92 protein-coding genes and 2 pseudogenes (1 of these 94 running past the window's edge) are annotated in these 115,343 nt (G+C 49.4%); 27 read left to right on the forward strand and 67 right to left on the reverse strand.

Annotation, left to right across the window (positions count from 1 at the left end):
• The first annotated feature begins 402 nt into the window (after positions 1-402).
• The 3 genes and pseudogenes from DACE_RS05735 to DACE_RS18650 all read left to right on the forward strand — a co-directional run.
• Entirely contained in the window at positions 403-1,467 is a 1,065-nt protein-coding gene (locus tag DACE_RS05735) for a GSU2203 family decaheme c-type cytochrome (RefSeq protein ID WP_005999194.1), read from the forward strand.
• Positions 1,468-1,490: 23 nt separating this feature from the next.
• On the forward strand, positions 1,491-3,908 hold the full coding sequence (locus DACE_RS05740; RefSeq protein WP_005999196.1) for a GSU2204 family CXXCH-containing (seleno)protein: 2,418 nt from the start codon (positions 1,491-1,493) through the stop codon (positions 3,906-3,908).
• 1,902 nt (positions 3,909-5,810) lie between these two features.
• Positions 5,811-6,428: pseudogene (locus DACE_RS18650) on the forward strand (mechanosensitive ion channel family protein); the annotation flags it as partial.
• 96 nt (positions 6,429-6,524) lie between these two features.
• Here the strand turns inward: DACE_RS18650 and DACE_RS18655 are convergent.
• On the reverse strand, positions 6,525-7,502 hold the full coding sequence (locus DACE_RS18655) for a zinc transporter ZntB (RefSeq protein WP_005999199.1): 978 nt from the start codon (positions 7,500-7,502) through the stop codon (positions 6,525-6,527).
• 277 nt (positions 7,503-7,779) lie between these two features.
• On the opposite strand from DACE_RS18655, the gene DACE_RS05750 reads away from it, so the two are divergent.
• Positions 7,780-10,770: an autotransporter outer membrane beta-barrel domain-containing protein gene (locus tag DACE_RS05750; RefSeq protein ID WP_005999202.1), complete on the forward strand. Its 2,991-nt coding sequence runs from the start codon at positions 7,780-7,782 to the stop codon at positions 10,768-10,770.
• Positions 10,771-10,864: 94 nt separating this feature from the next.
• Here DACE_RS05750 and DACE_RS05755 read toward each other — a convergent pair whose 3' ends face one another.
• The 7 genes from DACE_RS05755 to DACE_RS05785 all read right to left on the reverse strand — a co-directional run bounded on the left by DACE_RS05755 (position 10,865) and on the right by DACE_RS05785 (position 22,348).
• Positions 10,865-11,629 carry a porin family protein gene (locus tag DACE_RS05755; RefSeq protein ID WP_005999204.1) on the reverse strand — a complete coding sequence of 255 codons (765 nt, stop codon included), beginning with the start codon at positions 11,627-11,629 and terminating at the stop codon, positions 10,865-10,867.
• Between the two features lie 440 nt (positions 11,630-12,069).
• Positions 12,070-13,419, reverse strand: a complete 1,350-nt coding sequence (locus tag DACE_RS05760; protein WP_005999207.1) for a sigma-54-dependent transcriptional regulator — start codon at positions 13,417-13,419, stop codon at positions 12,070-12,072.
• The gene (locus DACE_RS05765; RefSeq protein WP_005999209.1) at positions 13,412-14,536 is read right to left on the reverse strand and encodes a two-component system sensor histidine kinase NtrB; all 1,125 of its coding nucleotides are present in this window, start codon (positions 14,534-14,536) and stop codon (positions 13,412-13,414) included. Before DACE_RS05765 ends, DACE_RS05760 begins: the two co-directional genes overlap by 8 nt.
• 1,299 nt (positions 14,537-15,835) lie before the next feature.
• Positions 15,836-16,333: a hypothetical protein gene (locus DACE_RS05770; RefSeq protein ID WP_005999211.1), complete on the reverse strand. Its 498-nt coding sequence runs from the start codon at positions 16,331-16,333 to the stop codon at positions 15,836-15,838.
• Between the two features lie 12 nt (positions 16,334-16,345).
• A complete protein-coding gene (locus DACE_RS05775) occupies positions 16,346-19,564 on the reverse strand; it encodes an efflux RND transporter permease subunit (RefSeq protein ID WP_005999213.1) in 3,219 nt (1,072 codons plus the stop codon).
• Between the two features lie 43 nt (positions 19,565-19,607).
• Positions 19,608-21,050: an efflux RND transporter periplasmic adaptor subunit gene (locus DACE_RS05780; RefSeq protein WP_005999215.1), complete on the reverse strand. Its 1,443-nt coding sequence runs from the start codon at positions 21,048-21,050 to the stop codon at positions 19,608-19,610.
• Positions 21,050-22,348, reverse strand: coding sequence for a TolC family protein (locus DACE_RS05785; RefSeq protein ID WP_162013590.1), 1,299 nt, complete (start codon positions 22,346-22,348; stop codon positions 21,050-21,052). Before DACE_RS05785 ends, DACE_RS05780 begins: the two co-directional genes overlap by 1 nt.
• A 356-nt stretch (positions 22,349-22,704) precedes the next feature.
• Here DACE_RS05785 and DACE_RS05790 point away from each other — a divergent pair, with 356 nt between their 5' ends.
• The 4 genes from DACE_RS05790 to DACE_RS05805 all read left to right on the forward strand — a co-directional run bounded on the left by DACE_RS05790 (position 22,705) and on the right by DACE_RS05805 (position 27,298).
• The gene (locus DACE_RS05790) at positions 22,705-23,178 is read left to right on the forward strand and encodes a hypothetical protein (protein WP_040366378.1); all 474 of its coding nucleotides are present in this window, start codon (positions 22,705-22,707) and stop codon (positions 23,176-23,178) included.
• Between the two features lie 152 nt (positions 23,179-23,330).
• Positions 23,331-24,179: an RNA polymerase sigma factor RpoH gene (gene rpoH, locus DACE_RS05795; protein WP_005999221.1), complete on the forward strand. Its 849-nt coding sequence runs from the start codon at positions 23,331-23,333 to the stop codon at positions 24,177-24,179.
• 105 nt (positions 24,180-24,284) lie between these two features.
• A complete protein-coding gene (gene bamD, locus DACE_RS05800; protein WP_005999223.1) occupies positions 24,285-25,043 on the forward strand; it encodes an outer membrane protein assembly factor BamD in 759 nt (252 codons plus the stop codon).
• Between the two features lie 674 nt (positions 25,044-25,717).
• Complete coding sequence (locus tag DACE_RS05805) at positions 25,718-27,298, forward strand: acetyl-CoA hydrolase/transferase C-terminal domain-containing protein (protein WP_005999225.1); 1,581 nt, start codon at positions 25,718-25,720, stop codon at positions 27,296-27,298.
• A 515-nt stretch (positions 27,299-27,813) separates the two neighbouring features.
• Here the strand turns inward: DACE_RS05805 and DACE_RS05810 are convergent.
• A pseudogene (locus tag DACE_RS05810) lies at positions 27,814-28,966 on the reverse strand (IS3 family transposase); the annotation flags it as partial.
• Between the two features lie 701 nt (positions 28,967-29,667).
• Here DACE_RS05810 and DACE_RS05820 point away from each other — a divergent pair.
• The gene (locus tag DACE_RS05820) at positions 29,668-31,248 is read left to right on the forward strand and encodes an acetyl-CoA hydrolase/transferase C-terminal domain-containing protein (RefSeq protein ID WP_005999230.1); all 1,581 of its coding nucleotides are present in this window, start codon (positions 29,668-29,670) and stop codon (positions 31,246-31,248) included.
• Positions 31,249-31,388: 140 nt separating this feature from the next.
• On the opposite strand, the gene xerA is transcribed toward DACE_RS05820, so the two are convergent.
• On the reverse strand, positions 31,389-32,282 hold the full coding sequence (xerA, locus tag DACE_RS05825; RefSeq protein ID WP_005999232.1) for a site-specific tyrosine recombinase/integron integrase: 894 nt from the start codon (positions 32,280-32,282) through the stop codon (positions 31,389-31,391).
• A gap of 142 nt (positions 32,283-32,424) precedes the next feature.
• On the opposite strand from xerA, the gene DACE_RS05830 reads away from it, so the two are divergent.
• Both DACE_RS05830 and DACE_RS05835 read left to right on the forward strand, forming a co-directional pair.
• Positions 32,425-33,282 carry an esterase/lipase family protein gene (locus tag DACE_RS05830; RefSeq protein ID WP_005999233.1) on the forward strand — a complete coding sequence of 286 codons (858 nt, stop codon included), beginning with the start codon at positions 32,425-32,427 and terminating at the stop codon, positions 33,280-33,282.
• Positions 33,275-33,670 carry a secondary thiamine-phosphate synthase enzyme YjbQ gene (locus DACE_RS05835; protein WP_005999235.1) on the forward strand — a complete coding sequence of 132 codons (396 nt, stop codon included), beginning with the start codon at positions 33,275-33,277 and terminating at the stop codon, positions 33,668-33,670. The genes DACE_RS05830 and DACE_RS05835 overlap by 8 nt, the downstream gene beginning before the upstream one ends.
• 125 nt (positions 33,671-33,795) lie before the next feature.
• On the opposite strand, the gene DACE_RS05840 is transcribed toward DACE_RS05835, so the two are convergent.
• Both DACE_RS05840 and DACE_RS05845 read right to left on the reverse strand, forming a co-directional pair.
• Positions 33,796-34,020, reverse strand: a complete 225-nt coding sequence (locus tag DACE_RS05840; protein ID WP_005999238.1) for a NifU family protein — start codon at positions 34,018-34,020, stop codon at positions 33,796-33,798.
• 33 nt (positions 34,021-34,053) lie between these two features.
• The gene (locus DACE_RS05845) at positions 34,054-35,220 is read right to left on the reverse strand and encodes a class I SAM-dependent methyltransferase (protein WP_005999240.1); all 1,167 of its coding nucleotides are present in this window, start codon (positions 35,218-35,220) and stop codon (positions 34,054-34,056) included.
• A 272-nt stretch (positions 35,221-35,492) separates the two neighbouring features.
• Between DACE_RS05845 and glpX the strand changes: the two genes are divergently transcribed.
• The 4 genes from glpX to DACE_RS05865 all read left to right on the forward strand — a co-directional run bounded on the left by glpX (position 35,493) and on the right by DACE_RS05865 (position 40,874).
• Positions 35,493-36,452: a class II fructose-bisphosphatase gene (glpX, locus tag DACE_RS05850; RefSeq protein ID WP_005999242.1), complete on the forward strand. Its 960-nt coding sequence runs from the start codon at positions 35,493-35,495 to the stop codon at positions 36,450-36,452.
• 387 nt (positions 36,453-36,839) lie between these two features.
• On the forward strand, positions 36,840-37,667 hold the full coding sequence (locus tag DACE_RS05855; RefSeq protein ID WP_005999244.1) for a cytidylate kinase-like family protein: 828 nt from the start codon (positions 36,840-36,842) through the stop codon (positions 37,665-37,667).
• 46 nt (positions 37,668-37,713) lie between these two features.
• Complete coding sequence (gene ptsP / locus DACE_RS05860) at positions 37,714-40,017, forward strand: phosphoenolpyruvate--protein phosphotransferase (protein WP_040366409.1); 2,304 nt, start codon at positions 37,714-37,716, stop codon at positions 40,015-40,017.
• Positions 40,018-40,118: 101 nt separating this feature from the next.
• Positions 40,119-40,874: a lipopolysaccharide kinase InaA family protein gene (locus DACE_RS05865; protein WP_005999248.1), complete on the forward strand. Its 756-nt coding sequence runs from the start codon at positions 40,119-40,121 to the stop codon at positions 40,872-40,874.
• Positions 40,875-40,910: 36 nt separating this feature from the next.
• On the opposite strand, the gene DACE_RS05870 is transcribed toward DACE_RS05865, so the two are convergent.
• From DACE_RS05870 to hldE, 19 genes are all read right to left on the reverse strand, one after another.
• Entirely contained in the window at positions 40,911-42,089 is a 1,179-nt protein-coding gene (locus DACE_RS05870) for a nucleotide sugar dehydrogenase (protein ID WP_005999250.1), read from the reverse strand.
• A 129-nt stretch (positions 42,090-42,218) separates the two neighbouring features.
• Complete coding sequence (locus DACE_RS05875; RefSeq protein WP_005999252.1) at positions 42,219-44,090, reverse strand: polysaccharide biosynthesis protein; 1,872 nt, start codon at positions 44,088-44,090, stop codon at positions 42,219-42,221.
• A gap of 52 nt (positions 44,091-44,142) precedes the next feature.
• Positions 44,143-45,570 (reverse strand): MBL fold metallo-hydrolase, encoded by a 1,428-nt coding sequence (locus DACE_RS05880; protein WP_005999254.1) that lies wholly within the window; start codon positions 45,568-45,570, stop codon positions 44,143-44,145.
• A 35-nt stretch (positions 45,571-45,605) separates the two neighbouring features.
• Positions 45,606-46,781, reverse strand: a complete 1,176-nt coding sequence (locus DACE_RS05885; protein ID WP_005999256.1) for a DegT/DnrJ/EryC1/StrS family aminotransferase — start codon at positions 46,779-46,781, stop codon at positions 45,606-45,608.
• Between the two features lie 20 nt (positions 46,782-46,801).
• Entirely contained in the window at positions 46,802-47,422 is a 621-nt protein-coding gene (locus tag DACE_RS05890; protein ID WP_005999258.1) for an acetyltransferase, read from the reverse strand.
• Positions 47,419-48,012 carry a sugar transferase gene (locus DACE_RS05895; protein ID WP_005999260.1) on the reverse strand — a complete coding sequence of 198 codons (594 nt, stop codon included), beginning with the start codon at positions 48,010-48,012 and terminating at the stop codon, positions 47,419-47,421. The genes DACE_RS05890 and DACE_RS05895 overlap by 4 nt, the downstream gene beginning before the upstream one ends.
• A gap of 17 nt (positions 48,013-48,029) precedes the next feature.
• Positions 48,030-49,199, reverse strand: a complete 1,170-nt coding sequence (locus DACE_RS05900; protein ID WP_005999262.1) for a glycosyltransferase family 4 protein — start codon at positions 49,197-49,199, stop codon at positions 48,030-48,032.
• Positions 49,196-50,440 (reverse strand): glycosyltransferase family 4 protein, encoded by a 1,245-nt coding sequence (locus DACE_RS05905; RefSeq protein WP_005999264.1) that lies wholly within the window; start codon positions 50,438-50,440, stop codon positions 49,196-49,198. Before DACE_RS05905 ends, DACE_RS05900 begins: the two co-directional genes overlap by 4 nt.
• A 111-nt stretch (positions 50,441-50,551) precedes the next feature.
• On the reverse strand, positions 50,552-52,633 hold the full coding sequence (locus DACE_RS05910; protein ID WP_005999266.1) for a glycosyltransferase family protein: 2,082 nt from the start codon (positions 52,631-52,633) through the stop codon (positions 50,552-50,554).
• A gap of 3 nt (positions 52,634-52,636) precedes the next feature.
• Positions 52,637-54,106 carry a hypothetical protein gene (locus DACE_RS05915; protein WP_005999268.1) on the reverse strand — a complete coding sequence of 490 codons (1,470 nt, stop codon included), beginning with the start codon at positions 54,104-54,106 and terminating at the stop codon, positions 52,637-52,639.
• On the reverse strand, positions 54,096-55,337 hold the full coding sequence (locus DACE_RS05920) for a hypothetical protein (protein ID WP_040366380.1): 1,242 nt from the start codon (positions 55,335-55,337) through the stop codon (positions 54,096-54,098). Before DACE_RS05920 ends, DACE_RS05915 begins: the two co-directional genes overlap by 11 nt.
• A 19-nt stretch (positions 55,338-55,356) precedes the next feature.
• Positions 55,357-55,875: a hypothetical protein gene (locus tag DACE_RS18070; RefSeq protein ID WP_005999272.1), complete on the reverse strand. Its 519-nt coding sequence runs from the start codon at positions 55,873-55,875 to the stop codon at positions 55,357-55,359.
• Positions 55,872-56,741: a hypothetical protein gene (locus DACE_RS18075; RefSeq protein WP_155809007.1), complete on the reverse strand. Its 870-nt coding sequence runs from the start codon at positions 56,739-56,741 to the stop codon at positions 55,872-55,874. Before DACE_RS18075 ends, DACE_RS18070 begins: the two co-directional genes overlap by 4 nt.
• Before the next feature lie 4 nt (positions 56,742-56,745).
• Complete coding sequence (locus DACE_RS05925) at positions 56,746-57,693, reverse strand: Gfo/Idh/MocA family oxidoreductase (RefSeq protein ID WP_005999276.1); 948 nt, start codon at positions 57,691-57,693, stop codon at positions 56,746-56,748.
• A complete protein-coding gene (locus DACE_RS05930) occupies positions 57,690-58,679 on the reverse strand; it encodes a Gfo/Idh/MocA family oxidoreductase (protein WP_005999278.1) in 990 nt (329 codons plus the stop codon). The genes DACE_RS05925 and DACE_RS05930 overlap by 4 nt, the downstream gene beginning before the upstream one ends.
• A complete protein-coding gene (locus tag DACE_RS05935) occupies positions 58,666-59,376 on the reverse strand; it encodes an acylneuraminate cytidylyltransferase family protein (protein WP_005999280.1) in 711 nt (236 codons plus the stop codon). Before DACE_RS05935 ends, DACE_RS05930 begins: the two co-directional genes overlap by 14 nt.
• Positions 59,377-59,387: 11 nt before the next feature.
• Positions 59,388-60,461, reverse strand: a complete 1,074-nt coding sequence (gene neuB, locus DACE_RS05940) for an N-acetylneuraminate synthase (protein WP_005999282.1) — start codon at positions 60,459-60,461, stop codon at positions 59,388-59,390.
• A gap of 2 nt (positions 60,462-60,463) precedes the next feature.
• Positions 60,464-61,615, reverse strand: coding sequence for a UDP-N-acetylglucosamine 2-epimerase (gene neuC, locus DACE_RS05945; protein WP_005999284.1), 1,152 nt, complete (start codon positions 61,613-61,615; stop codon positions 60,464-60,466).
• A 51-nt stretch (positions 61,616-61,666) separates the two neighbouring features.
• Positions 61,667-63,130, reverse strand: coding sequence for a bifunctional D-glycero-beta-D-manno-heptose-7-phosphate kinase/D-glycero-beta-D-manno-heptose 1-phosphate adenylyltransferase HldE (hldE, locus tag DACE_RS05950; RefSeq protein WP_005999286.1), 1,464 nt, complete (start codon positions 63,128-63,130; stop codon positions 61,667-61,669).
• A 326-nt stretch (positions 63,131-63,456) separates the two neighbouring features.
• On the opposite strand from hldE, the gene DACE_RS05955 reads away from it, so the two are divergent.
• The 11 genes from DACE_RS05955 to DACE_RS06010 all read left to right on the forward strand — a co-directional run bounded on the left by DACE_RS05955 (position 63,457) and on the right by DACE_RS06010 (position 74,982).
• Positions 63,457-64,389 (forward strand): NAD-dependent epimerase/dehydratase family protein, encoded by a 933-nt coding sequence (locus DACE_RS05955; protein WP_005999288.1) that lies wholly within the window; start codon positions 63,457-63,459, stop codon positions 64,387-64,389.
• A gap of 392 nt (positions 64,390-64,781) precedes the next feature.
• Positions 64,782-65,576, forward strand: coding sequence for a lipopolysaccharide kinase InaA family protein (locus DACE_RS05965; RefSeq protein WP_005999290.1), 795 nt, complete (start codon positions 64,782-64,784; stop codon positions 65,574-65,576).
• A gap of 152 nt (positions 65,577-65,728) precedes the next feature.
• Positions 65,729-67,144, forward strand: coding sequence for a lipopolysaccharide kinase InaA family protein (locus DACE_RS05970; RefSeq protein ID WP_005999292.1), 1,416 nt, complete (start codon positions 65,729-65,731; stop codon positions 67,142-67,144).
• 77 nt (positions 67,145-67,221) lie between these two features.
• Entirely contained in the window at positions 67,222-68,949 is a 1,728-nt protein-coding gene (locus DACE_RS05975) for a carbamoyltransferase family protein (protein ID WP_005999294.1), read from the forward strand.
• Positions 68,950-68,990: 41 nt separating this feature from the next.
• The gene (rfbB, locus tag DACE_RS05980) at positions 68,991-70,067 is read left to right on the forward strand and encodes a dTDP-glucose 4,6-dehydratase (protein ID WP_005999296.1); all 1,077 of its coding nucleotides are present in this window, start codon (positions 68,991-68,993) and stop codon (positions 70,065-70,067) included.
• Positions 70,068-70,235: 168 nt separating this feature from the next.
• Complete coding sequence (gene rfbA / locus DACE_RS05985; RefSeq protein WP_005999299.1) at positions 70,236-71,102, forward strand: glucose-1-phosphate thymidylyltransferase RfbA; 867 nt, start codon at positions 70,236-70,238, stop codon at positions 71,100-71,102.
• A 1-nt stretch (position 71,103) separates the two neighbouring features.
• The gene (locus DACE_RS05990) at positions 71,104-71,505 is read left to right on the forward strand and encodes a sugar 3,4-ketoisomerase (protein WP_005999301.1); all 402 of its coding nucleotides are present in this window, start codon (positions 71,104-71,106) and stop codon (positions 71,503-71,505) included.
• The gene (locus DACE_RS18820; protein WP_005999303.1) at positions 71,502-71,966 is read left to right on the forward strand and encodes an acyltransferase; all 465 of its coding nucleotides are present in this window, start codon (positions 71,502-71,504) and stop codon (positions 71,964-71,966) included. The genes DACE_RS05990 and DACE_RS18820 overlap by 4 nt, the downstream gene beginning before the upstream one ends.
• On the forward strand, positions 71,963-73,099 hold the full coding sequence (locus DACE_RS06000; protein WP_005999305.1) for a DegT/DnrJ/EryC1/StrS family aminotransferase: 1,137 nt from the start codon (positions 71,963-71,965) through the stop codon (positions 73,097-73,099). Before DACE_RS18820 ends, DACE_RS06000 begins: the two co-directional genes overlap by 4 nt.
• A 33-nt stretch (positions 73,100-73,132) precedes the next feature.
• Positions 73,133-74,083 carry a glycosyltransferase gene (locus DACE_RS17130; protein WP_005999307.1) on the forward strand — a complete coding sequence of 317 codons (951 nt, stop codon included), beginning with the start codon at positions 73,133-73,135 and terminating at the stop codon, positions 74,081-74,083.
• Positions 74,084-74,202: 119 nt separating this feature from the next.
• Positions 74,203-74,982 (forward strand): polysaccharide pyruvyl transferase family protein, encoded by a 780-nt coding sequence (locus tag DACE_RS06010; RefSeq protein ID WP_005999310.1) that lies wholly within the window; start codon positions 74,203-74,205, stop codon positions 74,980-74,982.
• Here the strand turns inward: DACE_RS06010 and DACE_RS06015 are convergent, their stop codons facing one another.
• From DACE_RS06015 to DACE_RS06190, 36 genes are all read right to left on the reverse strand, one after another.
• The gene (locus DACE_RS06015; protein WP_005999312.1) at positions 74,983-76,500 is read right to left on the reverse strand and encodes an ArnT family glycosyltransferase; all 1,518 of its coding nucleotides are present in this window, start codon (positions 76,498-76,500) and stop codon (positions 74,983-74,985) included. It lies immediately after the preceding gene.
• Positions 76,493-77,311 carry a lipopolysaccharide core heptose(I) kinase RfaP gene (rfaP, locus tag DACE_RS06020; protein ID WP_005999314.1) on the reverse strand — a complete coding sequence of 273 codons (819 nt, stop codon included), beginning with the start codon at positions 77,309-77,311 and terminating at the stop codon, positions 76,493-76,495. The genes DACE_RS06015 and rfaP overlap by 8 nt, the downstream gene beginning before the upstream one ends.
• Positions 77,308-78,420 carry a glycosyltransferase family 4 protein gene (locus tag DACE_RS06025; protein ID WP_005999316.1) on the reverse strand — a complete coding sequence of 371 codons (1,113 nt, stop codon included), beginning with the start codon at positions 78,418-78,420 and terminating at the stop codon, positions 77,308-77,310. The genes rfaP and DACE_RS06025 overlap by 4 nt, the downstream gene beginning before the upstream one ends.
• Positions 78,420-79,085, reverse strand: coding sequence for a lipopolysaccharide kinase InaA family protein (locus tag DACE_RS06030; RefSeq protein ID WP_005999318.1), 666 nt, complete (start codon positions 79,083-79,085; stop codon positions 78,420-78,422). The genes DACE_RS06025 and DACE_RS06030 overlap by 1 nt, the downstream gene beginning before the upstream one ends.
• A 4-nt stretch (positions 79,086-79,089) precedes the next feature.
• Positions 79,090-79,662 carry a D-sedoheptulose 7-phosphate isomerase gene (gmhA, locus tag DACE_RS06035; protein WP_040366383.1) on the reverse strand — a complete coding sequence of 191 codons (573 nt, stop codon included), beginning with the start codon at positions 79,660-79,662 and terminating at the stop codon, positions 79,090-79,092.
• Complete coding sequence (gene waaC, locus DACE_RS06040; RefSeq protein WP_005999322.1) at positions 79,646-80,734, reverse strand: lipopolysaccharide heptosyltransferase I; 1,089 nt, start codon at positions 80,732-80,734, stop codon at positions 79,646-79,648. The genes gmhA and waaC overlap by 17 nt, the downstream gene beginning before the upstream one ends.
• Before the next feature lie 3 nt (positions 80,735-80,737).
• Complete coding sequence (waaF, locus tag DACE_RS06045; protein ID WP_005999324.1) at positions 80,738-81,769, reverse strand: lipopolysaccharide heptosyltransferase II; 1,032 nt, start codon at positions 81,767-81,769, stop codon at positions 80,738-80,740.
• Complete coding sequence (locus DACE_RS06050) at positions 81,766-81,945, reverse strand: Trm112 family protein (protein ID WP_005999327.1); 180 nt, start codon at positions 81,943-81,945, stop codon at positions 81,766-81,768. The genes waaF and DACE_RS06050 overlap by 4 nt, the downstream gene beginning before the upstream one ends.
• 337 nt (positions 81,946-82,282) lie before the next feature.
• Positions 82,283-83,314 (reverse strand): SDR family NAD(P)-dependent oxidoreductase, encoded by a 1,032-nt coding sequence (locus tag DACE_RS06055; protein WP_005999329.1) that lies wholly within the window; start codon positions 83,312-83,314, stop codon positions 82,283-82,285.
• Positions 83,311-84,483: an O-antigen ligase family protein gene (locus DACE_RS06060; protein ID WP_005999331.1), complete on the reverse strand. Its 1,173-nt coding sequence runs from the start codon at positions 84,481-84,483 to the stop codon at positions 83,311-83,313. The genes DACE_RS06055 and DACE_RS06060 overlap by 4 nt, the downstream gene beginning before the upstream one ends.
• A 63-nt stretch (positions 84,484-84,546) precedes the next feature.
• A complete protein-coding gene (locus DACE_RS06065; RefSeq protein ID WP_155809008.1) occupies positions 84,547-85,470 on the reverse strand; it encodes a GT-D fold domain-containing glycosyltransferase in 924 nt (307 codons plus the stop codon).
• A gap of 114 nt (positions 85,471-85,584) precedes the next feature.
• Positions 85,585-86,619: a glycosyltransferase gene (locus DACE_RS06070; RefSeq protein WP_005999335.1), complete on the reverse strand. Its 1,035-nt coding sequence runs from the start codon at positions 86,617-86,619 to the stop codon at positions 85,585-85,587.
• Positions 86,616-87,668 (reverse strand): glycosyltransferase, encoded by a 1,053-nt coding sequence (locus tag DACE_RS06075; protein ID WP_005999336.1) that lies wholly within the window; start codon positions 87,666-87,668, stop codon positions 86,616-86,618. Before DACE_RS06075 ends, DACE_RS06070 begins: the two co-directional genes overlap by 4 nt.
• A 7-nt stretch (positions 87,669-87,675) precedes the next feature.
• Positions 87,676-88,416 (reverse strand): YrbL family protein, encoded by a 741-nt coding sequence (locus tag DACE_RS06080; RefSeq protein ID WP_005999338.1) that lies wholly within the window; start codon positions 88,414-88,416, stop codon positions 87,676-87,678.
• Positions 88,413-89,453, reverse strand: coding sequence for a glycosyltransferase family protein (locus DACE_RS06085; RefSeq protein ID WP_005999340.1), 1,041 nt, complete (start codon positions 89,451-89,453; stop codon positions 88,413-88,415). Before DACE_RS06085 ends, DACE_RS06080 begins: the two co-directional genes overlap by 4 nt.
• 210 nt (positions 89,454-89,663) lie before the next feature.
• Positions 89,664-90,785: a glycosyltransferase family 4 protein gene (locus DACE_RS06090; protein ID WP_005999341.1), complete on the reverse strand. Its 1,122-nt coding sequence runs from the start codon at positions 90,783-90,785 to the stop codon at positions 89,664-89,666.
• A 25-nt stretch (positions 90,786-90,810) separates the two neighbouring features.
• Positions 90,811-91,914 carry an ELM1/GtrOC1 family putative glycosyltransferase gene (locus tag DACE_RS06095; protein ID WP_005999343.1) on the reverse strand — a complete coding sequence of 368 codons (1,104 nt, stop codon included), beginning with the start codon at positions 91,912-91,914 and terminating at the stop codon, positions 90,811-90,813.
• A gap of 7 nt (positions 91,915-91,921) precedes the next feature.
• Positions 91,922-92,983, reverse strand: a complete 1,062-nt coding sequence (gene lpxK / locus DACE_RS06100; RefSeq protein ID WP_005999345.1) for a tetraacyldisaccharide 4'-kinase — start codon at positions 92,981-92,983, stop codon at positions 91,922-91,924.
• A gap of 2 nt (positions 92,984-92,985) precedes the next feature.
• The gene (locus DACE_RS06105) at positions 92,986-94,272 is read right to left on the reverse strand and encodes a 3-deoxy-D-manno-octulosonic acid transferase (RefSeq protein WP_005999346.1); all 1,287 of its coding nucleotides are present in this window, start codon (positions 94,270-94,272) and stop codon (positions 92,986-92,988) included.
• Positions 94,253-94,921, reverse strand: a complete 669-nt coding sequence (locus DACE_RS06110; protein WP_005999347.1) for a lysophospholipid acyltransferase family protein — start codon at positions 94,919-94,921, stop codon at positions 94,253-94,255. Before DACE_RS06110 ends, DACE_RS06105 begins: the two co-directional genes overlap by 20 nt.
• Positions 94,918-96,657, reverse strand: a complete 1,740-nt coding sequence (gene msbA, locus DACE_RS06115; protein WP_005999349.1) for a lipid A export permease/ATP-binding protein MsbA — start codon at positions 96,655-96,657, stop codon at positions 94,918-94,920. Before msbA ends, DACE_RS06110 begins: the two co-directional genes overlap by 4 nt.
• Entirely contained in the window at positions 96,644-97,840 is a 1,197-nt protein-coding gene (lpxB, locus tag DACE_RS06120; RefSeq protein ID WP_005999350.1) for a lipid-A-disaccharide synthase, read from the reverse strand. Before lpxB ends, msbA begins: the two co-directional genes overlap by 14 nt.
• 85 nt (positions 97,841-97,925) lie before the next feature.
• Positions 97,926-98,696: an acyl-ACP--UDP-N-acetylglucosamine O-acyltransferase gene (lpxA, locus tag DACE_RS06125; protein ID WP_005999351.1), complete on the reverse strand. Its 771-nt coding sequence runs from the start codon at positions 98,694-98,696 to the stop codon at positions 97,926-97,928.
• Between the two features lie 3 nt (positions 98,697-98,699).
• Positions 98,700-99,140 (reverse strand): 3-hydroxyacyl-ACP dehydratase FabZ, encoded by a 441-nt coding sequence (fabZ, locus tag DACE_RS06130; RefSeq protein ID WP_005999354.1) that lies wholly within the window; start codon positions 99,138-99,140, stop codon positions 98,700-98,702.
• Between the two features lie 5 nt (positions 99,141-99,145).
• Positions 99,146-100,180 (reverse strand): UDP-3-O-(3-hydroxymyristoyl)glucosamine N-acyltransferase, encoded by a 1,035-nt coding sequence (gene lpxD / locus DACE_RS06135; RefSeq protein WP_155809019.1) that lies wholly within the window; start codon positions 100,178-100,180, stop codon positions 99,146-99,148.
• Between the two features lie 13 nt (positions 100,181-100,193).
• The gene (locus DACE_RS06140; protein WP_005999357.1) at positions 100,194-100,712 is read right to left on the reverse strand and encodes an OmpH/Skp family outer membrane protein; all 519 of its coding nucleotides are present in this window, start codon (positions 100,710-100,712) and stop codon (positions 100,194-100,196) included.
• Between the two features lie 29 nt (positions 100,713-100,741).
• The gene (gene bamA / locus DACE_RS06145; RefSeq protein ID WP_005999360.1) at positions 100,742-103,096 is read right to left on the reverse strand and encodes an outer membrane protein assembly factor BamA; all 2,355 of its coding nucleotides are present in this window, start codon (positions 103,094-103,096) and stop codon (positions 100,742-100,744) included.
• 242 nt (positions 103,097-103,338) lie between these two features.
• Complete coding sequence (locus DACE_RS06150; RefSeq protein WP_005999362.1) at positions 103,339-104,016, reverse strand: ABC transporter ATP-binding protein; 678 nt, start codon at positions 104,014-104,016, stop codon at positions 103,339-103,341.
• A gap of 27 nt (positions 104,017-104,043) precedes the next feature.
• On the reverse strand, positions 104,044-105,297 hold the full coding sequence (locus DACE_RS06155; RefSeq protein ID WP_005999364.1) for a lipoprotein-releasing ABC transporter permease subunit: 1,254 nt from the start codon (positions 105,295-105,297) through the stop codon (positions 104,044-104,046).
• A gap of 63 nt (positions 105,298-105,360) precedes the next feature.
• The gene (lysS, locus tag DACE_RS06160) at positions 105,361-106,845 is read right to left on the reverse strand and encodes a lysine--tRNA ligase (RefSeq protein WP_005999366.1); all 1,485 of its coding nucleotides are present in this window, start codon (positions 106,843-106,845) and stop codon (positions 105,361-105,363) included.
• Positions 106,846-106,915: 70 nt separating this feature from the next.
• Positions 106,916-108,014, reverse strand: a protein-coding gene (gene prfB, locus DACE_RS06165) for a peptide chain release factor 2 (RefSeq protein WP_155809011.1) whose coding sequence is annotated in 2 segments (ribosomal slippage) — positions 106,916-107,944 and positions 107,946-108,014 — 1,098 coding nt in all. Because the reading frame shifts where the segments join, the coding sequence is not laid out codon by codon here.
• A gap of 88 nt (positions 108,015-108,102) precedes the next feature.
• On the reverse strand, positions 108,103-109,605 hold the full coding sequence (gene lnt, locus DACE_RS06170; RefSeq protein ID WP_005999370.1) for an apolipoprotein N-acyltransferase: 1,503 nt from the start codon (positions 109,603-109,605) through the stop codon (positions 108,103-108,105).
• The gene (locus DACE_RS06175; protein ID WP_005999371.1) at positions 109,598-110,446 is read right to left on the reverse strand and encodes a hemolysin family protein; all 849 of its coding nucleotides are present in this window, start codon (positions 110,444-110,446) and stop codon (positions 109,598-109,600) included. Before DACE_RS06175 ends, lnt begins: the two co-directional genes overlap by 8 nt.
• A 9-nt stretch (positions 110,447-110,455) precedes the next feature.
• Positions 110,456-110,929, reverse strand: a complete 474-nt coding sequence (ybeY, locus tag DACE_RS06180; protein WP_005999373.1) for an rRNA maturation RNase YbeY — start codon at positions 110,927-110,929, stop codon at positions 110,456-110,458.
• Entirely contained in the window at positions 110,832-113,252 is a 2,421-nt protein-coding gene (locus tag DACE_RS06185; protein WP_005999375.1) for an HD family phosphohydrolase, read from the reverse strand. Before DACE_RS06185 ends, ybeY begins: the two co-directional genes overlap by 98 nt.
• A 2-nt stretch (positions 113,253-113,254) precedes the next feature.
• Positions 113,255-114,256, reverse strand: a complete 1,002-nt coding sequence (locus DACE_RS06190) for a PhoH family protein (protein ID WP_005999377.1) — start codon at positions 114,254-114,256, stop codon at positions 113,255-113,257.
• A 468-nt stretch (positions 114,257-114,724) separates the two neighbouring features.
• Here DACE_RS06190 and eno point away from each other — a divergent pair, with 468 nt between their 5' ends.
• A protein-coding gene (eno, locus tag DACE_RS06195) for a phosphopyruvate hydratase (RefSeq protein WP_005999379.1) crosses the window boundary here: on the forward strand, positions 114,725-115,343 show its 5' portion. The gene runs 665 nt beyond the window's last position; 619 of the gene's 1,284 nt are visible here — the first part of the coding sequence; the start codon lies at positions 114,725-114,727; its stop codon lies beyond the right edge, outside the window.

Raw genomic sequence — 115,343 nt, forward strand, 5'->3', positions numbered from 1 at the left:
AGGACGTTCCCATACGTCTCGCATCTGCACCGCCCTCACACCTTGATTCAGCTATCATACACATTGAAAAAAAAAGCGCAACACTTTTTAGTTTAAAATACTATCTAATAATAATTACTATTTCTGCAGAAAGAAAAGACGATCTTTCAATATGGCATCATCTAGTTCCATCAATATTATCGATAATTTACCTTAGAACCGTCTCCCGTAGAAGATCCTCTTATACTGCTAACAATATTATTACAAGATCATAACAATCTTCAATTTACTCATAAGGACAGATCGTTTTTTTGAATTGGACTTGGTCTGACCAAGGCGCTATCTTCCATCGTATTTCATTCTGCCTACTATAGATTTTCCCTATAGTAGAAACGTACACAATCATGGAAGAAGGAGAGAAACATGAAGAAACACCGTAACAACCGTGTTGTTGTCGGTGGGATCAGCGCACTGCTATTGGCAATGCTGTGCGCCTGTTCTCAACCGGGAACACAACTGGACGCGACGATCCCCCAGATCGCTGACGCCCAATCTGTTGGCTCAAGCGCTTGTCTCGACTGTCACGAGGAATTGGGACAGGCCTTTGAACACAACATCCACAATTTGTTGGCCGATTTTGAATATCTGGCCAACAGTATGGACAATCAGGGCTGCGAATCCTGCCACGGACCGGCCAGCCAGCACATTGACGAAGGGGATACGGAAAAAATCCTCAGCTTTGGCTCGCTCAATGCCGCCCAGGCATCAGCGATCTGCCAAAACTGTCATACCGAGGGTGAAACCATGGAGTGGAACCATTCCACCCATGCCGCTTACGGCATCGGCTGTACAGACTGTCACACCGTCCATGACGATGGCGCCAACAAAGCCATGCTCAGTAAACCGGAAGACGAGCTGTGCTACAGCTGCCATCAGGATGTGCGTGCAAAGATGCACATGCCCAATCATCACCCGGTAAAAGAAGGCAAAATGGGTTGCAGCGACTGTCACAACCCTCATGGTAGCCAAACCCGCCCCATGCTGCGTACTGACGAACGCAAAAACGAGCTGTGCCTGACCTGCCACATGGATCAGTCTGGGCCGTTTGCTTTCGAACATGCGCCGGTCATGGAAGACTGCACCATTTGTCACAACCCCCACGGCACTGTGGCTGACAATCTGATTAAACAGAGTGAGCCGTTCCTGTGCCTGCAATGTCATGAGCTGCATTTCCATACCAATTTCCGTCCAAACACGGACGCATTGGCTGAATATGCGCAGTATGCTTCGGATTCGGATCCGGCAAAGGCTGCCATTGGCAACAGTGCTCAGGCCATCCTGAACAAAATCACCGGTTCAGGCATCGATGACAAACATGCCATGCAAATGGCCATGATGACGCGTTGTAGTCAATGTCACCCAAGTGTCCACGGTTCCGATCTGCCCTCTCTCTACACCCCGGGCGGCGGTAGCCGTTTGACGCGATAGCCAACAAGGAGGCCTGTAATATTATGAAACAGTTACGTACCTATGTTTTGTTGGCATCCATCGCGGTCCTGATGATGGCAACCAGCGGCTTTGCAGCCGACTGGTCAGAAGCATCCATCAATCTGGGCTACACCGGAGTCAGCAGTGATGACAGTCTGAATAAAACCGCCGAATATGAATCTATGGATTCTTCCATCGGCGGCGGTCTTGAACTCGATGTCCGCCAAAACGGTGTCGGCATAGAACTCGAAGGTCAGTACACCGACGAAGAAGAGAGTGAAGGATCAGCCCGTTTCGATATCAAGCGAGTGCTGCGGGCAAAGTACAACTATCAAAAGTTCATTCATCGCTTACGCCATGACCTGCTGTTTGAGGACAAACCGCATCTGTCGGCAACGGCGGGTACTCCCGGTTACGGCAGCTTTGAACCGAGTATCAATGCCGGTGGCGAACACGATATTTACGATGGCATCATCGCAGCCAATGCGGTTCCTCTGCTGACCGAAGCAGGAACCGTCGGCCTCGAAGGTCTGCAAACTGCAACCTTTAACGATCTGGATCAGGGCCGCGACTACATGATTGAGCGTCGCAAGCATGAAGCCAGTGCCAAACTGCAACTGCCGGCATTTCCCTACCTGGTTCCTGAAGTGAAATTCAGCCATGAGGAAAAACACGGCTGGCAGCAAACCACGCTGATGACGGGTCAATGCACACCGTGTCATACCGTTGCCGTTGGTCAGGAGATCGACCAGACCACGGAAGAAGTCAGCATCGGTGCCACCTTTAAAATGGCCGGGCTGACCGCCAGCTATTTCCACACCGAGCGCGAATTCGACAACCGAAGCGACGACTATGCGCACGAAGGTCGCGTCGACAATGACTATTACTACGACGATATCGCCAAACCCTATTATGACCGTTTGCTGTTCGAAAACGAGTCCCAGGAAATCGGTATCACCGCAGACATTGAAAAGAAAATGGATACGGTGAAACTGCGCTACGATGCGGCCGGCGCAACCACACTGTACGGCAGCTATGTCAGCGCTGATACGAAAAACAATTACAACGATCTGGAATACGATTCCGACACCCTGTTTTTCAGTGCCAGCAATCGGAGCATTGCCGGGCTGCGTCTCAAAGCGTATGCCAAGCAGTATGAAATCGACAGCGATGATCTGTATGTGGATATGACGTCATACACGGCTGATACTGAGATCGTGTTTGGTGCCGACACCATTCCGGTATCTGACTTCAACTACAACCGTCCTTCCAGCGCCAGCCGCGACGTCTTCGAAACAGGCCTGGATGCGTCTTACGTCCTCGGTGCCGGTACTATGCTGACCGGAGCCTATACGTATAAAGTGGTCGATCGCGATAACGGCAACTACAAAGAGTATGACAGTAGCCTGCGCGATGAAGCTTACCTGGACGACGAAGAAACAACCTATAATACCTTTGAGTTGGGCATCAGCTCACGCCCGATGTCTTCGGTCAATCTGCGTGCCAAATACACTTATGAACACGCGGACACTCCGTTCAGCTTCAGCAACGGTTTGGGCTACAACGATTTGAATCAATACGGTTGGACCCAACTGATGGACAGCGATCCCGATCCGCTGGACATGACCACCAACTCACCGTTTTATGAAGTTCTGCGCAGCTGGAACCGCACGACCTCCGGCAGCAATGTCGCTGAAAACCATCATCAGTTCAAAGCCAGTGGCACCTGGACCCCCAACGACATTTTCTCGTTGAGCGTCAACGGCCAATACACCTTTGAAGAGAATGATGAAGCGTATAATGATTGGGAGAACAACAGTTGGAATGCCGGTGTCAGTATCTTCATGATGCCGACCGAGAAACTGACGTTCAGCGCTGGTTATGATTACCAATACGGTAAAACCACCAGCAAATATGCCACGGCACTTTATGTCGGTTGTTTCTCGGAAAGTATGGGCGAACAGATCGCTTCGGTTTATGACAATGTCGATTACGACACCACGGCTCAGGTGCTCTACCTGTCCACGACGTATCAGGCTACGAACAAGCTGACTCTCAGTGGTGACCTGACCCTGACCAAAGCGGAAGCATCTGCCGACAACCCCAACTTTGGCGACAATATCTACTATGAAAACTATGTGGATTACGTCTTGTCCGGCATGTCGGAAGAGGACTATCTGGCCTATCTCGACGCCAATGATCTCCCTTACACCCAGACCATCATGATGAGCTACCTTGATTACAGCGGATCGGATGATTATTCCGATCTCGATTATGAGACTCTGGACCTGACCCTGGGAGCGGAATATCGCTTCAACTCGGCATTGACTCTTGCCGTCAGCGGTTTCTACCGCTGTGTTGAAGATGGTGAAGCCTACCTTGGTGATGACTATGATGGCGAACTTTACCTGGTGAACACTTCGGTAAGCTATCGGTTCTAGGCACGTTGCCTCGCCTGGAACAAAAGCCCCCGTTATCTTTGGATGACGGGGGCTTTTTTATGCACCAACGGTTCTCTCTCGCAGAAATTCAAGGTAGAATAAAGAATCGTCGTGTATTCAAGCCGACCTTCATCAACCCTGAGAACACTCAAGGAGCCCACGGTGCGCCCCCTTCTCTTTATTTTTTATTGTTTAATCTTCACTCTTGTCTGTTCCCCATGCTGGTCCGCTCAGGAGAACAACGGCACCGCTGCCGGAGCTGTTAGTGAACAAACATCCACACCCTCGAGCGAAGCAGCCGATGCCTCACCACAGGCGACGGTATTCCCCGGCGTCTCTGAGGTGGTTTCACGCCTGGCAACACTGAACAACAACACGGCGTCCACCTCAACACAACTGGATGAGATAACGGCGCTGGAACAAACAAAAGACAACCTTGACAAAGTGATGGAGCGTCAGAAAACCCTTGATCAACGGCTCAAGGAGTTGGGAGATCCGGAACAATGGAGTTTTGAGCGACTTCTGGAAACACGCAGTGTCCTCGTTGGTCAGCTCGGCAATCTCAAAGCGATCTTTGAAACACTTTCTACAAAATTAACCACCCTCGACAACCTGCGCAACCAATGGCAACAGCGCAAAATTTTTTGGGTGGAATGGAAAGCTTATCTGACAAAAGAAAACACCGAGTTTCCCGCAGCAGAATTCGACCGTGCTGACGAAAAAATCGCTGCACTGCTCAAACAAATTGCCGATGCCAGCGGCAAACTCATTGCCGTACAACAGCAGGTGGTTCTGATTCAGGACGGCAATGAAGCCACCGTGCGTCATATCGATACAGCATTAAAAAATCTGCGCTCACAGATTTTCAAGAAAACCGCCCGATCCTTTGCCAGCAGCACCTTTTATGCGCAGTTCAACACCGAACTCAATCAGCAGGTCAAAGACAATTTCAATCTGGTGCAGTGGTACCGCACAAGCTATCTGCATGACTACTGGTGGGTCACGGTGATGCAGTTAATTCTGGCTCTGGTGCTGGCGGTCAACCTACGCAAGCATCGTAAAAAGGATGATGCATCCCAATGGAACATCCTGTTCCGTCATCCCTGGGCCGCCGGTTTATTTGTCGCCTTTGCCACCCTCAGTCCACTGTATAAGGCACCGCCCTTAGCATGGACTTTTTATCTGCTGGTGATCAGCGTCATTGCCGCCAGCATCCTCGTGGCCGGGATTGTACCGGAACGTCGCCACGCCATGCTGGTCTGGCTATTGGCCTTCATCTATCTGATCTCCATGTTTTTACAGGTGATTGGCCTGCCGTTACCGTTTTTACGTCTTTACCTGGTGGTCCTGTCCCTGATCGGCATTCCTCTGCTGGCCCGGATGTGCCTGCTGAGTCGCCGCAACAAAGACTCCTGGCAGCTGATCATCGGACAGCGCATCGGGATTATTGTGTTAACCATTTCCCTAATTGCTCAGCTCGGCGGTTACAGTACCCTGTCCTTGCGTCTGGTCGACTCGGCCATCAAAACCGTCTTTGTGTTGCTGATGGTGTATATGGTCATGCGCCTCACTCAAGGCGGTATTGACTATCTCCTCGGTCACCCGTGGGTGCAAAGCTGGAAGTTTTTCAAGATTTTCGGCTCCCGCCTCGCCCGCCGCATCAATCATTTTATCGTCGGCGCACTGTTCATTTACGGCATGCTCTATACCGTACAGATCTGGGGCGGCAGTGACAGCGTAACCACCACCTGGTTGGCGGTCAAAGATTTTGGAGTCACCGTTGGCGAGGTTGAGCTGACACTGAGCACCGTGATCATGGTGGTGATGATCATGTACCTGGCGTTCAGTCTCTCCTGGTTCATGCGTTCGTTGTTTGATGTCGAAATTGTCGGACCGCGCTATATGGATAGTGGCTTGCGCGATTCCCTGAAAACCCTGCTCCACTACATCATCATCTCCTGCGGCCTGTTACTGACGCTGGGATCCCTGGGCATCGGCTTGCAAAGCTTTGCCGTCATTGCCGGTGCCCTCGGTATCGGGATCGGATTTGGTCTGCAGAATATCGTCAACAACTTTGTCAGTGGCCTGATCCTGCTGTTCGAACGCCCCATCAAACTCGGTGACCGGATCATTCTCGATGGGGAATGGGCGATTGTCCGCAAAATCGGTCTGCGTTCCACAGTGATTGAAACCTACAACCAGGCGGAGATCATTGTCCCTAACAGTCAGCTGATTTCCGAAAAGGTCACCAACCTGACTCACAGCAATTCACGGGCACGGATCACGATCGATGTCGGTGTTGCTTATGGGGAGGATATTGAACGGGTGCTAGCCATCCTCAAAGAGGAAGCCAAAAATAATCCAACCGTTCTCAAATACCCGGAGCCGTCGCCGTTGTTCGTTGCGTTCGGGGCCAGCTCTCTGGATTTTAAATTACGTATCTGGTTGGAAAATTTTGACCAGAGTCTTGATGTGAAAAGTGATCTGAGTGTTGCCATCTACAAACGGTTCGATCAGGAAGGGATCTCCATCCCCTTCCCGCAACGCGATCTGCATTTACGCTCCGTGTCGGACAACGTCTGGGAAAAATGGCGCGGTCCTAAAACACCGGTCAATTCAGAACCAGCGTTTCCAGTGGAAAACGACCATCAAGCCAACACCGATAACCAGCAGGCAGAAACAGAACAGCAGGAAGGCGACAGCGGAATGCGCCCCGGGGATACCACCGAGATTGACACCGAACAAACCGGTGAAAAAGGATAACGGCAGAAAAATCGCGGCAAAGATATTGATAATATACATTCGAGCGTTGAGCTGGTCGGAAACTTGCGCCTGCAATTCCTCCTGAACGATGACAGTCCGATCGCGCACTGCATCCAGATCCTCCATGTGGCGTTGCAACCGGTTGCGGATCTCTTTGAGATGCATCAGGGTCCGCTCGTTAAACCAGCTGGGAGGCTCAACAGATAAGTGCGATAAGGCATCGCGTTGCGGAGCCAGATAGCGGCGTGGCGTGACCACACGCCGCCGTAAATTGGAGATGGCCTCACGCCGGCGCAAATGATCTTCAGCAAGGTCGCTTTGTTCGATCAACTCCACCTCATCTTCATAATCATCAATCATCTGACTGACATACCATTCCAAACGATCACACAGTTCTGAAAACAGTCCTTGGGTGGTTTTAGGACCACGCCCCTGGACAAACTGTTGCTGAATGTCCCGGATGGACGCCATAGGCTTATTACTCAAGGTGATGATCCGGTCAGGGTCCAGCCACACCCGTAGCGAGACCATATCCTCCATCGCTTCGTCAGGATTTTTATTAACCCCACGCAAACCAACGAGAGCCCCCTGATCAAAAAGAGCGACTCGCGGACGGCTGTCCTCAGCGGTCATCGCTTCAACCACAAGGGGATCAAGACTCTGGCGTGTCAACCACTGCTGAATCTGTGCATCTTCATAATCACAATGCACCCAGACTTGATCGTGGCTGCGTCCGTTCTGCAACAGAGCCCACTCAAGAACTTCAGCCCCGCCATTGCCATCGAGATGTCTGGCAAAATGGAATCCTTGCGGTTTCTCGTTGATAGACATACGTTCTCCAGATAGAGGGAAATATCTATTCAAATTACCCTGTCGTCTGAAAAAGGGCAACTGCCTCACGCCTTTTCCCGCCCATCCAACAAAGCCCATGACAAACAGATGATATACCAAAACGTGTAGTAAATATGCTAATATACGCCGAAACGGACATTCATTTTAGCCTGCTGTCAAACCACGCAGATAAAAATCGGCTCCTAGACACAATCTCAAGCATCATTCTTGAGACATTACAGTCCTCAAGACGGTTACCCATCCCGAAAGAGCGCCAATGAAAAAGCTTTATATAATTATCCCATTTTTGATGATGGGGCTTTTCCCTCCAGCACCATGCCATGCAAATGAGATACTTGAAATCGGTCTGTTTCAGGTAGAATTGCTTGCCCCTGGAGAATCAGCATCAACAGCTAACGGCATGTCTATTACTGGAACCACCGTCTGGACTGAAGAGCAAAAAACAGCCTTAATCTCCTCTCTGGACATCCTGAACCTGTCATTGGCTAATTCTGCAGCTCGTCCAGTTCGCATCGCCATGGCCTGGAGTGACAACCTCCCTCAACAAATCCTCGGCAACTCCGGAAGTTCACATTTTCTGTATCCCACAAGCGGAGAGTTGAAAACAACGGCTGAAGCTGCATGGCGCGATGGTGATCCAACCGATTATGCTCCCGGTACTGCTGATATCGCTATCAACTACAACAGTGCGTTCGATTTTCATTATGGTAAAGGACTGCCGGGGTATTTTGTTGATTTCCGATCGGCCGTCACCCATGAAATTATTCATGGATTGGGAATCACCTCAGGTTATTCCCAAAGCAGTGGATTCTATGGGGTCACTCGCTGGAGCAGCTTGATAGAAGATAGTGATGGCAACCGGGCAGAATACAGAACATTAGGGACCCCAAATCCTCTGACTGTTCTCGGCCCACAAGGAACGTTATTGTGGCTGGGAGACTATGCCAATGCAACCCACGGCGGACCGGTGCCGATCCAAACGTTTGTGGATGAGTTCCTTCCAGGCTCCAGTATGGTCCACCCCGCGCCCATGGGGGAATTAATGAGCTGGACAGGAAATTTTGGAGAAAAATCCCGCGCGCCCAACAAGTTACTTTTGGACATGTTCCGTGACTTGGGTTGGGAGATCAATATGGACTTCTACAATTCCTTTGGTCCGACCTCCTATCTTAATAATACGACCCTTGAAAGTGCAGAAGTCTTTCTGTCTGACTATGATTACAGCTATGCCTTCTACGTTAACGGTGACAACAACGAGATTGTGCAAAGTGGCGTGTTGGAATCGCGCGGCGACTTTTCAGATACACTTCGCCTGGCCGGCAGGAACAATACTCTAGAGGTTATAGGTAGCCTCACCGCCAAGGGTGATTATTCTACCGCACTTTATGCGGTGGGTGAGCAAAACCACATTCAAGTCTCCGGTAACATAACAGCACAAGGAGAGGACTCGGTCGGAATCTACCTCCCTCAATGGTACTACTCATACAATACCCTTATCTTATCTGGAGCTACCATACAAGCAGAGACCGCCGTGTACTCCCCTTATGCAAATCCACTCTTCATCCTCAATGATTGCCGGATTAACGGAGACATCATCACCGATACTTTTTCCGGGGTGGCATTTGGCGGCATATGGGATTTTAATACAGACGAGGTTATCTCTTTAGTCCCTGATTTCAGCTTCCGCTTTGATGATGACATCATCGGCAATTGGATCGGTCATCTTGGCACCGGAGAACTCAGCCTGAATGGCAATGCTGAATTTTCGTCACTGACCATTCATGAACCGGCGACCCTTAAAGGCACCGGCACCATTTATGGCCCTGTCATCAATTACGGGACTATCGCCCCAGGTAATTCAATTGGCACCCTGTCGATTGACGGTAACTACACGCAGCTGGCAGGTTCTGTGCTGGAAATTGAAGCCGGAGGGGGTACAGCGGACCTGCTCCAGGTTTCCGGCACGGCCATTATCCAAGGTGGCAACTTAATGGTGATCCCTGAGGGGTATCTGACCAGCGGCAACTACACCATCCTTGAGGCCAATGCGCTACAGGGGACATTCGATGACCTCTTAAGTCCGGCCGTGTTCTCTGTCGCTTTCGACGACACGGCGATCAACAGCCTCACACTGGATATTGCCAGAAACAGCTATGCCTCTCTGGCGGCAACAGCTGATCAGATCAGTCTTAGCCAGACTCTGGATGCCATCCGTCCAAATGCTAGTGGTGATACGGCAGAGATCCTTAACACCATAGATGGCTTAACGCTACCGGCCTTACATGGAGCACTGGATGACCTGCTGCCGCGTTTCCATAATTCAGTGACCGGCGCGTCTCTGGACGCAATTCATCAACACAGCGCTCTTCTTGCTCAACAAATCGATTCAGAGCTGAGCCCGCAACTGCAGCGCCATGTCTGGCTGCGCCTTGTTGCCGATAACGCCCGCTACGAAGAGACCGCGCACAGCCCGGCGTTTCGCGCCAAAACCAACGGTCTGATGATGGGGATCGAGCAGCAGATCGCCTCTGGGTTGCGGATCGGCATGGCCGGAGCCTACAGCAACGCGGACCTGCATGAACTCGATTTCGCCTCCACAGCAGACCACCTGTCATGGGACGGCTATCTGTATGCCCGTTGGGATGACGAAGTAAAAAACGGGGGCTGGTTTGCCCAAACCATCCTCAACTCCGGAACAGACAGCTACGACACCAAACGCACCATTGCCTTTCTTGGCCGTCAGGCGAAAAGCGAGCATGATGCTGGCCATGGTTCACTCTCCGGCCATGGGGGCTACCGCTTTACTGTGGATTCATGGAGTATTATTCCATCGTTCGGTTTGGAGTATCTGTGGTTGCAGGAAAACGCCTTTAGCGAACATGAGGCGGAAGGAGCATCCCTTCACGTCAGCAGCAAAGATTCACAACGCTTTTGCAGTCAGACAGGATTAAAGATCGAGCACTCTTCTACCTTCGAAGAGATAAGGCTGGTCAGTCAATTGGCTGCGCTGTGGAATCATGCCTTTGATGATGAAACTGAGCACACCCAAGCCCAGTTGATTGACAGTGAAGAGCATTTCTCTATTCAGGGGCGTGATAGCGCACAAGACAGCGTTGAATTGATCCTGGCGCTGCATGCCATTTTCGTGAACGGCATCACGACCCGACTGGGTTATCAACGCACGCTTCAGAAGCATGGCGGCTACCGCTCCAGCCAAGTGAATTTTGGTCTTGAGTGGGCATTATAGATATTCAACAAATTATCGGTTTGAGTAACGACGTAACAGATGATGCCGAACAGATTATTGAAAAAGTCCCATCCTGGGCCTTTTCAACAGCCTATTAAAAGTGGATCATAATCCCGGCATAGGGTCCGGAAAATTCCAGATTCACATCCACATCCGACTCATCCACGACCAGATCAAAATAGCGGTACCCGGCAAACAGGCCGCCATGCTTCAGGGGCAGATATTCCAATTGGACATTGGCGTCAAACAGGTGGTTTTCGTCATATTCAATATAGCCAGCACGTCCAGTCAAAGCGATATGTTCTGTCAAAGCGATGCAGGTGCGAATCCCTAAGGTGGGCAACGGAGCGATCACGGAATCGTTTTCATGGATACCGGCAGCCTCGTCACTGAACTCAATTTCGATATCCGCCAGTTTGATGGCAAATTCAACACCAAGACGAAACGGCGTCGGCACTTCTTTCATATTAATCAGGTAAAAAGTGTATCCGACATCGTACAGGTCGAATTTGACATCACTGGAGACATGATCACCAATACTAAACGCCTGACCATTATAATACCCGTCAATAGTCAACAGACTGTCACCTGAAAACTCAATCGGCAGATAGGAAAAACTCAACTGGGAGCGTTCCCAATTCAGCGACAGTTCACCGAGCATGTCACGGCTTTCATCCCAATCCAGATCATCATCGATATCCAGAGATGTATCGAAAGTGGAGCTGCTTCCGGCAATATCACCACTCGGTTTGAGCATCTGGTAGCCAGCACGTAGCGAAACCGATGTTTCAGCCCACACTGAACCGGTGAAAAGCACGCTTGCAAAAAGGATAAAAGTGATCCGTGTTAACAGGGCCATCAATGCCTCCAACTGTTTTCCGCCAGTAATAAGACGGGATTTATCTCCAGACGTAATTATAACTCATGTAGTTGTAATTACGTTCTAGTTTCAACCACTTACACTGCAATCGGTATACCATTATCGAATGATGATTCATATTAGTATAGGCTTACGCGTAGCTAACATTAGAGGGAAACTAGAAAAATGACCGAGTTTTTCTCATGAATCGAATAGGTGTTACTTAGAATGGCATAAAACCGAGGCTTAAAAGAGATTTGACAAAAAAAGAAAAACTCAATGAAGGAGCATGATTAACGATAGGAAGTAATAAAATTAAACACCTCCGGCAAAAATATTTTTGCCGGGGAATGAACAGCATTGGGCAGGAAAGAAAATTATGTCGACAAAAGAGGCGGTTACACCACACATAGTGTCGAAATAACCACGTTACGGCCAAATCACCACTGGGTAATGGCGTACTTTTCAAGACGGTAAAGTAGCGTATGTCGCGGAATACGCAAAAAGGCTGCAGCCTGGCTTTTATTTCCCCGACAGTAACGCATGGCCTGGATCACCGCCTGACGCTCAAGCTCTTCGAGGGAGTAGCCTTCCGGCGGTAATTGAAGCACGGATGAAGATTCTGACGAACGACTTTTAATATGGGGAGGCAGGTCATTCAGGTCAAGCTGATCGTTGTGACGTAAAATAAGCATTTGCTCGACAACATTATAGAGCTCGCGAACGTTCCCCGGCCACGCATATTCGGCAAGGCCCTCATATAACGTTTGTGCGATCTGTACACCGCGCCCCTGGGGGTGGTGGGTAACAAAATGATCGACAAGCAAGGCAATATCATCACGGCGCTCACGTAACGGAGGCAGCGTCAACGGCACAACGGCCAACCGATAATAAAGATCCTGTCGAAAACGCTGTTGGCTGATCTCCTCATGCAAGTCGCGATTGGTGGCCGCAACCAATCGCACATCAATGCGGCGACTCTGTCCCCCCAGCGGTTCGATCTCTTTTTCCTGCAACGCACGCAGCAACTTAGGCTGCAAAGCCAGCGGCAATTCGGCGATCTCATCGAGAAACAACGTCCCACCATGGGCCAACTCAAAACGTCCCTTCTGATCTTTAATTGCACCGGAAAATGCTCCTTTGACATGACCGAACAACTCACTTTCCAGTAAATTTTCAGGAATTGCTGCACAATTTATGGCGACAAACGGTGCCATGCGCCGCGATGACACCTGATGAATTTGACGCGCCACAAGTTCTTTACCGGTACCGCTCTCACCAGTAATCAGCACCGGAGCCTGGCTCAACGCCACCTTATCCACCTGATCCAGCACCTGACGCAAGACCTCAGACTGGCCAATGATCGGATGTGTCGACTCCTGACGTTGCAACACTTCATGCAGTTGGGTGTTTTCGCGCCGCAACGCCCGATATTCAAAGGCACGCGCGACAGCCAGACGCAACTGTTCACCGCTGAAGGGTTTGGTCAAATAATCATAGGCGCCACTTTTCATGGCACCGACAGCCTGTTCCACCGTGCTGTAAGCGGTAATAATGATCACCAGGGTTGCAGGAGACTCCGCCAGCACTTTCTCAAGCACCTGATAGCCACTCATCCCCTCCATCCGCACATCCGTAACCACCAAGGCCGGTTGATGATGGCGAAACAGCGGCAGCGCTTCCTCACCACTGGCAGCGGTCAAGACCTGATAGCCCGCCTCCTGCAGGGTGAATTCAATGACCCGGCGCATTGAAGCATCATCGTCAACCAATAAAACGGATTCAGACATGGTCATTCTCCTGTGTCGGGGTCAGATCAGCCAGGGGTAAGCGTAATTCAAAACAACAGCCCTGTTTCGGCAGACTTTCTACCATAATGGAGCCCCCATGATTGTGTACTATCCGCTCGGTAATCGCCAAACCAAGCCCAGTTCCTTTGGATCGGGTGGTATAAAACGGCTTAAAGATTTTTTGCCGTTGCTCCTCAGTCAACCCCGGACCGGTATCACAAAAACGCACCACCGCCCTATTCTCATCCGTTGTCGCCAGAATGGAAAGACAACCGCCTTCACCCATGGCTTGCAAGGCATTAAGAATCAGATTAAGAAATGCCTGTTTGTACTGGCTGGCATCACCGGCAACGGAATTGGCCACGTCAACGTCAACATCAACAGCCACCCGGTTTTTACGGGCTTTGACAGCCGTCAACTGAACGACGTCATCGAGGATCGGGGCCAGAGAAAATTGCTGTTTCTCCATTGAGTCCGGACGGGCATAGCGCAGATAATTTTCCAGAACCTGATTGAGACGATCCACCTCATTGATCAGAATCGTAGTAAATTCGTGATAGCGATCTTCCGTACTGAAAGCTCCCTGAAGGATTTCCGCCGTGCCACGAATCGAGCCGAGCGGATTGCGAATCTCATGGGCCAGCCCGGCGGAGAGTTCACCGAGGGTGGTCAGACGGTCAGCCTGGCGCAACTGTTCTTCTATCTCGAGAATCAGGTCCGCCTGCTGACGCAACTGATCGTAGCTCTCCTGCAACTGTACGGCGGTTTCTTCAGCCCGCAAACGCTGGGCATGTTCCTTGGCCATCAAGGTTCCGGTGAGAGCGCCGATGACGTTATACATCATGATCTCCAGATAGCGCTCAGGAGCCGTCCATGGCAGATGGCCCCACTGCATCAGCACATGGGGCAGATAAGCAATGGAAATAAACACCGATGTGCCCAATCCGCCACGCACACCAAACCAGACACCACCGAGAACAATGGGGATATAATAAAGGCGCCGATAGACATCATGGAGGTGGGAATGGTGGGTCATTGTTGTGTAATGCAACGATGAAATGCCCACCACCAGGATCAGCAGTAAGATCACGCGAAAAGATGTTTTTTTCCACACCATAAGATTATCCTGAAGTCTTTGTAGAATATTCTACAGTTTAACGCAGCATCACCACTTGTCCATTTGTGGCGATGGAGTAGTGGTTCGCAACACGCAACTCATCGCACAGGCCAACTGCACCCTCACTCATTTTTGGTGCGCACATGACGTGGGCTGGGCTGCTAAATAACCCGCAGCCGCAGGGTGGGCACCGGCCACCCGTTAGATCGGTGCCACGGGAAAAATAGAGCGAGCCGCAGGCCTATTATCAACGTTTTACGCCAAAGCTGATGACGCGCTCGATTCGCCGACCTTGCAGACGGTTGTAAACCGTCTGTGGAGCCCATGGACGGGCGACCACCATCAATAGATGGTATAAGCAAGACGGAAATCGCATTTTCGGCTTGCGTTATTGGCAAACACAGGAGGTGTTTGTCCAATATTCTTATTGTTGCGGCGAGCCGAATCTGTGAAGCATCACAGAAACCGACCCAGTGTCGGTTGAGCTAGGTTCAGGAGAAGTTCAGCCGGCTTTTGCATCCTTTTGGGCGGCTTGCCAAAAGGATGTCGCCTGCCGGGGCGAATCCCGGCGACCTTGACTTTGATCTTCAGTGGTTCATCAAGTTGAGCCAACTTCTCCAGCGAACCTCATCCGTTCGCGTTGTTAGTCCCCACGTGACGTGGGCTTCCGCGCCCACACGTCGGGTCCCTTTTGCGTCGTCAAAAGGAACCGAAAAACGACTCCCGACCATTGCGCCCTAACGGGTTCCCTCACTCCACTCGCTTACACCGTGATGTCGGCAAGAACTCGGTCTGTGTCCCACAGCCCTCAAACATTTGCCGACGACCATCACAGCGACGCTCCTTGCGTTCGGCGCTACTGAACGGGAGGGCTGGGCGGCGAAATAACACGCTACCGCAGGGTGGGCACCGCCCCACCCGTTTAACCGGTGCCACGAAAAAGATGGAGCCAACCGGCTGATTGTTATCAACGTTTTACGCCAAAGCTGATGAGGCGCACGATTCGCCGACCTAAAGGGCGGCGAGCCGAATCTGTGAAGCATCACGAAAACCGACTCATTGTCGGTTGATCTAGGTTCAGGAGAAGTTCAGCCGGCTTTTGCATCCTTTTGAGCGGCAAGTCAAAAGGATGTCGCCTGCCGGGGCGAGTCCCGGCGACCTTGACTTTGATCTTGGTTTTTCTGTGGTCCGCATCATGGAACCAATTGCTCCGGCGAACCTCATTCGTTCGCGGTGATGGTGCCCACGTGACGTGGGCTTCCGCGCCCGCACGTCGGGTGGTGTGCAAGCTACATAATTTTATTCGGGTAACACCGTCTTAAAAGTAAATACCCGCTTCTGGCCATCAACCAGCATACTGCCGACGGTAAAGGTGTACTCACCCGGAGTCGCCAGGGTCACATCAGCACCAAAATGCCCCTGCATTCCCATCAGTTTGATTGCCGGAAGCTGTTGCCCGGTCGGGAGAGTCACTTTCACCGCGACGGAGCCCTGGTCGAGATTCGCGTCCGTGGCCTGATCATGCAGCATCACCATAAAGTGATGGGTGGTGGTCATGCCCGCTTCAGACATGGCTTGGCGGACATCCTTGAGGTGCGCCATGGCGGTCACGCCGTGGATCTCCTGTTGGCCGAGCATCACTTCATTACCGGCCATCTGCATACTGTCCATTTTCATACCGACATGCTGTTCCATGCTGTCCACTTTCGTGGTATTGCCTGCGCAGCAATCGCTGGCAAACGCAACCATGGGCAATGCGAGAAAAACTAACAGCATCAACGTCATTTTTTTCATCATTTAATCTCCTTGTTATTTACTGGGTTGGTGAGAAACTTCATTGTGGTGTTCGGTGGATTCCGCAAGATTTCTGGATTTCCACACGTACCAGATCACGGGGTAAACAAGCAGTTCCATGATTGCCGAGGTCGTCACTCCGGCGACCATGGGCGCGGCAATCCGTTTCATAATTTCCGAACCGGTGCCGTGGCTCCACATGATCGGTGCCAGCCCGAGAATGACGGTGCCGACCGTCATGACTTTGGGGCGAATGCGCTTCACGGCCCCATCGAAAATCGCCAATTTCAGATCATGACGGTTCACCAGCCGTCCTTCGTTCCGCCACTGATCTTCCGCCATCGACAAATAGAGCATCATGATGACACCGGTTTCAGCATCGAGACCTGCCAGGGCGATGAGTCCGACCCACACAGCGACCGACAGGTTGTAATCGAGCGCATAGAGGCACCAGAACGCGCCGACCAGTGAAAACGGCATGGCCAGAAAAACAATGGCGGTCTTCATCGGGCAGCGGGTGCTGGCATAAATGAGAATAAAGATCACCACCAGAGTCAGCGGCACGATCATCAGCAACCGTGACCGGGTCTGCTGCATATATTCAAACTGCCCGCTCCACACCAGACTGACACCTGCCGGTAACGGGACCTGCGCAGCCACCGCCTGATGGGCACGCTGCACATAGCCACCGACATCATCGGTGTTGAGATCCACATAGACCCACAGGGTTTTGCGGGCATTTTCACTCTTGATGGCTGCCGGGCCCGATTTCACCGACACCTGGGCCACCTCTTTGAGCGGCACCGAGCGCCCGGATGGCGCGGCAAGGCGCACCTGATCCAACGCGTCAAGATCACTACGGTAATCACGGGCATAGCGCACATTCACCGGATAACGCTCGGCCCCTTCAACCGTGTGGGTCACGGTCATGCCACCAATGGCGGTTTGGATCACATCCTGAACCGCCCCGACGGTCAGGCCATGGCGAGCGGCAGCAAGCCGATCAATGTCAATATCCACATAGCGTCCGCCCATCACCCGTTCAGCATAAACACTCAGCGTATTAGGGAGTTGACCGACGACGGCTTCAAGCTGTTGTCCCACCTGATTGAGGGTTTCCAGATCAGTGCCCTGAACCTTGATCCCCACCGGGGTTTTGATGCCGGTGGACAGCATATCGATGCGGGTCCGGATCGGCATGGTCCAGGCATTGGTCAAACCGGGGAACTGGATGGCCTGATTCAACAAAGTGACCAGTTCCTTACGGGTAATGGGACGCTGATCCGGCCACAGGGTGCGTAAGGGGTGTTGCAGGGCTTGCGGCCAATCGCTGTAAAAACGCTCGACAGTAATCCGTCGCCAATAGCGCTGGTCTTTCAATTGAATGGTTGTCTCCAGCATGGATAACGGGGCCGGATCGGTGGCGGTTTCCGCCCGACCGGCCTTGCCGAACACATTGGCCACTTCTGGAAATGAGGCGATGATTTTGTCGGTCTGCTGTAACAGCTCTCGCGCTTTGTTCGTGGAAATGCCCGGCAGAGTGGTCGGCATATAGAGCAGATCACCCTCATCGAGCGGCGGCATAAACTCCGACCCCAGATGAGACAATGGATAGAGCGACGACAACACCAGCACCAGTGTGACCAGCAACGTGGTTTTGCGCCAGCGCAGCACCAGAGCCACCAAAGGATGGTAGAGACGCATCAACAGCCGATTGATGGGATTGGCCTGCTCCGGGCGGATGCGTCCGCGGACAAACCACACCATCAACGCCGGCACCAGGGTCACGGCCAGCACCGCGGCAGCGGCCATGGCATAGGTCTTGGTATAGGCCAGCGGTTTGAACAGGCGTCCAGCCTGATCGGTCAGAGTAAAAATCGGCAGGAACGACAGGGTGATCACCGCCAGGGAGAAAAACAGGGTCGGTCCCACCTCCTGGGCGGCACGCAAAATCACCTGCTGGTGGGGTTCGTCACCACTGGGATGCTCCAAGTGTTTATGGGCATTTTCGATCATGATGATCGACGCATCGACCATGGCGCCGATGGCAATGGCTATGCCGCCCAGACTCATGATATTGGCGTTAATCCCCTGCCCGTTCATGATCAAGAACGCCATGAGAATCGCCACCGGCAGTGTCAGCACCACCACACCGGCACTGGGCAGGTGAAACAAAAACAGGACGATCACTAATGCCACCACCACGCACTCTTCAATCAGTTTGGTGCTGAGGTGATCAATGGCCCGCTCAATCAGAGCGGAGCGGTCATAAACCGGGTGAATGGTTACCCCCTCGGGCAAACCGGCCTGTAATTCTGTGAGGCGCTGTTTGACGCGCTCAATAGTCGCCAGGGCATTCTCACCGGAACGCATGACAATGATGCCGCCGACGGTTTCCCCATCACCATTGGATTCGGCCACGCCACGGCGCAACTCCGGTCCGATCTGAATCCGCGCCACATCGCCAAGCAGGACGTAGCGACCACCCACTTCACGCAGTGGAATCGCTTCGAGATCAGCCACGGAGCGGATATAGCCGAGACCGCGCACCATGAACTCAGTTTCGCCCATCTCAAGCAGGCGGGCACCGACATCCTCATTGCTCGCGGCAATGGCTCGGCGCACCTCAGCCAGAGTCAGGCCGTAGCCACGCAGCCGGTTGGGATCGATCCGTACCTGATATTGTTTGACATAGCCTCCGATGCTCGCCACCTCGGAAACCCCTTCGACGGCAGTCAGCTCATAGCGCAGAAACCAATCCTGAATGGAGCGCAATTGCTGCAAGTCATGCTGATCACTGGTCACTTCATACTGGTAGACCCAGCCGACACCGCTGGCATCCGGCCCCAGACTGGGAACCACGCCGTCCGGCAGTTGACCGGCAGCGGTGTTAAGGGATTCGAGCACGCGCGCCCTGGCCCAGTAAAGGTCGGTGCCGTCCTCAAAAATCACGTAGACAAACGAACTGCCGAAAAACGAATAGCCACGCACCGTCTTGGCCTGGGGAACAGACAGTAGACGCGTGGTCAACGGATAGGTCACCTGATCTTCCACCACTTGGGGGGCTTGCCCGGCGTAATCGCTATAGACAATCACCTGCACGTCGGACAAGTCGGGAATGGCGTCCACCGGCGTTGCGCGCAACACGTAAACACCGGCCATCACCAGCACCAGAGTGATCAGCACCACGAGGAAACGATGACGCACGGAGGCAGCAATCAGTGCTTTGAGCATGACTCTCTCCTTTCATCAAAGTGGTGTACGACGCTCACTCGCATCAAAACAACGCCTCCAGATCAGCGGATGGTTCAGGCGCTGTTTCTTCAGCGTTATCCATGGTCATTTTGCGCAAAGCCTCACGCAGTTGCGTCTCGGAATCAAGCAGGAACTGGGCGGAGACAACAACCTTTTCCCCATCAAATAAACCCTGCTGAACGGCGACGCGGCCCTGATCATCACGCGGACCCAATCGAACCGGACGCGGTTCAAACGTGCCGCCCGGACGGGCGATAAACACCAGCTGCCGCTCGCCACTGTCCACCACGGCATCGGCAGGAATCAGCAGGGCATCGTTTTGCGGCGGCAAGGTGATCACCACATCGACAAAGCGTTGCGGCTCCAAAGAGCCATCGGCATTATTCAGCACAATCCGCGCCTGCACGGTCTGGGTCAGCGTATCAACATACGGATACAGATAATCGATTCGGCCACTGTAGCCCCGTGTGGGGCGGCTATCGCCCGGGATGGCAACCGTCACCGGCAAGCCTTCACTGACGCGCGCGCGATCCTGTTCATAAATCTCCGCCTGCACCCACACCTGGCTGAAATCGCTGAGTTCAAGCAGCGTCTGCCCGGCCTTGACGGCTTCTCCTTCGCGAACATTCTTCATCGTCACCACACCGTTGTGCGGCGCATACAGGGTCATGGTTTTACGCACCTCATCGCGTTTTAACAGCGCATCAATCTGCGCCGTGGTGATGTCCCAACGCTGCAGGCGAATACGCGCTGACTCAAACAGGCGATCTGCCGACTCACGTAATGCGCTGTCGGCTTTGGGGTCCAGGTTGTGACGATAACGGGCAGCGAGAAGCAATTCCTGCTGGGCAGACACCAGTTGCGGACTATACAGCTCCAGCAACGGTTGACCGGCTTTGACCTGCTGGCCGGTGACATTGACAAACAGCCGTTCCACCCACCCGGCAATTTTGCTGTTAATGTTGTATTGGCCTTGCTCATCAATATGCACCCGGCCGATGGTACGCAAGGTGGCACTCAACGTGCCACGCTCCACCGTGGCCGTGCGGATGCCCATATTTTGAACCATCACCGGATCAATATGGATCACCGAACCATAGGTGGCATGGCCTTCATAAACCGGCACCAGCGGCACACCGGCTGGCGAAAGCCCCTCATCGTGACGAACAAAGGTCGGATCCTCGGGATCAACCCAGTATTTGATGGTGGCCGCTGGCGTTTCAGCGGTTTGCCCTTGCGAAGACTGAATCAAAGGAGTCAACTCCATCGCGCAAATGGGGCACAGTCCCGGTTCATCACGGATCACCTGCGGATGCATACCGCAGGTCCACTGCTGGTGCTGTTCCGTTTCATCGTGCTGATGGACGGCCTGTTTTCCAGAGGAATGTCGCGTCTCGGTCAAAACAAAAACAGCAGCAAAGGCGGCAATCATGGCCACACCGATAAACCAGACAGTTCGCTTCATCACATCTCCTTTTTGGTTAACGGTAATGAGGACACCATGTCATCACCCGCCAGCTCTACCAGGGTTGCCAAGGCCACTTGATGATCACGCCGTACAGCATCGTAGTCCTGTAAGCGTTTGCGCCAGGATTCGAGACTTTTCAAGACATCGGTGAAACTTTCCAGATCGTTTTCATAGGCGCTAAGACGGGAACGATAATGCAACTGCGCCTGGGCCAGAATGCCCGCCCGGTACAGTGACTCGCGTTGTTGTGTGCTACGTAATTGCGTGCGTAACGCGAAGACCTCCTGATCCATCTGCTCCTGATATTCCTGCCAACGGTTAACGGCACCACGCTGTTGCGACTGGGCCGCAGCAATCTGTTCTCGTTGCTTATCCTGAAAAACCGGCAAATTTAAACGCAGCTCCGCGCCGATAAAGTCAGTGCCGTCATCCATGGCCGTAGCCTGACGCTGACGATAACTGAGGCCAACGGTAAAATCAGGGTAGCGGTCTAATTCAGCAAGAGTGTGTTGGTGTTCGGCACGACGAATCTCTGCCTGATATTGGCGAGCACGCGGACTGGTGACACGCGCTTGGCGACCAACCTGTTGCCACCAGTCGTTGTTGTTTTCCAGAGCGGTCAAAGGAAGTGTTTCCGGCAGCATCACACTATATTCTGCGGGACGGCTACGTAGTCGATTTAGCAAGGCGAGTTGTTCACGTTGCTGTTGTTGGAGCAGAATCAGCTGTTCACGCAGACGAGAAGCGGTCAGTTGTGCTTCGACGACTCCGGCCTGAGATTCAAGACCGGAACGGTAGCGGCTTTCACCCAACGCAATCAGGTAATCCAGTTCAACTAATTCGTCTTCAATCCGCTGCCGGGAACGATCGACATACCACAACGCATAATAGATCTTACGTCCTTGAGCTACGCTTCGTGTAATCAGGTCCTGATAACGGGCCTTGGCTGAATTGGCCTGTGCCTGAGCAGCCAGGCCACGCTGTTCACGCTTTCCCGGAAAGGGAATCGGCTGAAACAACCGAATCTCATTGCCGGTCATGGCACTTTCATCGCTACGCAAACTGTCAACGGGATAGTTGCTCAGGGCAATAGACAGTTGCGGATCGTCGAGTGAACGCGCAGGAACCACCTGGTGCTGCAGAGATTGCCAATCGTCGAACACACTACGAACGGATGGATTGCGCTGGCGGATATCCTGGCTGATGATCTGCGGAACGCCTAGAGCATCAAGCGCGCCAGCCCAGCAGTTGCTGCCCAAGACATAAAAACCCAGCAAAACAACAACACATGACACGATCCGATTTTTTGGCAACGCTAGTTTCTTCATGCCAAAAACAAACTACAGAAAGCATGCCATACTATTTTTATCAATAATTTTAGCTGGTTGGAGAAAAATAAAAGGTGGACGTAGAGATGAAGTGTAGATTATTCTACACCCAAGTAAACAATAGTCCACACTTCGCAGTGGGGGGATATAACAAACGAAGCCTGTTCTCATTTCTGAATGTCGAGGCAAAACTCCAAAAGCGTATAACTCACCATTTAACAACTCTTCTCGACACAATTTACCTGTTTCAAACATTTACTCAGTTGACAGCCACTCGTTGTTCATGTTCTTTATGAGCTATGAAAAGACTCATAATACTTCTTATGGCTATAGCCTTTTGTTCCGTTACCACACTCCCCACTCAGCTTGCAGCACAAACAGATGCCAGCCTGGGAGATGCGGATGAGCAAAACCCGGAATCATTTGAAAAAAAAGAGGATCAGCCTGAGCGCGAAAAAAAAGGCAACATCCTCAATATTATCCTCGACAAAACACCTGCAATGTCGACAGAACGCGGCACTCTGGTCATTGACGCTTACATTGACAGCAACAGCAACAGCTTGTGGGATGCGGAAGAACCCGACCTCAAAGGGGAAATTGTCTGCACCATTGATGACCTCGACTATCCAGTTCCGGCGTTTATCCCCGGCCTCGACTACAATGCCCGCTACAAAATCAGCTGTCAGGGTGCAGGGCATTACCAACCAACCGCCTCACAAAAAAATGTGCTGATCGCCCGGCGTGGCCAAATCATCAAAATGACCATCCCCTGCCGTAAAACATCCTCGGCGGAATAACACACTCAGACTCCCTATTGACAAATTTCGCACCGTTTTGGTGGTGCTAAATTTTTTATTGCGTAAAATCAGCACCATGACTACAATTGTTAGCACTCAAGGCAAGAGAGTGCTAACAGAATTAACACCAATCAAAGAGAGGATTGAAGAGCATGTCAAATCTCCCCTTGGTTATTGACGGTTTTGATCATTATATGGCTCAGATCAGCCAGTTTGAACCTCTGGACCGTGAGACCGAGTATGAGCTGGCTAATCGCTACCGCAAAAACAACGATCTCGATGCTGCCCACAAACTGGTGTGTGCCAACCTGCGTTTTGTTGTCAAAATCGCTTATGAATACCAGGCCTACGGCCTGAAAATGATCGACCTGGTTCAGGAAGGCAATATCGGTCTGATGAAGGCCATTAAAAAATTTGACCCGGATCGCAATATCCGCCTGATCAGCTATGCCGTGTGGTGGATACGCGCCTATATTCACAACTACATCATCAACGCTTGGTCCCTGGTCAAAATCGGCACAACTCAGGCCCGAAAAAAGCTATTTTTCAAGCTCAAACAAACGCGCGATGCCCTGCAAAAAATGGGAAATGATGCGGACCATGCCGAGATCGCTCGACAACTCAATGTGTCCACGGATGAAGTGGCCGAGATGAGTGTCCGGCTGGGGGGCCGGGACAGTTCACTCGATGGTCAACTCACGCCGGACAGCACGACCAGCCATCTTGACACTCTGGTTGACCACGACAAAGACCAGGAACAACGGCTCATTGAGCTCGAGCACGAAAGTCTGACCACTCATCGAGTCCAGCAGGCTCTTTCACATCTGAACGAGAGGGAACAGCACATCGTACACAGTCGCATCCTGCAGGACGATAAAGCCACGTTACAAGACCTTGCCGACCAGTACGGGATCAGTAAGGAAAGGGTTCGCCAACTGGAAAAGCGCGCTCTTGAAAAGCTCAAAAACCTGCTGATTGAACAAGGAGTCGACGCGGCATAATTTAAGCTGATGTGAAGATTAATGCTTGAGTCGTCGCTGGGGTTGATTTACTATTTACTACTTACCTATTCATGCGCTTTATCAAACGTTTAAAAGGACATCTTCATGCAACGTACTCTTATTCTTCTTCTGACCCTTCTGGCCCTGGCGGCCTGTTCATCCAATAAATCTGCAACTCAGACGGCTTCACCTGCGACCAGTGAAGCTATGCGTGAGCTGCAAAAGGGTGAAATTGCCATGGAGAAAGAGCATTACCTTGCAGCCATTGAACACTGGCAAAAAGTTCGCGACAGCTTCACCTCACCCGAGTTGACAGCCCTTGCAGAACTGAAGATTGGCGATGCCTATTACGCTCAAGAAGACTATATCTCTGCCGTTGCTTCGTACGAAGACTTTCTCAAGAAGCATCCAGGGCACACACAGACAGCATCGGTGATGTATCGTTTAGGCAAATCACACTTTGCCCAACTCCTCAGCGCTGACCGCGACCAGACCGCAACACGAAACGCGTTGGCAACATTTGAACAACTGCTGAAAAACTATCCGGACAGCATCGATCCCCAGGAGCTGAACAGCTACATTGAGCAGTGCCATAACCGCTTGGCAGCCAATGAAGCTTATATCGGTCGTTTCTACTTGAAAACAAAGCGCTACACGGCTGCAATCAGCCGCCTGGAAAATATCACCAACACCTACCCGAACTATCCCAACCTGACTGGTGTCCTCTTTGACCTGGCTCGTGCCCAGAAATTCGACGGCAAATCGGATCAGGCATTAGCAACCTTAAGCCTTCTTCAACAGCGCCCTGTTGATGAAGACCTGCAAGAAGAGATCAACGAGTTTCGCGAAGATCACAATATCTAAAGCACCTGACAACCGGTAACAATACGATCAAAAAGCCTTCTTTGTTGAAGGCTTTTTTGCTTTCATAACCTCCTTGCCAGCGACCTCCTTATTAAAGAGGGCCTCTCTCCTTAAGATTTTCACCCTGCAAAAACTCTTTCCAGAACTGACTACACAATCCACCAAAAAACCAGCTCTAAGACTAGAAATAACACAGCGTTATCCAACAGTTACACAGCACCCGTATACACATAAACTACCAATATGTATACAGTTTTGCGTTGAACGGGATTATAGGCGCAACAAACAGAGTATTAGAAAGCCAACGTCTACAGAACTCTATAAAACAGATTATTTTTACTATTAATAAAAAAATATAAAAATATCCAAACAGAGACTTTTTTTGTTTATTCTCAAATAGTTAGACCAACAAAAACCCCTGGCAGGCCATCAATAAATATTTATTTTAGGTAAATATTCGGAAAACCGCAAATCTCAATTTATGCTACATTTCGTTTGACTTAATTATTCACATATATTATACATTCCGATCATAACATGGTTTTAGCATCGCATTTTCTACCCTATTTGGTCCCCCTCGGGAACCCGCCCAAAAAATGCGACCCGCCAAAACCATCTTCAATTCTTATTTTATTTGGGACGATTTACTTCACACACGTTAAGGAGGAAGCACCATGTCTGAATTCGGAACGCTCGACAGTCGCGTACACCGTAAGGCGCTGCTCGACAAAGTAGTTTCTGCAGAAGAATGCATCCAGTTCTTCAAAAGCGGTATGGATCTTGGTTGGTCTGGTTTTACCCCGGCTGGTTACCCCAAAGCGGTACCCATCGCCCTGGCCGATCACGTTGAGAAGAACAACCTGCAAGGTCAATTGAAGTTCAACCTGTTCATCGGTGCCTCTGTTGGTGCTGAAACTGAGGATCGTTGGGCATCACTGGACATGATTGATCGCCGCTGGCCCTACCAGACCGGCAAAAATATTGCTAAAGGGATCAACGAAGGTCGCATCCGTATGGGTGACAAGCACCTTTCGCTGTTTGCCCAAGATCTGGGTTACGGCTTCTACACTCCAAAGATCGACATTGCCATCATTGAAGTTTCCGAAATCCTTGCTGATGGCTCTCTTGTTCCGACATCTTCCTGTGGTGTTATCGGTGAGATTCTGATGATTGCTGACAAGATCATCGTTGAGGTCAACACGGGACAACCCTCTTTCCGCGGCATGCACGACTGCATCATCCCCCAAACTCCACCGAATCGCCAGCCGTTCCTGATCACTAAAGCCAGTGATCGTATCGGCACCGAATCATTCCCTTGCGATCCGGACAAGATCATCGCCGTTGTTGAGTCCAAAAATCGCGACAAAGGTCGTGCTTTTGCCGATGCTGACGAGACATCTGAAGCGATTGCCGGTCACATCATGCAATTCTTTGCAGACGAAGTGAAAGCTGGGCGTCTGCCTGAAAACCTGCTGCCCCTACAATCCGGTGTTGGTTCCATTGCTAACGCGGTTGTCGGCGGCCTAGCTAAAGGTCCTTTCAAGAATTTGACTGTATATACCGAGGTACTTCAGGATACTATGCTCGACCTGTTCGACTCCGGTAAGCTGGATGCAGCATCCTCCTGCTCCCTGTCTCTGTCCGAAACGCCGGGCTTTCCCCGCTTCTTCGACAACTGGGACAAGTATGCGGACAAAATCACTCTGCGTCCCCTGTCAATCGCCAATGCCCCTGAGCCGATCCGTCGTCTCGGTTGTATCGCCATGAACACACCTGTCGAGTTTGATATGTACGCCCACGCTAACTCCACTCTGGTTGGCGGCACCCGCATGATCAATGGTCTCGGCGGCTCCGGTGACTTCCTGCGCAACGGCTACCTGAAGATCATGCACTCCCCTTCAGTGCGCCCGAGCAAAACGGATCCGACCGGCATCACTTGCGTGGTTCCCAAGGCACCTCACATTGACCACACCGAGCACGACCTCGATGTACTGGTTACCGAGCAAGGCCTGGCTGACCTGCGTGGCCTGGCACCGAAAGATCGTGCCCAAACCATCATCGACAAGTGTGTACATCCGGAGTACAAGCCAATTATTCAAGAATACTTCGACATGGCCAAGAAAGAGTGCTTGGGCAAAAGCGTTGGACACGAGCCACAACTGTTCGACCGCTGCTTCAAAATGCAACAGAACCTTGCTCAAAACGGCACGATGAAAATCAAGAACTGGGATATCAAAGTCGACCTGTGCGAATAGCACTCCCGGTTTGAGCCAACTCAAAAGCCCCACCGATATCCGGTGGGGCTTTTTTACTTCTGCTTGAAGCTATATTCCAACCAGCAACCAGTAACGCTCCCCTCCTAACACTGGCTGCCATTTTCTGAGCACAAGAAAACAACTCCAGCCCTTCACATATCGCCATTGCACACGACAAAGAACGGGTCTCAAACCTCACATAGAACGACACTACGACTCTTGACGGTTTTACCGGCAATACCAGTCCGGCAATACCACAAGTCCATTTTAGGCCTATTCATTCCATAAAGAATGTAGAAAGAATCCATCTATAGGGGGGGGGCATTTCAACGAAACAAGCCAAAAACACGACCTACGTCGTGCTCACAAAATTAAGGACTTGAAAACCTGTCTTTGATTTTTTTGTCCATCCACGAACTCCGCAGATTGCTTTTCAACAATCTGATAAACGAACCTCTCAGAAATCCAGCGACACGCACCATCCACCTTTGATCAGAAGTCAACATGGGGTTATACCCCGTTTCTACGGACGGTTTGAAAACAACTGAAACTCCATATCACGTCTAGCAATCCTTTTCCTCATTCGTGGATTATGGAAGCGTTCAATATAGTTGAATAGATCCGCTTTGGCGGCATCCATTGTCGGATATCTCATCCGATTTGTGCGTTCTCGCTTGAGAACACCAAAGAATCCCTCGCAGGCTGCGTTATCTCCACAATGACCAACAGCACTCATGGAGCAAACCAGGGCGTTCTCCTTCAAGAATCTTTGGTAGTCCGTGCTGCGAAATTGACTGCCGCGATCCGAATGCAAAATCACATGGTTACTTTCTTGACGTTGCCACACGGCCATTTCAACGGCACGGATCACCATCTGCCGGTCTTGGCGATGGTGCATTGACCAGCCAACGACCAACTTGCTGAACAGATCGATGACAACACACAGATAAAGTTTTCCTTCGCCGGTCTTGAGTTCTGTGATGTCTGTGACCCATTTTTGTTCTGGTTCCAATGCCTTAAAATCACGCTGCAACTGATTCTGAACATCGGCAGGGACTACAACTGGTGTGTGATATCGACCTCGTTTTTTCTTTCGCGGCCAGCCTTGAAGTCCGGCTGAAGCCATTAAACGAGCAATGCGATTTTTACTTGCAGTCTCTCCGGTTTCCCGAAGGTCTTCATGCATACGCGGAACACCAATGGCACCGTTGCTGTCTTCATGGATTTCACGAATGCGCTTCAGTAGACGCTCGTTGTCAATCTGTCGTGTGCTGGGGGATCTTTTCTCCCAGTCATAATAACCACTGTGAGAAACTTTGAGGCAACGACACATCAAGCGAATAGGAAATTCATTGCGACAACGTTGAACCGCCTGATACTTCAGGACGACTCCCTGGCAAAGAACGTTGCCGCTTCGCGTAAAAAATCCCGTTCCTTTTTTACCCGGGCTAATTCACGTTTAAGAGCTGCAACCTCATCATCTCTGGGATTTCCAGTCCCGCCAAAGGCATGGCGGCCCTCTGCCTCAGCCTCTCGCTTCCACCGTGAAAGCAGGTTGGCATTGATACCGAGTTCTCTTGCAACCTGAGCGCAACTGACATTAGGCTGGCAAGCCTGTTCTACTGCCCCACGTTTAAATTCCTGACTGAATTTTCTTCTCTTAGACATAAACACTCCTTTAGCCCACTATAGGCTTTTTTGAAGTGTCCGTAAATTCGGGGTAGAACCCATGCTGAACCAACCACGAATCATCATTTGCCCCCCCCCTATCAAGCCACCCAATATCGCCCTTACTATTTCAACAACCAGCCCGTGAACAAAACTGCCTTTTTTAATATTACTAAAAAAGCGCAGATTATTTTCACTGCCATTTATCTGCCCAATAACGTTAATTTAAAACAAACACCCTTTAGAACAGGCCAATCATCAAAACCAAGGAAAGAATAAAACACCATATCTGTTAGCATCACACATTAAAGCAGTGCCTACAACCATCAGCGCAAAAAGGCTGTTAAAATATGAGAGATAGTTTAAGCTCGTAAAAGCATTTAAATACAGCTATTTACACAGCTTAAAAACGCACTCCCAAGCCAATTATTCACATCTGCGCCCTTTTTTTACTAAAACATATTGTATACTTTTTCCCTTGACTAAAAAAACACCTCATACTATACATGGATGAGTATAACGCTATTCTAAAACGGAAAAACGTTTTTGGTGCTTGTTTTAGTTTTAAAGAGCCTTTGTCATTGCGATGGCAAAACAATTTCTTCATTCAGAGTTTATCCCGCTTCTGGTCCGTATGGGGCCTGGGAATTGGTTGTTTAAACCTTATATGAATGCAAAAGGACAACAAGGAGGAAAGTTTAATGTCTGAATTCGGAAGCCTCGAAAGTCGTGTACGTCGCAAAGCTCTTCTCGACAAAGTAAAATCTCCCGAGGAGTGCGTAGAGTTCTTCAAGGACGGTATGGATCTGGGCTGGTCTGGTTTTACTCCGGCCGGTTACCCTAAAGCGGTACCCATTGCCCTGGCTGACCATGTAGAAAAAAACAACCTGCAAGGCAAAATGAAGTTCAACCTGTTCATCGGTGCCTCTGTTGGCGCTGAAACAGAGGACCGCTGGGCAACACTGGACATGATCGATCGCCGCTGGCCTTACCAGACCGGTAAGAACATTGCCAAAGGGATCAACGAAGGTCGTATCCGTATGGGTGACAAGCACCTTTCCCTGTTCGCTCAGGACCTTGGTTACGGTTTTTACACCCCGAAAATTGACATTGCCATTATTGAAGTTTCGGCAATCACTGAAGACTGCGGTCTGGTTCCGACCTCTTCCTGCGGTGTTATCGGCGAAATCCTGATGATTGCAGATAAAGTTATCATCGAGGTCAACACGGGACAGCCTTCTTTCGAAGGAATGCACGACTGCCTGATTCCGCAAACTCCGCCGAATCGCCAGCCGTTCCTGATCAGCAGCTCCAATGACCGCATCGGCACCTCGGCGTTCCCATGCGATCCGGACAAGATCATCGCTGTAGTTGAATCCAAGCATCGTGACAAAGGTCGCGCATTTGCTGATATGGACGCAACTTCCGAGGCCATTGCCGGCCACATTATGCAATTCTTCGGTGACGAAGTGAAGGCGGGTCGCCTGCCTGAGAACCTGCTGCCGTTGCAATCCGGCGTTGGCTCCATTGCGAATGCCGTCGTCGGCGGCCTGGCACAAGGTCCTTTCAAGAACCTGACTGTTTTCACTGAGGTTCTTCAGGACACCATGCTTGACCTGTTCGATTCCGGCAAGCTGGATGCAGCATCCGCATGTTCCCTCTCTCTGTCTGAAGAGCCGGGCTTCCCTCGCTTCTTCGAGAATTGGGACAAGTATGCGGACAAAATCGTTCTGCGCCCGCTGTCCATCTCCAACGCGCCTGAGCCGATCCGTCGTCTCGGTTGTATCGCCATGAACACTCCGGTCGAATTTGACATGTATGCACACGCTAACTCTACTCTGGTTGGTGGTACTCGCATGATCAATGGTCTCGGTGGTTCCGGTGACTTCCTGCGTAACGGCTACCTGAAGATCATGCATTCCCCTTCAGTGCGCCCGACCAAAACAGACCCGTACGGCATCACTTGCGTTGTTCCCAAGGCACCGCACATCGACCATACCGAGCACGACCTCGACGTTGTTGTTACCGAGCAGGGTCTCGCCGACCTGCGCGGCCTGGCACCGAAAGATCGTGCCCAGACCATCATCGACAAGTGTGTGCATCCGGAGTACAAGCCGATTATTCAGGAATACTTCGATATGGCTAAGAAAGAGACCTTGGCCAAGGGTATCGGTCACGAGCCTCAACTGTTTGACCGTTGCTTCAAGATGCAGCAAAACCTCGCCCAGAATGGCACCATGCGTATCAAGAACTGGGACATAAATATCGATCTGTGTGAATAAGATCGTTACTCATCGGTACAGCAAAACAACAAAAAGCCCCGTCGGTTTAACCGACGGGGCTTTTTGTTGTAAGTGAAACCCTGCCCGTGTAAGCGGTTGCAGGCATCAACGCCCAGCACGACCACTTACAACATCCAAAGCTATTTCTTGCGACTTCGCGGATGGGCCCGGTCATATTCTTTCATCATTCGATCGGTACTGACCTGGGTGTATTTTTGCGTTGTCGACAATGATTGGTGACCGAGCATCTCTTGGATTGCTCTGAGATCCGCGCCTTCATCAAGCAGATGGGTAGCAAAACTGTGACGCAAAGAGTGTGGTGTTGCCGTTGTCGGCAACCCGAGTTGAAGCAGCTTCTTTTTTAAATTTCGCTGGACTGTTCTGGCCGACAAGCGTGTCCCCTGTCGATTAACCAGCAGAGGCTCATCACGCTCTGTCACCCCACGCCGCTCCAGATAAGCCATCAACGCCTGCAATGCTTTTGAACCAACGGGAACAATCCGTTGCTTTCCCCCTTTACCCAACACCCGCACCAACGCCTGATCAAAATCAAGGTCGGCCACGTTTAAGGCCACAAGTTCACCAACCCGCAGACCACTGGAATAGAGCAGTTCAAAAGCAGCACGATCACGCAATGACTGCAAGGTGCTGTCCCCGGGAGCATCAAGAAGGTGGTACATGTAATCCACGTCCAATGTTGTCGGCAGATAACGTTCCACCCGTGGCAGGCGTACCTGTAATGCGGGGTTGTGCTCAACATGTCCCTGGCGCTGGAGAAAGCTGTAAAAAGATCGTATTGATGCCACCTTACGGGCTACAGTGACCTTTTTATTGTTCTTGAGCAACTGTGCCATCCATCGACGCAGTGTATGTTTTTCGACTGCAGGCAGCAGGGTTTTAAGCTGTTCCCTATGCTCACCACAGATGAAATCGCAAAAAGCCTGTACATCACGTAGGTAAGCGGTCTGGGTATGTGATGCCAGATTGCGTTCAACGCTAAGATAGCGTGAAAATTCATCAAGCCAAGTTGTCATAACCCCGCGCTCCCGATTCATGCTTTGCCACGCTTGCAACCTTGATCTGTTCGGCCTTGTTCCATGTTATGATCAAGAAAAAATTCATCCTATTACACCACGAAAATTTGACGCCTATTAATGATTACGCTACCATTTTGCTATGGACAATGCCAGCCTGCTGTTGACAAGTACAGTTCTCGTTTTCCTGATTGCGCCAGCTATTTTTATTGGTGTTTGCGTCCTGTTCAGTGGCGTGCTTTTCTGGTACGAACGGGCGAATCAGAAACCGGAACTGATCGCACAGCGTTTCCGACTTTCTCACTGGTATCGGATTTTAAAAATTTATGCTCTCGAATATTTTGCCACTTTGGCCTCTCTGCTCATCTATCCTCTGGGATTGCACAGCTCCAAACATCCTCAAAGCAACAAAGAACACCCGATTGTCCTGTTAATTCACGGATTATATCTTAACCGAGCCAGCAGCTTTTACCTCAAAAAGCACCTTGAACAACGCGACTACCATGTCATTACTCTGAATCTGCCACCGTGGAAAGAAGTGGAAACCTTAACGGAATGCATTGACCAGGCCGTCAGCGCATTGCGCCAAGAGGGATTTACCGGACCGATTGATCTTGTGGGCCACTCTTTAGGTGGGCTGATCGCCCGAAACTATGTGCAGCGCCGCGGTGGCGACAAATATATTCGCCAGTGTATCACGGTTGGAGCACCCCATTTCGGCTCAAAAATTGTCCCTTTTTCCATTTCAAAACTGGCGCGCCAGTTAGCGCCGGGCAGCCCTTTCATTGAACAACTCAACCAAGCAAAATGGCCTGAATCGGTGGGCTTTTATTCCATTTTCACCCCACTGGACAACATCGTATTGCCTCCAGGCAGAAGTAAACACCCAGCAGCACGTAACATTGAGATTGCCAACAGTGGCCACATGACACTATGGTACCATCCCCATACGATTCGCCACCTTCGCCAGATTCTAACCAACGGAAAGACGCATGATTGAAATCACCAGCCAACACCGCGACCAGATGATTAACATCACCAGCCTGATTGCCAAACATATTCGCGAACAGGGTTACATCGATGGCGTTATCGTTTTGTTTGTACGCCACACCACAGCGGCACTGACGATCAATGAAAATGCGGACCCGGATGTAGTAACGGACTTACTTGTTACGTTGGATAAAAAAATCCCCTGGAGTGACAACTACCATCACGCCGAAGGAAACAGTGCAGCACATTTAAAAACCAGCCTGATGGGATCCAGCGAAACCGTTATCGTCCGCAATGGCGTGTTGCAATTGGGCACCTGGCAGGGGATCTATTTTTGTGAATTTGATGGCCCGCGCCGACGTCAGGTTGATCTGCAATGGCTTGCCGCAGCCGTATAAATTCCGACAATTATCTGTTTCACAAAAGGCAATAACAACACAATTTCATCGTCAGCCCCAAAAAACGAGGGGCCCCATCAACAGATGAGGCCCCTCGCACAAAAGAATTAAACAGAGAACTGAGATTACGGCACTTGAACAACTTCTTTGACACCGGGAACCTTTTCCAGCAAGATCCGCTCAATGCCCATCTTTAAGGTGACTGTCGACATGGGACAGGAACCACAAGCGCCAACCAGTTTCACACTGACAACACCATCATCACTGACATCAACGAGTTCAACATTACCACCATCAGCCAGCAAGGTCGGGCGGACTTCATCCAATGCTGCTTCAATTTGCTCTTTCATTGTCTTCTCCCTTAAAAGTTATCTATCCAGATATTAAGTAAAAGCGGCCGAAATATCACTAATTTTTCGTTGGCAGAGCAATTCGGGCTGACCGACACCCTTGCCCTGAATCAAAACTTTAAACGTCTCCCCCATGCCCCCATCAGGTAAAATCAAATTCTTCAAGGTCATGCGCAAGGCCATGGCTTTCTGCGGATCAGTCTCCTCAGCTTGCAGGCGAACCAATTCTTCGACAAATCCCAGACCGATCAGGAAGCGGTATTGCTCCGTAAAGTGCAAAGTTTCCAGACCGACATGTTCACCACATCTCTGCAGCAAGGTAAAATCAACGTGGCTGGTGATATCCTGACAGCCGATATTCTGATAGGGATTGTCGTTGGCTGTATGTTGATAATAGCACAGCAAAGTGCCCTGTCGACGAAACGGCGCATAGAGTTCCTGGGCCGGATAGCCGTAATCAATGGTCAGAACAAACCCTTGTTCAAGTTTTTCTGCAACCGACTCAACCCAGGGTTGAACCGCCAGACACACCTCACCACGACATCCTTCCATCACACCTGCGCCCACTCGTTCAAAATGATGCGCAAATTGCGGGCCATCCACCGTGCGCAGCTCCTCTTCCAGCCCCTGCCCCCCCTGAACAACATAAACTTCCTGCAGTTGGCCATCATGTTTTTCAACCACATGAACCGCAAAGGCATCGAGAAGTTCGTTACTCAGAAAACACCCGGTAAAGGACCCCAATTCATCAAAATTCTGCCACGTAATCTGCTCAGCATGGCGATGCAGATGTTCCTGTTGTCGTCGGCGATTATCGGCACTGACATCAATAAGAACATAACGGATGACAGCGTACATCTGTGGATAGTCAGCTTGGAGAGTTTCAAGGATATCAAGGGCAAGAAACCCGTCACCGGCACCTTGTTCAACAACGGTAAAGGAACCACTTCCCAGCAGCTGCCACATCTGATGCAACTGCCGCGCGATAAGAGCACCGAACAGGCTGTGAACGGACGATGACGTAAAAAAGTCGCCTTTTGCGCCAACACGTTGACGAGCCGCCATGTAATATCCATGCTGCGGATGGTAGAGACAGTGCTGCATATAATCACAGAAGGAAAGACCACCGCGTTGCGAAATATCATCAGCGATAATTTGTTCCAACAAGGCATTCGATGTGTTGTGTGGCTGTTCTGTCATGGTATCTGTGCTTTAAAGATGAGAGGAGTGTTCTAAAAAATCGAACACAATTAGCAATTGTCTCAAACGCTCAACCATGGCATCATAACACCCCTTGAAAGATCAATTCCAGCAGGATATGACCATTTTGCTATTCTTTTAGAACCGAAACTCAGCCAGATGAGCGTTTTATCGCTACCAGTCTGGGATTTCAAGCGGAATAATTATCTTGCGACAACCTTTGATATTTTTCTTTAAACCATATCCCCCTCAAACATTCAGGAGTAATAAAAATGGATAGAAGTCTGGCTCTGGAACTTGCCCGTGTCACTGAAGCTGCTGCCGTCGCCTGTGGCCGTTGGGTTGGACGCGGCGATAAGATTTCTGCAGATGATGCGGCAACCACAGCCATGCGTCAAACGTTGGGAATGATGGACATTGACGGCACTGTCGTCATTGGCGAAGGGGAGATGGACGAGGCACCGATGCTGTACATTGGTGAAAAAGTCGGCAATGACAGCGGTCCCAAAGTTGATATCGCAGTTGACCCTCTTGAGGGAACCATCCTGTGTTCCAAGGGGGGTCCGGGTGCCATTGCCACGATTGCCCTCGCTCCTGCCGGCGGCTTTCTTCACGCACCGGATATGTACATGGAAAAAATCATTGTCGGCCCTGAGGCGAAAGGCTGCATTGACATCAACGACCTTCCTTCCAACAATCTTAAGCGGATGGCTGAAGCAAAGCGTTGCAACATTGAAGACCTCACCGTGGTCCTGCTCGACCGCCCCCGTCACGATGAAGCGGTCGCGGACATTCGCAAAGTGGGTGCCCGGATCAAGCTGATTAGTGATGGCGATGTTGCCCCTGCTGTAGCTACAGGGATTCCGGACAGCGGGATTGACATGGTCCTGGGTATTGGTGGCGCCCCTGAGGGGGTTTTAGCTGCTGCTGCAGTCAAATGTTTTGGTGGCGATATGCAGGCCCGACTGATTTTCACGACAGATGAAGAACGCGAACGCGCCCCCAAAATGGGTATCACCGATTTCGACAAAGTTTATACAGCAGAAGAACTCGCCAGCGGTGATGTCTTTTTTGCCGCCAGCGGAGTCACCGGCGGCGATCTGCTCAAAGGCGTTCGATATTTCTCTGGCGGCGCCCAGACTCAGACCATTGTCATGCGTTCTAAAAGCCGCACAATACGCTTCATTGACTCTTACCACTATCTGGAACACAAGCCGGGATTTGAAAGCTAAACCATCACGCTGTTATGGCTTTGAATGCTCTAAGTAACGAAAGTCATACAACACCAAGAGGCCTGAGTGCCGCTTAAACAGCGCTGTCAACGGACATGAAAGAGTAAGTCACTAATAACTTGTCAATATCATGTGCAATTGTTAGTATTTTCCTGTTTTGTTTACACTAAAATGGCGATGCGATATCTGCTGGAAAAACACACGCGCCGCGTGGGAATGTTCTGACGGAACATTCTGAATTCCAATAGGTTTTCAGAGAAAACAAGTTCATCGGATCACCATCTTAGTCTGTATTGTCTCAAGCTCAGTTCTGATTCCGTCATGGTAATGCACCAATGACTGGAGCACTCTTATCAGGACTGTGTTTTATGAACTCAGGGGAGAATCATGGCAATCATTACTATCTCGCGTGAAATGGGCAGTGGTGGCTCTATTATTGCGCGCAATCTGGCCGACAAATTGGGCTACGATCTCATTGATGGCGAAGCAATTCTCAAAGTCGCCGCCTCTTACGGTCTAACTGCTGACAATGTCGAAATGGCGGATGAAAAGCCACCGGCATTTGTCGAAAGCCTTGACGAAAGTCTTGAGATTGATATGCATCGTATTGAGCAGATCATTCTCGAGTATGCTCTCAAGGGCAATGCCATTATCTATGGACGCGGTGGACAGGATCTTCTTGCCGGAATCAACACGGTTTTCCGGACCCGCATCATTGCTCCATTCGACATCCGTGTGGAGCGTTGGGCTGAGCGAGAATGGCTCGATCCTGATCTGTCGCGCATTCTGGTACGTAAAAGCGATCAGCAACGCGCCGGGTTCATCAAGTATTATTTCGACCGCGATTGGAATGACCCCTACGATTATGACCTGGTCATCAACACCACCAAGATCTCCGAAGAGATGGCTGTTGACCTGATCTGCAAAGGGATCGAAGAGAAAAATCTTCAGGAAAACAATGAGCGCTGTCGACAAAAACTGATCGACCTGATTCAGTGCAAAAAAACCGAGATCGCTATTCTGCAATCAGATCAGGTTGATGGTTACCATCTGCAAGTCCATGTCGATGGGGGAGTAACTGTTCTTGACGGCCATGTTCACAGCGAAGACGAGCGGCGGGCCATTCATGCCATTGTCAAGGACCTGGCTCCAAAACAGGAACTGAAAGACCAGCTCAAAGTGTTCGCCTACCATATCAACCCCAAGGAGGGCTAGATGTCTCTTTGAGACGGACAAGGCTGACGCAATCCTTATGACTGCCATGAACAACCCATCCACAGAATCGCTGGGTATCAGCACCCTTGAGGATATCAGTGCGCTGATTCTGCAGTCCCACGACCTCAACGAGACATTGAACAATATTGTCAGCCTCGTTGCGCGGCGCATGCACTCCGAGGTGTGCTCAATCTATCTTCTTGATGAAGACGGAGAGACCTTGTGGTTACGGGCAACTCAAGGGCTCACCCAGGAAGCGATTGGCAAAGTCAGCATGAAGTTGGGAGAAGGGCTGGCTAGTATGGCCATCGAACAAGGCCACCCCATCTCCATTCTCGAACCCGAGGAACACCCCCGCTACCTGTACTTTCAGGAAACCGGTGAGGAACAGTTTCACTGCTTTCTCGCTGTTCCTTTGATGGATCGACGCAATCCAATAGGCGTCATCACTCTGCAAAGCACCGAAAAACGCGCGTTCAGCCCGACCGAGATCAGCACCATGACCACCATCGCCTTCCAGGTGTCGACGGTGGTCACCAATGCCCAATTGCTTAATTCCATCCAGCAAAACAAATTGCAGCCCGCGCCTACGGCACTGGAAACAGACGACAATCATCAACAACAAAGTGCCATTAGAGGCACGGTGGCTTATCCCGGTGTTATCTCTGGACCGGTCTACGTTCTGGACGAGCAAAGCGGTTTTGCCGACATTCTTGATGAAGATAATATCAATATCAGTGAAGAGATCGACCGCCTTAACAACGCGCTTGAAGAAACACGTATTCAGACCCTGTTTCTTGAAAAACGCGTTGCAAAACGGCTATCTGAACAGGATGCGGCAATTTTCCACACTCATCTGATGATCCTCGAAGATCGAGGATTCATCGATCAGATGACCAATGAAATCCGCAGTGGCCATAACGCACCTTATGCGCTGAAAAAGGTCATTGGCGAATACACCGAAGCTTTTTCACGCATGGAGGATCCGTATCTGCGTGAACGGGCCAGTGATACTGTTGACATTGGTCGCAGGCTGTTAGCCAACCTGACCGGACAGCAGGAAAAAACCCTACAATTCAAGCGCCCCGGCATTCTCTTTGCCAAAGAGATTATGCCCTCTGACATGGCGATTCTCGACCACGAGAAACTATTAGGTATTGTCACAGAAGCTGGTGAACAGAACTCTCACGCTGTTATCATGGCAAAAGCGTTGGGCATCCCTGCCTTGGTCGGAGTCAAAGGCGTTACAAAAAAAGTGTCATCGGGGTCCAATGTTATCCTTGATGGCAACTCAGGCTGTCTGTTTATCGATCCAGTAGAAGGAATTATCGAGGAATACCAGCGCCTTGAACAGGACAGCAGTAAGGAACTGCATCGGCTTAGCGAATTTCGTGACCGGCCGGCCCTGTCCAAAGACGGCGTCAATGTGACGTTGCGCGCCAACATTGGATTAATCAGCGATGTTGCGGTGGCCCAACGTAACGGCGCCGATGGTGTCGGCCTGTATCGTACCGAATTCCCCTATATGACGCGCAGCAACTTCCCTGATCGTAATGATCAATATCAATTGTGCAAAAAAATCGTCGAAAGCTTTGAAGGACCCGTAACGATTCGTACGCTTGATATCGGTGGCGACAAAGGGTTGCCCTACTTCAGTCCCCCGGCTGAAGATAATCCGTTCATGGGCTGGCGTTCAGTTCGTGTCTCTTTGGACAATCGCGACATCTTCCGCACCCAGATTGAAGCAATTCTCATGGCAGGGTGCCATGGCAAAGTCAAACTTCTCTTTCCCATGATCTCCGGCGTAGAAGAAGTGCGGGCCTGCAAAGAGGTCATTGAAGAGGCGAAAAACAATCTGCGTCAGGAAAACATCCCTTTCGCTGAAGACATTCCCATCGGAGTCATGATCGAGGTTCCAGCAGCCGTTCAAATGTGCAAATTTCTCGCCACTGAGGTCGATTTCTTTGCGTTAGGCACCAACGACCTGGTTCAATACATGTTGGCGGCTGACCGCAATAACCCTCTGGTTAACAAATATTACAACCCTCTTCATCCAGCGATTCTTCAAGCCATCAAATATGTCAGTGACACGGCCAACCGGCTGGGAAAAGGGGTTTGTTTATGTGGCGAGATGGCCTCCGATCCGCTGAGTTTTCTGGTTTTGCTCGGTATCGGCATTCGCGAATTTTCCATGGTTTCTCCGTTCATTCCCAGAACCAAGGCATTTCTATCCGACCTCAATTGTTCTGATGCAACCTATATTGCTGAAGAAGTCCTGCAAATGGGTGGCAGCGAACAAATTCACGATTTTCTCGTTGCAGCGGTTAACGACCTGCACAGTGTGACATAGCTTTAGCCCAGCCTCTCTCGAACCTGTTTCAAACAATTCACTAGAAACCATTTGTAAAAATATGTTATGAATTCCCAGCTCGTTTATGAGAGGGGATATCTTTGTTTAATAAAGCTCGCAACAACTGGGTCTTTCTCGGTAAGGATGAGGAACAAGAAGCTTTCTCAACACTTCAAGCCGCCCTGAATCAGAAAGGGACCTGCCTTTCCAAAGATCCGATCAGTTCGGTTCAAAGAATCACCCATCAGGATGCGACCTACTATGTGAAGGTCTATACCCGTAACGGCAAAGGGTTGCGTCACTATCTGGGGCGCGGAAGACTTCAGGGGGAATGGGAAAATCTGCTGTATTTCAGCCAGCTGGGCATTCCCACGCCGCGTATTGTTGCCTACGGCCAACACAAACGTCACGGCATGTTTAAAGTTGGGGCGTTAATTACTGAAGAGGTTCCCCAGTCTGACGATCTCCTCACGCTGACTAAAAAAGATCCACAAAGATTTCAGGACCGCTCATGGGTCAAAACCATTCTTCGTCAGACAGCCGATTACACCTCGCGCCTGCATCAGCATGGTTTTATTCACTGGGACCTCAAATGGCGCAACATCCTCGTTTCAACTGAAGAGGAAGCCCACCCCAAGATCTTCTTTTTTGATTGTCCTCTCGGAAAAACACGCTGGGGCTGGCTGCGTCGCCGGGGCACAATTAAAGACCTGGCCTGCCTGGACAAAGTCGGCAAAAAAGCACTGCATCGGACGCAACGACTGAGATTCTTTAAATACTACGAAAAAATCGATCGGCTCACACCGGCCCACAAGCGTAAAATTCTGCAGATACTCAACTTCTTCTCCGATGAATAAAAGGCTTTGGGCACGTTTCAAGCTGCAGACAGCTGATTAAGAATCCCCGCCAAAGAGATCCCGTGTGTAAACCTTATCAATAACATCCGTCAGATCGTCGGACATCCGATTGGCAATAATCACATCACTATCGTGTTTAAACGCAGCTAAATCCGTTACAACCGGTGAATGAAAAAACTCGTCACCGTCAAAAACCGGCTCATAGACGATCACCTTGATCCCCTTGGCCTTGATACGCTTCATCACTCCTTGAATCGACGATGCTCTGAAATTGTCGGAATCCGCTTTCATCAACAAACGATATACACCAACAGTCTGAGGATTCCGTTTAATAATTGAATCGGCTATAAAATCCTTACGGGTGGTATTGGCGTCGACAATGGCACGAATCAAGTTATTGGGCACTTGGTCATAGTTTGCCAGGAGTTGTTTAGAATCTTTTGGCAGACAATAGCCTCCATAACCAAAGGAGGGGTTATTGTAGTGTGAGCCAATCCGTGAGTCCAAACCAACCCCTTCAATAATGTCGCGGGGACTCAACCTGTGAATCTCGGCATAGCTATCCAACTCGTTGAAAAATGCCACACGCATCGCCAAAAACGTATTAGCAAACAACTTTACGGCTTCCGCTTCAGATGAACCGGTTAATAAAACCGGCACATCGTCTTTGACGGCCGCCTGCCTGAGGAGATCGGCGACGGCTTGCCCTCGCTCACTGCGTTCTCCAACAATTATCCGCGAGGGGTGCAGATTGTCATGCAGGGCTTTGCCCTCACGGAGAAACTCAGGAGAGAAGACGATATTGTCACAGCCCAATTGAGCCCGCAATTGCCGGGTAAAGCCGACCGGGATAGTCGATTTAATAACAATTAAAGCTCGAGGATAAACAGAAGTAACATGGCGAGCAACCTGTTCAACACTTTTGGTATCAAAACGGTTTGTTTCAGGATCATAATCGGTTGGTGTTGCCACGATCACCAAATCGCAGTCCTGATAAGCCTCAACAGGATCGACTGTTGCAGATAATGAGAGCGCTTTGCTCTGCAGAAAAGATTCAACACCGGCATCAGAAATCGGGCTTTTCCCGCTGTTGATCAGTTCAATTTTGTGTTCATCAATATCGAGTAAACAAACTTTATTGTTTTGGGCAAGTAGAAGCGCATTTGACAACCCCACATAACCCGCCCCGACAACGGTTATTTTTTTAAATTCCATTCGTTCCCATCAATCCTTTTCGAGTTAGAGTCAAATGAAACTAAAATCGACTCACTAGAAAAGAATTAAGGACGTTATAGCATCTGGTTAGCAACCAACATCTCCTGAACGCGTAAAATCCTTTTAAGATTATGAGTTCAACTTGCGAACCGACGCATGTTCAGCGGGCTGGTATTCTGGAACAATTTTCTGCAGCAAATCCACAGTCAGCTTTAGGTTGAGTTGCCGTGCGGCATCAAACAACTGCTCTAATTGCACTTTGAGAATCGTCTCGTCTTCGAAAACGGAGCGGGCGACACAGATCTTTTCGTGGGTCGTTGGCTTGATCCCCTCTCCATCAAGAAGCAGTTCTTCATAGAGTTTCTCCCCAGGGCGCAAACCGGTAAACTCAATGTCGATATCTTCATAAGGGGTTTTACCGGACAAACGGATCAATTCTTCGGCAAGGTGAACAATCTTAACAGGCTCTCCCATATCCAGCAGGTAGATTTCGCCGCCCTCCCCCATACTGCCAGCCTGCAACACCAACTGTGAAGCTTCTGGAATCGTCATGAAAAACCGGGTGATATCCTTGTGCGTGACGGTCACCGGACCGCCATGACGGATCTGCTCCTTAAAGGTGGGAATCACACTGCCATTGCTTCCCAAAACATTACCAAAGCGCACAGTCACAAAGCGGGTTTTGCTGCGTCGCGACAGCGCTTGAACAATTTTTTCCGCAACACGCTTTGTCGTGCCCATCACGTTGGTCGGATTGACCGCCTTGTCCGTGGAAACCATGACAAAACGCTCAACCCGAAACATATGGGCCGTTTCGGCAACCACCTGGCTGCCACGCACATTGTTATTCACCGCTTCGGCAGGATTAACCTCCATCATCGGCACATGTTTATAAGCGGCCGCATGAAACACCACTTCCGGCATGAACTCATCAAAAATCGCCTCAACACGGGCACGGTAGCGGATATCACCGATAATCGGATAAATCAGCAGTTTGGGATGGCTTTTTTTCAACTCCTGCTCAATGGTGAACAGAGGCGTTTCACCATTTTCAAACAGGATCAATTTGCTGGGATTGAAACGGGCAACCTGGCGGCACAACTCACTACCGATACTCCCTCCGGCCCCAGTGACCAGAACCCTTTTACCGCACAGATAATTGGATATTTGCTGCGAATCGAGACGCACCGGATCACGACCAAGAAGATCTTCCAAAGACACGTCTTTAATCTGTTCTACAGATACTGAGCCATCGAGCAAACCGCCAACCCCCGGCAAAGTTTTGAAAGTCACCTCCGCCTGTTGACACTTTTCCACGATATCTCGAATCTGTTTACCTGTTGCTGAAGGTATGGCGATAACGACTTCATCGATTCTTTTTCTGCGACACACACTCGGGATATCTTCACAGCAGCCCAAAACAGGCAATCCAAGAAAATGTTCCTTCAGCTTGCGCCGGTCATCATCGATAAAACCAATGGCATCGTATTGAAGCTTACGGTTCAAGCGCAACTCCCTGGCAATCATTTGCCCGGCATCACCCGCGCCAACAATCAACAGTCGCGCTTTGCCCGCCTTACTAATAGGCATGGGGTAAAAATTTTCTCTCAAAGCGCGAATAATGAATCGGATTCCGGCAACCAGTAAAAAACAAAACAAGCCATCAAGGAACAGGATCGTGCGGGGAATCATTTCCAGGCGATAGACAAATACGGCGTAGGCGACCACACCCGCAGAGGCAAAAATATTTGCTTTGCAGATAGTCACAAGATCCGCCATAGAGACGTAACGCCACCAACCGCTAAACAACCCATAGCGCCAGAACACGATCAGCTTGATGATCACAACCGCCGGCAGCAATCGCCAGAACACCTGATATACGGTAGCAGTCAAATGAAAATCAAAGCGAGCCAAACAAGCCATCATCAAACCACAGATAATGGCAAGACAATTGATCGCAATGGTCAAGGGAAGGCGTTTTTCAAAAAAGATCTTAATCATTTGTTTACTTTATCACACACCGAAGAAAAGACATTCCAGCGAAAAGGAAAAATTAAGCGTTATCAAGAAATGTTGTTTGAGCATCTGGCAACTGAACAACAGAATCAGGGCAGGCGTTTCTAAGCTTAGCCTGCAATGATTCTCTTGCTAGAGATTCTCCATGGACTAAAATAATATGAGCTGGATGATGACGCATACGCTTGACGAATCGCACCAAATCATCCTGGCCAGCATGAGCAGAGTAACCAGACAACGTATGCACCGAGGCTTTGATCGAATATTTTTTCCCATCCAGCCGGACATAACCTCCACGCGGACCGTACGTCTGGATCTCCTGCCCCGGCGTCCCATCGGCCTGATAGCCGACAAAAACAACATCCGTCCGCTCATCGCCAAGCAATGCTTTGAGATAATTGACAATTCTTCCACCACTGCACATACCACTTGCGGCAATAACGATGCAGGGCCGTGCTTTCTTTTTAAGATAATGCACTGTTTGCAGGTGGTCATCATGGCTGTTAATCGTTGTCAGTTGCGCAAAGCTTAAGGGATGCCGCCCTTGCCGAAGCCGGGCATGCCCTTCTTTATCCCAGCAATCCGCCAACTGTCGATACAATTCAGTAAAACGGCTGGCCAGTGGAGAGTCAACAACCACTTCCAAGTCGTCCCAGCATAGATCTGAAGTCACAGGAGCATCTTTATAGTGATGAATCAGTCCTTCAAGTTCATAAAGAAGTTCCTGCGTCCGACCAATGCTGAATGCCGGTATCAGAATCACGCCTCGATTGAGTAAAGCTCGTTCAATAATTGCTTTTAAACGCTGGCGACGTAAGCGGCGTTGCTCATGACAACGATCGCCATAGGTACTTTCGAGAATCAGTGTATCCGCCCGATAGAGAGGCTTAGGGGCCGACAGCAGCGGAGCATAAGGCGCTCCAAGGTCACCGGAAAACACCACATCACAATAATCGCGACGTTCCCCTAGACGAATTTGAACAGACACCGAACCAAGGATATGCCCTGCTGGCTGTAAACGAATTGCTACCGCAGACGAAAACAAGGGAGTCAAAGAAAGCCATGTTCCCAATTCAACACGAACGATCTGCTTCTTCACACGCTCCAGAGCTTTGGCAATCAAATACTCATTATGCGTCACACCAACCTTGAGAGCATCTTCTAAAACCAGAGGAAGCAAAACAGCCGAAGCCGGAGAACAATAAATCGGCCCGGAAAACCCGGCAGCGAGCAAATAAGGAATACGCCCGACATGATCAAGATGGACATGGGTCACGATCAACGCACGAATAGCTTCTATGCCAAAATCGATCTCTGGATTCCGTTGATCCGCCCCTTGGAACAGCCCACAATCAATCAGCAAACTTTCATCCGCGCCACACAACAATTCATGGCAGGAACCGGTTACCTGACTGGCTCCACCATGATGAAGAATGTACGGGTTAAAAGAGGATATTTTATTCAAAATGGTCCAGAGATAAAAGCTTTACAAAACCACAACTACTGTGCCGCTTGCTTCATTACAGCTCTCAAAACATCACACGTCAGTTGAATTTCATCTTCAGAAAGCGTCGGATGCACTAAAAACATCAAACTCGTCTCGCCAAGCTCTTTCGCTACGGGAAGTCTTTTCTCGGGTCTGAACTCTGTTCCTTCAAAGGCCTTTTCCAAGTAAACCTCTGAACATGATCCGGAGAAACAGGGCACACATTCAGAAACAATCGCATTCATGATCCGATCACGGTTCCATTCCGTCTTTAACTTTGTAGGATCGACAAACACATAATACTTGTACCAGGCATGTTCAATATCAGCAGGAAGAACCGGCACACGAAGTCCAGGTAGAGAACCTGCTGTTAACTGAATTTTTTGAGCATTGCGCGTCCGCGCAAGGTGCCACTCAGGCATACGATCCAATTGAATCCGTCCAATTGCCGCCTGCATTTCTGTCATGCGAAAATTCGTTCCAAACGATTCATGCAGCCAGCGGAATCCTGGAGGATGTTCGTTCTCATAGACAGCACCCCATGATTTTCCATGGTCTTTGTAGGACCACATCTTGGCCCAGAGTTCATGATCATTGGTGGTTACCATCCCCCCCTCGCCACCAGTGGTCATAATCTTATCCTGGCAGAAAGACCACGCCCCAACATGACCTATCGACCCAACACTTCGTCCCTGATACTTGGCACCATGGGCCTGAGCACAGTCTTCAACAACATAGAGGTCGTTTTCCTTTGCCAATGCCATGATTGCATCCATCTCACATGGCCAGCCCGCCAAATGAACACAAACAATGGCTTTGGTTCGAGATGTCATCACTCTCATAACTGATTCTGCGGTAATATTTTGGCTATCAGGATCGACATCGGCAAAAACAGGAATGCCGCCCACTGAAACAATTGACGAAACAGAAGCAAGAAATGTGCGGCTGGTCACAACAACTTCATCACCGGAACCAATGCCCAAAGCCTTCAATGCCAAATCGAGAGCAAGAGTACCATTCGCAACAGCTACAGCGTATTTTGTTCCGGTATAAGCAGCGAATTCTTTTTCGAAAAGCCGCCCTTCCTGGCCGGTCCAGTAATTGACGTTATTGGAGAGAAGAACATCCCGGACAGTATCAGCTTCTTCAGCAGTGAAGCACGGCCAAGGTGAAAAAGGTCCATTCAACACGATATATATCCATTCATCTATTAAGATTTAATCCGAGCAGGGACTCCAGTAACAATGACATCATCAGGAAAATCACTGACAACTGTCGCACCTGCACCAACTGTGACGTTAGCCCCGAGGGTGATCCCCTGTCGTACGCTAGCTCCGATACCAACCCAACTGGCATCGCCAAGACAAACATTACCTGCAAGATGGGCTCCCGGACTCACGTGAACGCCATCACCCAAGATACAATCATGGTCAACACTGCAACAGGTATTCAGTATTGCCCCATCTCCTATTGTAGTTCCAGCATTTACCACCACTCCTGCCATCAGCACAGAGCCAGAACCAATGACTGTATAGCGACTTACCGTTGCTGAAGGGTGCACCAAAGACACCAAAGGCGCCTTCAACTCCTTAAGCTGAAACATTTTTCGGTTGCGTATTTTGTTATTCCCGATCGCGACAACAACCCCAGTGTACTCATGAAGTTTTGAAATTAAGGTGTTGGTAACACCGACAACATTCCAACTCCCAATACACGCTACATCTGGCCAAGCATCATCAAAGAAGTCTATCACTTGCCACCCACAACACTCAGCTATATCGGCAATCACTTTACCATGGCCACTAGCTCCCAAAATTGCTAATCGATTCATAGATTATTCCCCTCAAATTTTTCGGATGTAACATGTTCTGAAGAAGAAACTCCATCACGAAGCAACACCTTGGCAACAGTTTTAAAAAGAATTCGCATATCAAGCCAAAAGGACTGGTTTTGAACATACCAAAGATCAAGCTCAAACTTATCCTGCCAACTCAAACGATTTCGTCCATTTACTTGTGCCCAACCTGTAATTCCCGGAATCACGTCATGCCTACGCATCTGACGGTCACTGTACAAAGGTAGATACTCCATTAGAAGCGGTCTTGGCCCAACAAGACTCATATCTCCCTTAAGTACATTCCAAAGTTGAGGGATTTCATCCAAGCTTGTTTTTCGAAGAAAACGTCCAATTTTTGTCAAACGGTCAGCGTCTCCTTCACCAAGTAAACCATCTTCAGACGGCTCTTTCATTGTACGAAATTTATAGACAGAAAATGGTTTTCCTTTGTAGCCGGGACGCAGTTGTATGAAGAATATTGGACAACCAAGATCAAAATAAACAACAGCAGCAACAACGAACCCAATCGGCAATATTATAGTCAAGACACAAACGGAAAGAACTATATCAAAGAATCTTTTCATTGTTAATACACAACATCTTATATTGGTAGACCATCTATTAATGAAGAATATAGCTTGTTATACTCATTAGAGATGGGCCCCCAATCAAATAAAGAAGATTTTTCGGTTGCATTTCGCGATAAAGTTCCATAGAGAGATAGTATCTTGACAATTGCGACCTTAATGCTTTCTATTGAGTAAGGATCAACAGCATAACCTACTTCACCAGAGTTAAACCAACCATCAAACCCCTCCCCCGCACTAAAAATAATTGGTAGTCCTTGAGACAAAGCTTCAGGATATACCAAGCCAAAGGTCTCTTTAAATGATGGAACGACAAGGACATGCGCAGCTCGGTACGCATCCATAAGAGCTTCATTTGAATAAAGAGGTCCTGCATATTTAATAAAATCAACTGTTGAAATTTTATCCATCAGCCAACGTTTAAGCGGCCCATCACCTACAATATGTAGTTCTACCCCAACTCCCTCCTGATAGAGTTGATCGCAGGCAGCAACAACTGACTTAATGTTTTTGTTGCGATCCAAACGGCCTACAAACAGTATCTGCACCACATCAGAAGCAACTAACCCCTCCCTAAAAAAAAGATTATTGTGCCAGAAGGCGCTAATGCCACTAGGCAAAGTAACTACTTTTTTGAGCAACTCATCATGGGTGGACAATCCTAACAGATCAAACAATTTCGTTTCATAGGCTGGGGATAAAAAGATAATTTTACCAGCCCCAAGAACAATATTACGGAACAATGGTCTTAGGTGGACAAAGTATTTACAAAAAAAATTAATATCTGTATTTCTTACTGTAACAACGTACGGAATAGCTCTACGCCTGAAAACTTCTAGAGCTACACTGCCATCGCTGCAAAGCGAATGAGCATGCAGCAAATCGGCATCAAGGGCAGTACTACGTCTCTCTAGATCATCATATACAGCCTTATACTTAGTTCTGAATAAAATTCGATGGTACTTTTTAAGAAGGTAAGCATACTGAATACCTATATCACTAACTAAATTTTCTGCATTTACCCCTTTTTGACAACCATAACGAATAGGGACATAAACATCTTGGACATAGCCTTGGTTATGTAAAGCATTAAATAAACCACAGTATACCTTTGATCCAATGAAATAACTACACAGATGCAATAGCCGAACTTTTTTACATTCACCCCGTTCAGTACTTGTCACGTCAAATGCTCCGAGGAATAGTCACTCAAAACACGACCCAAAGTTCTCTCAAGTTTTCGATAAAGAGTTTCTCGATCAAAGGACTTTTCAGCAAGCAAGCGAGCGTTTACTCGGGCGTTAGCACACCATGCTAAATTTTCAATTTTTTCAACAAGCGTTTGGGCAGCAACCTGTACGTTGTCATGCTCCAATACCACCCCACAACCTTCTTCATCAATTAGCTCAGCTTGCCAACCGCGATAATTAATAGCAATAGGCCTACCAGCAGCAAGCGCATCAAAAAATTTATTGGCAGAATTACGCCATAAAACAGGATTCGGCAAAACTGTCGAAATACAAAAGTCAGCAGCTGACAAAACTGAAGGGATCTCTTGCTTAGGAATAGATGGCAAGATAAATATGTTACGATTCAACACACCTAAGCGACGTGCATAGTCTTGTAAAAAAACTTTTTCATCTCCATCACCGATAAGAACAAAACATATTTTCTCATTTAACCGAAGGCAAACTGAAGCAACTTCAATCAAATAGGAAAGATTATTTACATATCCAAACGTACCGACATAGACCACCAATGGTCTATCAGCTAACCAGGAATATTTTGCCTTAAATTGTTGCCCCGCCTCTCTTCCGACTGAGAACCGATCTACATCTGCAGCATTAGGAATAAGAGAAATCTTCTGCGGTGCCTCACCTACAGCTATTACACCTTCTGAAATCCCCGGGGAAAGAGAAACAATGTGCGCAGCATTACGATATGCCCATTTTTCTAATCGTTGCGCGACCCATTTAGTTACAGGATGATTCAAAATCCCCAATGATATTGGTATTTCAGGCCAAAGATCTCGAACCTCAAAAACAAAAGGTATTCGGCGAAATTTTGAAATCATAACACCAGGAACAGCAACGGTCAGGGGTGTACTGCTACCAAAAACAATATCACAAGATTGTCTCGCCCCTTTAAATGTTGCAACAATCATGAATTTCAGGAAAATAAGTACTCTTTTATAAAACGGGGTCAAATTAGAGTATGGCAGATGGTAAATGAGCAATTTTATCCCATCAAACTCTTTCGTAGTCCAGCCACGCGGCGATTTCCAATGAGGTGGTAAAAAGGCTGAACTTGTCAACATCACAACTTCGTGACCATCACGCACTAAACGTCTTGCCATTTCGTAGGAACGTGTTCCACCAACGGATTCAGGTGTAGCAAAGTACTGATGTATATAAAGAACCTTCACTGCCCCCCCAGAATTTCAATAACAACCAAACCGACATCACATAAAAACCAGTATGATTTTTAGCAATGCAATCTTTCCGTCCAGAAAAACTAATCTAAAATGAATATTGAATTAAGCCTGCGATTCAATTCTGTTTATAATATACTCAACAATTCTTTCAGCAGAACGCCCATCTCTTAAGCGTTTTAAACCTTCAGTAAGGCAAACACCGCCATCACCTGAAACTATAAGGCTTTCCAAATCCCTGTAAGTAGTAAATGATCTTGCAACGCCAAGTGAACACAAATCAAAAGGAACTGCAGCTTTAGATGATGAACGGTAAGTCAAAACTTGCTTTCCCAGACAAAAAGCTTCTAACCCAGCAGTGCTAAAATAAGTTATAACGAAATCGGCAGCATTAAGATTATGATAAATATTACCATGTGAAACAATAGCTCGATTACGTAAGTCAAACTTTTTAATGCTTTGTCGATATGAATATTCATACTCTGTCTTTTCGCTCGGATGCATACTTATAATCAAACGGTAATTACAGTTAGTTGACAAAAACCTTAAACACGCGTCAACCATTGATTGCATCACATCAACGCCATATGGCTGGGTTGCAACACAAATTATTTTATCTCTTAACTTCTTTCCGTATATCCGCCTTCTACTTTGATACTTAGTGAACCGTTTTATATCTGACAACCTAGTATCTATCCTTGGAGACCCAACAACTTCGACCAAGTCCGCGTCAGTTCTAAAATATTCTACATAAACACTTTTAGAAAAGTCTTCTATGGCTAATACATATTTAGAATTAGGCCTTTTGAACCGTCTAGAACGAGACAAAGTACCACTTTGAATTTCGAATGAAGGAACCTCTTTAAGATATTTCACAAGAAACTGAGACGTCCAAATCCTCCCAGGGCTCGAGACAAGGGCAGACACCTTAGAATTATCGTGAAATAAATCAACATCACCAATAAGAGCAAAACAATCTCTTAAAACTCGAAAAAGTGTACCCTTGGCATTTATAGCAATATAAAGCCGGAAAAGAGCTTCTTTGGTACTCAACTTAAAACCATCAAGCACATATCCATCAAGAGCACCATCAAATGCATAAAAGAACTCACTAAGCCCAGGAAGATCATCCTTACAAACCAAAGGTTGAAGCACTTCATACTCATCTGAGATATAACGATCTAGAGGCCTATTGGGAAAAACAACAATTCCACACTTTAATTTCTTAGACATCTCGGTCAAAACAGGCACGATGGTTTCGTAATACATCACGTCCGACAAATTACAAAAAAACAGAAGATACCTTCCAAAACTACTACGAATAGAAGACATATTATACCGCGAGACAAAACATCTGGATAAAGGTTGCCACTTCCTATAAACACACTCTCTAATATCCCTTATTGAATTTTCTTCACAGTCAGAGACTAAACATACTCTAGCCTTGCTTGAACTAGACAGATAAAAAGCCAGAAGTTTCGTATTAATAACTCTACTAGGCAGGACATAAATCGTCTTTATCTTATTCCTAGAAACATATTTTTCAATATATAATACATTACGCACCCAAGGAACCAATCGATCTGAAAGTGCTATATCAATCCCACTCACACCACGAGAGAATTTTCGAAACATGCTGATATTTCCAAAACAACATCTTATATATTTTGAAAACATAATAGCATTTCTACGAGAATCACCATAAACGGCCTCATCTAGGCCTGAATCGATTGTTGGTATATATGTGATATCGTGACACTTAACAGAATCTTCCAGGTTATTAATTTTTAAATAATCTACATATTCCAAATAGTCCTTTTTAGTTCTAAACACTACACATACTCTAGCATCAACCAATAAGTCATCTAGTGATTTATAGTTTTTTAAAAGAGCGTTATTTTCGACGAACACTAAAGACCGTCTTTTTACAACATGGTGAAGCTTGGCAAAATCAACAACAGACAACTTAAATTTAAGTCGTCCAAGAACATCATTCAAGTCACCTTGAAAGCTCTCACCATCAACACGGCCCCACAATGTGAATCTTTTCACCTGAATATAAAATTTAGCTATAGGAAGTAATATAACGTTAAACAGTCCGGATAAGTATTTGCAAAAAAACCTAGCTGCCAAAACTGCTGGCCGTTTTATTTGAACCGGAACAAATGAAGTTATTTTTTTATACATAGCTCAAATTTCGCTTAAGTTTGTTAATATTTTCTTTTGAGAGGCCCTAGATACATTATCTTCATTGATACAATCTTGAATGCCAATATCAGTAGAAATATTTTTATAGACAACATCTAAAAGAACTTCTTCATCCATCAAAGGAATAGCAACATTTTTATCAATTAATTCTTCGAAATACTCTTTGCCACACCTGGATATAATCACCGAGCGAACAGACTCAAAATAAGCATCATATACAGATGCTGACCAACCTGTAATATGCAAATCCATATGTTTCATCAATATTGAAACGGGAACCATTGATGCACTGATAAAGATAACGTTATCCATAGTCAAAACATCACTATAGTCAGCTATTACTTTATTAAAATCACTATCTGGATGCGTCCTAATAATAATACAATACCGATCACTGATATTACGAGCAAGTTCAACAATATTGCTATCAATAAAGCCACTCTGAAGCGTTACAACAATTTTTAAATCATATATCGATATTCTATCAAAGAAGCTACTCCACTCATTCTTAACACTATCAACTGGCCATCGATCGGCCAAATAATCTCTCCAAAGATTTCCAACCAGATAGGCACGATGACACCCTCCAGACAAATTTGACCAACTCTCAATAGCATTCTGATCAAACGATGTCCACGTCAAGAAAACCCTTGGAAGAGTATTATAACCGTCATATGGGCAAGATTTCCAATTTGCATAGGCTCGCATATTCATACCGGATATGCCATGCTGGACATCAGCAACAATTATGCCTAGATCATTACAAGCCGCACAAAAAGCCATCCCAAAAACTGAGTAGTAACAATGCAAATACGCGACAGAAGGTCTGACCTTCTTAAGAAGTTTCTTCAATAAAAAAAGCGCGGAGAAACACATGAGAACATTTTTCACTAACTGCTTTCGATAGTCAGATTCTTCAAATTTCAATTTATACTTATGCCTAACCTGATCAACACAAGAAAAGAAATCGTCGATACATTTTTCAATCTCTGGAAAAAATTTGGTTAGATAAGGTATTCTTGAAACAAAAGAAGAGATGTAAACAATGGAACTCAACAAATAACATCGATCTTTGTCCACCAACATATCTTCTAATCTACACCCCGTCAAACCGATAGCGACTCGCTTGCCCTCCTCTCGAGAAATTTCTGCCAATACATGCGCATCCTTAAGATAAACGCTTCCTGAAATTTTCTCTGAATATTTAACATCAGTAAGAAAGAAAATATCAGTACGGCGTATAGATGCTAATGATTTCAAAGACCTGAAGAAGCACGCCAAGCTAAACATACGCGGTTTTGATGATGCGCATCGATGCTTTCCTTGATCAATAATCAAAGAGAGGAAAGTATTTCGAATCACCGGCCAAAGGTCTAGCCCATAGATTCGATACTTGTCGCCAATTAAATTTTCGACTTCATTAATAAAGCGTAGCGCATCCTTAGGCCCCATATGAATTCACCAATTTAGAATATATAACATTCGAAGAAGTCTCTAGATGATTTTCTACACAACTAGCTACTGAAGAAGAACAAATATTATCAATACTAACCGTGTCAATTATTTCTTCAACTTCAGCTACGGTATCAACTATTATCCCGCCATGAGAAACAATCCAATCCAATTTTCCCGGCGGCAAGACAGATTCTGCTCCCAGAAAAATGACCATCCTATTTTTCAACAAACCCAAATCGCATAAATTTGAATAGAAACCAATTACAATATGCGATATTGACATTAATTCAATTATATCATCTGTTTTATTATTAAAAACCAAAGGAGCCCCACGAAATGCAGAACCTCTCGGGTGCTTCTTTACCAAGATATTGAGCTGAGTGTTATTTAACAATCTAAAAAGGACACCATGCACTTCTTCGAGATATGAACTAGAATATTCAGACCTCTGAAATACTGGCTGATCGATAAATAAAACATTTATTCTATTTTGCTGCTGCAACTGATTATCATCAATAGCATTTAAATAAAATTCAAATTCCGGAGATCCACAAACTACAACAGAAGAAACATCAACACCTAATTTATTATAAACTCCTGCCGACACTTCGTCATATACAAATAACGTATCAACATGATAGTCCTCAAAATGAAATTGATCCATTGATGCTTGACCAAACTGAACTGCTGAAATCCGCGTTTTTTTACCTACAATTTCATTTCGCAACTTAAATGCAAGCAACTCAGCATTTCCAGTTAATCCAAGCCAATTATCACATGGCAGCAAATCAAAAATTGCATAAAAGTTTAAAACTTTGAAAAAATTAAGAGCAGACAAACATGCGAGGTTAACCCGAGTAAGAAAGGTCCCTTGAGAAAAAATAAAAAACCAACAGATAAATAATAAAGAATATAATTTTGCCAAACGCAATGACTGCTTTTCAACAAAAACCACATTAAACAGATCACTTGATAGATATTTATCAAAACTAGCCAAATAAAAATCATTCACATCACTATGATTATTTGGTACTAGTGGAACTATAATATTTACAAGCTTTTCTTCCTTGATACATTTTTCAACAATCGTATAAAAACTTTTTGATTTTTGTAATACCCCTTCCTCTCGCAAATCGGTAATTACAATATTTAAAAAATTCCCGGTTGATAACGGCCTAAAAGAATGAACATTGAACTTAAGCATTTTTACAAGAAAGTTTATAAACATACACAAAAAGCCTTTATTATTATCTAAAGTTTACCATCCCGGAAACCTTAGATAAAAAACGCCTCAAAAATTTTCTTTTGCGAGAAAATGGAAAAATAACCTTGAATCGACCATTGAAAGTATGGATACAGATGATTTTACGAGAATGAACATTTGAAAGATCAGACTCAACAAGATAATTTGTATAAACAATTACCTCCCCCCCATCAACTCCGGTTTCCCGTTCAACTTCCTTCAATGACTCTAAACAATTCAAATAAGTTCGAACCTCCGCTTTAACCTCGGACAAAACAAGCGATCGGCTTAATATATTCCAAACCCCTCCACCTTTAGAGCGCTTCTTTCCATACATACGAGAAACAACTCTCTTTAAAGTTTCATGCTCATTACGATAATCAACTGACACATTGTCTACAACTTTGGCCCGCTTCCACATATAAACGCTAGAATGTCGAGTAAACACAAGCTGACAATCGAGTTGACGTATACGGTTTATGATTTCTGAGTTTAAGGGGCACAAAACAAAGACGGCACTCATCCTGACATTTCCCGATCTACATCCTCAAACAAAACTGAAGTAACAGCAACAAGGCTTTTATTGTAAGCTCCTGCCCTCAAAACAATACCAACAAAAGATCGTGACTGAAGAAATGCAACACCTGTTACCAACATTAATTTTGCGGGCAATGAACTATGATTCTCCAAATATATTTTTGCAGAGATAATGCTAAAAACAAGAGCTAAAGACACAACTGTCGTAGATGCAATCGATATATATTGAGGAAGAATAAGGATTTTATAAAATCTAACATGCCTTTCACTGCCATAGTAAGATTCTATACCAGAACTAGATTTTACTTCTCGGTATCTACCCGCTGAAAAGGAAACCCCTTTTCTCATCAACCAGATAAAAAATACTACAATTAATAAAACAATAACAACAGTAAAAGGTTCAATATACCCCCATGCTACAGATACGCAAAAAATAAGAGCAATTGGAACAATACTATCAAGCAATGACAGCATTAGCTTTACAATATTATTTAGATCTCCTGGAGTTAGGCATGTTTTTTTACCTGGTATATAATGACTTAAAATCAATTTTTCCAAAGACATAGTTGCACTCAATGCAACTTTTTTAGAAATAAGCAAGAATATAGAGGAAGCCACAAAACAACATGCAGCAAGACAAGGATAAATAACTGAGTCTGGAGGATAACCAGTTAAGCCAACTAGAGCAGGTCTAACATGCCCCATAGACCATGAAAAAATAGTAGTAATTGATAAAATCTGTGCAAGCAGAAACAATCCTTTAAAAAACAAACTAGCTGCAACAGAAATAGGAGAAATTTTCATCAAAAGGAAAAAAAGCCTAACAAGTCTCCCTTTGAATAACTTAATCACTATCTTAATACCCAGCGATATTACAAAAAAACGCGAAATCATCACGTAATTGTGCAATATTTTTTAAATCTGAATCGCCAGCCTTCAAAAACGCTTGCAACTGAAGGTATAAACCGGGCTTAAACTCTCGGTCTAAATCATCTTCAATAGACACTTCTGATTCGACAACTGTTCCCTTGCGGGTTTCTAAAAGCTTTTCCATAGGGCACAATCGGAGCTTTCTTTTAGCCGTAAACAACTCAAGCCACCAGCGTCCCGCCGACCCCCAATCCGAACCATAGGAGAACAAGACTCCATTCTCGCTCTTACCTGCACCAGTAAAAACCTTACCTGCTGGATGCCAGTCCAAACTACCTGCCACATAAGCTGACAGTTCTTCTGGCTTGCCTGCAAAATATAGTGCTAAATCTATTACATGTGTTGAATTCGATAACAGCCATCGCTCTTTTTCTAAAGGGTCTTTTTCTAACCCCTCAATGACATGCGCCCACTCAGTAAAATCGAATTTCACCATCTCCAAGCCACCATCCTCTTCAACAATCTCTTTAGCTTTCAATACTGAAGAGAAGAACCTTCTGTTATACGCTATATATACGTTGGCTTTTCGCTCCGATGTGAGTTGAAACAAAGTATCCAACTGCCCCTCATTCAACACACAAGGTTTTTCAACTAGGATTTTTTCAGCTCCACATTTCAATAAATTAGAAACATTGTGATACAAGCTGACAACATTCGTAGCAACAACAAAATGAGTATATTCCTTTATGGTCTTCTTCTGTATAAAGGATTCAAGCCCCCCAGAAAAAGCTGTATATCCAGTGGTGTCAACAAAAGACTTTACCCCCATTTCACTGCGTCCAACGACATCAAATTCTACATTCAACGCCTCTAAGATCTTGGCATATTCTTTGGCCATTGAACCAGCACCAACTAACAGAACTTTTTCCATCATGTGATTGGGATCCTTTTTTCTTTGTTTTCACCAAAATTGGCTACATACAGTTGATAAGAAGCTTCGATAAATGGCCGATGAAGGGCCATAGATTCTTCTAAAGGCGTTAATTTACATTCTCCTTGATCAACAATCGCATCAACAAGCGGACCGGTAAGTTCACTCTGAAAAGGTTGTCTGAAGCGGAGTTTCTCAATTTCACCATTTTTCAGACTAGTAATTTCGACCTCTCCGTTGACTTCATCTACCTTATACGAATAATTATCCGATTCTATTTGCACCCGGAATTCAACCGCAGCTTCAGGCTGATGGCAAGACAGTCTGAATTGGGCACCTCCGGCAAACTGGCCAATAATCTCACCAAAGAACTCGACATACCCGGGTCGCTTACTTTGTAAGACATCTTCCACTCCTTCAACAGATAGCTTGTAATCAGTTTTCCCCTCTAAGAAGGAAAATAGATCAATAAAATGAATCGAGTTACAGGCCATTCCAAAATTTTTACCAACAACCTCAAACTTATGTATTTTTTCTTTCAAAAGGCACTGTTTAAGATCTTGGTAAAAAGAATTAAGCCTTCTTGGACAATTTACCCAAGCGCCTCTAATCCGACCTCTCAGCAAATCAATTACAGCATCAATATCTCCTACTGAGTTAAATGCAATCTTTTCAAGAATGAAATAATCAACGTCTAAATCCAATAAAGATTTTATGAGTTGAAATCGACCCGTTGCTGGCGTTGCGAGAATCGCCACATTGATCTTTTTTTCTACTTTGTCCAAGGATTCAAAATAGGCAATTTTCTTAAGCCCTCCAACTTCCTCTACCTCAGCGTAAGCTACCCGAGCCGCTTCCAGAGATGAAAGACAAGAATCAACAACATATATATTCAAGTTGTTTCTGCACGCCTTCAAGCTTTGCAAGTGCCTTCGGCCAAGATTTCCAGAACCAACAAGCAAAACATTAATGCGACTATCTAATTCCATTTTCAATTACCTCATCCCAAAATCTAGCCAACAAGAAATCTTCGTACGTATCTATATCGATAGATTCTTTAGCATTCATCTCGTAAGCGAAAGTCTTCTTATTGTAAAAAAAGCCACCGACCTCAATCAATTTTGACAGATCATAAATATAGATAGCTCCATTCAGCCTGTATGTAACTGCTGTATCTTGTGATCGGTTCAAGGCACCACACGTCTTGCCAAACTCCTCCATGTTCCCGTCAATGCCAAGCTCCGCACACCACTCCATCGGGTGTTCAAGACGACAGACAGACACAACAGCTTGCGCGTCCTTTTGTTCAAACAGTTGAATCGCTTTAAGGATATTCTCTTGAGAACGTAATGGTGATGTCGGCTGTAGAACAACAACTGCATCAAAATCTTTACCTTGGTTACTAAACCACTGAACAGCATGTAGGACAACATCGATGGTTCTCGCTTCGTCAGAAGCAAGAAAATCCGGACGCATAAAATGAACATAGGGCCCATATTTTAGAGCCTCATTCGCTATATCCTGGTCATCTGTCGTGACACATATTTCTGTAATATGTTCAGCTGATTTAGCGCATTCTATGGCACAACCTATCAACGAATGTCCGCCGATACTCATCAGGTTTTTACCAGGTAAACGTTTACTCCCCCCTCTAGCAGGTATTACTGCTAAATATTTCTTAACCATTTCACGCTTCCTCAAAGACTATCACCCGCTGAATAACTCTTAATTGCTTTATGCCCCAACACATTCCAATACTGAGACGGAGACATACCGAAGGCAGAGCGTTTAATTTCAACGTTCTCAACACTGAATACTTCACCTTGTTCAATGTCTTGTTTCGCCACCAAATATTTTCGTGCAACTTCAAGATTAGCTAACTCTCTTTTTGTTGGTGATTTTATACGTGGCTGTAATGCTAACTCTAAATTTCGTATTGCGTTGACTAACAGCCTGAACTCCTCAGGAGAAGCAGAGGCGGCATGATCTGGGCCAGATAAGCCTTTATCAAGCGTCAGATGTTTTTCTATACAAACAGCCCCCAATGCAACCGCCGCACAGCACGCTTCAATACCGAGAGAATGATCAGAATAACCAACATTCAACTTGTAAGCTTGTCTAAGTTGTCCGATTGCATCTAAATTCAAATCTCGATATTGTGCCGGATAATCAGTCACACAATGGAGCAACGTAACTCTATCAGATAACTGTTCTATTTTTTCTGAAGAAAAATAGTGACGTTTAAGCCATTGATAACTTTCGGGCATTTCTTTTTCTTCCTCAAGGTAGCCAAACGCCAATGCTGCCATTGCGTCCTCAACTTCCGACAGCGTTGCCATCCCTGTCGACACAACTAACTTTGCCCCTGTTTTTGCATGCTCAATCAAAAACGGCAGATTTGTAAGATCACCTGAACCAATTTTCAAAACAGACAAGTGTAACTCATCCATGATCGTCAAAAGCGATTCAGAGTCAAAACATGTAGTCAAGAAATCAACCCCAGCAGCACGGCACTCTCGATCGAGTTCAACAAAGTCATCAATCGTCAACTCCAACCGACCTAGCATTTCAGCCTGTGTTGTAGTCGAATTGTCATTTTCGTCCTGATAAACAGCTTTCTTTGCCGATGACGTCACAAGCCTTTCAGTTTTAAACGTCTGGAACTTTACAGCATCAGCGCCACAGTCTTTAGCGACGTGGATTAATTTTTTAGCCAATTCCACCGAACCGTTATGATTCACTCCTACTTCTGCAATAATATATGTGTGCATCTTTAAATATCCAAATCGTGAAATTTTTTTTGCGACAACAGATTTCCATCTAAGCTTGAGAGAGAGTCAATAATAATCTGTGATGAAAAACCACCGCCGTAAGGATTTTCAACCTCATCTAATCTTGACAAGTAATCCTGAGACAGAGCTGTTTCTAGGGCTGACAATAACTGGACACAGTCCATTTCAACGTCCAGCGTAGCTTCCGAACGAATGCGCCCATACTGCCTTTTCCCAACATTAATTATAGGCCTTCTAAATGTCGGAGCTTCAATAATACCAGAAGAGGAGTTTCCTATATACAAACAACAATGCTTAAGCAAAGATAGGTAACCTTCGCGCTTAAGAGATTTCACCAATGTAACTTGCCTAGGATACTCACTCTTAAAGGCTTGAATAGCATCAATAACAGTGCGGCTCATACTATCCGAATTGGGATAGATGATTATTTTTTGATATTGGTCACAGCTAGAAAGCGCCTCAAATAAGGGTGCGACATCTTCAGTTTTTTTACAGGTCTCCGGATGATAAACCACAAGAATATAGTCCTTACCCAAGTCAACGCCAAGCACCTCTGAAGTCTCCTCCAACGACCAGATAGCCCCTCTTCTTATTGACTCCAACCCTAATGCACCACTCTTTATTACCTTGGCCGGGTCTTCACCCATCTGGATAATCCGTTGGCAATATTCCTCAGTAGAAGCAAAATGTATATCGGCGAGCTTTGTTACAGCATGGCGAACCCTTTCATCTACCGCGCCTTCTGTAATTTCCCCACCATGAATATGGACAATCGGCACTTGACAGATCAATGCAGCTTCACAAGCGGCTAAAAGTTCGAACCTGTCACCTAAGACCACAAAGAAGTCTGGTTTTTCACGATAAAAATAATCCGTCAAGGCCATCGCCAGCAGGGCAGACGAACGAGCTAGTGAGGGTGGGGAGTCATCCGATATTAACGTGGGTATCCTAATTGAAGGAATAAACCCATCACTTTCAATATCAGATACTGTGTAACCAAACTCATGCGAGAGATGAGTGCCAGAAACAATCAGTTGCATATCAAAGAAAGGGTGTTTATCCAATTCTTTGATCAGCCAATACAGCAAACCATATTCGGCACGCGTACTTGTAAATACTGCAATCTTTGTCATTTTGGGAGTTACCGTCAGTTTAAAAACTAATTTCTAAGAGATTCAAACACTTTAGGATTTAGACAATATTCTTTCGACAATTTTCGTTGTTGAGCGGCCTTGAATGAATTCAATCAGCTCAACACTCCCCCCCCAACTTTCCACTTCAACCCGGCCGACAACTGTCTCCGGAGTATAATCCGCCCCTTTGACCAAAACGTCAGGGCGTAGCAATTTAATCAATTCTAAAGGTGTATCTTCTTCAAACAAAACGACATAACTGACACAAGCCAGTGCCGCCATCACAAAAGCGCGATCTTCTTCATGAACCAGAGGCCGAGACGGTCCCTTGAGTCGTTGAACAGACTGATCCGTGTTCAACCCGACGACCAACACGTCACCCAGGTCGCGGGCTCGCTGCAGATAACTGACGTGCCCGGCATGAAGCAGGTCAAAACAACCATTGGTAAAAACGACTTTTTTGCCGTGATTTCGTGCGTGATTGAGGATATCAGAGAGATCTTGTGCCGCTTGAATCTTGTTTTCTTCAGGAAGACCATTTTGAGAAACTGCCTGCATAATCTCCCGACAGCTGACCGTTGATGTCCCAACTTTGCCAACAACAATCCCTGCAGCGATATTGGCGATGGTTGCGGCCTGTTTCAATGAGAGTTTGGCGGCAAGTCCAATCCCGACTAGGGCCAGAACCGTGTCGCCGGCACCGGACACATCAAACACTTCCTGGGCACGGGTCGGCAGGTCGATTTGATCTCCCTGGCGCAGGAACAACGACATCCCCTCTTCACTCCGTGTCAAAACAAGGGCATCGAGGTCTGCCAGTTCAAGAAGCGTCTTCCCTGCAGCGGCAAGGCTGGCAGAATCCTCAATTTTAACCCCGGAAGCTTCGGAAGCTTCCGAGCGATTTGGCGTTAAGAGGGTGGCGCCCCGATAGCGACGATAATCGACCCCTTTCGGATCGACAACGACGGGAACACCGCGTTTTCTCCCCGCCTGGAGAACACAACTCAAAACATGATCGGTAAGAACACCTTTGCCGTAATCGGATAGAAAGACAACATCGGCAGAGTCCAACCGTGCAACAATTTCTGCAACAAGCTGCTTTTCCATCTCTTGACCAAGTGGCTGGCGACTCTCCCGGTCAATACGCAGCATCTGTTGATTACTGGCGAGAATACGTGTTTTGCGACTGGTCTTGCGGTCAACATCAAACAATGCGCCGTCAACATTAACACCGGCCTGTTCCAATTGTTGCAACAGATGACGCCCGTCCGCATCATCACCCAGAACCGAACAAACCTGCACCTGACAGCCCAAAGCACGCAGATTATTCACCACATTACCAGCACCACCCAGGCGCAGGTCATCCTGAGAAATATCAACGACCGGCACCGGAGCTTCTGGAGAAATTCGTCCAGTCTTCCCCCATAAGTATTCATCTAGCATCAAGTCGCCAACCACCAAGGTTCGCAATTGAGGCAACATTTCCATAAAATCCTGAATCTGATCTTCAGTCATCACAATCCTGTTTCATACCTTTAACTTAAAATATTTCAACAAAGGTCACAAAATATAACCCGTTTCCTACACCAACATCAAGCGGGAAAACGATCTTTCCCAATAATCGGTCAACAAAATTTACACACTAAAAAAACTTATCTAATCAACTAGATAGACATCCATAAGAAGACAATCAGACCGACAAAGTTTATTAAAGAACGTCATGCCACATTCATTCAAAACAACTAAGAGAGCGATATGATTTAAAATTTCAAATACAGCTCAATTCGTGTATCCTTTGTTACTCTTTCCCCACTATGTAATACCAACGGAGGACACATCGTATGCACATTATCATTACCGGAGGTGCAGGCTTTATCGGGTCACATCTGACTGAAATGCTTCTTGATCAGGGGCACAGTGTTACCGTCATTGATAATTTCTCCACAGGAAAACGATCCAACCTCCCGGGAAGCTCGAACCATTTAACAGTACACGAGTTGGATATTTGCAATTTTGAGGGCGTTCTGAACCACACGAAAGGTGCAGATGCCATCGTCCACCTTGCCGCCATTGCTTCAGTTCAAGCCTCGGTTGAAGCGCCACGCGAAACACACGCCATCAACCTGGATGGAACAATCAATATGCTCGAAGTCGCAAGGATACACGACATTTCGACATTTGTCTTTGCCTCTTCCGCCGCTATTTACGGCAACAACCAACAGCTCCCCCTCAAAGAAGACACACCGCCGGCACCATTAACGCCTTACGCCGTCGACAAACTTGGTTCGGAATATTACATTGATTTTTACTGTCGCCAATTCAAACTGAAAACAACCACCTTCCGTTTTTTCAATGTGTACGGCCCCCGTCAGGACCCCAGCTCACCCTATTCAGGCGTCATCAGCATTCTCATGGACCGTGCACAAAACAAACGCCCCTTTACCGTCTTTGGTGATGGCTTGCAGAGCCGGGATTTTATCTTTGTTAAAGACTTGGTTGAAATTCTCTGCAAAGCCGCCACCCAACAAGCACCATCCGGTAACACCATCAACCTGGGCAATGGAATACAAACAACACTTCTGGAATTACTGAGCACGGTGGAATCCCTATCAAACCACAAGCTTGACACCTCTTTTGAGGAGCCACGACCTGGCGATATCAAACATTCCTGCGCGGACAATACTCGCCTCAGACAATTATTTTCCTATACACCAAAAACCAACATTGCCGAAGGCCTTAAACAGATTTGGGACTATGAGGAGCTAACTCCGTGAGTCTTTTGACCACAGATATACACAGACCACTTCAGACAAAACCACAAACAGCCCAAAGCAATTTCACCACTGAGATGATTATATACCTCCCAATAATTTTGATTTCACCTTGCGACCTCTGTAACTCCAGGGCTCACAGATTTACGGATTTCATTCTGCCTATTCTGAACATCCCTGTTCATTCAGCCTTTGACGTTAAAACTCGTCCGCTCTTGTCCGTGGCTATAAAGAAAAACTTCAGTGGCTTGAAGAATTAACTCTGTGCTAACATAACTGACCGATTGATCGACACTTATCCAGTAAGGCTATTTTGCTCACAGGAGAACTATGTCAATAATTCCCCACGCAAATAACATGCTTTCCCTCCAACGCCAGCCCAATAGTGATAAATCATGAATGAGACTTTGATTTATCTCAATCCGGACTGGAAAAACATCCTTGAAGACAGCAACTTGGGGACGTTTGAACAACTCTGGAAACTGAAGCTTACCGCGGTAGACGAAGGCAATGTCGGACGAGGCAAAAACGGCTGGAGTAAAGTCTGTATTTTTTCCTTTAAAGACGACAAACAACAGCAACACACCGTAGTCATCAAACGTCAAAGCAACTATCGCAGCCATACTTTGCGCCACCCACTTATTGGCGTTCCGACCTTTCTCAAGGAAATGGAGAGTATCCGCCGCTATGAACAGGCAGGCATCCCTGCCCTGAAGGCTGTTTACTGCGCAACCAGAAAAATCAACGGTGAACTTCAAGCGATTTTGATTACAGAATTTCTCAGCGGCTATCAGCCCCTTGAGCTCATCCTTGAAAACTGGCATGAGCAGGGTCGACCAAAGCGTCAGAATTGTATGGCCATCGCAAAAGCCTGCGGCTCACTGGTTGGGACACTGCACGAACAAGGGCTGGAACATCGATGTTTGTTCCCCAAACACATCTTTATGCGAATTGATAAAGACTGTGTCGATGCTCGTTTAATTGATCTGGAAAAAACACGCTGGCGCCCCTGGTTTGAAGCCCGTCGGGTGCGCGACCTCACCGCACTCGCCCGGCGCAGTAAGCATGTTGCCAACCGCGAGCGGATGTTTTTTTTACACGCCTATTTCGGGATAACTAAACTCGATGCTCGTGCCAAGCAGTTGTGGCGTGAGGTCGCGAAGCGTATCGACAAAAAACGGCGCGGATGAGTTTTTTTAAAAACCGTCTCTGGCATTTTGCAAACAACCCGAATAACGGGTTGAATACAGAGGTAGATTCACTGTTTAAGCTGTGTTAAAGTCGCGCCTCACTTTCGCCCCGACACAACCAGTGACTGCATAAATAAACCAGACGGAAAGAGATGACAGCCCTGCCCTACACCTGCCCGTTCTCCATCACCCTTGACCACGCCGATCACACTGAGATCGTTTGCCGGGAGGTCTTACGAGATTTACCGCAAAAACGTTGTGTGCTGCGCGGTGAATGGAATCAACGCCAAGTTCTGGTCAAACTGTTCCTTCATCCCGTGTCAGCCCATCGGCACTGGCTACGGGAAAAACAGGGCGTAGAACGACTCATCGATGCAGACCTGACAACACCGCCCCTTCTGTTTAGCGGCAAACTGACAGATCAAACCCCAGTACTGGTTTTTGAATTCATACCCCAGGCCTTTTCTGCTTTGCATCTATGGCCACACTGCAGCAACGATACGGAGCGCCTGACACTACTCAATAACTTGACGATGGAAATCGCTCATCAGCATGCTCACGGCATCTGGCAGAAAGATCTCCACTTGGGCAACTTTCTCATCGCCGAAAAAACAATTTACACCATTGATGGCGACGCCATTGACGGGAAGAGTGACAAAACGGCATTAGGCCCTGAACGGAGTGCAGACAACCTGGCTTTGTTCCAGGCTCAAATCGCGCCCCACTTTGACCATCTTTTTTCATCCGTTGTACAACATTACATGGGGCAGCGTCAGTTCCCCGCACAATGGCAACACCAGTTTAACCAGCAAGTAGTTCGTCAGCGGCAAAAAAGGCGCCTTAAATACGTGGCCAAATCATTCCGCAGCTGCAGCGAATTTTTCCGCAGTCGGCACAATAACCTCGAAATGATTCAACGCCGTGATGCTTCTGCCGCTTTTATCGATCAATTCAAGGCCCATCCTGACCAGATCGTTGCATCCGGCACACTATTGAAAGACGGCAACAGCGCCACCGTGGTTCGACTGACAACACCCGACGGTGATTGGGTGATCAAGCGCTACAATATCAAAAATCTCTGGCATGGCCTCAAACGCTGCCTGCGGCGTACCCGCGCCTCTGTCTCATGGGGAAACGCCCACCGCTTGAAGATCAGCGGAATATCAACTCCTTCAGCCATTGCCATGGCCGAAAAACGGTTTGGCCCTTTGCGCCTAACAGGGTATTATGTGTGCGACTTTGTTGAGGGCGAGGATGTTGCCGCTTATTTTGCCGACGGAAACGAACCAAGCGAATCGCAACTCGACACGGCAAACCGGCTGGTCGAGTTATTCCGCATCTTTCTCCAGCTCGGCATTGTTCACGGAGACTGTAAAGCCACCAATTTTCTGGTGACGGATCAGGGTATTGCCGTTATTGATCTTGATGCCATGTGGGAACCCAAATCCCACAACCGTTTTAACAAGCTATACCGGCGTGATCGCAACCGTTTTCTGCGCAACTGGAAAACAGACTCTGCATTGTATCGCTGGTTTGACCGTCATCTACCACAGCCGGATGACATCTGAGTTTTTTGCAAAAGCCTCAGAAGATATAAAATTAACACGGCACCGCTTACGCTGTCGTGACGATGGAGATAATACTCATGCCCAAAGTAATTCTTGGACTCTCTGGAGCACTGACCCACGATCCCTCTGCAGCACTGTACATTGACGACAAATTGGTCGCAGCAGCGGAAGAGGAACGCTTTCTTCGCGATAAACACGCCAAAAACCGCATGCCCCTCGAAGCGACAAAATTCTGCCTCGACTTTGCCGGCATCAAACCTGAGGACGTTGACATTGTCGCATTTCCGTTCAGTGAAATCGGTCTGGATCGCCCGGACCGCTGGCACTATGCCAAACGCTACTGGTATGCGCCCGATCGCGCCCTGACGGCCCTGGTCAACGGTAACCGTCGTTACCATCGCAACATTGCCAATGTTAAAAACATGCTGCAACAGATCGGCATCCGCTGGGACGACATTGAATTTGTTCCGGTTGAGCACCATCTGGCGCACGCCAGCAGTGCCTACCACTTGAGTGGCTTCAAAGGCAAAACCGCGATTCTCGGGATCGACGGCAAAGGGGAATACGCCACCACCTTTTTCGGTTATGGTGAAAACGGCAAGATTCACAAGATCAAGGAATTTTACGACCCCGACTCTCTCGGTGGTCTGTACGGTGCCATGACTGAATATCTTGGGTTTGAAATGCTCGACGGCGAGTTTAAAGTGATGGGCATGGCCCCTTACGGTGACCCAAAGAAATATGACTTCTCGCGGCTGGCCAAATTTGAAAACGGCGAATTAACTGTCAACACCGAACTGGTCAACACGGTGGGTTGGCGCCGCTACAAGGAAGACGGCAAAGGCTACTACTTCAGCCCCAAGCTGATCGACTGGCTCGGTCCCAAACGTCAAGGCGACAACGCCGATGAGCCTTACATCGACTATGCTGCCTGTATTCAGGGGCTGTTCGAGAAACTGTCTCTGGAGATGATCGACTACTATTTGAAGGACATCCTTCAGGAGACCGGCCAGCTGTGTTTTGCCGGTGGCAGCGCACTCAATGTCAAGCTCAACCAGTACATCATGGATCTGCCTTATGTGAAGGAGCTGTTCGTCCAGCCTGCAGCCTCCGATGCCGGCACCGCTATCGGTGCGGCCTCTTATGCGGCACATCTGCATGGTATTCAGGTGGAGAAGCTCAAGCACGTTTATCTCGGCCCCCAGTACACCAACGAGGAATGTATTGCCGCCTGTGAAGCCCATCCCGAAAAGCCCCAATGGGAAAAAATCGACAACATTCCCGAAACCGTGGCCGAGATTCTGACACAGGGCCAACCCGTCGCCTGGTTCCAGGGCCGCATGGAATTTGGCCCGCGTGCACTGGGTTGCCGCAGCATTCTCGGCTGCCCGAGCGTACCCGGCGTGGCAGACCGCATCAACGAACAGATAAAGTACCGCGAGCGCTGGCGGCCCTTCTGCCCCAGTGTCCTCGACACTGTTGCCGAAGACCTGCTGCAAACCGACCATCCCGCGCCCTATATGACCTTTACCTTCAAGGTCAACCCGGCCTGGAATGAGCGCATTCCCGAGGTTATTCACGAAGACGGGACATCACGTGCCCAGGTTGTGACGGAAGATACCAATCCCCGCTACTACGCCCTTCTCAAGGAGCTGGAAAAACGTACCGGAAATGGTGTTGCCCTCAATACCTCCCTCAACCGCCGTGGTGAGCCGATGGTATGTGCGCCAGAAGATGCGCTGAATATGTTTTACGGTTCAGATTTACCTTATCTTGTCATGGAAGACATTCTGGTGCGCAAATAACAGCCTTACAAATAGGCATGTTTTTCGGAAGAAAAGAACGCATGAAGCTACTCATTACAGGCGGTGCCGGTTTTATCGGCTCCGCCGTTATTCGTCATATTATTCATTCAACTCACGACCACATTGTCAATGTTGACAAATTAACCTATGCGGGCAACCTTGAATCGTTACGTGAAGTTGACGGCAACGAACGTTACCAGTTTGAACAGGTTGACATCTGTGACAGGAAAGAGCTCGACCGTGTCTTTCATCAGCACCAACCGGATGCAGTAATGCATCTGGCAGCAGAAAGCCATGTCGATCGCTCAATTGATGGCCCGGCAGCTTTTATTGAAACCAATATTGTCGGTACCTACACCCTGCTGGAAGCCTCACGCGCCTACTGGAATAAACTTGATCCAGAGCACAAAAAGAATTTTCGTTTTCACCATATTTCAACGGATGAGGTCTATGGCGATCTGCCCCACCCAAGCCAGGACCCGGAAGCCGAAAAGCATTTATTTACCGAGAAAGCCTCCTACGCTCCGAGTTCACCGTACAGTGCCAGCAAAGCCAGTTCGGATCATCTGGTTCGCGCCTGGCTGCGCACATATGGTTTACCCACTCTGGTCACCAACTGTTCCAACAATTACGGACCGTACCATTTCCCGGAGAAACTGATTCCACTGATGATCCTGAATGCCCTGGAAGGAAAATCTCTTCCCGTGTATGGCCAAGGAGATCAGATCCGTGACTGGTTGTATGTCGAAGATCATGCCCGCGCTCTTTACAAAATCATTACTCAAGGCAAGATCGGCGAAACTTACAATATTGGTGGCCACAATGAACAACAAAATATTGAAGTGGTCACCTTGATCTGCGACCTTCTCGACGAACTGGCACCTTCAAAGCACAGCCCATATCGGTCACTCATCACCCATGTGCAGGATCGTCCGGGGCATGACAAACGATACGCTATCGACGCTGGCAAAATCGAACGGGAACTTGGCTGGAAACCTCAGGAAACATTTGCCTCGGGCATCCGCAAGACCATCCAGTGGTATCTCGATAATCAGGCCTGGTGCCAGCACGTCCAGGACGGCAGCTATCAGCGGAAACGCTTGGGAACAGACCTCTAGCAGGCTGTTGAAAAACAGCTTGTGGAGCCCATGGACGGGCGACAAAAATCAAGAACAGGTCTTCATGCTTGATTTTGTAAGCAAGACGGAAATCGCATTTTCGGCTTACGCCGTTGAAAAGTCCCCGGATGGGACTTTTCAACATCCTTCTAGAATAAAGGTTGAACCATGAAAGGCATCATACTGGCCGGTGGCAGCGGCACGCGACTTTACCCCATCACCAAAGGGGTTTCCAAACAGCTCCTGCCGATCTATGACAAACCGATGATCTACTACCCGCTTTCCGTGTTAATGCTGGCAGGGATTCGCGACATACTCATCATCACAACGCCGGAGGATCAGGACAGTTTCAAACGGTTACTGAACGACGGCAGCGAGTTCGGTATTCATCTTGAGTATGCCGTTCAACCTAATCCCGATGGACTGGCCCAGGCATTTCTGATTGGAGAAGAGTTTATCGGAACAGACAATGTCTGTCTGGTGCTCGGCGATAACATCTTTTACGGTCAGGGCTTTACCCCGAAACTGCGCAATGCGGTGACCTGCGCAACGGGAGCCACGGTTTTCGGCTATCAGGTTCACAATCCGCAGAGCTTCGGTGTTGTTGAGTTTGACGAGCACATGAAAGCGATTTCAATCGAGGAAAAACCGGCCAAACCAAAATCCCACTTTGCGGTGACAGGCCTTTATTTCTACGATAACGACGTCATCGACATCGCCAAAAACGTCAAGCCTTCCTCTCGGGGCGAACTGGAAATTACCAGTGTCAACCAGGCCTATCTTCAACGCGGAGATCTCAATGTTGAAATCCTCGGTCGTGGTTTCGCCTGGCTGGACACCGGAACCCATGACAGCATGCTGGATGCCGCCCGTTTTGTTGAAACCATTGAAACACGACAGGGATATAAAATCGCCTGCCTTGAGGAAATTGCCTTTAATCAGGGCTGGCTGACTGCCGAACAATTGAAATCAATCGGTCAGAGCCTCAGCAAAAATGACTACGGTCAATACCTCATTCAACTGGCGGACGAATAGCATGTCCTTGACACAGATCATCAAATTCCCCACTCACAGTGATGAGCGCGGTTCGTTAATTGCCCTGGAGGGCAACGACATGATTCCGTTCGACATCAAGAGAGTTTATTATATCTTTGGAACTCAGAGTGGCGTCAGCCGAGGCTTTCATGCCCACGTCCATTTAAAACAGGTTGCCGTGTGTGTTGCAGGAAAATGCAAAATGCGCCTGGACAATGGTCGGGAGCAAGAAGAGATCTGGTTGGACTCTCCAGACAAAGGTCTGTTGATTGAAGGCTTAATCTGGCGGGAGATGCACGAATTCAGCCCGGATTGCGTGTTGATGGTTTTCGCCAGTGAGTCCTATGATGAGAGTGACTATATTCGCAACTACACTGAATTTCTACGTCAGGCAGGACTATGAGCTTTATTCACAACACCGCTGACATCGCCCCCTGCTCAATCGGAGAAGGAACACGGGTCTGGCAGTTTGTCGTGATCCTCGAAGGAGCAACGATTGGCAAAAACTGCAACATCTGTGCGCAAACTCTGATTGAAGGTGATGTCGTGATCGGCGACAATGTTACGATCAAATCAGGCGTTCAACTCTGGGACGGCACCCGCGTTGAAGACCATGCCTTTATCGGCCCAAACGCGACATTGACCAACGACCCATTCCCGCGCTCCAAAGAATATCCCGAAGTTTTTTCAGGGATCGTGATCAAGCATCACGCCAGTATTGGCGCGAATGCAACCCTGTTACCGGGAATCACCATTGGTGAATATGCCATGGTCGGGGCCGGAGCTGTCGTCACCAAAGATGTTCCAGCGCGCGCTGTTGTTGCGGGCAATCCAGCTCAAGTCATCAGGACGATTCCAGCATGATTCCATTTCTCGACCTCAAGTCCATCAATGCCCGTTACCGTGAAGAATTGATTGCAGCCGCATCACGCGTCATCGATTCGGGATGGTATATTCAGGGAGCGGAAGTTGACGCCTTTGAACAGGAATTTGCCGACTATTGCGGAACTCAATTCTGCATTGGCGTTGCCAGCGGTCTTGATGCTCTAATCCTGACTCTGCGCGCATGGAAAGAACTGGGGAGACTCCAGCAGGGAGACGAGATCATTGTCCCGGCCAACACCTATATCGCCAGCATTCTGGCGATCACGGAAAACGGCCTGAAACCGGTTCTGGTTGACCCGGATGAAACCACCTGCAACTTGAGTGTCGACAAAACCGCGGCAGCCATTACCCAAAACACCAAAGCCATTTTAGCGGTACATCTGTATGGTCAGTTGGCGCCTATGCCTCAGCTTATGGCATTAGCAAAGCAGCACAACCTGCTGGTTCTGGAAGATGCCGCTCAGGCTCATGGCGCCAGTCTTAACGGGAAAAAATCCGGTAACTGGGGCCATGCCGCGGGATTCAGCTTTTATCCGGGGAAAAATCTCGGCGCACTGGGAGATGGCGGTGCCGTAACAACCAACGACGAAGTGCTGGCCCAAACGATCCGGGCCTTGGGTAATTACGGCAGTCACAAAAAATACGAGAATGACTATCAGGGGGTCAACAGCCGCCTTGATGAAATGCAGGCCGCGCTGCTGCGGGTGAAACTTCATTTTCTGGATCGGGATACGCGTCATCGGCAAAAAATCGCTCTGGCTTATGCAGCAGGCATTGACAATAACCGGATCGTGCAGCCAATAGCCGGTTCTGCCACCATTGAGGGAATGGCCAACCACGTTTTCCACCTCTACGTCGTCAGAACCAGCGATCGGCAGGCGCTGCAACAGCATCTTCTGGATGCCGGCATTCAGACGCTGATCCATTACCCGATTCCACCGCATCAGCAGAAAGCTTATTGTTCGTGGAACCAGCAGAAGTATCCGATCAGTGAACGTATTCATCAGCAGGTCTTGAGCTTGCCGATCAGCCCAGTTCAGAGCGATACGCAGACACAAGAAATCATAAATTCATGTAACCAGTATGGTATACGTGAGAAGATTGATTCCTGACAGCTTACACAAAAATATCCCCCAGGAAAAACGATGGAATCCAAAAACGGCGAAAACCCACGACCCTTAGTGTCATTCATCCTGATGGCGTATAACCAGCAAGACTATATTGCCGAAGCCGTCAACGCAGCCCTTGCGCAAGATTATGACAATCTGGAACTTATCATCTCTGATGATTGTTCACCGGACTCAACATTTGACATTATTTCAGCCATCACATCCGAGTATGAGGGCAAACATCGAATCGTGGTTAATCGAAACGATCACAACCTCGGCCTGGCTCGGCATTTCAACACTCTGATGGCCATGGCTCAAGGCGAGATTATTGTTCTTGCCGCGGGAGACGATCTCTCCTTACCCGATCGTGTTTCCAACACAGTTAACGAACTGTCCAATGAGCCTGGTGCGATTTTTGTGTCCTTTGCAGACACAATCATTGATGCTCAGGGCCAGGTCATCAAATCGAAAACCGCTCAAACCGCAAAGACGAGACAAGTGATCACCCTTGACGATTACCTGGAAGGTAACTACAGCGGCTTGAGCGGCGCGTCCAGAGGGTTCTACAAAAGCCTGTTTAGTCAGTTCGGTCCACTTGACGCGGCCTGTCCGACAGAGGACACCCCCTGTCTGTTGCGGGGATTATTACTCGGGTCAGGCATTGTTTCTCCACAACCGGCCATCAAGTATCGCAAACACGGCAATAACTTATCGAGTTTCAACTCAATTAACCGCATGGACTTTAAGGTCATCACAGAGCAATACAGAAAAGATGTTGAGCGCGCTGAAAAAGAGGGAACTATCTCGGCTGCGACAGCGCAACGCACCAGACAATGGATAGACCTCAATTATCAGCGAAAATTTTTACGCCAAAAAGTATTCAGCGAGCCATTTAACCTTGGCTTATTTCTGAAGTTTCTCTGGTCGGACAAAAATTTCACCCTGAAAGAAAAATTGGGGATTCTGAGAAGAAAAATCCGTTCCTGACCGAGACGGCCACGGTTTAACCATTCTGCCAGCAGCAGGAATAAAAAGCGCTACAATTCCCCCCAGACCAATGTTAGACTGCCTCACATTTTCCACGTTATTTTCAAGAGGCTTCTGTTATGCAACCATTGAAACTCTATTGGTCCTCCGGCCTGAAAAACGGCAAAAAGAACTTTGGTGATTGGCTGTCTCCAGCCTTGTGTGAAGCAATCTCGGGACGCCCCATTGTTTATGCAAAACCAAAGGAATGTGATCTTGTAGCCGTTGGCAGCATCCTCCATCGACTGAAAAACCATTTCTGGACACATCGTGTTCACGTATGGGGCAGTGGTCTGATTCAGGAACAGAGACCATTCAGCAGCCCGCATACATTTGATGCGGTACGGGGAAAATACACAGCAGCCCTGATTAAGAACAAAAGCCCAAAGGCTCTTGGCGACCCCGGCCTGCTCAGCGGCATTCTGTTACCTGAGAAACCGCGACAAAAACGCTACCGCGTCGGCATTGTTCCTCATTATGTCGACCAAAAGCACCCTGCCGTTGTTGAATTCTGCAAACAACCCGGGGTTGCCTTCATCGACATTTTCTCCGAGACACTGGATTTTCTGGATCAGGTGTCCCGCTGCGAGATTATTCTTTCATCAAGTCTGCACGGATTGATTATTGCCGATGCCCTGAACATCCCCAATGCCTGGCTGAAGCTCTCTGAACGGGTCCGTGGCAAAGATTTCAAGTTTGCCGATTATTACTCGGTATTTGGTCTTGATGAGATGGAACCCCATCCATTCAATGAACAGACTAGGGTTAACCAGCTGGATGAGATATACGACAACTATCAGCGCCCTGGGATTGACGAAGTAAAAAAACAGCTTTACGAGGCATTTCCTTTTCGCACGTAATTAATTATCAGAGGAGCCTTTACGTTGTAAAAGAAGGACCGTCTTCTTATGTCCAGCAAAGGTCTTCAGAGGCTCAAATCCGTCGATGGCAGTATCTTCATTCTTTTTATTAGACACATAGAGAGCAACGAGAGTAACGTCTTTTTTCTTTCTGGCATGGCGTTTCAACCATGCTAAATTTCTTATTCTGCGAACATCTTCAGCTCGGTTGGCATACAAAGGAAGGCGACGGTCATTGTACATGACGACCATCATTTCATTGCTATCATAATTCCTTAACCATTGGCCAGCCTCAACAACGGAATGATCCTGCTTTTCAGCGACAACACTGAGTGTTTTAGCCAAAGGCGCGCCAATGAACAATAGAAATAGCAGTAACAAAACTATCCGCTTTGCTTGATAACGGTGCCAACACACCACAATTCCACAACCTACCCAGGGGAGCAGACTCGTTCCCGCCAGCCACAGGTAGCGTTCCGTCGTAAAGTTACGTTTCACACTGAAAACCAGGTTGAGCATGATCGTCGCCACGCACAGGGCAACAAGAATCCAACGCTCCTTGGCTTTTGATCCTATCTTCTCCCAACGCTTCGCCCACAATGCCAGCAAAGATGTTGGAAAAATAATTTTCCCCAACATCTCCATCAGACCCAGCAGATAGATCAACGGAGCATAATGACGCACGGTTTCTATAAGATTATTATGGAGATCAGCGTGGGGCAGCGTCTCTTGAAAAACCTTCAGTTTTTCCATCAGCGCCTGATACCCCAAGAAAAATTTCTGCAAAGCAAGTTGTCGCCCCCAAACAACAACTTCATTTAATCGGGAAAGAGAATCAATGCCTGCCAATTTCAACCCGGCAATGACGGCCACTAGAAAAAGCGGCACCAGCCCGACCATAATCAGAAAACGCCATAAAGACGTTTTTTTCGTACCGGATACAGATGGACGGAAGATAGGGATAAAAAGTACGGCTATCGCCGGGATCATCACCCCTTCAACGCGATTCAGAATCGCCAGAACGGAAAATAGAGCAAAAAACAACCACCAGCGCAAACGGCCATCCTGATAAGCGATAACAATAAACAGAACAGCAACAAGACTGAACAGGAGAAAAAGAGGATCTCGCTTAACGGAAGTTGCCGACGTATTAAATGCAGGCAAAACGGCAAACAACAATGAGGTCACGAAAGCAACCTGCTGATCAAAAAGACGCCGCGTCAGCTCATAAAGTGGCCACAAACAAAGCACCAACGGTACAATAGTCAACACCTGTCCGGCATAGATCCAGTTGGGAATCACAGCATGGACACCGGCCAACACCAGAGGATAAAACGGCATCCGATAATAGCGCAGCCCTTCGGTATAGAGACCTTGAGCATGTTTCTGGGCCGCTGCAATATAGGTGGCTGAATCCGGGTTAACCACTTCGCCCTGCCAGACAAATAACAGTTTCAGACCAAGAGACAGCGCCATAATAAGCAGCAGGGCACGATGTCGTGAAAGGAAATCAATCATTGGGACGATACTTTCGGTTATAGCGTTCCATCAACTGAGCGCTGCGCCGTTCGATCTGTTGCCATAAAGCAGCATGCTCTTGCAAGGCATGCCGGAGAGGCTTCCCTGTATAGATGGCAATAAAACGATAGAGATCGCGTCGGGTCAGACCAATTTCCATACTGGAAAAATACAGTGCCGCCAAGTCTTTCAGCCGCCAGCGTTGCGGTAAGCGGCGGCGGAACTGAACACGGTGCAGGTCAATCAGATAAAGAGTCAGGTTGTCAGAGCACAGATTCTCCCTGCCTACGGTAAGGTCGAGCAGAAAGTGACACAAATAGTAATCGCGGTGGTTGACTCCATGATCGTGGAGCTGCTTTGATATTTGGGCCAGTTTATCAATCAGGGCGCGCTTTAGAGTCACGGGAGGCGGATCACTCCCCCAGTTGCGGCAGAAATATTCCAGACTTTCCGTCGGTGTCAGCTCTTCGGTGATAATGAAAGATTGGCGGTGGGCCGGATCACTGCCTTGCTCACCATAACCGACCAGAGTCATGGTATCGACATTCAGCTCTTCCAAACGGCGGATCGCGCGCCATTCATTGGCTGCCGTCAAAACGGGAGGACGTTTGAACGCCAACAGACTTTTGAAGATGCGCTTCCAGCCCAGTCCGGTATACACCTTGGCAAAATAGCCGCGCCCATCTTTTTCAAAGCGAAAAGTGCGGCGCCCATCCATATTGCGGTACTCTTCACCTTCCAGACCCAGCACCACCTCAAAATAATCACGACCATGCCACTGTTGCTGCCAGGAACGCGGTAGCACAATCATGCAACAACCTCCTCAATCACATTCGCGGCCGTTTCCGCCAAGCCAAAGATATCGGTCTGCGCAACATACTCAACAGCCGCTCGCTGCCATGAACCTGTCTCTTCGCTCAGCATCTGTACCAATTCAGCCGCAAAACGATCACTGTCAAAAGGAGATTGGTGAACAATTCCCGCCTTGGAACGTTCAATATGAAAGCTGTAACCGCAGGTATCGGTCACCAGTACCGGCAAGCGAGCGGCCACGGCTTCGAGCAAAACCATACCGGCCGATTCACGATAGGCAGGATGAATAAGCAGATCAGCAGCAAACATAAAACTGGGAGCATCATCGCGCCCCCCCATAAAATGCACACGATCCTCGAGGCCAAGTTGACGAGCCATCCGTTCAAACGGCGCTTGATTATCCCGTCCCAGAATCATCAGCTGTGTTTTACTTCGCAACGTCTCTGGCAATTGTTTCATAGCATTAAGAGCACGATCTACCCCTTTGATCCGAAAACCGGAACCCACCATCAGCAGAAGTTTTTCATCGTCCTTCACCCCCAACTGCTGACGAAAGGCCTGTCGCCGTTGTTGATAATCGGCCCCGGCCAGACGATCCCGTGCAACGCCCGGTGGTAACAAATGAAAACGCGTATCGGAAGTGTCATAAATGTGTTTAATCTCGTTGATCTCAAGATCTGACAGCAACAGGATGTGCGTTTTAGAGCCTCTTCCGTACACCGCCTGTTCCGCTCTGAGAAAACTTCTTGAACGGGGCAACCAGCGATACCAGTTGGAGCGATGTTGACATTTGACGGCAAAACAGGGATCAGCACCAAAATAAACATCCAGCCCCGGCATACGGTTAAACCCGACAACACCATCGTAACCCTGCCGTTCAATTTCCTGATGAACCTTTTCGACAAACTGATCATAGCGATGATAATTACGCCAGGAATGCACAGATAGAACATGGACGTCCATCCCCTCAGGTTTCGGGCCACTCCATTCAAGACAATAAAGAGAGACCGCATGACCACGTTTCCGGCATTCCACGGCAATCTTCATGCAATCACGCTGCAAGCCGCCGTAAGGAAAATATTTAAACAAAACAAATGCCAGATTCATCAGGGGCGTCCTTTATCCTGACCGGACTCTGTCGCGGCCACAAGCCATTGACGACAGGTTTCATCAGCAAAGCCGCTGCGCTCGGCATAGCCTTGGCAGAACAGATCAATCAGTTCGAAAAACTGGCTGCGATCTTCTTTATAGCGCAAAAGATGGTGAAAGTTTCTCTGACGCTGCTTGACACTCAACGCCCGTCGACCACAACGCAAATCGGCAATATCGATCAACCCGAATGCTCCATCCGGTTGAACAATGATATTCCCCCAGTGTAAAGAGCGGAACAGCACGCCATTGTCATGGAGTGTCGCCACAAATGCCCCCAATTGTTCCATCAACGGCTCAAGGGATTGCTCACGTGCATAATCACGCAAGGTCTGCCCTTCAACCGGCTGATACCACACCAGGTCGCGAGCTGGATTTGGACAGTGGCCGCATTTCACCACGCGGATGGTCGGAATATCAAAAGCCCAGAGTTTGAGGGCATTGCGTGAAAAACGTTGTGCGTAAGGAAACAGGAGAGCACTGGAGAGAAAGCGCTTTCGCCGAAAAATTTTGATGATAATCCCGTCATGGCGACGCAGAACTTTTTCGCCATGGCCATCCTTTTCCAGAACCTGACAGGACCGGATGAGACGTTGAAACTCCTGAGGAGTGATTTTTTCCATGGGATCAGTCGTCAAAAAGCTCGCGTTCAACCAGATCACACAAGATATGGATCAAGGTCAGATGGGCTTCCTGGATGCGAGGGGTATCATCGACAGCAATGTTGAGAGGCAGGTCAACACCGTCGACCATTTTCCCGCCATTGCGCCCGGTCAAGGCGACGGTCACACACGCTTTATCGCGGGCAACCTGCAATCCAGCAAGCACATTCGGCGAATTGCCACTGGTGGAAATGCCAATCACCACGTCACCGGGTTGGGCAAGTGCTTCCACCTGACGGCTGAATACGGTGTCATAACCAAAGTCATTGGCAACCGCCGTCAGAATCGAGGTGTCTGTGGTCAGGGCGATGGCAGGCAGAGCTGCACGGTTTTTCAGAAAACGACCAACCAGTTCCGCCGCCAGATGCTGGGAATCTGCGGCAGAGCCACCGTTACCCATCACCAGTACTTTATGGCCCTGTTTCAGGGCATTACACAGGGCTTGTGCCACAGCTTCAACCTGCGCAGACATGGGCAGCACAACCTGTTCAAAGACGTCAATATGACGACGCAGATGTTCGTCAATGATTTCCTGCATAGTTCTCTCTTTCATCAGCCAGGGGAAATCTGTTCTGCATGGACAATAACTCGCCAATGGCGGTGACCACCTCATCCACGGAAATGGAACGCGAGCATTGTTCATCCTCATCGCATTGTTTGCGTAGACACATAGCACAGGGCAAAGGGCTCTGCAAGCGGCGATGCCCTTCCCCCGCCGGTCCGTTTCGCTCGGCATCAGTCACCCGAAACAGGGAGACGGTTGATGTACCGACAGCGGCGGCCATATGAATAGGTCCGGTATCGCCACCAACAACCAGATCAGCCTGATCCAGAAGAGCTACCAATTCAGGCAACGTGCCGCGTGGCCAGATTACAGCGCGACCGGATGTCGCGTTATGGATCGCTTCGGCAGCCGTGCGCTCCTGTTCATTACCCCAGGTCAGCACAGGAGCAATACCAAACTCATCAAGCAGACGACTCGCCAATTGCTGCCAGCACTCGACGTTCCACAACTTGGTGTCCCAGGTGGTACCATAATGGAAGATCACCAGGGGATGATTGATGTTATATTCGGCCAATTGCCCAACCACGTGCTGTCGCGCGACTTCGTCCACATGAAGCGGCCCCGCCTGGGGCACATCATCACCACCGGGAAACGCCGCACGAGCCAACGCCAGAGCACGTTGCGCAATGTGATGTTCGCCCGCGCCCAAAGCAATGCGTTGGTTCGTCGCCAGCAGGTTGGGCCATTCACGCACCTGATGACGATCAAAACCGAATTTCTTATCAGCACGACTCACCAGGGTAAACAAACCACTCTTGCTGTTGCCCTGAAGATCCAACACCACATCATAATGATCACGCCGCAAACGCCGGATATATTTCAACGCCTTGCCGAGCATGGTCATGGTCGGCAAGGTACGCCAATACTTGGTGCGCACCGTGAGAATTTCGTGAAGATCCGGATGACCGGCCAGAACAGGGGCAAACGGATCTTCAACCACCCAATCAATTTCGGCATCAGGGTGAAGCTGATGAATATAGCGCAGCACCGGAAGCGCATGGATGACATCGCCCAGGGCGCTCATCTTAACGATAAGAATTTTCATGGATTACTTTTCCAGTAACTCGCAGGCGGCTTCAATCACATCCGAAGCTTCAATGGCGGTCATACAACGATGATCGGTCGGACATTGACGCAACAGACATGGCGCACAATCGGTCTCCTTACGCACAATGCGCACCCGCTCGGAGGCTGGACAGGTGGTGGTATGGTCCGTGGAACCGAACACGGCTACAATCGGAATATCAAAGGCGGAAGCCACATGCATGGGACCGGAATCATTGGTCACCAGCAAACGGCTGTTGGCCAACAAAGCCATCACTTGACGCACCGTGGTCTGCCCCACCATATTAATCACATCGTGATTCATCGCAGCCGCGATATCCTGGCCAATCTCCGACTCTCCCGGACCACCGGTCAGCAGAATACGGCTCTGATAGCGTGCGGCCAACTGATCCGCGACCTCGGCAAAGCGCTCCGGAATCCACCGTTTGGCCGAACCGTAAGCTGCACCGGGGTTCACGGCAATCACCCGTTCATCCCCGAGAATCGATTCCGCCCAAGCCTGCTCTTGCTCATCAATCGTCAGACACAAACGGCCATCGCCACCTTCAATACCCAGGCGACCCAGCAGTTGCAGATAATAATCGGTATGGTGCAGCAATTTATCAGCAGCCGTCACAGTCACAGGTGCGTTAAGCAACAAGCGGCGACCGTCGGTGGTGTAACCGGCCCGACAGGGAATGCGCGCGACAAACGCCAGCAATGCCGCTTCAATAGCATTCTGCAGCAACACGGCAAGATCAAACTTTTCGCGGCGCAACTCATTGGCCATGGTCAAAAAGCCACCGACACCCTTATGCCGCCCTTTACGGTCATAGACCATCACCCGGTCAATGGCCGGATGAACCCGAAACAGCTCCGCCACCAACGGATTGGCCAGCATGACAATTTCAGCCTCGGGATAACAGGCCCGCAACGCCGACAACGCCGGAGTTGTCATCACCGCATCGCCAATCCAGTTCGTCCCGCGAACGACAATGCGTTGCGGCTGTTGTGAAGTCAAACAGGTTTTGCTCACGACGTTGCGGTCTCCACCTCTTCCGCTTCATCAATCAACATCACCGGCAGTCCATCACGAACCGGATAACGCAACGAACACGCTTCACACACCAGTTTGTCATCGTTATCCAACTGCACGGCCCCTTTACACTTGGGACAAACCAACCATTGTAATAATTCCTGATCTATACCCATTGAAATCTCCTGGGAAAATTTAAACATGGGACGTCAGCGACACCAGCTCTTCGTCGTGTCTTTTGCTGACAATCTTTGCCATGTCAGGTCTTGAAAAATACATCCAACACAAAAATCTAACTCGACCATCTCATCAAACGCTAATAGCTTAATGACATGGTAACGGCGAAGCTGAAATAATGATGCCCACCGGTTTATTACCTAACAAGGCGTTGAAAAAGTTCTAAATAGACTATTTTCAACGACGGTAGCGAAAAAAGCAATCGTTGTTTTGCAAAAAGACGCAAATTATCACCACAGATCTCTGCGCTCAGTCCCTCAAAGCGTTACTCTCTATTTAGCACCGTAATTTATGTCGCCCGTCATCAGCATCACGGCCCCCTGACAACCACGAGTCCTGATACCAGCGAACAAAGTGCTCAACACCCTGCTCAATGGACCTCTGCGGAGCGTAGCTAATCACCGCGTTTAATCGACTCGTATCGGCGTAGGTTTTCAGCACATCGCCGGGTTGCATATCCAGGTAGATTTTTTCAGCAGTTTTCCCACACGATTGTTCAATGGCAGCAATAAATCGTTTCAACTCAACCGGCTGATGATTACCAACATTATATATTTTATAGGGGGCCCTTGCCGTCCCCTCCTCCTGCCTTTGCCAGCCGGGAATCACGTTTTGAAGACGCGCCACACATTCCACCACATCGTCGATATAGGTAAAATCACGCGCCATCTCGCCATGGTTAAACACCTTAATGGGCTGATCGTTGACAATCGCTTCCGTAAACAGCCACGGCGCCATATCGGGCCGTCCGCCGGGGCCATACACGGTAAAAAACCGCAGTCCGGTGACCGGCAGGCCATACAGATGAGCATAGGAGTGGGCCATCAGTTCACAGGATTTTTTCGTCGCCGCATACAACGACACGGGATAATCGACGCTATCCGTCTCACTGAATGGAATCGTACTGTTCATCCCGTAAACCGAACTGGACGAAGCAAACACCAGATGCTCTACCTGCTGATGGCGGCACCCTTCCAGAATCGTCATCATGCCAACCAAATTGCTGTCAACATAATCAAACGGCGCTTTTAGAGAATGGCGCACTCCCGCTTGAGCGGCCAAATGGATGACCCGATCAAAATGTTCCCCCCGAAATAACTCAGCAATGCCCTGACGATCGGTCAAATCCAGTTCAAGGAATGTAAAACGTTCGTAAGGGTTTAGCTGAGCCAGGCGATAGGTTTTCAATGCCGGATCATAATAAGAATTCATGTTATCGAGGCCGACCACCTCGTGCCCCTCACGCAATAATCGCAATGAAACATGCAGACCGATAAAACCGGCGGTACCGGTAACAAGATATTTCATCTACGCAACTCATGTAAGGGCTGAAAACTCAAAACCACAATTAAAGCAAAAACCCCTTGTGTTATTTCATTGCCGAAAAAAGACGAATTAAAGAAACAATATAAACACAAAGCCAAGGCCATCGGCACCACCACGATCCGTTCCAGACAGATCAAACTCGCCTTATGAATCAGCCACACCAGGCCGGTGAACAGCGCTGCGACACCAACAATGCCGGATTGAACCAGAACAGACAGATACATATTATGAGGTCCGAATCCATGACCTCTGATGTGGATTTTCTGACTGCAACTGATCGGTACACCCAAAAAAGGATGCTCGATAAACCGCTCAAGATACTGCGACCAGATCGTTAGACGGATGTCGCCCTGAACAGCATGAGCAATCCGATGATTGAGCAGGTCCCAAGAAAAATTTGGCAATGCAGCAAGTATCGCCACCAACAGCATGGCAATGACACCACCACTGACAATCGATTTTACCGACAACGAAGAGGTGCGCAAATAACGCCAGCTGAGGATTGCCATAGCAACAAACGCAACCAGCGTTCCAAGTAAGGCACTGCGACTTCCGGAAACAAGCAGACCGGATAAGCCAACACCAGCGCCAACAACACCCAGGATACGCTCGGTATGACGGTATGCCGTCATGACCAGAAACACAGCCACCAGAGAGGTGATGGCCATCAAAAAGCCAAACGGGTTGGGATTTGAAATAAAACCGGCCGCACGAGCACCAAAAGAGCGAATCATAGGAACATCATCAAAAAACACGCCACTCAGCCCGGCCAAACCATAAAAAACTCCCACACCGGTCAAAGCCAGGAGAATCTGGCGCGATGTGCAGTGGCAATAACGGCATACCGTGAGCAGAATTAGCGGGAAAAACGCTAAACGCCAGAACGCCTCAAACGCGCCATCACTGAACGGGCATCCCCGCAACACAACTGCACGTAGTTCAGAGAGCAACAATGGCAGCGCAAAACAGAGACTCAGCACGGTAATCTGTCGGGCGTGTTGCCACAACAACTGACGCGTATCGCCGCAGGCCATAACCAGCAGTGGCAATAAATAAAGGCAGCCCTGAAACACAACACCTTTCGCGGGGAAAAAAGCGATCCACAAACCTGAGAGGACAAGCAAAAGCGACATTCTTTTCGTCAATGTCATGTAAAAAACCTATGATCAAATACGGCACAAAATCCTGGAAAAACCATCACAAAATAATGTGTTTCAAAGAGGGTTCAACTCGAAAAGGGGATGATCTGCAGGATAAAGCGAGCCATATTTGGCTTTATGATATTTTGAAGGTGTCTGTCCAAGATCGATCGCCTGGTAACCAGTGCGATAGAGATCATACGCCATGACGGTCGCAGTCGGGCCAAGGGCAATCAGGATTAACCAATCTTTGTCATACACCATCACCTGCTTCATCAGCTCGTCGTAAACACTGAACGCATCTTTGGCAGGGCCATAGACAAATTCGTGGCAGCGCAGATTATCAAACAGCTCCTTTTCGAAAAAAAACCGGCTGTTGCGACCAACCACAAAGACCACTTTTCTGTTGTGCCAGATCAATTTAAGCGCAGTGATATAATCCTCAAAAGAAGTGCTTTGTTGCGGAAACACCGTGGTGATTGTCGAGGAATCATACAACCGATTATGGTCGAGAAGTTTCAAAACTCGGTTTCCCCGACGCACAACAAATTTTTTCCAGATTTCGGTCAGATCGTGCTCTGCCTGAATGGTGTTAATGCCGACCAGAAAGTTCTCATCGGTGCTGTGTAGAACTTCTTTTAACCGAGCAACGAGAGTACTGTCATAGGTCTGAAATGATTTATGGCGGCCAATGCACATATTGAATTCACCGTCACCAAAACGTCCGATACTGGCACCGTTTTTAACAAGAGACGCAACGGTTTCCAGTTCACTCTTGACCGGCGGATACTGTTCAACAAAATGGGCGATTTTCCCGGCATTGCACGCGATAATCCAGCGGTCCAAATTCTCCCGCGCCTGGTGCCGCCAGGCTTTGAACGGAATCAGAGCCATAAACACACTGACAAACCGCCGCATGATATTCCGCAAAATCCATAAATCACCACCAAACACTCGCTCCCAGGCACTGGCCCTGCACTGTGTTTTTAACGTGTTCACCACAATGACACCTCACAAAAGCGGCGTATAAAACTCTGGTCTGTCAAAAAGCATCTCCCGACAACATTGCTTATCCCACAGACTGTTCTTCAACAGCCTGGCGATGGAGGTAAATTACATAAGCGACTGATAGAACTGATGATATTTGTCAACGATAACGCGCTGAGCGTAGTGCCGCTGATAATGGTCGGCCGCCTGTTCAACAAGTCGTCCTCGCGCAGTCGAATCAACCAGCAACCCACAGATCGCTTCAGCAAGCGGTTGGGGCTGATCCACCGGCACCACCAAACCTGTCACCCCATCCTCAATCACTTCCCCCGGCCCCTGAGAGTTGGTCGCCACAATCGGGCACTGATGTGCCCATGATTCCATAACAATCGACCCCAGCCCCTCATGGCGTGACGGACACACAAACAGATCGGCGGTACGCATCAAAGCCGTGACATCATTGCGCCAGCCAAGAAATCGCACCCGGTCATCCAGACCAAGCTCATGACATAACTTTTTCAGGGCCTGCTCTTCCGGTCCTGCTCCAGCCAGCCACAACATGGCATCGGGAATGGTCACCAGCGCCTGCAACAACGTGTCGAATCCTTTGTTGATATGCAAACGCCCAGCGGCCAACAACAACGGACGATCCGTCGGGGTATTAAAGCTATCGCGCGGCAAAGCACAGACCGGTGTTTCATCGGCAAAATTCGGAATATGCACCACCCGCTTGGCCGACATGCCGCCCCGCACCAGGTGATCGCAGATCCCCTTAGATATTCCCACCCAGTAATCGGCGTGGCGGTAATATTTGAGATTGTAATAATGGCCGAGACGACAAACCAGTTGATAGGACCCCCGTGGAGTCAGGCCACTGGCCCGATTCATCCAAGTCATGACAATGTCGGGATCAAAGCTTTCAAGGGCACGGACAAAGCGAAGACGATCAAAAACATGCAAAGGACCACCAAAACGAAACCCGTCAACGCTCACGCCAAAGTCGCGCAACGCCTCGACACGCTCGGGATGGTTGCGGATAAACGCCTTTTGCTCAAGGGCATGAATATCGTGTAACCCCTGCACCAGCCGCACATAAAAATTTTCCGCCCCGCCCTGCTCAGCTCCGGCAAGTACCTGGGCAACCCTGGGATGACTCATCATACCGTCCTACCGCAAGCCTGCTTAGCTATAAGATCCTTAAAAAGGGCTTTGTAACGGCCAATGATCACCTCCATGCTGAACTCCTGAGAAAACGTCCGACGTCCCTGCTCAACCAGGCGCTCGGCAAATTGGCCATCTGCCAGTAAGCGATTAACCTGAGCTGCACACTGAATGACATTGTCCACGTCAAACAACAACCCGTTGCAACCGTCTTCAATCAACCAGGAAGGCCCCTGACTGGCCGCAGCGACAATGGGTGTTCCAGTTGCCCAAGCCTCCAGAACCACATTGCCGAGGGGTTCAAAACGGGACGGAAACACACAGATATCAGCCAGAGCAAACAACGCACGAACATCCTTGCGCAAGCCAAGAAGATGAACCCGATCAGCAACACCCAACGATGCGGCCAAATCAACCAAAGAGGATTTCAATTCACCGTCACCGGCAATCAGCAGGGTGGCCTGTGGAATATCGGGGAGCGCGCGAATCAGAACATCCTGAGCTTTTTTTTCATGCAGTCGCCCTAAGGACAGTAAAACCCGATGACCATCAGGAATTGATGGCAAGGATTCCGGAACGTCCAGACTTTCCAGTAGTTCACCAAAATTGGAGATCATACTGACGTCGTGTTGCGGCCAGTCATGGCGGGTGACATGACGCACCAGATCCGGCGTATTGACAATCAGATGATCACATTTGCGATAATTGGTGATGTCGTAATAGCCACCAAGACGTCCAACCACCACGGCTGAGGTCGACGGGCACTTGCGTGATGCCCGGTTGACCCAGGTCAAAATCAGATCAGGGTCAAACTCGTCCACCTCTCGCTTCAGGCGCTGATTGTAAAAAAGCGGCTTGGTAATACGGCCCATGGGCAAGGTGCGAAAATCAACCTCCGCTTGGTGCAGCCGCACTTCTCGAGACGGCTGCGCCTCAATGATCAGGCGCTGTTCAATCACATCATCTTTGGCAAAGGCGGCAGCAACCTTTTCAAAATAGGTCTCGGCACCGGCCTCAGACTGGGACAAAAGAATCTGCATCAACTTCATAGAAAGATCAGTCCTTTGCTACGGATGTCTGGGTGGTCGTCGTAGCTGATCTGCTTTGGTCGTTTTCGACGCCACGGTGCTGCAACATACCAACCCGACTTGGTTCATGACCACTGTCGCAACGACGGACAAATTGTCTAATTCGTTTATGCAACCGTCGGACGCGCTGGCTCACCTTGTGGCGGCGAACCGTTTTCGGCAACCAGGCAAACGGAAACACGTAAGGAGATCCCAGTCCGTCGATCACCACCAATCGGCGAATCTCATCATGTGCACCGCGTTGAACCACAATATTGTGGGTTAACACCTCCCGTGACGGCACAAGGTGTTCCAACCAGAAGTCCGCCAAAACCTCAACAGCCCGGCGGGTTGCTGCGGGGTAGCCGCGCTCCCATAAGTCCTGTTTCAGGGAGACGGAAATCCGCCCATCGGCATCGCGCACCAGCTCGGTCATCAGCCCCGGCCCCAAATCCGTCTCAACAAAACCGTCACAGCGATAAATGTGGTGATGAATCGTCTCTCCTCGGCTTTTTTGCAGCGCCTTGATCACAGCAGCTTCTTCACGATTATCATCAAAACTGGAGAGCGGCCGGAGATTGCGCGGAAAGCCCTTCTTACGCCGACAGTCTGCCAGGGTAAAATCCGGACGGCGCACCTTCACGCAGCAATCGGGATTGTCGGGATGGACGTAACACAGTCGATTGCCTCCCCGGGCAAACGGTTCGATGTGCGCCAGTTGCAGCCTCACTTCAACGTACCATCCAGATGAATATCCTCTGCCCAGACATAGTCATGGCTGAACGGTTGCAGCAAGGACGCCTCAAGGATATATTGCGCATACAGGGTATTGTTCATCTCCTGCTGGAAGAAAGCTCGCGCTTGCTCCGCCCAGGCACAACGCATGGCGTCATCACCATGAAACAAACGAATCTTTTTGAGCAGATCATCTTCATCGTTGAAATACACCACCGACTCCGGGGGCAATAACTCGTCAAACTGTGGGCCAGAATGGGTAAACTGCAGAATGCCATTGCCGGCAAGTTGGGCCATACGCGCTGAGGAATACCAGTAATGCCCCTCCTGGCGATTAAGGTTCAACCCCATCTTGGTCTCGGCCAAAGCCCGGTCATAGTCACGGCCCCACACCGGAGATTCTCCAAAGCTGCCAAAAGTTTTGAAATTCATCTCGTCAGCGAGGCTGTCCCTGAGTGAGCCGACCATTTGCAAACGTTTGGTAAAATCGTTGCTGTTGCTGCAAAACAGCAGGTCGATATCCAAATTGGTTCGCCGGGCGTTATTGAGCGTTTCCACCGCCGGATCCACCGGATTGGGCATGTGATACAGGCGCGCATTATCGCCCTGAAACAAGGACAACTCGCGCCGTCCGGTCGACACAAAAATCGCATCAACCACCTCGGCGCGATGTTTGATCTTCTCAACATTCTCCGGCACGAACAGCGGATCATTATTGCAATGCGCCACAACAACGCCCGGCTGCAACCGCTTGATCTGCTGCAATGTCGCGTTGGTGATGATGTCACAATGGCCGGCAATTACCAGGTCCGGCTCAAAGGCTTCGACCATCTCCAGCAGACGTTTATTGGCCTTGCCGCACCCCAGATCCCGCCAGCCGAACGGTGCTTCAAACGCCGCCACATCGCGGTCACTGAACACCTGAACACAATGATCATTTTTAATCAGACCGCTGGTCAGTTTTTGCGCCCAACTCACCCGGGTCTTGCCGTAACGCCGCAGTTGTTGATACGCAATATGTAATACGCGCATTGAGTTCATCCTATCTTCGAATAATCAACCAAAAGCCACCTTGACCACGGAGTCACCGAGACACGGAGAAGGTCAAAATTCTGTGTGATGTAAGGGTTTATCGAGGCCTTTATCTTGAAAATAAAATCTTTGGCTCTTTTGTCTCGCCCCGTCTGATTGGTCGGTGGCTACCCGATCTTTCCAATAGACACAGCGTCACCGCCATTGTCCTCATCGCCGCACCACCTTTTCATAGCAGTTCCACTCCGCCTGACACATGCGGTCGATGGTATAATGCTCTGCCACCCATTGCCGGCCACGCGCGCCAACGGCACGCAGATCATCGTTGCCTGTCAAAACCCGCCTCAAGGTTGCCGCAAGGTCATCGGCATCGCCGGGTTTAAACAGCCAGCCGGTCTCACCATCGCGCACTGTTTCCAGCGCGCCACCATGGGCCGAGGCAATGACCGGGCAGCCCATGGCTTGGGCTTCTACGGCCACCCGACCGAACGCCTCCGGTTCCGTCGAGGCCGACACCACCAGGTCGCTAAGCTGGTAATACAAAGCGATATCCGCCTGTGTACCGACAAAGCGCACCCGGTCAGCAATCTGATAACGTGCCGCCAGGTTTTGTAGTTCAAGTAGGTAAGCGGCTTTTTTCTCTTCACCACCAATAAACATCACCTGCCACGACAGATCCTTGATCTGATTGAGAGCTTCAAGCAAGACCACCTGTCCTTTCCAACGTGTCAGTCGCCCAGGCAACGAAATTACCGGCACACCTTCGGACAACTCCAAATGTTGCTGCAGCGGACGAATACACGCGACATCAACCAAATCCGGATTGAATACATCAGGATCATAGCCACGAGGTGCCAGGTCGATACGTGCCTCATCCACGGCGTAATGGGTCATCACATGGGTTTTGATAAAACCACTGATGGCTATCACCCGCTGACCACGCACCATGATGCTGTTGTAAAACCTCTTCAGCCGATTCTGAATGCGGTGAGTGCCGTGAAACGTGGTTAGAAACGGCACTCCGGTCCACCGACAGGCCAGATAAGCCGCCCAAGCCGGTGCCCGTGAACGTGCATGCACCAAACTGACTTTTTCCTGTTGAATGATGCGACGCAGCTTGAACGCGTTGGACAAAATAATCCACGGAGTCCGTCGCGCCAGGGGAAGTTGCAGATGCCGCGAACCTTGAGCTTCCAGCTCCTCGACCAGACGCCCCCCTTGAGAGGCCACCAGACTTTGTCCGCCTTGAGCGACAATGTATGCCGCCATTTCAACGGTCCCCCGTTCAACACCACCCTGCTGTAGAGCTGCCGTAATCTGAAGGATTTTCATAATAGCGCGGGATTATCCGTGTGAATTATTTGGGTTTGTTGAGGATAAAGCACAAATCGACCTTTTTTTTGCAACTGCGGCAGGAACCATCAAACACATGCAGGCAGTCCATGGTTTCCAGGCGGGACAACAGGCGGAAAAATTTTCCACGAGTGGGCATCGGCACAGACAGGGGGAGCACCTCGACACAGGCATTGCCGAAGCTGACCGCTTCACTGATCATGGAGCTTGAATCCGCGGTCACAAAAACATAATCGGCACCATGGAGATAATCAGAGATCGGATTGACGGGATTTTCCGAATACCAGATGGGGTCAGTGAACGGATAATCACGCAACATCTGTTCGGCAGCAACAGGCGTACGCCGCGATGTGGTCAGCCACACCTTGTGCTCGGGAAACAACGGCATGATCTTTTCAACCTGCTGACGCAGCAGATCAACATCCAGTTTTTGCTGAGCACTGTCGCCACCAACGATCAGAGCAATGTAGCGTTCAGCCGTCACAGGTGTCACAACACCCTGAGGCTGGGAAAAACTCAGATTGATGGGAACGGAAACAATATTGGCTTGCGCTGGTGGGTTATCATGCTGTTGGGCAACGATCAAATCGAAATCAAGTCGATAGCTTTTTGGCATCATGATGGCGACGGATTTACAGCCTAAGCAACGTGACAAGGTTCGGTTGGCGTAATAGGTTTCCGAACCGGCCGAGACCACAGCGTCATAATGATCGGTGGGTATATCCGCCATAAAAAAGCGCGGCGAATAAAAGCCGAACCGATCCGCGACGTAGGAGAATCCTTTTGAAGTGCGGTATTTAAAACCGACATCAAGCAACCGATAGTCGCGATTGAGTAATTTTGCAAAGGCAAGGGATTGGTTGACATGGCCGGGTTTGCCATCATTGAGGATCAATAGCGGGCCGCTGCCAGGAAGCAAACTTTTGTGAGGTGTTGCCTCATTCGGCTTGCCGTCATTCCGATAAACCAGCATGGCCGGGATACCGTCTCGCACCGGAAAACGGCTGTGACAGGAGCAACAGTGTACCGCTTCATCTCCGGACATCTCGACAGGCTGCTTACATTGGGGACAAGCGAGTAATTCGAGCAGTTCCGGCTGCAGTGACATAGTTAACTCAGATCAGGGTACATAATTGATGGCCAAAGGCCTCACAATCTCCAATCTCTAGTGTTAACGGAATGTAATAGCAGGGGATGTTAAACATGTTAGCAGTCAGTTTGACGGCGTCTTTTTCGGTGGTGATGAGAAGATCGGCTCCCGCAGCAGCCTGAGTGAGTTTTTCCACAACCGCAGGCGAATACTTAACATGATCTGCAAGGGGAATCTGCTGAGACAATGTCAGTCCCAAAGAAGACAGAGAACTGAAAAATGCCTGGGGATTGGCAATCCCGGCAAAGGCCACGATTTTTTTACCGCGAAGCTGATCCACGCAAGCCACCGAACCATTGAGATCGGTGACTTCATTGGCCAGAACATGGCGACTTGAAAAGGTCGGCTTGCCGGCAATGGCCTCGTGATGTTCCTGCTGTCCACGTGTCAGCAACAACAGATCCGCCCGTCGCAAAGCACAGGGGAATTCGCGCAAATTACCGAGCGGCAATGGCCAGCCATTGCCGAAGGGCCGATGCGCATCCAGTAGCACCAGATCAATGGATCGGCCAACTTGACGGTGTTGAAAGGCATCATCCAGCACAACCAGATCGACATCAAAAGTGCGCTCCAGTTCCTGAATTGCGACCACCCGTTTGCGGGCAATCAACACCGGCACATGAGGATTACGGCGCGCCAGCAGCACCGGTTCATCACCGGCAACACGCGCCTCCATCAGCAACTGACCATCGCCAGCAGACACGACACCGAGGTCACCGGCAAAGCTCCCTCCATAACCACGGCTGACAATCGCCACCCGTTTACCCTGACGAGAAAAATAGTTCACCAACCAGTCAACAACCGGTGTCTTGCCGAGTCCGCCAACCGCCAGATTGCCCACAGAAATAATCGGTAATGAGGAATGATAGGTCGACAACCAGCCGCGATTATAACAAAACCCCCGCAGCCAGTTGATGAAACCGTATAACAGGGCGACAGGAACGAGCAGGGCAAACAGCACTTTTTCGGACCATGTCTGTGCCCCCTGTGTCACCAGCCGGCGATGTAGAGAGACGAAATTCGCCATGGCTAGGGCTTTAAACGCAGGACATGGTGAAGGGTTTGCAACGTGGCACCGGAATTTTTCTGCAGCAGGACCGAGCCTTTTTCGCCCATGGACAGACAGGCCTGCGGATCGTCAAGCAGGCGCTCCAACTCACGGCGCAGAGCATCACTGTCTTCAATCCGACCGCCCCCCTGAGCCTGCTCAATCATCGCGGCGATCTCACGAAAATTGTGCATATAGGGACCAAAAAGAACCGGCTTCTTTAACAACGACGCTTCAAGAACGTTATGGCCACCAACAGGGACCAAGCTCCCCCCTACAAAGATCACTTGAGCCAACTGGTAAAATTTGAGCATTTCACCAATGGTATCTACCAGCAGCACCTGGCCGCAGGCAAGGGGCTGGTCCGCCAACTGTGAGCGACGTTGCCACTGCAGACGGGCATCCGTCAGCCATTCCGCCACCTGGTCACACCGCTCGGGATGACGCGGGACCAGAATCAGCAACAGGTCATCAAAGCGCTTGCGCAACTGCTGATAAACGGTGATGACCAACTCCTCTTCACCACTATGGGTACTCCCGGCCACCAGCACCCGACAGGTTTCCGGCACATGGAACTCCTGTCGCAGTTGTTCATTGCTGACATCGGCGGGCAAGCTCGATTCCATATCAAACTTGATGTTGCCGGTAACAACGATTTTATCCAGCGGTGCTCCAAGCTGTTCGACACGATCGGCATCCGTTTGTGACTGCATACAGAAACTGTTGAGCAAGCCCAACAGCGGCTGCAATAACTTTTTAAACCGCAGATAGCGCGGAAAAGAACGATCCGAAATACGACCATTGACTAAATGGACGGGAATACCAAAACGATGACAGGTGCGGATAAAGTTGGGCCACAGCTCTGTTTCGACAATGATCACCTGATCGGGACGCACACGTTGTACCACCCGTTGCACCACCCAGGAGGCGTCCAGGGGGAAAAACAAACACTCATCGACCACCTGAATACCGCGCGCAATTTCATGGCCGGTTTCAGTAACGTTGGACAACACCAGAACGGCATCGGGATGGTTTTTGCGTAATGCCTTGATCAGGGGAATGGCCGCGCGGGTTTCGCCAACAGACACCGCGTGAATCCAGAACACCTGGCGTGACGTGTCGTAATTAAATCGCTCAGGCTCAAAAAAACCGAGACGTTCGCGCAGACCACGACGCACCTTGCCCTGAATCACCCCCCGGATCAGATAGCAAGGCACCAGAAACAGGGCGATCAACCAGACGATAATGTCATACAGCAGATAAACCATAACTCTCCAACCGCTGCTCAGCTTTGAGCTGCGTCTGCATCATCGCCTGCTCCAGACGCTGGCGAAACTGTTGCGGGTCGTCCTCTTTGTCACAATACTGGGGCGTGCCATAGGCATACACCAGCCGTCCAAAAGGATAGGGTAGTAAAAACCGGTCCCAGGAGGCAAAACGGTGACCACGGCTGGCAACCAGTGCCATCGGAACCACCGGCCGTCCCGATAAACGGGCCAATTGCACCACCCCTTCTTTTAACTCATGGCGCGGGCCACGCGGGCCATCCGGCGTAATCACCAGATCTTTGGCTTCGCGCGCCAAACGCAATAATTGTTTGAAGGCAGACCGGCCACCGCGACTGGATGAGCCGCGTACCGCATGTTGTCCAAGATGGTGCATGGTACGGGCAATCAGCTCGCCATCCTTAGAGGCGCTGATCAAAATCTGCGAGCCCGGCCCCTGATACCCTTGCGCCATCAGCAAAAGTTGATCGTGCCAGAAGGACAAGATCACCGGCTGGTCCTGCTGCCACAATTGATCCACGTCTTCAGCACCGACAATCTCTTTACGTGACGTCACCGCCAGCAGGCGAATGATCTGCGCAGCCAACCACGGTGCGACATTCATCAGCAACCAGTCGCCAATCCGTTTCATCGCCGGTCCTCAAACTGCATGTCGTGCAGGCGACGATATACGCCACCGGCAGCAAGCAACTCATCATGACGCCCCTGCTCAACCAGCACACCTTCACTCAACACCAGAATTTCATCGGCATGCATGATGGTCGACAAACGATGCGCGATAACAAAGGTGGTGCGCTCCTTCATCAGGTTGGCCAACGCCTTCTGCACCACGGTTTCGCTCTCTGTATCCAAAGCACTGGTGGCTTCATCCAGCAACAGAATGGGTGCATCACGCAAAATAGCCCGAGCAATGCAGATGCGCTGGCGCTGCCCACCGGACAAACGCACACCGCGATCACCGATCACCGTTTCATAGCCCTGCGGCATTTCACGGATAAACTCGTCGGCAAACGCCAGTTGAGCAGCCTCTTCCACCTCGGCATCGGTCGCATTCACGTTAGAGTAGCGAATATTATTATACAGCGTATCGTGGAACAAAAATGTCTCCTGATCCACCAAGGCAATCTGGTTTTTGAGGCTGCTCTGAGTCACAGAGGCAATATCGTAGCCATCGATCAAAATCTGCCCGGCCACAGGATCATAGAACCGCGCCAGCAAGCCGATCAAGGTCGACTTGCCAGCACCACTGGCTCCGACCACGGCAATCATTTTACCCGGCGGTACATCAGCACTAAAACCACGCAGAACCGGCTCATCTTCATAGGCAAAATCAACCTTATTAAACACAACATGGCCACGACAGCGCGGTAGTTCAATTGCATCATCACGATCAGTCAGGTCGGGCTTCAGATCAAGCATTTCAAACACACGCTCAGCAGCACCAACCGCTTTTTGGATAACATTGTTGGTTTTGATCAGCCGTTTCATAGGGCCGTACATCATGCCCATAGCGGCAATGAACGACAGCAATTCCCCCTGAGTGATCGCCCCTTCCATAACCCGTTGAATACCGTACCACAGCACACCGGCGGCTCCAAAGGATGCCAACACCTCCATAATAGGGGCTGTCGCCGAATCGTAGCGAATCACTTTGCGCATGCGCAGATAGAAATTCCAATTTTCGCGATTAAATTTCTCTTTTTCCGCCGTTTCCGTGCCGAAAGCTTTAACGACCTTAATACCACTGAACGATTCCTGGAGGATACCGGTCAAAGTGCTCATATTGGTCAGACTCTTGCGCACATACTTCTTGATGCGCCGGCCGATCTGCGATGCCGGGACAACAGCCACCGGCAGGACAGTAAACGCCACAATCGCCAGTCGCCAGTCATTGTAAAACAACAGACCGACCAAGCCGATCAACGTAAGACCTTCGCGTACAACCGTCACCAGTTCGTCGGCAGCAGATTTTTGCAACATGTTGACATCGTTAAGTATTCTTGAAACCATACTGCCAACGGAGTTCTTTGAATAATAACGCATCGACAGATCAAGAGAGTGACAATACAAACTGTTGCGCAGATCCTGAACCACCATCTGACCGGCGGTTTTCATAAAATATTCCTGAATATATCGCGACACGCCCTTGATCGTTGCTAAACCGATGACCACCAGCGGAACCAGATTGACCAGTGTCATATTTTGGGCAGCGAGAACATAATCCACCAGAGGTTGGACCAATTTGGCAATGGCTACATCAGTTCCAGCAACGCCTAAGGAAGCGATCATGGCCAATGCAATGCGGCGTACATACGGCCGTGAATAATTCAATAGCCGCCGATAAACCTGCATATTATGCCCTGCCATGTGAACTCCCTTGTTGCGCATGTTCGCAACTTAATTCAATTGCCATCTCAGCGACCCGCCCTGAACAACCGGGCTCTCCCATGCGATGTCGCACTTCAGCCAGGTGTTGTTTCATTGTCTGGTGATACGCTTCATCATCGAGAATCCGTCTGATCTCATCAGACAGGGCCTGCGGGTGGGCATCATCCTGAATAAATTCCCGCACCACCGATTTACCGGCAACGATATTGGGCAGGCCGATAAACTCGACCGACACCAGATGTTTTCCGATCGCATAGGTCACAGGCGCGGCTTTATACAAAATCGCCATGGGCGTTTCCGCCAGAGCCACCTGCAGTGTCACCGTTCCCGATACACACAGCACCACATCACAGACTGCGGCCGTGTCGTAGATGCTATCACGAACAAAGGTGGCATTGACACCGGCAGTTTCCAGTTGCGGACGAAGTTGCTCTTCAGTCACGCCCGGTGCCAGAGGAAGGACAAAGTCCGCTTCAGGATAGGCCTGGGCCAGTTTGGCAGCGGTTTCGACAATGGTTGGAAAAGAATAGGTCAATTCATTCTGACGACTGCCCGGAAACAAACCGATGGTCGGTCCCTGACCAGTAAGTTGATAGCGTTGCCGTATCGCCTCAACATCATCACTGACTCCAGCTTCGTCCAGCAAAGGATGACCGACATAGCGCACATCAATGGGGTAGCCCCGGTAACAGTCCGGTTCAAACGGGAAGATGGCGGCCAGACGGTCCACCACAGCGGAAATCCCTTTGACACGGCCTTTACGCCACGCCCACACCTGTGGGCTGACATAATAGAGCACCGGGATGCCGGCTTTTTTGGCCTGCTTGGCCAGACGCAGATTAAAATCGGGGGAATCGATCAGAATCACTACATCAGGAGCCTGCGGACTGAATAACAACTGCTTGAGCTGCTGAAAAACCCGCCAGATTCGTGGCAGATGGCGCACCACTTCCACCAGGCCCATCACAGAAAGTTCAGAGCTGGGGACGAGGATCTCACAGCCCGCCGCCGCCATCTTTTCACCACCAACCCCGCAAAATGCCAAGTCAGGGTCCAGGTGGTGAGCGGCTTTGATCAAATTGGCACCATGCAGGTCACCAGAGGCTTCTCCGGTGACAATCAGAGCGCGTCGCGATCCGAGGCATTGGGATGATATCGTCATGCGCGTCGTTCCTTGATGAAAGTCGCAAGAGTGACATCAAAGGACTTTTTTGCAAAGCCCTCCTCAGTTACTGTAGAGCAGCAGCCTAACGAGCCACGCCCCGTTCACTGGTGCGGATAAAATCGGTAAAGGCGCGCACCTCAGGACAATCATCCACCGTGTCGGCAATCTGTTGCAGAGCTTCTTCCTGACGCAATCCGGAACGGAACACCAGTTTATAGGCTTTTTTCAACGCGGACAGCGATTCAGAGCTAAAGCCGCGCCGTTTGAGACCAATCAGATTCAAACCAATGGTTTTTGCACGGTCACCCTGAGCAATGACAAACGGGGGAACATCCTGGGCAATCATTGAACCACCGCTGGCCATGACGTGAGCTCCAACCCGGGTAAACTGATGAACAGCCGACATACCACCGAGAATGGCGTAATCATCCACTTCGACATGCCCGGCCAGTGTGGCATTGTTCGCCAAAATAACATGGTTGCCGACAATGCAATCATGAGCGACATGGGTATAAGCCATAAACAGGTTATCGCTACCGATCACGGTCTTACCACCACCATCTTCTGTTCCCAGATGCATCGTGGTAAATTCACGGATTTTGTTCCGATCACCAATGGTCAGGGTCGATTTTTCACCATGGAATTTAAGATCCTGTGGGATGGCACCAATGGATGCAAATTGAAAAATTTCGTTGTCGCAGCCAATCGTGGTGCGTCCTTCAATCACAACATGGGGACCAACAACGGTGCGGTCGCCAAGAACAACATGCTCACGAATAATGGAGTAGGCACCAACCTGAACATCTTTGCCCAGTTGCGCTCCCGGCTCGATAATTGCGGTGGGGTGTATCATGAATTAGCCTTCCCGATCAACAAAAGTTGCTTTGAGTTCCGCTTCAGTGACCAGTGTTTCGCCGACATAGGCTTTTCCGGAAAACTGATAAATGCCGCGACGACATTTCAACAGATTCAGCTCCATACGCAGCACATCACCGGGAACCACCGGCTTACGGAATTTAACTTTGTCGATTCCGGTAAAATAGGTCACTTTGTCTTCACCGATCTCGTCATTGAGACTAGCGAACAGCCCACCAACCTGGGCCATGGCTTCAACAATCAGCACACCCGGCATGATCGGATGACCGGGGAAATGCCCTTGAAAAAACGGTTCGTTAATGGTGACGTTTTTGATACCGACAATCGACTCATTTTCTGTAAAGGATTCGATGCCATCAACCAGCAGAAAAGGATAACGATGCGGCAAACGCTTCATCACTTCCGTTGCATTCATCAACATAGCTTCTATTCTTTCTCAATTTTGGCCTGTAACGCCTCAAGCTGACGTTTCAGGGCGGTAATCTCTTTTTTCATCTGCGGCAACTTCGGGAACACCATGGAAGACTTCAACCACTCCTTATGAGGGATGGCCGGGATACCCGACACCACCTGATTCCCGTCTATGTTGCCGGCAATACCACCACGGCCGCCGAGAGTGACATTATCGCCCACCGTGATATGACCTGTAATCGCCGATTGACCACCAAACGTGCAATGGCGTCCCACTTTTGCGCTACCGGCAATGCCGGACTGGGATGCCATCACCGTGTGCGGCCCCACCGTCACATTGTGAGCGACCTGGACCATGTTATCCAGTTTACAACCCTCGCCAATGCGGGTGACGCCCATCGCGGCGCGATCAATGCAGGAACCGGCACCAATTTCAACATCGTCCTCAATAACAACAATGCCAACCTGGGGAATTTTGTAGTAGACCTCTCCATCAGGAGCAAAGCCGAAACCGTCTGATCCGATGACGGCATTAGGCTGAACGATAACCCGGTCGCCAACAACACACCCTTCACGAACCACGCTGCCGGCGTGGATCTGGCAGTCGCAACCAATTTTAACCTGATCGTAGACAACCACATTGGGATAAAGGATCGATCCGTCACCAATTTGCACACCTTCGCCGATAACGGCGCCGGGATACACGGTAATCCCCTTTCCCAGTACGGCTGATGGGGCGACCTGGGCTCCAGGCAGCACCCCCAGAGGCTCCGGACGCTGGACATTCAAATGCGTCAGGACTTTGGCAAAAGCCAAATATGGATTTTTACAGACCAAATAAGCAATATCTTCCCGGTCCAGAGGACGATCAACAAGAATCGCCGATGCGGCAGTCTTGCTTACAAAGGGAAGATACTTGGGATTGGCAATAAAGGTAATATCACCGGGCCCGGCCCCGTCAATCGGGGCCAGACGCGTGATCTCTACACTGTCGTCACCGATGATGTCACCATCAATCAGTGCCGCCAGCTCTTTTAATGTCGCCATCAGGGGTTCCTCTGAATTACTTATGACTGTCTTTATAGACGGCATCATACGCTTTGATCAGCGCATCGGTATAATCAATGGCATCAATGGCATACACCAACTGACTCTTTTCAAACATCATGGTGATCCCTTTGTCCTGGCTCAGGGTCACAACTTGAGCGCCAAGATCACGCAGGATCTGTTGCGTGTAGGTCATCTCTTTGCCGCGCATCTCTTCCTGCTTGTCTTTAACAAAACGCTGGTGGTCTTTGACCTGTTGTTTGAAATCGAGTTCTTTTTCCTGGCGGGCTTCAGCACTAAGCAAAGCCGCTTGTTTTTGCAGAGATTCCTGCAGTGCACGCAGATCAGTCTCACGTTTTTTAACATCATCCTCAATGGTCTTGATCTCGCTGTCCATTTTGGCTTTGGCTGCCTGGCCCGCCGCTGACATCGTCAGAGCTTTTTGCAGATCAACGTAGCCCAGCTTTACATCCGCAGCACTTGCGGTGGCAACCAGACTCAGACACATCAGGACAGCAATAACAATACGCTTCATGTTGAACTCCTTAACACCATGTTAAAAGGTTAGAAAAATTTACCAATCGAGAAATCAAACTGAGAATTGTCCTCGTACTCCTCGGGATCGAGGTTGTAGCCCCATTCCAGGCGCAGCGGCCCCAATGGGCTGTTCCAACGGATACCGACACCGGTGCTGTAACGCAGATCAGACATAAACTCTTCGCCCTGATCCCAGGTATTACCGATATCAAAGAAGACCACCCCTTTGAGCCCGGCATCTTTCAGCAGCGGGAAGATCAGCTCCAGGTTGCAAAATGCTTCTTTGACCCCGCCGATAAAGTCACGCTCGGTCGTGGAATCAACATAACCAAGGGGAACCGTGCCATTAGGATCATAAATGTCGCCATTTTCATCAAGAAGTTCACCAGCTTCATTACGTGCATAATCTCGCCCCCATTCCCAGGGGCCCACTTCGCGATTTTCAAAGCCGCGCATGGTATTGATGCCGCCGAGATAGAACCGCTCATCCACCGGAATCTCTTCGCCCCCCACTTTATGGACAAAACCAACCTGGCCATGAGCAGAAAAGACAATGCCCCACTTGATCGGAACGAAGTGGCGATGGTCAAGAATGGTTTTGACAAATTTCTCCGATCCACCGAGACCGGCAAATTCGACGGACACCTCCGACATGTAGCCGCTGGTGGGATCGGGGCGGTAATCGGTGGTATTGGTTGAAATTGAAGCATAGATGGACGACAGCGTCGAACTCCCTTCCTGCTCACGGATATAGTAGGACGCCAGGTTATCGACGTCGTAAATATCTTTTTGCTCAAACTTATAGATGAAAAAGGTTCGAGTGGCATAGGTAATGGGAATCCCCAGCTTGATTTTACCCTCGGTGGCCTCGCGGGAATATTCATCCCACTCGCGGTCCGTGCGATACACGTCAAAACCAAGGGCCAGATTTTTATCCATGAAATAAGGATCAAGCAGACCCAGTTGGTAGGTGGTCGAATCGCCACCGAAGGAACCGGCCAGATTCAAACGCCACGCTTTGCCGAGGAAATTATCCTGACTGATCGAGCCCTGTCCGATAAAACCGTCGACGGAGGAATAACCGAAACCAACACTGAAGGTTCCGGTGGATTGCTCTTTGACATCGACCTGAACATCCATGATCTCTTCGGCACCCGCTTCAACGGTATCGACATTGACTTCACTGAAAAAGCCGAGGTTGTTGACCCGCTTGCGACTCGCTTCAAGACGGGAGGCACTGTACAGATCACCCTCGACGAGCACCATTTCACGACGGATGACTTTATCACGGGTTTTGGTGTTGCCGCCGATATTGATGCGCCCGATGTGCACCTGAACGCCCTGCTCAATCTCAAAGGTGACATCGACGGTGCGTTGTTCGTTGTTGATCAGCGTCACTGGAGAGACGTTGACATAAGCATAACCATGGTCCGCATAGTAATCGTTGAGGCGTTTGATATCCTTGCGCAGTTGTTCACGACTGAACACATCGCCGGCCTTAAATTTCAACAGACCCAGCAGAGTGGACTCGTCTTCGAGCAGATCCCCTTTAACCGCCATATCGCCGAGATAGTATTGCTGGCCTTCATCGATCTCGATATGGATATCCATCTCTTCGCGATCATCCGACAGCGTGATCAACGGCGGTTTGACCCGGACACGGATATACCCTTCGTTAAAATAGGCATCTTTGATCAATTCACGATCATTTTCCAGCATCGCTTCATTATAGGTCCCCCCACTGGTGAGCCATGAGAACAACCACCACTCCTTGGTCTGCATGAAGCCGCGCAACTTGCGACTGGAAAAGACCTCATTGCCTTCAAAAGTAATATCATCGATGGCGACTTTAGTTCCCTCAGTGATATCGAAGTAAACCGTTGCTTCATTGCGGGAGTTGGTGTCAACACGCGAACTGACTTCAGCAGCGTAATAGCCTTCATCAATATAGGTCTGCCGAATCGCCGACGTGCTCTCCTGAAGTGTTTTCGGATGCAGGATGCTCGGTGTGCGCATGGTCAGAGCGCCGCGCACTTTGGAACGTTTGAGTTCTTTGATGCCGTTGAGTTTGATGGAACGCACCAGCGGCCGTTCCGTCACCCGGTACACCAGGGTCACAACCTCGCCCTGCTGTTCAACAGAAGCCTCAACATCCTTGAAATGCCCTAAGGCGTAAATGGCGCGGAGATCTTCATCAACACGATCTTCATCCAGAGACTGCCCGGCCTTGATGGACAACGCCGCCTCAACGCTGGCGACATCCACCCGATTGATTCCGTCAATCCTCACGTCCGACACAGTGCGAACGCCATCAGCCGCAATCGCTGAACCGGCCCACAGGCAGAACACTACCGCCAAACATACAACAGCCCTTTTGAGCATAAAATCCGATCTCCTCAAATCTCGATCTATCCGGATTGTTCTGTGCGCTGCATCCGCATGGAACAACGCCATCTGAAGCAGCCTGATCACCAGTTTTCAGTAATCGACACACACACTTAACAAAGTCGTTCATTATAGGAAAAGCCCTGACGGGTGTAAACCTAAAACCTGTAACAGTGCCCTCATCCGACACGATTGAAACACAGGGTTACTGTTTACGACTCAAGCCTCTTTTCCCCTTATCAGGAACTGAGCAGCTCACCATCACGGATATGGACCGTCCGATCCATCCGTGACGCCAGCTCGCGGTTATGGGTGACCATCACCAACGTCAATTGATGATCCTGATGCAATTGTTCCAGCAACGCATAAATCTCTTCCGATGTCGCCGAATCAAGATTACCTGTCGGTTCATCGGCAATCAACAGTTGCGGTTTCTGCACCAGCGCCCGAGCAATTGCCACCCGTTGCTGTTCACCGCCGGAAAGCTGACCGGGCTTGTGATGCAAACGATGATGCAATCCCACTTGGCCGAGTAAATCTTCGGCACTCTGTTGTGCACAGCTACGCTTTTCACCATGGATCAATGCCGGCATCATGACATTCTCCAGCGCACTGAATTCCGGCAATAGCTGGTGAAACTGAAATACAAAACCGAGCGTTGCATTACGAAATGCATCCAAATGAGCCGCTGACAAAGAAAACAGATCGACGCCGTCAAAAAAGCACTGGCCATCGCTGGGACGATCCAAGGTGCCGAGAATATGCATCAGGGTTGTTTTTCCTGACCCGGAGGCACCAACCACAGCTACACGCTCCTGGGTGACAATCGACAGGTTAACGTCCCGCAGCACCGTCAAAGTTCCCTGCCCGGTATCAAACGATTTGCGAATATGTCGTGCTTCCAGTAACACGTCCACCGTGTCCTCCCTGCAAAATCCTTACCGTCATTCGTAACGCAACGATTCCGCCGGATCGAGCCGAGCTGCCCGCAACGCCGGATAGACCGTTGCCACCAGACAAATCGCCATGGCAACCACGACAACGGCAATCACATCCGCCGATTCAACCTGAGACGGGAAGTGGTCCATTCCATAGACAGTTTTGTCAAAAATCGTCACATGGAGTTTGCGCTCCAGCCAACTGATCATGGCGTCTGCATTGAGGGCCAGCGTCAAACCAAGTCCGGTGCCTAGAGCGGTTCCCGAAGTTCCGATCAGCAAACCTTCGAACACAAAAATCTTCAGGATACTCCGCGATGTCGCTCCCATAGACCGCAAAATGGCGATATCTTTATGCTTCTCCATCACCACCATAATCAGCGTGGTGGCAATATTGAATGCTGCCACCAGCACGATGATTCCCAGCACAATGAACAGACCGAGTTTTTCCAACTTCAACGCCGCTAGAAATGAGCCAAACATCTCCTGCCATGAGCGGATACTGTAGGGATAACCAAGATCGGCCCGCAACGCCTCGGCTAACGGCTGGGCATCGTCAAAGCGTGCGACTTCCACTTCAATGCCACTGACCTTATCGACCTCGCCAATAAAATGTTGCGCCTGCTCCAGAGAGATATAGGCATAATAGGTATCGAGAAAACCACCGCGCGTCCGGGCGATCCCCACCACATCAAACGGTTTGATTTTAGGGATCAGGCCAAAAGGCGTCAGAGTGAAATCCGGCGGGATGACATTGATGCGATCCCCCAGAGACACACCGAGAAGTGCCGCCGTGTCCGCGGCAATGACGATGCCGGGCTGAGTGCGAGTTGCGTTAAACAACACGCTGTTAATCGGCTGATTATCTTCAGTGAAAAACTCCTGGGACAACACACGATTGTCGGAGGAAACCCCTTTAAGGTTGGCTGCTGCCACATTGCCATGAGCCAGCAACATGGCTTCCTTAACCACATAGGGTTCGGCAGAAACCACCGAAGAGGATGTCGATTGAATTGTTGCGACCAGTTGCGGCCAGTCACTCACAGTGCCGCCCTGACTTTGCACTGTCACATGTGGGACATTACCGAGAATCTGCTGACGGACACCGTCATGAAACCCGGTCATGATGGCCAACACCAGAATCAACGCCGCCACGCCGAGAGTAACGCCAGTGACGGAGATAAAGGAGATAACTGAAATGAAGGTTTGCTTGCGCCGCGCACGGAGATAGCGCAAGCTGATAAACCATTCATAGCCCATAAAAAGTTGCCTTTCAGATGGATGCTGAAAGAACTGGCGCAACAGGTCTGTTGCGCCAGAAAATTAACGGGTCTCTTTACGCAATTGCGGGAACAGGATCACGTCGCGAATCGATGCGGAATCGGTCAGCAGCATGACCAGACGGTCAATACCAATGCCTTCGCCGGCGGTCGGCGGCAGGCCGTATTCCAGAGCACGGATATAATCTTCATCCATGGCGTGGGCTTCATCGTCACCGGCTTCTTTCTCAACCAGTTGCTGCTCAAAACGGCCCTTCTGGTCCACCGGATCGTTGAGCTCGGAAAAGGCATTAGCCAGTTCGCGGCCGACAACAAACAGCTCAAAACGGTCCACCACTTCCGGGCGTTCATCATTGCGTCGAGACAACGGAGAAACTTCGGTCGGATACTCGGTGACAAAGGTGGGATTCCACAACTTCGGTTCCGCCACTTCGTCAAACAGTTCGGTCAATAACTTGCCGTAACCGATAGTGCCTTCAAACTCCAACCCGATCGAATTGGCGTAGGCCAGTGCCTTGTCAGGATCTTCCAGATCTTCCAGGCTGATATCGCCGTATTTGACGATGGCCTCCTTGACCGTGAGACGATCCCAGGGCGCAGTAAGATCAACATCCTTGCCGCCATAACTGATCACCCGGCTACCACAGACCTTTTCGGCAATCGAACCGATCATCTCTTCGGTCATATCCATCAGATCGTGATACGTGGCATAGGCCTGGTAGAACTCCATCATGGTAAATTCGGGGTTATGCTGGATGGAGATCCCCTCGTTACGGAAGTTACGATTGATCTCAAACACCCGCTCAAAACCGCCAACCACCAGACGCTTGAGGTACAGCTCCGGAGCAATGCGCAGGAACAGATCCATTTTCAGGGTATTGTGATGGGTGACAAACGGCTTGGCTGTCGCACCACCGGCCACCGGCTGCATCATCGGTGTTTCCACCTCGAGGTAGTCGCGCTCCTGCATAAACGCACGCATCAGGCTGATGATTTGGCTGCGCTTTTTGAACACGTCACCCACTTCCGGGTTGACGATCAGGTCCAGATAGCGCTGCCGATAGCGGGTTTCGACGTCGGTCAGACCATGCCATTTCTCCGGCAGAGGCTGCAATGATTTGGTCAGCAGAGTCAGGCTTTCGGCACGCAGCGAAAGCTCATCGGTTTTGGTGCGAAACGGTTTACCGCTGATGCCGACGATATCGCCGACGTCCAGCTTGCCGAACACGGCAAACTGCTCATCGCCGATCTTGTTCTTACCGACATAGATTTGCAGACGGCCGGTGCGATCCTGCACCTGAATAAAAGCTGCCTTACCGAAATCGCGACGGGCCATAATGCGCCCGGCAATCACATACTCCTGTTCACAACCTTCCAGGGCTGCAGCATCGTCCTCGACATGGGCTGCATGAATCTGCGCGTTCTGGTGGCTGACAACAAACCCATTGGCATAAGGATTGGTGCCCTGCTCACGCAGATCATCGGCTTTGGCCATGCGCTGGGCCACTAAATCATTGATCTCTTCCATTGACAACGTTGTCCTTTCTATTGATACCCGTTTACCTCACAACCGTGTGCAAACGCTTGCTATTTTTAACCTATTGGCTGTTGGCCAATAGATAAGCTTCGATAAATCCTTCGATATGGCCGTCGAGCACGGAATCCGCGTTCCCCACTTCAAAACCGGTACGATGGTCCTTGACCATCCGGTATGGATGCAACACATACGAGCGAATCTGGCTGCCCCAGCCAATCTCTTTCTTGTCACCGGACAAGGCATTGGCTTCTTCCTCTTTTTTCTGCCGTTCCAGCTCATAAAGACGGGCCTTAAGCTGACGGATGGCCTCGGCCTTGTTGTTGTGCTGCGAGCGTTGATCCTGACAAGCCACGACAATGCCACTGGGGATATGGGTGATACGGATGGCCGAATCGGTTTTATTAATATGCTGCCCACCGGCACCACTGGCACGAAACGTATCGATCTTCATGTCCTTGTCGAGCAGTTCCACCTCAATACTGTCGTCCAGTTCGGGGAAAACAAACACCGAACAAAACGACGTATGGCGCTTGGATGCCGCATCAAACGGTGAAATGCGCACCAGACGGTGGATGCCCATTTCTGGACGCAGCCAGCCATAGGCGTAATCGCCCTCAACGGTAAAGGTGACACTTTTCACTCCGGCATCGTCACCCGGCTGATAATCGGTAATCTTGGTTTTAAACCCTTTGATATCACAGAAACGCAGGTACATGCGCAACAGCATATCCGCCCAATCCTGGGCTTCAGTGCCACCGGCACCGGCGTTAATACTTAAAATGGCATTGCTGCTGTCATGCTCGCCGGACAACATACGAGCGAACTCCATCTTGTCCACCTGCCGCTCCAGCTCAGGCAGCAATTCGCGCACTTCATCACGGGTAGCCTCGTCCTCGCTTTCGGCACCCAATTCGACCAACACTTCCAGATCTTCAACGGTTTGTGCTGCAGAGGTCCAACCATCCACCAGTTTCTGCAGAGCTGTGCGCTCTTTTAACAACTCTTGAGCGCGATCCCCTTGATTCCAAAAATCGGGATCGGCAATGTCAGCTTCTAATTCGCTGATCCGCTCTTGTTTGGTCGGGATGTCAAAGATACCCCCTCAGCTCGGTGAGCTTTTCGGAAACCTGATTTATCCGTTCTATTTCTTCGCGAAACATGCGTTCTCCTTGCGACAACAAAACCTGTTGAGCCCTTTGATGGGCTCACGTGCAATAACTCGTAAGAGTACCTGTCTTGACAGGTGAATCACAGCTTTTTTTTACGCGACTGCCACAGCCATACCAACACGACAATGCCGAGTAAACGCGGTAGACTATCACCTGTGTGGGTATAAAGGCTACCCCCCTGTTTAAAATAGGCCGTTCCCTCCACCAGAGCCGGCTCAAACAAGCGCGATTGTGCCACCACCCGACCAAACGGATCAATCAGGGCACTCACACCGGTATTGGCACTGCGCAATAACCAGACTTTATTCTCTATTGCCCGCATCCGTGCCATGTCCAGGTGCTGCCACGGTGCGGAAGAATCACCAAACCAGGCATCGTTGGTAATATTCACCAAAACCTGAGCACCTCGTGACACCAGCTTCTGCGCCAGCTCGGGAAAAATCGCTTCATAACAGATCAACACGCCAAGCTGATGGCCATTGAGTGAGAGCGGCTGCAACTGACCAGGGACAAAATCGCCAATCCCCTCGGCCAGTTTTTCAACCAAACCAAACATCCCCCACAACGGAACATACTCACCGAATGGGACCAGATGAACCTTGTCACTGCGCCCCAACAATTGTGCCTGAGGAGAAAGCAGATAGGCGCTGTTGAGATAAGCAACCTCGTCATCAGCCTCCTGCCGTGCATAGCTGGGACTACCAAACAACAGATAGGCACGTTGCTCACGGGCGACGGAACGCACCTGATACGCACGCTCGCCGCCATTCTGGTAGAAGAACGGCGTGGCACTTTCCGGCCACACCAGCAGTTCCGGGTCTTGCGCCTGGGCACTGAGCTGACGGTAACGCTCCAGGGTACGCTGCAAATGGGCCGGATCCCATTTAACCGCCTGATCAATACTGCCCTGCACCAACCCGACCTGTAGGGCATCCCGGTCAGGCTCCGCAGCGGCAAGACGCCAGTACCCATAGCCCAACTGACCGACCAGCACCAAGCCAACAATCAGGGCGCTGCGCCACGGCAAGGTTTCACCGGCCACGCGGCGGCGAACTCCATCGGCGAGCAAACCATTGACCAGCAACAGCATCAATGCCAGGCCATAAACGCCGAACAGATCGGCACTTTGCACCAGCCACAGAGCATTAATCTGCGAGTAACCGATATTCCCCCAGGGAAAACCGGTAAACAGCCAGTTCCGCACATACTCAAGGGCCACCCAACACACTGCGGTTACCAGCGGCAGGGGCACATGAAGAGCGCGATGAATGCGCATGCTGCACCAGCAGGTCGCGGCCCAGAACAACGCCAGGTACGTCGCCAGTAACAGGTAAGCCACAATGGCCAACACCCACGGCATCTGGCCATAAACCGTCATCACCAGATTCAACCAGTAGAGCGTCACCGCAAAAAAAACAACCCCGGCGCTGAATCCTGAGCGCCAGGGCCGAGAAGGCATCACGACAAGCAGCGGCACCAGCGCCAGCCAGGCCAGCCACCCCTGCCCGGCCAACGGAAAAGCCAGGGCCATCAACAGGCCGGAAAAAGGTGGTGCCAAACGCTGCAGCCAGCGATCAGTCATCCAACGGTTCCTCCGGGGACTCTTCGCGAATTACCCGAATTCGGTGGATCATCCGTTCGTCACTTTGCAACACCACCATTTTAAGCGGCTCAACAACCACCTCTTCTCCCGGCTTGGGGACATAACCAAGTCGATGCAACAGCAACCCCCCCACCGAATCAAACTGATCACGCTCAAATTCGGGCAAGTCGTAATGGTCTTCGAGTTCGTCCAAACTCAACCGCGCATCAACGACAATGGTTCCGGGAGTCTCCTCGATCAACTGGTTATCATCGAAATCATATTCGTCTTTGATATCGCCGATAATCTCTTCAATAAGATCTTCCAGCGTGATCAAACCGGAGGTGCCTCCGTATTCGTCAATGGCAATGGCAATATGCATCCGCTGGGTACGAAACTCCTGCAGCAACTCTTCAATACGCTTGGTCTCAGGGACGAAATAGGGCTTGCGCATCAAATCACGCAACGAAATCTCGTGGGAAGGCTGGCCCCAAAATTTGAGCAGATCTTTGGCATAGACCAGACCAACAATACGGTCAATGGTCTCTTCGTAAACCGGAATGCGCGAGTGGCCAAACTTCAACACCATCTCAATGAAGGTATCAAGGCTGGCATCCACCGGGCAGCTGCGCATTTCTGTGCGCGGAATCATCACCTCGCGGACAATGGTTTCACCGAATTCGAAGATGGAACTAAACATTTCGCCTTCTTCGGCGTTGATAATGCCCCCCTCTTCCGAAGCATGAATCAATTCCTGAAGATGCTCCTCCGAGGTAACATGATGGGTGATGCCGAGCAATCGCTGTAACCAGCTACGGCGGGTTTCCGGTGTGGTGTCCATGGCCTGTCCCTATTTACTCCCCTCAGTTATCAATTCGGGAAACGCCTGTTTGAGTACGGCAAACAGTTCCCGTTCCTTAGCTTCCATCTCCGTAGCCTGCTCTTCAGTGCCTCGCTCATGGTCATAACCGAGCAGATGAAGAATACCGTGGATAAGTAAAAAACTCATTTCACTGAAAAACGGCACACCAGCTTCGGCAGCATCACGTGCCGCCGTATCCGCAGAGATCACCACGTCGCCAAGCAGCTCCGGACAAATGCCGGCTCCTTCGCCCTCTTGCTGGGCAAAAGAGATGACATTGGTCGGATTATCGCGTTGCAGATAATCGCGATTGATCTCCTGAATCTGGTCGTCGTCAACGATCACTACCGACAACTCGGTGTCGTCAGGACATTCCAAGGCGTTTAAGATCGTCTTGGCTGCCGTTTTGAACGTTGTTATCGGGATGTCGTGGTTCTGCTGCTGATTCTCGATGTAGATCATCGTTGTTAATCCTCTTAATCTCTTTATCTTTTTCCCGCTCTTTATACGCAGGTTCTGGATACTCAATACGCTGGTGGAAAATTCCCGACAGCATGCGGTTGAAACTCTTGGCTATCTCGTGCAAGTCTTTGAGCGTCAATTCACATTCATCAAGTTGACCGTCAATAAAAATCTTGTTGATAATTTTCTGCACCATGCCCTGAATACGCGCCGGAGTTGGATCCATCAAGGTACGGCCTGCCGCTTCCACAGCATCGGCCAGCATAATCAATGCCGCCTCACGGGTCTGCGGTTTCGGGCCGGGATAACGGTAATCCTGCTCGTTGACCTGACCGTCCTTTTCACGCTGCTGCGCCTTGTCGTAGAAAAATTTGATCAGGGCGGTGCCATGGTGCTGGCGGATAATCTCAATCAAATCATGGCCGAGCTTGTGTTCTTTGGCCAGTTCAACCCCGTCCTTGACATGGGAGATGAGGATCAAAGCGCTCATCGACGGCGCCAATTTGTCGTGGCGATTTTCCGGCGGATGCATGTTTTCGGCAAAGTAGAGCGGCTTCTTGATCTTGCCAATATCGTGATAATATGCCGCCACCCGCGCCAACAGCGGGTTAGCACCAATAGCCTCGGCGGCATTTTCCACCAGATTGCCGACCACGATGGAGTGGTGGTAAGTGCCCGGTGCCTGAATCATCAATTCACGCAGAATCGGTGTATTCATATTGGCCAGTTCCATCAGCTTGAAATCTGTAGTGTATTTAAACAGCGACTCCACCAGTGGAATGGTGCCGTTAACCACCATGGCACAACCGAACGCACCGACAAAGGCAAAGCCGAGTCGGTACAACACCTGCTCGTTGAACGGATTGTCCGACAGCGCATAAATGGCCAGCACCATGGCCATATTCACCAGCGCCAGATACCAGCCAGCCCGATACAGGTTGCTGCGTGCCTGACTGTGACGGACCCAATGGGCGGCCGTCACACTGCCAACCAGCACATACAAGGAGATATACAGGTTATTGCCGAACAACATCCCCATCAGCAAGGCCAACAGGGTTGAGAACACATAAGCCACTTCGGAATTGAGGACAATCCGTACCAACATGGCTCCGGCGGCAAACGGCAGCAGGTAATAATAGCAGGCCGAATCAATGTAGGGAAAAGCGCTCTGCAAGGCCATGGAGATAAAAATCCCCACCTTGGCAATAACGAACAAACCGACAAAGACCGAAACCAGAAACAGCAGATCGCGCTGCTGCGGATGGTACTTACGAATATTCATCTTGGCAAAACGATGCAGCACATAAAACAACAACATAATGCCCAGCATCAGACCCGCGGCATTGCGTGCCATCTTGAAGCCATCCACCGAAGACTGCAGCGCCTGCAATTTGCGAACCTGCTCGGCAGTAACACGCTCGCCTTCACGGACAATCATTTCACCACGTTTGACCTGTAACAGCACCGGCAGTACCGACTCCGCTGCCGCCCGCTTGCGAACTTCCGTCTCACTCTGATTAAAGGTCAGATTGGGGCGCACCATTTTCTGCAAAACAGCCATCACCTCAACCGCTTCAGCAGTAACGTTCTGATCGCCGAACAACTGCTGTCTCAGATCCCTGAGCACCTCATTGAGGCCAAGCACCGACTGCTTATCCTCAACAATCGTTTCTTTATCATTGGCCAGATCACGGATAAGGATGGAACCATGCCAGTTGTTCTGAAACAACTCCAAATTGCCGACAATTTTGCGATTCAACCCGTGACGGATATCGCGACTGAACTTTGGCACCAAAACATCATCTCGAGCCAACAGACGTAACGATTTCGTCTGTGCTTCCGTCAGTTGCAGATCAAGGATGGCGGATGGGTTCACCGCAGGCAAGGGCTTCACCCCAGCTTCGACAATCGCTTCGGCAGCCGCCTCACTGGTCGTTTTATCCGGAGAGGCGGGTGAGGCCTCTTCAACCGTCACGTCATCATGACGATGAAGTTCCGCGTTAAGCTGGCTAAGAACGTCGGAAAATTTCTGCGCCACAGCCTTACTCGGACGCGGATCATAGTCGTAAATCGGGATCACCGCCTGTGCGGCATCCTGTTTCTTCTTCTCGGTCAGTTCCGGTTCAGGCACCAGAAAATCGCGCGGCGTTTTAATATCGCGCGATGCGATGTCACCCGGTTTGTAATAATCGGGGACAAAACCGCCTTTAGGAATGATGATGATGGTCAGAAGAGCCGCCAACACCACCAACAGCAACCGTTTGGTCGCCGACGGCGTTAAAGCAAAACGTTTCTTCTGAATCTGTTTATGTTTGGGCGTCATAACTACGCTTTCTCGTAAGCCTGGACAATCCGCTGAACAATCGGATGGCGCACCACATCAATCTGGCTGAAACGGCGAATGGCAATGCCATCAAGACCATCAAGGATACGCAGGGCGTCCAGCAACCCTGAAGGGCGGCCACTGGGCAAATCGATCTGGGTGACATCACCGGTGACCACAGCTTTACTGCCAAATCCCAACCGGGTTAAAAACATTTTCATCTGTTCTCGGGTGGTATTCTGCGCTTCATCAAGGATGATAAAGGAATCGTTCAATGTCCGTCCGCGCATAAACGCCAGCGGCGCCACCTCAACAATCCCCTCTTCAATCATCTCCTGGCCTTTGCTGCGCTCGACCATATCAAACAGCGCATCATACAGCGGCTGCAAATAGGGGTTGACCTTCTCGGCAATATCGCCGGGTAGAAATCCGAGTTTTTCACCAGCCTCGACCGCCGGACGCACCAGCACAATGCGATTAACCTGCTTTTTCTGCCAGGCCGCCACAGCCAGCGCCATGGCCAGATAGGTTTTCCCGGTACCGGCCGGACCAACACCGAACACCACATCGTTCTGACGAATGGCGTCAATGTACTCTTTTTGGGCAAGGCTCTTCGGGGCAATGTATTTGTTGCGGGCGGATACCAGAACGGTATCAAAGAAAATATCCGTCAGATTAATGGAGGAGTTGCTACGCAGGATGTTGACAGCGTAATCAATATCCGGAGGATACAGCGGATAGCCTTTTTGCAACAAGGCCACCAACTGATTCAAAACCAGCTCAGTCAGTTCGACATCCAGTTTTGCGCCACTGATCTGTATATCGTTGCCTCGCGAACCAAGGCGAACACCCAACAGGTTTTCAAGTTGATGCAGGTGGCTGTTATGCTGCCCAAGCAGGGCATGCACCATCATGGGGTCCGTAATGGTGAAACAACATCGATAAGGGTCTTCGTTCACAGAAACTCGACTATGCGCAAACAGTTCTCCGGATGTGATGCCCATGCCCTCCAAAGGACCATGGCGGCAGACGTCAACCCGGCTTCTGACACGACCAAAAGCCGCCGACAGAAACCACCACTTCAAGATCGCTCAGATTATCACTATTACCCAAGCAGATCAACAGCGATTTACCACCAACTCAACACCACATAACCACCTGAACTTGCGCAATAAAATACATCACAGCAACTCAACACCATCGCAGTTGCTGCACCGGTCAAACACGTCAAACAGCTTTCACTCAAATGAAGTTGAAAATTGCCTTTAAATTTTTTCGCCCTGTGATATAAATACAGCGCCGGAAACACACGTTGTTTTAAAATGGCCCGTCATTTCGGCGGACCCACCGTTAATACGCAGGGCCGGAGTTCGATGACGACTAACATTCCGACCAAGTCGTTGTTGAGCAACACGGCCCATTTCATTTATTTATTTCACTTAAGAACATAGGACAAACAAAGGAGTTCAGTCATGGGCGAAATCATGGACATCTACGCACGTGAAATTCTCGATTCACGCGGCAACCCCACTATCGAAGTCGACGTCTTGCTCGAAAGCGGCGTTCTGGGTCGTTCAGCCGTTCCCAGCGGTGCTTCCACCGGCGAGCGTGAGGCACTGGAACTGCGTGACGGCGACACATCCCGTTATCTTGGCAAAGGGGTACAAAAGGCCGTTGACAACGTCAACGAGAAAATCTGTGATGCCCTGATTGGCTGGGAAGTCACCGACCAGGCCGGTATTGATGCAAAACTGCTCGAACTGGACGGAACCGAAACCAAGAGCAACCTCGGCGCCAACGCCCTGCTTGGCGTATCCCTGGCCTGCTCCCGTGCTGCAGCCGAAGAATCCGGCCTGCCCTACTATCAGTACCTCGGCGGTCCCAATGCCAAGGAACTGCCACTGCCGATGATGAACATCCTCAACGGTGGCGCCCATGCCGACAACAACGTCGACATCCAGGAATTCATGATCATGCCCGCCGGCGCACCTTCATTCAAAGAAGCGCTGCGCATGGGTGCCGAGATCTTCCACGCCCTGAAAAAAGTGCTCAAAGACAAAGGCTATAACACCGCCGTTGGCGATGAAGGTG

This window comes from Desulfuromonas acetoxidans DSM 684 (assembly GCF_000167355.1).
GTDB classification, from domain to species: Bacteria; Desulfobacterota; Desulfuromonadia; order Desulfuromonadales; family Desulfuromonadaceae; genus Desulfuromonas; species Desulfuromonas acetoxidans.

Excerpts from the sequence above, each read along its gene's own strand:
- DACE_RS05735 (WP_005999194.1), top strand. The coding sequence starts at position 403 with ATGAAGAAACACCGTAACAACCGTGTTGTTGTCGGTGGGATCAGCGCA.
- DACE_RS05740 (WP_005999196.1), top strand. The coding sequence starts at position 1,491 with ATGAAACAGTTACGTACCTATGTTTTGTTGGCATCCATCGCGGTCCTG.
- DACE_RS18655 (WP_005999199.1), bottom strand. The coding sequence starts at position 7,502 with ATGTCTATCAACGAGAAACCGCAAGGATTCCATTTTGCCAGACATCTC.
- DACE_RS05750 (WP_005999202.1), top strand. The coding sequence starts at position 7,780 with ATGAAAAAGCTTTATATAATTATCCCATTTTTGATGATGGGGCTTTTC.
- DACE_RS05755 (WP_005999204.1), bottom strand. The coding sequence starts at position 11,629 with ATGGCCCTGTTAACACGGATCACTTTTATCCTTTTTGCAAGCGTGCTT.
- DACE_RS05760 (WP_005999207.1), bottom strand. The coding sequence starts at position 13,419 with ATGTCTGAATCCGTTTTATTGGTTGACGATGATGCTTCAATGCGCCGG.
- DACE_RS05765 (WP_005999209.1), bottom strand. The coding sequence starts at position 14,536 with ATGGTGTGGAAAAAAACATCTTTTCGCGTGATCTTACTGCTGATCCTG.
- DACE_RS05770 (WP_005999211.1), bottom strand. The coding sequence starts at position 16,333 with ATGATGAAAAAAATGACGTTGATGCTGTTAGTTTTTCTCGCATTGCCC.
- DACE_RS05775 (WP_005999213.1), bottom strand. The coding sequence starts at position 19,564 with ATGCTCAAAGCACTGATTGCTGCCTCCGTGCGTCATCGTTTCCTCGTG.
- DACE_RS05780 (WP_005999215.1), bottom strand. The coding sequence starts at position 21,050 with ATGAAGCGAACTGTCTGGTTTATCGGTGTGGCCATGATTGCCGCCTTT.
- DACE_RS05790 (WP_040366378.1), top strand. The coding sequence starts at position 22,705 with ATGGCTATAGCCTTTTGTTCCGTTACCACACTCCCCACTCAGCTTGCA.
- rpoH (WP_005999221.1), top strand. The coding sequence starts at position 23,331 with ATGTCAAATCTCCCCTTGGTTATTGACGGTTTTGATCATTATATGGCT.
- bamD (WP_005999223.1), top strand. The coding sequence starts at position 24,285 with ATGCAACGTACTCTTATTCTTCTTCTGACCCTTCTGGCCCTGGCGGCC.
- DACE_RS05805 (WP_005999225.1), top strand. The coding sequence starts at position 25,718 with ATGTCTGAATTCGGAACGCTCGACAGTCGCGTACACCGTAAGGCGCTG.
- DACE_RS05820 (WP_005999230.1), top strand. The coding sequence starts at position 29,668 with ATGTCTGAATTCGGAAGCCTCGAAAGTCGTGTACGTCGCAAAGCTCTT.
- xerA (WP_005999232.1), bottom strand. The coding sequence starts at position 32,282 with ATGACAACTTGGCTTGATGAATTTTCACGCTATCTTAGCGTTGAACGC.
- DACE_RS05830 (WP_005999233.1), top strand. The coding sequence starts at position 32,425 with ATGGACAATGCCAGCCTGCTGTTGACAAGTACAGTTCTCGTTTTCCTG.
- DACE_RS05835 (WP_005999235.1), top strand. The coding sequence starts at position 33,275 with ATGATTGAAATCACCAGCCAACACCGCGACCAGATGATTAACATCACC.
- DACE_RS05840 (WP_005999238.1), bottom strand. The coding sequence starts at position 34,020 with ATGAAAGAGCAAATTGAAGCAGCATTGGATGAAGTCCGCCCGACCTTG.
- DACE_RS05845 (WP_005999240.1), bottom strand. The coding sequence starts at position 35,220 with ATGACAGAACAGCCACACAACACATCGAATGCCTTGTTGGAACAAATT.
- glpX (WP_005999242.1), top strand. The coding sequence starts at position 35,493 with ATGGATAGAAGTCTGGCTCTGGAACTTGCCCGTGTCACTGAAGCTGCT.
- DACE_RS05855 (WP_005999244.1), top strand. The coding sequence starts at position 36,840 with ATGGCAATCATTACTATCTCGCGTGAAATGGGCAGTGGTGGCTCTATT.
- ptsP (WP_040366409.1), top strand. The coding sequence starts at position 37,714 with ATGAACAACCCATCCACAGAATCGCTGGGTATCAGCACCCTTGAGGAT.
- DACE_RS05870 (WP_005999250.1), bottom strand. The coding sequence starts at position 42,089 with ATGGAATTTAAAAAAATAACCGTTGTCGGGGCGGGTTATGTGGGGTTG.
- DACE_RS05875 (WP_005999252.1), bottom strand. The coding sequence starts at position 44,090 with ATGATTAAGATCTTTTTTGAAAAACGCCTTCCCTTGACCATTGCGATC.
- DACE_RS05890 (WP_005999258.1), bottom strand. The coding sequence starts at position 47,422 with ATGAATCGATTAGCAATTTTGGGAGCTAGTGGCCATGGTAAAGTGATT.
- DACE_RS05895 (WP_005999260.1), bottom strand. The coding sequence starts at position 48,012 with ATGAAAAGATTCTTTGATATAGTTCTTTCCGTTTGTGTCTTGACTATA.
- DACE_RS05910 (WP_005999266.1), bottom strand. The coding sequence starts at position 52,633 with ATGTATAAAAAAATAACTTCATTTGTTCCGGTTCAAATAAAACGGCCA.
- DACE_RS05915 (WP_005999268.1), bottom strand. The coding sequence starts at position 54,106 with ATGGGGCCTAAGGATGCGCTACGCTTTATTAATGAAGTCGAAAATTTA.
- DACE_RS05920 (WP_040366380.1), bottom strand. The coding sequence starts at position 55,337 with ATGTTTATAAACTTTCTTGTAAAAATGCTTAAGTTCAATGTTCATTCT.
- DACE_RS18070 (WP_005999272.1), bottom strand. The coding sequence starts at position 55,875 with ATGAGTGCCGTCTTTGTTTTGTGCCCCTTAAACTCAGAAATCATAAAC.
- DACE_RS05925 (WP_005999276.1), bottom strand. The coding sequence starts at position 57,693 with ATGATGGAAAAAGTTCTGTTAGTTGGTGCTGGTTCAATGGCCAAAGAA.
- DACE_RS05930 (WP_005999278.1), bottom strand. The coding sequence starts at position 58,679 with ATGGAATTAGATAGTCGCATTAATGTTTTGCTTGTTGGTTCTGGAAAT.
- DACE_RS05935 (WP_005999280.1), bottom strand. The coding sequence starts at position 59,376 with ATGGTTAAGAAATATTTAGCAGTAATACCTGCTAGAGGGGGGAGTAAA.
- neuB (WP_005999282.1), bottom strand. The coding sequence starts at position 60,461 with ATGCACACATATATTATTGCAGAAGTAGGAGTGAATCATAACGGTTCG.
- neuC (WP_005999284.1), bottom strand. The coding sequence starts at position 61,615 with ATGACAAAGATTGCAGTATTTACAAGTACGCGTGCCGAATATGGTTTG.
- hldE (WP_005999286.1), bottom strand. The coding sequence starts at position 63,130 with ATGACTGAAGATCAGATTCAGGATTTTATGGAAATGTTGCCTCAATTG.
- DACE_RS05955 (WP_005999288.1), top strand. The coding sequence starts at position 63,457 with ATGCACATTATCATTACCGGAGGTGCAGGCTTTATCGGGTCACATCTG.
- DACE_RS05965 (WP_005999290.1), top strand. The coding sequence starts at position 64,782 with ATGAATGAGACTTTGATTTATCTCAATCCGGACTGGAAAAACATCCTT.
- DACE_RS05970 (WP_005999292.1), top strand. The coding sequence starts at position 65,729 with ATGACAGCCCTGCCCTACACCTGCCCGTTCTCCATCACCCTTGACCAC.
- DACE_RS05975 (WP_005999294.1), top strand. The coding sequence starts at position 67,222 with ATGCCCAAAGTAATTCTTGGACTCTCTGGAGCACTGACCCACGATCCC.
- rfbB (WP_005999296.1), top strand. The coding sequence starts at position 68,991 with ATGAAGCTACTCATTACAGGCGGTGCCGGTTTTATCGGCTCCGCCGTT.
- rfbA (WP_005999299.1), top strand. The coding sequence starts at position 70,236 with ATGAAAGGCATCATACTGGCCGGTGGCAGCGGCACGCGACTTTACCCC.
- DACE_RS05990 (WP_005999301.1), top strand. The coding sequence starts at position 71,104 with ATGTCCTTGACACAGATCATCAAATTCCCCACTCACAGTGATGAGCGC.
- DACE_RS18820 (WP_005999303.1), top strand. The coding sequence starts at position 71,502 with ATGAGCTTTATTCACAACACCGCTGACATCGCCCCCTGCTCAATCGGA.
- DACE_RS06000 (WP_005999305.1), top strand. The coding sequence starts at position 71,963 with ATGATTCCATTTCTCGACCTCAAGTCCATCAATGCCCGTTACCGTGAA.
- DACE_RS17130 (WP_005999307.1), top strand. The coding sequence starts at position 73,133 with ATGGAATCCAAAAACGGCGAAAACCCACGACCCTTAGTGTCATTCATC.
- DACE_RS06010 (WP_005999310.1), top strand. The coding sequence starts at position 74,203 with ATGCAACCATTGAAACTCTATTGGTCCTCCGGCCTGAAAAACGGCAAA.
- DACE_RS06015 (WP_005999312.1), bottom strand. The coding sequence starts at position 76,500 with ATGATTGATTTCCTTTCACGACATCGTGCCCTGCTGCTTATTATGGCG.
- rfaP (WP_005999314.1), bottom strand. The coding sequence starts at position 77,311 with ATGATTGTGCTACCGCGTTCCTGGCAGCAACAGTGGCATGGTCGTGAT.
- DACE_RS06025 (WP_005999316.1), bottom strand. The coding sequence starts at position 78,420 with ATGAATCTGGCATTTGTTTTGTTTAAATATTTTCCTTACGGCGGCTTG.
- DACE_RS06030 (WP_005999318.1), bottom strand. The coding sequence starts at position 79,085 with ATGGAAAAAATCACTCCTCAGGAGTTTCAACGTCTCATCCGGTCCTGT.
- gmhA (WP_040366383.1), bottom strand. The coding sequence starts at position 79,662 with ATGCAGGAAATCATTGACGAACATCTGCGTCGTCATATTGACGTCTTT.
- waaC (WP_005999322.1), bottom strand. The coding sequence starts at position 80,734 with ATGAAAATTCTTATCGTTAAGATGAGCGCCCTGGGCGATGTCATCCAT.
- DACE_RS06050 (WP_005999327.1), bottom strand. The coding sequence starts at position 81,945 with ATGGGTATAGATCAGGAATTATTACAATGGTTGGTTTGTCCCAAGTGT.
- DACE_RS06055 (WP_005999329.1), bottom strand. The coding sequence starts at position 83,314 with ATGAAATATCTTGTTACCGGTACCGCCGGTTTTATCGGTCTGCATGTT.
- DACE_RS06060 (WP_005999331.1), bottom strand. The coding sequence starts at position 84,483 with ATGACATTGACGAAAAGAATGTCGCTTTTGCTTGTCCTCTCAGGTTTG.
- DACE_RS06070 (WP_005999335.1), bottom strand. The coding sequence starts at position 86,619 with ATGATGAGTCATCCCAGGGTTGCCCAGGTACTTGCCGGAGCTGAGCAG.
- DACE_RS06075 (WP_005999336.1), bottom strand. The coding sequence starts at position 87,668 with ATGAAGTTGATGCAGATTCTTTTGTCCCAGTCTGAGGCCGGTGCCGAG.
- DACE_RS06085 (WP_005999340.1), bottom strand. The coding sequence starts at position 89,453 with ATGCGCGTATTACATATTGCGTATCAACAACTGCGGCGTTACGGCAAG.
- DACE_RS06090 (WP_005999341.1), bottom strand. The coding sequence starts at position 90,785 with ATGAAAATCCTTCAGATTACGGCAGCTCTACAGCAGGGTGGTGTTGAA.
- DACE_RS06095 (WP_005999343.1), bottom strand. The coding sequence starts at position 91,914 with ATGTCACTGCAGCCGGAACTGCTCGAATTACTCGCTTGTCCCCAATGT.
- lpxK (WP_005999345.1), bottom strand. The coding sequence starts at position 92,983 with ATGGCGAATTTCGTCTCTCTACATCGCCGGCTGGTGACACAGGGGGCA.
- DACE_RS06105 (WP_005999346.1), bottom strand. The coding sequence starts at position 94,272 with ATGGTTTATCTGCTGTATGACATTATCGTCTGGTTGATCGCCCTGTTT.
- DACE_RS06110 (WP_005999347.1), bottom strand. The coding sequence starts at position 94,921 with ATGAAACGGATTGGCGACTGGTTGCTGATGAATGTCGCACCGTGGTTG.
- msbA (WP_005999349.1), bottom strand. The coding sequence starts at position 96,657 with ATGGCAGGGCATAATATGCAGGTTTATCGGCGGCTATTGAATTATTCA.
- lpxB (WP_005999350.1), bottom strand. The coding sequence starts at position 97,840 with ATGACGATATCATCCCAATGCCTCGGATCGCGACGCGCTCTGATTGTC.
- lpxA (WP_005999351.1), bottom strand. The coding sequence starts at position 98,696 with ATGATACACCCCACCGCAATTATCGAGCCGGGAGCGCAACTGGGCAAA.
- fabZ (WP_005999354.1), bottom strand. The coding sequence starts at position 99,140 with ATGTTGATGAATGCAACGGAAGTGATGAAGCGTTTGCCGCATCGTTAT.
- DACE_RS06140 (WP_005999357.1), bottom strand. The coding sequence starts at position 100,712 with ATGAAGCGTATTGTTATTGCTGTCCTGATGTGTCTGAGTCTGGTTGCC.
- bamA (WP_005999360.1), bottom strand. The coding sequence starts at position 103,096 with ATGCTCAAAAGGGCTGTTGTATGTTTGGCGGTAGTGTTCTGCCTGTGG.
- DACE_RS06155 (WP_005999364.1), bottom strand. The coding sequence starts at position 105,297 with ATGGGCTATGAATGGTTTATCAGCTTGCGCTATCTCCGTGCGCGGCGC.
- lysS (WP_005999366.1), bottom strand. The coding sequence starts at position 106,845 with ATGGAAGAGATCAATGATTTAGTGGCCCAGCGCATGGCCAAAGCCGAT.
- lnt (WP_005999370.1), bottom strand. The coding sequence starts at position 109,605 with ATGACTGATCGCTGGCTGCAGCGTTTGGCACCACCTTTTTCCGGCCTG.
- DACE_RS06175 (WP_005999371.1), bottom strand. The coding sequence starts at position 110,446 with ATGGACACCACACCGGAAACCCGCCGTAGCTGGTTACAGCGATTGCTC.
- ybeY (WP_005999373.1), bottom strand. The coding sequence starts at position 110,929 with ATGATCTACATCGAGAATCAGCAGCAGAACCACGACATCCCGATAACA.
- DACE_RS06185 (WP_005999375.1), bottom strand. The coding sequence starts at position 113,252 with ATGACGCCCAAACATAAACAGATTCAGAAGAAACGTTTTGCTTTAACG.
- DACE_RS06190 (WP_005999377.1), bottom strand. The coding sequence starts at position 114,256 with ATGGGCATCACATCCGGAGAACTGTTTGCGCATAGTCGAGTTTCTGTG.